The organism is Asanoa ferruginea (assembly GCF_003387075.1).
GTDB classification, from domain to species: Bacteria; Actinomycetota; Actinomycetes; order Mycobacteriales; family Micromonosporaceae; genus Asanoa; species Asanoa ferruginea.
In genome coordinates this window covers 5445141-5560483 of the sequence record NZ_QUMQ01000001.1, presented here as the reverse complement: position 1 = coordinate 5560483, position 115343 = coordinate 5445141, and the positions used below count along the sequence as shown (strand labels likewise).

Sequence of the window (115343 nt, the reverse complement as noted above, 5' to 3'; positions counted from 1 at the left end):
TCGACCATCGGCAAGTCGTCACCCTCGATCAGGAAGGCTGAGACGGTCCGCCAGGCCGGGCAAACACCACGACGCAGACACGATCGCCAGATCAGTGTTGATCAAATCTCGTTCCCATGCTTGGCGTGACCCGCCCAGGATTCGAACCTGCGCACGGTCGGGAGCCTCTTAGCGAATGCCCAGCGGACCGCGACCACCGAACCGGTGCCCTCCCCACACGGCGTTCGGGTCGACGGTTCCAGATCTCCGCTCTGCATCGCGACAGTCCGGGCCGCAGAACACGGGACGGTCCGCGCCGGCGCCGGTGGCCGTCGGATGCCAACCCACACACAGGGCTTATGATTAGTCCGCTTCCGGCAGATCGATGACCGCCGACAGGTGGTCAGCCCGTTGGGTTTGGTTCGTGTCGCCCCTCGGACGCAAGGTTTCCCGCGTTGGTGAGCAGTTTTCGGTGTGCGTGTTCAGAGACCTCTGAACACGCACTTTCGTTTCTGCCGATGCCGTCGACCATGGCCGGACGGCGAAGGTGGTCCTCGTTACCACCTCGTGGGTGCCTAAGTGGACGGCGCAGGCACACATTGGCGCCGTCATCAGCGTGGGATGTGGCGGGTCAGACGATCTTGGGCTTCGCCGCTCGCTCTCACCTGCGTGGTGCGATCGGAGGGCTGGTATGACCGGACTTCTTGGGTCGCGCGCACGAGGCTGCGGATCGCGGTTAGGTCGCCGCTGATCGCGCCGAGGGCGCGGGATTGGATCAGGGCGTTGCCGAGCGCACCGGCCGCGCCCGGGCCGGCTTCGACGGTCAGACCGCAGGCGTCCGCGGTCAGCTGGCACGGCTCCGATTGTGTCGGCAGAGCGTGACACGACCCACGCCTGCGGCCGTGGCGACCCCTGCCATGCTCACCTCCGGGTCGCGCGTCAAGGGCGCGACGGCGGCGTCGAGGATCGCCTTGGCGTTGCGACGGGCGTCTGCCCGTTGCACTCGCTGAGTCATGGTGGCCGCAGCGGCGGAACGCGCCACGACCCTCCTTTCGCAACGCGAGCTCGCGGCAAACCGGACAGTCATGTATGAGCTAGTTCACTCACCATAGGTAGCACATCCGTGTTCGGCTTTACCGGAGGGCCTGAGGCAGACGTAGGCAGCAACCGGCCCTGGGGGCCGACGAGTCCAACCTGCCAGGGACGCGACAAAGCAGCGTTACCACGAGAAGGACATCTACCACCATGACGATCAGGACAAACACGGCCGGCCAGCCCGCCGTGCTGGCTGCGGCGCCGGCGCGCCAGGCTCGCAACTCCGCCGCCTTCTGGGCCGCGACCGGCCGGGCCCGTGGCCACGAGGTGATCCGCCGCCCCGGCTTCGTCGCCGTGGCCGGTGACGAGCGCGCGGGCCTACGCGTCCTGATCCAGGCGCCCGAGCTTGGCGCCGACGAGCTGGACGAGATCGCCGAACTGGTAGGCCGCGCCGCGCGGCCGGTGGACGCGGAGGACCCATTCAGCTCGACCGACCTGAGTCACCTCGGCATGCGGAGCTGGCAGATGCCGGTCATGCTGCGCCAGCCCGGCCCTGTTGCCGAACCGGCGATGCGCGTGATCCGGGTGCGCGATGAGGAGGACCTGCGCGAGGCCGAGCGTGCCGTGATCGCAGGCTTCGAGCTGACCAGGTTCGAACCCTACCGTGGCGGCGAGATGTTCCCTGTGGCGCTGATCGAACAGCAGGGTGTCGACGTGTTCATCGCGCGCCTTGACGATGCGGTTGCCGGGGCATGTGTCACCGTCGTCGACGACGGGTTCGCCAGCCACTACTGGGTCGCGACACCGCCCGCTTTCCGCTCCCGCGGCGTAGGGCGGGCGGTCATGCTCGGCTCCCTGGCTCACCTCGGGGACCTGCCGGTGACGCTCACGGCTTCGCGGCTGGGCAGGCCGCTGTATGAGTCTCTGGGCTTCACTGCCGCAGCGCCTTCGACCTGGTGGTCTTCGCGATAGCGGCGCCGACGGCCAGGATCGAATAGACCTGACACTCCTTTGCGATGCACTCGCCGCGCCGCGCCTCGGCGGCGGTGCGAGACCTCTATCCCCGCACGTCCACCCCGAAAGAGCGGGCGGGTCCTCGTCGTGCCTGGCAGCGGCTGTTGCGCCCGGCGGGTGAGTTGGCGCGGCAGGCCGCCGCGTCCGCCGAGGTAGAGGGCCTGGTAGATCGTCTCGTGGCAGATGTGCCAGTGCGGCCGGTCTGGGTGGTGGGTTCGTAGCCAAGCCGCGATCTGTTCCGGGCTCCACTCGAGTAGAAGCTTGCCTTCGACCTGGGCCCGCAGTTCGCGGTCTTCCAGGAGGCGTCCGCGGCGAAGGCGGCGAAGCCGTTCACGGTCCCCGACCGAGCTGCGACGCAATCTCTCGCATGCCGAGGCCGTCGCGCCGCAACGTCGCGATGCGTTGACACTCCAAAAGGGATAGATACCGCTGGGACCATTCCGGCAACTGTTGTACTGAGCCTCGGCATCGAATGTCGTCAAGTTGCGTCATCTGACACTGTCGCGCGGTTCGCGCCCGCTCGTAGCCTCCCGATCATCGATTGGCAAGGAAACGAGGTGCGGGTAAACCATGCGAATCGTTTGGCGTTCCGTCGCGGCCGGCTTGGCCGCGTGGCTCACCGGTCTGCTTGTCGTCTGGCCCTTGCTGAAGCTCGTCGCAGCGCTGGGCGGCCCGGATGCCCCGCTCGCCAGGACCCTGGGCGGCACCCCGGGCGGCGTGCTGGCTGCGGCCGCCGGGGGCACCGGCGTGCCGGTCTCCTGGTCGGTGCCGATGCTTGGCCTGGCCGGACGGGTCACGCCGGGCACAATGCTCGCCCAGGGTTCCTCGCTCGTGATGCTGATCGCGGCCCCGATCGCGGCCGGATTGATGCTGCGGCTGCTGGCGCGCCGGGACCTTGTCCCGGCCGCGGCTGTTGTGCACGCGCTCGCCGCGACCGGCGGAACCTTGCTGCTCGGCGTCCTCCAGCGGCACGAGGTGGCGCAACTGGCCGTCGCGCCCGTGGCCGTCGGACTCGCGACGCTGATCTGGTCGGCCGGGATCGGACTGGTCCGGTTGCCGCGCCGGGCGGCGGTGCTGCCGATCGTGCTGGTCGTGGCCGGCGTTCCGCTGGTCGCCACGCCAGCCCAGGCAGCGGCCTACCGGCCGCCGGGGGTGGACGGTGCGCTCGCCACGGCCCGCAAAGAAAGCGGTGTCGGTTTCGCTGCGGTGCGCGACCGGCGCCGAGGAGTGCCGTCCACCCTTACCCTGCACAGCGCGATTGGCGGCGGCGTCGACTCGTGGCTGCGCGGGCACGCGGGGCTGTTCGGCGTCACTGACCCGGCGTCGCAGCTGAGCCTGATACGCCGCACGACGGACTCGCTCGGCGTGCAGCACGTCCGCTACCAGCAGGTAATCAACGGAGTGCCGGTGTTCGGCGCGCAGGTCACCGTGCACCTGAGCGCCGGCGGCAGATACGTGCAGACGGTCGGCAACGGGCTGCGGGCAGACCTGAGGACGCCGTACACGACGCCGTTGGTCAGCGCGGCGCGGGCGGTGCAGATCGCGCGGCTGGCGCTGCCGGGCGCTTCGCCTGCGCAGCCGCCCAAGCTCTACCTCTACCCCATGTCCGCGGGCACCGCCGGCGCGCGGACGGACGCGCCGCTCGTGTGGGAGGTTGCGCTCGGCGACGACAACAGCGGTGTGGCCAACTTCTACTACGTCGACGCGCGGGCGGGCCACGTCATCGCGGTGCGGGACGGCACCGAGCACGTGCTGCACCGCATCATCTACGACCTCAAGAACCTCGCGTACGGGAAGGTGCCGTTCCCGGCCGTGGCGCGGGTCGAGGGCGGACCGCCGAGCGGACAGCAGGATGTCGACGAGGCCTACGACGGCACCGGCGCCACGTACCGGTATTACCAAGGGTTCGGCCGGGACAGCTATGACGACCACGGCTCGATCCTCGCCTCGTACGTCCGGGCCAGCGACTTCCACAACAACGCCGGCTGGTCGCAGGTCAGGGAGGTGATGATTTACGGCCCGAACATGACCGCCATCGACGTCACCGGCCACGAGCTCACCCACGCTGTCACCCAGTACACGGCCAACCTCATGTACCACTATCAATCGGGCGCGTTGAACGAGAGCTTCTCCGACGTCTTCGGTGTGTCCGTGCGGCGCTTCGAGACCGGCGCGTCGCGCTGGGACATCGGCACCGAGACCGCGGCCGGCACCCTCCGCGACATGGCGCACCCCGAAAGGTACGAGCAGCCGGGTCACATGAGGGATTACGTGACCACGTGCTCCGACAACGGTGGGGTGCACACCAACAGCGGGATTCCGAACAAGATGTACTACCTGCTCGCCACGAGCATCGACCCGGACAAAGCCGAGGACATCATGTACCGGGCGCTCACCGAATACCTGAGCCCCGAGTCGCGGTTCCTGGACGCCCGGATCGGCGAGATCCAGGCCGCCTGGGACCTGTACGGCAAGGGCTCCGACGAGGCCGAGGCCGTCTCCGACGCCTGGGACGCGGTCGGCCTGCCCGACCCGGAGGACGCCACGCCCCCGGAGGACACGCCACCGGACCCGGACGACCCCACCTGCCTGTGCGTCTTGGCGACCGCCGTGTCCGGCAACGGTGGACTCGACCCGTCCGGCGCGAGCGTCGACGCGGTGCTGGCTTCCCTGCTGCACATGCGCGATCTGATTTCCGCCGGCCAGACCCCGGCGCTGGTCCGCTACGGCGACCTGTTCTATCGGTACAACGACCGGCTCACCGCGCTGACCGACGCCAACCCCGCGTTGAAGCAGCAGCTAGCGCGGACGATCCAGATCGTCCAGCCGGCCTTCGCCGCGGTCGGCACAGGCGCCGGTAACACCACGATCGTGACCGCCGCGATGATCGCCGCCGTCCAGTCGCTGCTCGACGCGATCGCCGCGGCCGACGGTGGCCTGTTGGCCGTCGAGATCAACGCCGTGCGTGCCAAGGCCGACCTCAACCAGATGGTCGGCCACCCGGCCAATCAGGACCTGTCCTACTTGGACGGTCACCTGTGAGGCGCCTGCTGCCCGCCGTGGTCGCGGCGCTGCTGCTCGCCACGTTCGGGCACGCGCCGCGAGCCGCCCTCGCGATGCCCGCCGGCGGCGACCTCATCGTGCTGATGCGCGACCGTGCCGACCTCAGTTCGGTGGCCCGGGTGCGCGGTCACGCGGCCCGGACCACCCGCGGGTACGAGCTGCTGCGGGACACCGCCGAACACAGCCAGCGCGACCTGCGCGCCTGGCTGACCCAGGAGAAGGCGTCATACCGCCCGTTCTGGGCCGTAAACGCGGTGCTGGTGCGCGGCGCCGACCGGAAGCTCGCCGCGAAGCTGGCGGCCCGCCCCGACGTGGCCTCCGTGCAACCTAACCGCACGTACCGGCTGCCCGAGCTCGTCGAGCCTGAGGCCACCGCGGACACCGGTGCCGGCGTGGAGTGGAACATCGCGGCGACCCGGGCGCCCGAGGTGTGGTCGGACTTCGGCACCCGGGGCGACGGCATCGTGGTCGCGAACATCGACACCGGCGTGCAGTACCAGCACCCGTCGCTGGTCCGGCAGTACCGCGGCAACAAGGGCAACGGCGTCTTCGACCACAACTACAACTGGTTCGACCCGTGGCGACTGTGCGGAACGCCCACCGCCGGGCCGTGCGACAACAACGGTCATGGCACGCACACCATGGGCACGATGGTCGGCGACGACGGCGCCGGCAATCAGACCGGCATGGCGCCCGGTGCCCAGTGGATCGCGGCCAAGGGCTGCGAGGCCGAGACGTGCACGACGATGAGCCTGCTGCTGGCCGGCGAATGGGTGCTCGCCCCGACCGACCTCAACGGCCAGAATCCGCGCCCCGACCTGGCCCCCGACATCGTCAACAACTCCTGGGGATCCGACGTCGACGACCCGTTCTTCTCCGATGTGGTCAACCGCTGGAACGAGGTGGGCATCTTCTCGGCCTTCGCGGCCGGCAACGTCGGGCCGAGCTGTGGCACGGTCGGCTCGCCCGGTGACTACACCACCGCCTACGCGGTCGGCGCGTACGGCAGCAACGGGGCCATCGCCGACTTCTCCAGCCGCGGTGTGACCGGCGCGGCCGACGCCAAGCCCGACATCGCGGCGCCCGGCGTCGACGTGCGGTCCACCGTGCCCTACGGCAAGTTCCTGGTCGCCAGCGGCACCTCGATGGCCACTCCGCACCTGGCCGGTGCGGTGGCGCTGCTCTGGTCGGCCGCGCCCGCCCTCGTCGGCGACATCGCCGGGACCCGGCAAGCGCTCGACCGCGGCGCCGTCGACGTCGACGACACCTCCTGCGGCGGCACCCCGGCCGATAATCCAGTCTGGGGCCAGGGCAAGCTCGACGCCTACGCCGCCGTCCAGGCTGCGCCGCGCGGGCCTACCGGCCAGCTCGCCGGCACCGTGACCACGGCCGCGGGCGCCCCGATCGCCGCCGCCACCGTGGACCTCTTCGGCGACAACAACGTACGGCGGCACCTCACCACCGCAGCCGACGGCCGCTTCGCGGTGACCGTGCCGGTTGGCGCGTACCGCGCCACCGGCGCTGCCTTCGGATACATCGATCGGACCGTCGCCGGCCTCACTGTGCGCGACGGTCAGGCAACGGCGACCACGATCGCCCTGCTCACCGCGCCGAGGTACGCGTTGCAGGGCACCGTGACCGACAGCGGCGGCTTCCCGGCGCCCGGCGTCACGGTGCTCCTGGCCGGCACGCCGCTCGCCGCGGCAACGACCGACGCAACTGGCGCCTACCGCATCGAGGGCGTACCGCCCGGGCAGTTCCCACTGACCACCTCCGCCGCCGCCTGCCTGAGCGCCTCGACCCGATGGGTCACCGTGGCCGGCGACAGCACCGTGCGCATCACCCCTCCCCCGGTGCTGGACGCCTCGGGATACCACTGCCAGCGGGCGGCGCCGCAGGGCGTGGCCGGCACGGCCACCCTGCCGCTGACCGGCGACGACGCGGCCACGCCGGTGTTCCTGCCGTTCCTGTTCCCGTTCTACGACAACCGCTTTGCGCTCGCGTACGTCACCACCAACGGTTTTCTGAATTTCCAGAAGTCGAACGTACTGGCCATCAACCGGCCGGTGCCGAACGCGACTGTGCCCAACGCCGCCATCTTCGCGCTCTGGGACGACCTCGTCATTGACGCCGCGGCCAGCGTGCGCACCGCCACCGTCGGGACCGCGCCAAACCGCGAGTTCGTCATCGAGTGGCACAACGCCGCCTTCTACGGCAGCACCGACCGAGCCACATTCGCCATCGTGCTGCACGAGAGCGGTCAGATCTCCATCGAGTACGGGGATCTGACCGGCGGCCCGGCGGCACACGGCGGCGCCTCCACCATCGGCATCGAGAACGCGGCCGGCGCCGTCGGCGTCCAGTACTCCTTGAACAGCCCGGTGCTCACCCCGCACACCGCCGTCTCCTTCCGCATCTCCGGCGCGGTCACCGGCACCGTCACGGGACCGGACGGCCGCGGGCTCGCCGCCGCCACCGTCCGTGCCACTCGGGACGGCGTCGTGATCGCCTCGACCGCCACCGACGCGATCGGTGGCTTCCTGCTGCACCTGCCGCTCGGCGGCTACCAGCTCGAGGCCGTCCTCGCCCCCTACGCCGCCACGAAGCTCCCGCTCGAGCTGACCGCCGACGGTGTCACTGTCACCCAGAACATCGCCCTGCGATACAACTCCTTCACGCTCACCGGAGTGGTCCGCGACGAGCTCGGCGCCCCGATCGAGGGCGCCGAGGTCACGGTCCGCGACGTGCAGACCAACGGCCCGGCTCAGTCGATGATCACCGGGGCGGACGGGGCTTTCCGGTTCCCCGGGCTCGCCGACCCGGGGTACGACTACAGCTTCTCGCTCGACGCCGAGACGTCGCCGTGCCTCTACCCACGGCACGAGCTGATCAGCGTGCACGAGGACACGGCGTACGACATGGTGTTGAGCGCAGTCGACAGCTTCGGCTACCAATGCCACGCGGCCGCTCACGGAACCTATGTGGATGGCACGACGACGGTTCCACTGACCCCGAAGCCCGGGCCGGACGGATACGGCACGATCGCGCTGCCGTTCCCCTTCCGCTTCTACCGCGGCACTTACACCAAGGCCTACGTGACCAGCGCCGGCTACCTGACGTTCCTGCCGCCCGCCTACGTCAGCGGCAGCAACGAGCGCCTGCCCTCCGACCAGAGCCTGACCCCGGACGCGGCCGTCTACCCGTTCTGGGACGGCCTCACCGTCGATGCCGCGGCGAGCGTGCGCACCGCCACGGTGGGCACCGCGCCGGACCGTGCCGTCGTCGTCGAATGGCGCAACGTCCTGCTCGACGGCACCGGCCTGCGGCTCACCTTCGAGGCGGTACTGCACGAGAACGGCCGGATCACCCTCAACTACCAGGACATCCCGGCGAGCCCCGCCGCCCAGGGGGCGAGCGCCACCATCGGCATCGAGGACGAGAAGAGCACCGACATCCTCGAGTACGCCTACTACCAGCCGGTCCTTCGCCCCGGCGCCGCGATCACGCTGATGGCGCCTGGCTCGGTGCACGGCAGGGTGCTCGACGCCACCGGCCAGCCGGTCGCCGGCGCCACAGTGCAGGCGGCCCATGGTGGCTTCGTGCAGACCCAGGCCGTCACCGCCGCCGACGGCAGCTACACGCTGCAGGCGCCGCTCGGCACGTACACAATCACCGCCGTGCTGGGCAGCCGCGCCGCCGCCGCCCAGGTGACCCTTCCCGCGGACTGGGCGGACATTGCTCAGAACTTGACGCTGTGACCGGTCGAGTAGGTCGGCGGCGGCGGCGGCGCAAGGTGCATGGGATTCGTCTCGTCATCTCACAAACGGCGGCGCTGCTACGTCTGGTACTTCAGACGCAGAACGTCGAAGAAAGTGAAAAGAAGATGCGAATCCGTCGATCTATCGCGGCAATCAGCGCCATCTCGCTCGGCGCCGTGCTGGCCGGCACGGCGTCGGGGGCGATCCCAGCGATAGCCAGTCCCGATTCAGCGGGCACAGGCAAGCTGGCGGCCGCCACGACGTCACCTGCCTTCCCCACGTTCGTGCATCTGCCAGCCGATCAGGCGGCGCATCCGAATGTGCCTCAGGAATGGTGGTATGTGGTCGGCCACCTCAACGCCGGCGGTCACCGGTTCGGCTACGAGGTCCAGATCGTCGGCGGTCAGACACCGCAGACCTTGATGGCGATCGCCGATCAGACGACCGGTGCCTACTACACGCAGAGCCAGAATTACTCGCCGGACCAGACGAGTTTTTCCACCACGGCCCTCGACGTACGCTCGCCTTCGGCGACTCTGTCGGGCCCGATGAACGCGATGCGTCTGCATGCTGTGCTGCCGGTCGGCGAAATCAATCTGACGCTTCGCGCTCAGGGGCCCGCGCTGTACAACAATGGGACCGGGCTGATGCCCTTTCTCGGCGGCACGAGCTACTACTATTCGCTGCCGAGCCTGTCGTCCAAGGGAACTCTTACCGAGAACAACCACACCTACGCGGTGACCGGTGACTCGTGGTTGGACCGCCAGTGGGGTACCTGGGACTGGAGCACCGTGCAGAAATGGACCTGGATGGCGATACAACTGGCCAACGGCGACCGGGTCAACCTCTGGGACATGTTCGATCCGAGCGGCGAGTTCCCCTACGCGACTGTGCTCCACCCGGACGGAACCCACGAGATCGTCGCGGTGAACCCGCTCGCCAACGGAACTTCCGCATTCTGGACCAGCCCGACTACAGGCAAGCGCTATGGCACTCGGTGGACCGTGAACATCCCCGCGCTGGATGCCAGCCTCAGCGTCATCGTCCAGCCACAGGGCCAGGAAATCCAGGGTGACGGCGGCATTTTCGAAGGCGCGAGCAGCGTCACCGGACGGTACCGCGGCAAACCGGTCACCGGCCAGGCCTACGTCGAACAGCTCGGCAACTGGCAATAGACCAACGCCGCCCCGGACCACCTTGTGTGCTTCCGCAGCTCTCGAGCGTTCGGAGGCGGAGGGACAGCTCTCTGCCTACTTCCTGAGGAGGATCCATGCGTCCAATCAAGCGACTTTCCATGGCGGTGAAGGCAAGCGGGGTCGTGACGGCGGTTGCCGTCGCGGTGTTCGCAGCACCCGCCGCCCATGCGGCGAGCAGCGCTACGGTGGTACGAGCGACGAAGTGGGTAGGAGGATGCGAGGCGGTCCTCTACAGCAACTCGTCAGCCCAGGCCAGATCTCGCGTCTACAAGAGCCAGGGTGCTCCCTCCACCGAGAAGTGCACTGGGTGGCTGGAACGACAGGCTACCAACACCTCCGACTGGGAAACCGTTTCTGGCTACCACACCATCACTGCACCGGGCGCGAGTGCCTACACCGGGTGGTATGACGACTCCTACGCGCAGAGGGCAACAGCGTGTGTGGAGTCGTGGAACACTATCTACGAAATCGAGACCGCCTGCACGGCAGCCTGGTAAATGGACTTGCGGACTCCGCTGCCGCGATGTTCGGGCGTTGACCATCCCGGATGACCGGCGGAGACAGGCAACGTCCGGACGCAGCATGATGCGCAACCACTGAAGTCTCCGGTAAATGGATTTCGACCAAGAAAGCCATTTACCGGAGACTTCTGCCGCCGTCTCAGGTCCCTGACGGCTCGACCTGTTTGCGGATGCGGCGGATCCGCAGCGGAGGCCGTCGAAGACGATGGCGAGCGCGCGGGCTTTCACCTCGTCGTCGAGGTCCGCCGCTGGTCGAGGCAGTCGGTGAAGGTCGGCCATTTCCAGCCGTCATGGGTGCCGACGTGATGGCCGACCCACGTACAGCCGACGCCGTAGGGTCGGAGGTCGTCGACGTGTCTCGCTCAACGAGCATCGGTATCCGCAGACCGGGCACGAGGCCGAGCCGCTCAACACGTCAGAGCCGTTTACGAGATTGGACTGTCCATACGGGACGCTGCGGCTCATCGTTGTGCACGAGGATGTCGACGCGGTCAGTCGGGCGGACCCTCGCGAAATAGAGCTGCTGTGAGGGGATGTAACGCTCGCGCCAGCGTCGTTCAACGTCGGCCTGAGATGACACCTGACGTTCTCGATTCACGGCGCGATCCACGGTTCTCTCGAGCTCGATCGATACGAAGATGCGCACGTCCCACTGGTCAATCAGTTCGGGGCGCATCAGGAAGACGCCGTCGAAGAGCAGGACGGCGTCGTCGGGGGCAATGGTGACCGGCGGGGACGACGCTGTATCCGTTGTGTGGTCGTAGACCGCGTGCTGGAAGCGTCGATCTCCGTCCGGGCCGAGCGGATCGAGCAGGACCCGGTTCAGCGCGTCGTAGTCGTGGGTGTCGAAATAGCAGCCCTCGGCTGAGTATTCACCGCGCGGATAGCGCTGTGCTCGGGGGAAGAGGAAGTCGTCGATCGTCGCGCGAATGACGTGGCGGCCCCGTGCGCGCAAGATGATGGCCAGCTCGTCAGCGAGGGTGGTCTTGCCTGCGGCGGGCGGCCCGTCGATGGCAACTCGCGTCGGGTGTTCGGCCGAGACGGACCCGACCGTTTCAGCCAGGTGGTCGAGCAACTCGTCGCGGATTGTCTTTTCCATATCCTGTCCCCCGCTTCGCGAAGATCGCCGTACCGAATGGAACTGCGGTGGTCACCCATTGAAACGAGCCATCACAGCTTGGTCAGGGGGATGATCCGGCGGAACTTGCCGCCGGGTTCCTGCTGTGGCGGTTCGTCGGCGCGTTCGAGGGCGATGTCGGCGATCTTCTGCTCGGTGAAGAGGTGGGCGATCTCACCGCGTACTGTCTGCCATACCTGGTCGGGGTCGGCGCCGCCCGCGGACTTCAGGCGCACGCGCAGGGTGGCCGGCGCGGTCTGGACGAGTTGGAATTGCCTGATGTCGGGGAGGCGGTCCAGCAGGGTGCCGAAGAGCATGGGTGACATGGTGACGGGTTCGCCGTGGTCGGTGGGGAACGTGAGCAGGTCGGCGGCGCGGCCCTGCACCTGAATGGCGGGGAACACGTTGCCGCACGGGCACGGGTCAGGGCGGAGCAGGACGCTGTCGCCCAGGTCGTATCGCAGGAACGGCTGCACCTGGTTGACGAGGTTGCTCAGTAGGACCGTGTGAGACAACGTGCCTGGCGGAGTCGGCCGGTGGTCGGCGTCAACGGGCTCCACAATGGCCCAGTCGCTGTTGACGTGGTACCAGCCGTGCGCACAGCCGATGGCGAGGAAGCTGCATTCGGTGGCTGCGTACGCGGCGCGGACCTTGGCGCCGAACGCGGCGCCGAGCCTCCTCCTGAGGTCCATGGTCAACGTTTCGCCGCCGGGGATGACCAACGCGGGACGGATGCGCAGGCGGCCGGCTTCCTGTTCTCCGGCTAGCACCGTGAGCATGCCGAGAAAGCCGCTGAGGATGGCGGGGTTGAACCGGTTGAGCTCGTCCACCAACTCCGGTAGCGGCTGGCGGATGGAGAAGACCCGCATCCTGCGGCCGAGGCGTGGGTGGTCCAGCTGGAACCGGGCCGTTGTTGCCACGGTGGAGAAGTGACCGCCCGGTGCGGTGAGGATGGCCGTCCGGCCGCCGCGGGCGAGTAAGCGGATGGCATCGCCGGCGCCCATCATGCCGGCCGCGCGCGACCCGAGCGCGGTCTCCATGCCCGTGCTCCGCTCGTCCAGGAGGAAGAGGCCGCGCACGCCGCTAGTGCCGGAGGTGGTGGTCACCAGGTATTTGTCCAGGAACCGGTGTCCGACGAGCCGGGGGTTCGCCACGAAGGCTTCCACCTGGTCTCGGGTCACCTCGCGGTCGGTGACCCAGTCGTCGAACCGGGCCATCAGCTTCTTCTTGTTGGTGACCGGGAGCAGGGACGGGTCGTCCACGCGCTGCGGAAGGTCCTGGTACAGCTCGCCGTAGTACGGCGAGTTCGCGCGCGCATGGGCCACGAGGTCGGCCAGGTGGGCACGCTGCCGCCCGGCGATTCCCGACGGGCCTTCCCGCACGGCATTTCGCGACTCGCGGGTGAGCTGTCGGATGCTCTCCCTCATGCTGCTCAGATCCTTTCCTAGGTTCCTTGCTGTCCCTGGTTTGGTCGCCGTGCCGGAAGCAGGCCATGGGCGGCGATGTCGAGAGCAAGCGTGGCGGCCTCCCACAGCTCGTCCTGAGACAGGCCGAGCTGGGCGCTGGTCAGACTGGCTTGCTGGATGGCGCCAAAGACGGATCCGGTCATCGCCGCTGCCGTTATCGGGTCCAGCTCGCCAGGGAACGCCTTCAGCAGCTCCGCTATGACCCGCCGCTGCACATCCAGCTGGAGATACACCCACTTCGCCTGCAGTGCCGGCGTCGTCAGGGCCAGCCGTGCCGCCGCCGACAGCTCCGCAGGCTCCCTGCGGGGAATGTGGGGACGGCGGTGGGCGTCGTACTCCTGCACTGCCCTCCGCAACACCTCACCAGGGCTCTCCTCGGGTCGGCGGTCCGCGACCGCCGCGAGCAGCACGTCGAGCTCCAGGTCGAGTTCGTTGAACAGGACATCGGCCTTGGTGCGGAAGTAGTTGAAGAACGTCTTGGTGTCGACATCCGCCGCCTCGGCGACCTGCGCCACCGTTACGTCGTCGTACCCGTGCTGGTCGAACAGCCGGATCGCTGCCGAGACGATCCGCTCCCTGGTCAGTCGCTTCTTCCGTGCACGCCGCGGCTCCTCCACAGCACCAACATACATCGCATGGAAACTTCCATCCAATGGAATAAGACGGTGACCTTCTGTACGCCCCGCGCTCATCCACGCTGCCGGGGCGCGTAAAAGGGGGCGGCCGAGCAGAAGGAACCACCGGCGGGGTCTACATCGAGCCCGACGACAACGGGCTGGGACGCTCACGCGGCAGGCTGACAACCAAGCCGCACTTGGTGGTGGCGACCGCGACCGAAGCCCTTCGCGAGGTCTTTGCCTCGATGCCTGACCGGCGGCCTACATCGGCGTGGTGACAGGGGAAGAAATCGCTTGACCGGCATGATGGGGTCGCTCCGTGATCAACCTCTCCAGTGAGCTGTCCACAACCGACCTCAGCGCTATCAAAGACTTGGAGCGCCGAGTGGTCGAGGCCGACGGCGGTCGGCTGAAGTTGGAGTGGAACGCCTTACGCGAACGCTCTGGACAGGACATCGAAAATGCCCTGTGCTGGGACGGCGAGCGACTGCTCGGCTTCCTGGGTATCTACACCCACAGCGCGCCCAACATTGAAATGGCCGGCATGGTCGATCCCGCCGCGCGGCGCCGCGGGATCGGCGCCGCGCTGCTGGATGCCGGGCTCCAATTGTGTCGGCAGCGCGAACACGCCTCCGTTCTGCTTGTCGTACCCCGCCATTCGGTGGCGGGACGGACGCTCGCACAGCGCAGACACGGCAGCCTCGACCACTCCGAGCATGCCCTCCAGTTGCTCGGCGAGCCCGTCGAGGTGCCCGCCGATTCCCGCGTCACCGTCCGCGCCGCAGTCCCGGCCGACCGACCGGCGGTGCGGGAACTTCTGCGCCTCGGATTCGGCTGGGAGCCCCCCGAGGACGCCGACCCCGACCCGAACACCCTCGTGGTCGAACGAGAAGGCCAGCTGATCGGTACCGCCGGGTTGAATCACGAAGGCGACCGGGCTGGCGTCTACGGCTTCGTCATCCACCCGGACCACCAAGGACGCGGCATTGGGCGGGACGTGCTGCATCGCATGTGCCACACGGCCCTCGCCGACGGAGCCACTGCGGTCGACTTGGAGGTGGCCACAGACAACGACCGAGCCCTGAACCTCTACACCTCCCTCGGCTTCCGGCCGGTAATCACAGAGGACTACTACGCGCTGCTCGACTAATGGCGGAACTCGTCGCGTCGAAGATCTGGGAGTTGGTGGCGGGCCGGGTCGGGCTATGTTCGCCGGGCGGATCGGCGGAATCCGCCGGGGGCCAACCCGTACTCGCGTTTGAATGCGTGGGCGAAGGCGAACTCCGACGTGTAGCCCACCTTCCTGGCCACTGTGGCCAGCGGTGCGTCGCCGTCGCGCAGCAGCCGCCTTGCGGCGGTCATCCGCCACCAGGTCAGGTACGCCTGTGGCGGCTGGCCGACCAGTGCGGCGAACCGTCGGGCGAAGGCCGCACGGGACAGTCCGGCCAGGGAGGCCAGTTCCGCGACGGTCCACTGCCGGCCGGGGTCGTTGTGGATGGCGCGCAGCCCGGCGGCGACGGCGGGATCGCGCAGCGCTGCCGCCCAGCCGGTAGCGGCGTGGGCGGACTGTTCGTCGAACCAGGCACGCAGGATGTGCAACAGGAGCACGTCCAGCAGGGCGGCCAGCATGGCGTCGCCGCCCGGCCGAGGTTGCTCCACTTCACAGCCGAGCAGGTTGACGGCGGCGTGTAGTCCCGGGTGGCGTCCGACCCGGGCCGGCAGGTGGATGACCTCCGGCAGGTCGTCGAGCAGCGGATGTGTCCGGGACCGGTCCAGCAGGTACGCGCCGCAGAGCATCACGGTCGCGTCGGCCGAACCGTCCGTCTGGCCGGTTGGTGGCACGTTGTCGTCTTGGCCGGGTGGGATCTCGGCCGGTGACGTGGCGGCGTCTACCAGCGGGGTCGAGGGGCTGTCGGCGAGGCCGTGGGCGGCTCCGTGGGGCAAGAAAGCCACATCCCCCACGCCGAGAGCGATCGGTACGCCGTCCGGCGGGAACAGCCAGCACGGCCCCTGCAGGACAATGTGGAACCCAGCCCCCGCGACCAGTGGGTTCCACATGCCGAACGGCGCCGGCCGGTGTACCCGGCCGGAGTGCGGTTTGCCGGTGCGCATGGCGGTGACGGCGTCGGAGAGCACATCCACCCGATCAACGTATCGCCACGATCCCAGCGAAGACGATCACGCATGAACCGTAGACGTTCACGTATTGGGAGCCTCGATCATGCCGCCATACGGTGAACGCGTCGGCGAGCTTGCCAGCCACCTCGCACGACATCCTTGCGCATCACTCATCGCTCGAACCAGGAGATCCACGTGAAGATCGCTGTCTACGGCGCGAACGGTTACCAGGGAAGGCTCGTCCTCGCGGAACTGGCCCGCCGCGGCATCGACATGCGGCTCGTAGGTCGCAACGCCACCCGCCTGCGCGAGGCCGCGACGACTGTGGGAACGGCCGCGGGAACAGGCGACGCCGATCAGCGGATAGCCGACACCGACGATCACGACGCTCTCGTCGCGGCCTTCCGCGGCTGCGACGCGGTCATCAACTGCGCCGGACCGTTCACCCGCTCCGGTCCCGCCGTGGTGCGAGCGGCCATCGCCGCCGAGTGCCATTACGTCGATACCGCCGGCGAGCAGCTCTACACCAAAACGGTCTTCGACACCTTCGCCGGCGACGCGGAACGCGCCGGGGTCACCGTCGTCCCCGCCACCAACGACGGCTGCGTCCCCGGGGACCTGATCGCCCATCTGCTCGCCGAACGCGTCCACCCGATCGAGGAGATCGCCGTCAGCCATTTCATCACCGGCGCGGGTGGGTTCTCCCGCGGCTCGCTGCGCTCGATGGTCGAGACGATCGACGCGGTCAAGGCTGGCGGCCTCAGCTACGACGACGGTGACTGGCGTGCCGGCACCCCCGCCCGGCACACCGCGGTCACTCTTCCCGACGCCCCGCAACCGACCGACGTAGTGAAATGCCCCTTGTCAGAGGTCGTCACCATCCCCCGCCACATCGAGGTCCGGCACGTCGAGAGCCACGTCGACGCTGCGGTCGCCGCCCAGTTGAACACCCCGCTCACTCCGGAAATCATCGACAGCCTGCCAGAAGGACCCACCGAGGAAGACCGCCGCACCCACAGGTTCACCTACCTCATCGACGCCTTCAGCCGCGACGGCCAATTAGTCCGCGGCGTTGTGCGGGGCCACGATACCTACGGCAGCACAGCCGTGATCGCCGTTGAAGCCGCCCGCCGCCTGGCCGCGGAGGGCGCCAAACCAGGCGTGCTCGCCCCGGCACAGGCGTACGACGCGACCAGCTTCCTCACCTTCCTCGCCCTACACGGAATCAGCTGGACCATCACCGTCTCCGACACCCGAGCCACCTCGTAAGGCACGGCGGGGGCGGGCATCCCGCGTGGCCTGGTCTCGCCGTGTCACCGACGACGGCGAGCACCTGAACGTGTTCGTGTCTGGTTCCACAAGCGATCGCCGCGGTTCGGGCTATGCGGTGACGAGAAGTTTGCCGCGGACGTGGGTGTCTACCAGCTCGGCGTATGCCTGGGGTGCGTGCGCCAAGGGGTACTGCCGGCTGATGGTGGAGGGCAGCGTTCCGTCCAGTGAGTGGGTCGCGAGGCGGTCGAGCCTCGACCCGCTAGGCCAGCCCGGATGAAGTCTCGCTATCGGTCGAGGTCGAGGGCGGCGAGTTGGCGACGGCTGGTGACGTTGAGTTTGGGAAAGGCCCGATGGAGGTGTTGGGCGACGGTGCGTGGGCTGAGAAACAGTTGTGCGCCGATGTCGCGGTTGGTGGCGCCGGTCGCGGCCAGGTGGACGACCTGGAGCTCTTGCGGGGTAAGCCTGCCGGCTAGTCCCGGCGCCGCGGCGGCATGGACTGAGCGGTCGCCGGTGGCTCGCAGCTCGGCATGCGCGCGAGCAGCCCAGAGCCTGGCGCCGGTGCGCTGGAAAATGTCGAGGGCGGCCCTGAGCCGGGTCCGCGCGTCGGCTCTGCGGTGCTCGCGTCGTAGCCACTCGCCGTAGGCCAACAGCGTGCGGGCCCGTTCGAACGGCCGATCGTCCCCCGGGCCGTCCCGCAACGCAGCGGCGAAATGTGCCTCTGCCTGGTCCGCTGGACTGAGCAGCGCCCGGCAGCGCGCCAGGATAGCCGGGCCACACGGGTCGAGGATTCGCCCTGCGTGCCGTTCAAGCTCCTCCATCAGTCGCCCGGCGACGGACCTTTCCCCCGCCCGGGCCGCTGCCTCGAGATGGTCGGCGGTGCTGCGAACCCATGCGCTGCTGCACGGCCAGAACGGCCACCGGTTTTCCATCCGGCTCACCGCAGCCTCATAACGGCCGTGCCCCAGGTCCAGCAACGCCAACGCCCAGGTCGCATCCGCCGCGCTCGGGGGCGTCCCGTGGTCGTCGGCGTATCGGATCGCCTCGCTGGCTAGCGCGGTGCATCGCTCGTCGTCGCCGTCCAGAGCTGCGAGCCAGGCCAACAGCCCGCGCAGGTAGGCCGCCACCGATTTTTGCTGAATGTCCACCGCCAGAGCCAGCGCCGGCTCGGCCGTCCGGACGGCGGCGTGATACCGCCCCAGCAGCGTCTGCGCACCGGCCTGATGGAACAGCGCGTCGGCAAGGTGGCCGAGAAGCCCGGCGGACCGAGCCTCGGCGACCATGTCCGAGGACACCTCCAACGCCCTCGCCGCGTGTCCGATGACATTCAGCGAGCGCGCTGTCCAGGTCTTCTCCAAGACCAGGGTGGGACGCGATGCGGTGAACATGGCCGCGTCCGCGGCTTGCCCCGTGATGATGCGGTAGTAGCCGTGTACCTGTTCAATGTATGGCTGAAAGTCATGGTCGGGCGGAAGGTCGAGGGAGTCCAACATCGCCACCGCCTCACCGACGAGCCGCGGATCGACACCATGGCCAGCCCAATATGCGGCATCCACCAGGAGCCTGGCCGCCTCCAGAGGCTCCTGCCCCGCGATCTCGGCGACGCCGTCGATAGCGACGCGCGCGGCCGTCAGCGGGTTGCCGCGGTCGAACGCCAGCCTCCCCCGGGCACCGGCCAGTCGGGCCAGGACGGCCGGCTCGTCGGTCAGCGGCAGCGCGGCGGCGCACAATTGTTCGGCATGGCCGAACTGCCCGGCCTCCAGCGCCGCTGCCGCGGCGGCCGCCAGCCGCCTCGCGCGGGCACTGTTTTCCTCGCTGAGCTGGGCTGCCCGCTCGTAGGCCCGCATCGCGGCGGCCTGGCCGTTTCGCTCCACGGATTTGTCGGCCGTCCGCTCCAGGGCCGCGGCGATCTTTTCATCCGGCGCGAAGGCCGCCAAGGCCAGGTGCCAGACCCACCGATGCGGGTCGGCCAGTTCCAGGATCTCCGCCAGTGCCTGGTGGACGGCCTGCCGGTCGGTGAACAACGCGCCCTGGTAGGCAGCGGCCCGCACCAGCGGATGCCGGAACCGCACCGAGCCGACGGTGACGACGACCAACCCGGCACGCTCCGCCTCGGCCATCGCCGCCACCGGCAGACCCAGACCGTCTGCCGCCCGCATCACCGTCGCCAGATCGCCGGTGCCTTCCGCGGCCACCACGACGAGCAGTGTCCGGGCCGCTTCACTAAGCCGGTCGATCTGCCCCCTGAAGGTATCCCGCAACCGATCGCTGATCGGCAGCGGACCGGCGCCGAGCAGGTCGTGCTCACCCACCGACTTGGGCAGTTCCAGCAGGGCGAGCGGGTTCCCGCCGGCGGTTTCCAGCACCCGGTCCCGCAGCCGACCCGACAACTCGGGCGCCTCCCTGGTCAGCAAGGCATCGGCCGCCTCGAGAGACAGGCCGCGTAACGGAAGGGTGGAAAGGCCGGCGGCGGCTAGCACGCCCCCGGGCGGCCACGCCTTCTCTCTGGCCGCTAGCACAATCCCGATCGGCTCGTCTCCGAGGCGGCGGGCCGCGAGACACAGCGCCTCGGCTGACGGGCCGTCGAGGCAGTGACCGTCGTCGACCAAACACAACAACGGGCCCTCGGCCGCGGCCTCCGACAGAAGCGCCAACGTAGCGAGTCCGACCAGGAACCGCTCCACACCGGCGGGCGGTCCCATCCCGAAGGCACCGCGCAGAGCCGATGCCTGCGGATCGGGCAGGGCGTCGACCCCGGCCAGGACGGGCCGGAGCAACAGATGAAGAGCGGAATAGGGCATCTCCGCCTCGCCCTCGACCCCGGCGACGCGCAGCACACGCATACCCGACCCGGCCCGCTCCGCCGCATGGTCCAGCAACGCGGACTTGCCGATCCCTGGCGCGCCCTCCACCACGAGCGCTCGGCCGGCGCCTCCCCGAACCTGACCGATCAGTCCATCGATGATCGCGAGCTCTGAATCTCTACCCACCAACATACGAATGCTCCTACAGCCCGGCAGGCGCACCAGGTCGCCGTCAGCACCCCGGCCAGCGGCCGGAGAGGTGCGACCTGAGGCGGATAAAGATGTTCAGGTGCCGAGGGTAGACGAACTCATACATCGTCCGAGGTGATTTGACGTCGTGGCGATGCTCACAAGCGTGTCCACTCAGGATCGTCCCCAAAGCGTTCCGAGTGGATTTCCTTTTCAACCCTCATGGGAGGGATGGACGGGTTCGACCGATCTGGGTACGCGACGTGTTGGCGTGAACGCGGGAGGTTGCCGCGTCAGCCGATTGTGCTCAGATTGGCAAGTTGTTCGATCGCTCGGGCCGAAGGTGAGGCAGGTACGGCGGCGAAGAGGGCGAGTCGCTGGCTTGGGTCGTCGCTGAGCTCCAGGAATTCGTCGTGTAGTTCGAGGAGCCCGACGACGGGATGTTTGTAGACGCGGTCGTGATGCGCGCAGGCGGTGATCGGGTATTCGGCCCATAGTTCCGCGAAGGGGCCGCTGCGGACCCGCAGGTCGCCGGTGAGTGCGGCCAGCCGGTCACCTTCGGGTCGCCGGCCGAGCTCGCCGCGCAGGTCCGCGACCGTGTCCCGGGCCTTGCTCTCCCAGTCGAGGAACAGGGCACCGACGCGCTCGTCGCAGAACAGCAGTTCGGGCCACCATGGACGGGTTGCGGGATCGTCAACGACGGTTGGGTCCAGATGCGGTGCGTGAATGGCGTGGGCGGTGCGGTTCCAGGCCAGCAGGTGCCGGTCGCGGCCCAGAACGAGCGCTGGTGCCGGTGACAGCGCATCGAGCAGCATGCGCAGCTGTGGTCGCAGTGTCTCGTCGGAGCCAGCCGATTCGGTCGCCGGCGCCGGCCGCGCAAGCCGCCACACGTGGTTGCGTTCGGCCGCATCCAATGACAGTGCCCGGCAAACCGCGGTGAGGACCTGGTCGGAGACGTTGGGTGCGCGACCCTGTTCCAGTCGCGTGTAGTAGGCAGGGCTCAGGCCTGCCAGCACTGCGAGTTCCTCGCGGCGCATGCCCGGCACCTGTCTGCGCCCACCGTGTGTGGCGACCGTCGGCACAGCGCGGCCTCTGCGGGTCCGCAGGAAGTCGCCGAGTTCTATCCATCGTTGCCGCATCTCTCGAGTATGGGGTGACCCTGGCAGTGACAGCCCTGGACCTGATCACACACATAGGTTCGGATCATGATCAGAGTCGCAAGTCCATTGACAGGTAAGAACGCGCTGGTGACCGGCGGTTCAAAAGGCATCGGCCGCGCCGCCGCGGAGCGGCTGGCGGCCGACGGGGCGTCAGTCGCGATCAACTACAACGTCGACGAGGGGGCTGCTGCCGAAGTTGTCGCGGGCATCAGCGAGCGCGGAGGCCAAGCCATCGCGATACGCGCTGACGTGTCGAGGCTCGCCGAGATCGGATCGCTGTTCGACGCCGCCGAGGAGCGGCTCGGCCCGCTCGACATTGTCGTCGCGAACGCGGCGACGTTCGTGATGAAGCCAGTCACCGAGCTGACCGAGGAGGAGTTCGACCGGGTTTTCGATCTCAACACCAAGGGCGTGTTCTTCATCCTTCAACAGGCAGCACGGAAGCTGCGCGACGGGGGGCGCATCATCGTCACCTCGACGGGCGGCACCCGGATGTTGTTTCGAGACAATGCCGTTTACCTGGGCAGCAAAGGCGCGGTCGAGCAGTTCGTCCGTGGTCTCGCACAGGAGGTCGCCGGACGGGGGATCACGGTCAACGCTGTGCTACCCGGCTTCACCGACACCGGAATGCTGCCCGAGCGGGATCGGGCGATGGCCGAAGCCAGCTCACCGTTCCAGCGCATCGGACAGCCCGAGGACGTCGGTGACGCTATCGCGTTGCTCGCCGGCCCCAGCGCCCGTTGGGTGACCGGCCAACTCCTTGGCGCCGGAGGCGGCGTCTTCTAGCGGGTTGGCCGTCGACGCCGCCGACCGTCCTGATGTGATCCGCCGAGTCGGGTCAGGTGGCGGGAATTCGCGCCGCGGTGACCGAGAATGTGGTGTACGGCATGGTGAAGCCCCCACCGATCCTGTCGATGCCGGCCCCGACCTTCTCCAGCACCTGCGCTAGCTTGACCGGTGAGAGCTGCGTGAGACCGCCGGTGGTGGGCAGCAGGTCCAGCCACTCGTCGCGGGTGTAGGACCGCTCCCAGTCGAAGCGCCAATGCTCCGGTTCGTGGAAGCCGCCCGTCTCGCGGATCCCGTCGGCGAACTTGGCGAACATCGCCTGGGAGAGCTCCACGCCGCTCCTCTTCGACTGCATGTCGAACGGCGGGTCGGGTACCACCTGTCGGTAGACCTCCGTGAAGGCATCCGCCACCTCGGACGGAGGCTCCAACACATGCGCGAACAGTGCCAGAAGCCCGCGGGGCCGCAGCACCTGCGCGGCCTTGGCCGCACCCGCGACCGGGTCCACCCAGTGCCAGGACTGCCCCGCCACGACCGCGTCGAAGACCCGGCCGGCGGGATCCCAGTCTTCGAACGTCGCCACCTCGACCTCGACCCCACTGCGGCGCGCGAACTCGGCCATCCGCGCGTCGGGGTCGACACCGAGCACCGTGCAGTTGGCGGACTGGAACTGCCGGGCCTCGATGCCAGTGCCGCACCCGACGTCGAGGACGTCCGGTCCCGGGCTGGCGGCGACGATCAGGTCCACCAAGACGTCGGGATAGCCCGGCCGGGCCCGGTCGTAGCGTTCGGCGTCGGCGCCGAACGACTCGGCTATCTGCCTTGCTCGATGAGGCTCGGGCAACGACGGATGTGATTGCTCCTGCGGTATAGTGGGCATCTGCCCACCATAGTGGGCACCTGCCCACTAGGCAACCGGGTAGTGCTTCGCGATGAGCGAAAGGAGAATGCCCGGTATGCCGACCGGAATACAGATTCGCGACGCGCGTAAGCAACTGCTCGACGCCGCCGAGCGCGTCCTGCTTCGGGATGGGCCGAGCGCACTGACCAGCCGCGCGGTCACCACGGAGGCGGGTTGCGCCAAGGGCGTGCTGCACAAGCATTTCGCCGATTTCGACGCCTTCCTCGCCGAAATCGTGCGCGATCACGTCAACCGGATCGACGATCAGGCCACCGCCCTGCGCAAGTCCGCCGGGACTGGCAGCGTGGCTGCCAACCTCACCGGCGCCCTGATGGCCTTGTTCGACCCGGTCGTGGTGGCGATCGTCAGCCTGATCATCTTCCGCGACGGGCTGCGCGACCGACTGCGCGAAGCCAGGCCGGGACATGGTGTCCCGATCTTGGCGGAGGCCAGCGCCATGATCGCCTCCTATCTGACCGACGAGTGCGAAATGGGCCGCATCGCGGCCGATGCCGACATCGACTCGCTCGCGCTCTCACTGATCGGGGCCGGGCACCTACTGTTCGCCGCCCGGGAGGGCACCTCGCCGGATGCTGGCGCTGTCGACAAGATCGTTACCACCATCATCGCCGATGTCCTACAACGACGGCTGCTCTGAGTGGGAGGCGACCCGCGTGTAAGCCCGAGCGCTCGGTCCGGACGTTCTGCACGCGGGCCGCCCAGTCGACTACCAGGGCACCGGACCACCCTCGCCGAAGAACCCGCCGGTTGGTCCGTCCTCGTCAATAGTGGCCAGACGCACCACAACCGCGGCACCCTGCGCCGGCGCGAGGTAGCCGCTGTGATTGTTGATTTCCGTGTTGACGTAGCCGGGATCTGCGGCGTTGACGAGCACACCGTCCTTGCGCAGTTCGTTGGCATACTGCACGGTCAGCGCGTTCAACGCGGTCTTCGAAGGGCAGTACGCGGCCGACGTCGGCAGCCCGGAGAGAGGGCCGTCCGGGTCGCTGGAGATGGTCAGCGAAGCCGCGGCGCTACTCACGTTGACGATGCGCGGGGCCAGCGACATGCGCAGCAACGGGAGCATCGCGTTGGTCACCGCGATCACCCCGAAGACGTTGGTTTCGAACACGGCCCGGACCATGTCCAGGTCGACCGTGCTCGGGATCTGATCGTGAGCGTCCTCGGGCGACACCGGCCCGGAGCCCGTTATCCCAGCATTGTTGATCAGCACGTCCAGGTGGCCGAATCGTTCCGCGATCTCCCTCGCAGCCGCCTGGATGGTCGTCGGTTCGGTGACGTCAATGGTGACGGCGTACGCGTCACCCCCCGACGCGCGCACCGCCGCGGCGGCCTCCCGACCGCGCTGCGGATCCCTGGCTCCAATCAGGACCGTCATCCCCAACGCGGCCAACTCTTCCGCGACTGCGCGGCCGATCCCCTTGTTGGCCCCCGTGATCATCGCTGTCTTCCGGTGTGTGCTCTGCTCGCTCATGGCCAAGCTCCTGTCCAAGAAGGTCTGTCATCCCTAAGACGAGACAGCCCGGCCGTTAGTGAGATGCGCGGAGGTGATCATGACGCCGATGGGCCGGGCCGATCCGTGGTTTCGGTCGCCTCACGAACGACCGCCCACGCATCGCCGACGGAGCCCAGGTGCCCGAGCTTGTCGGGATTGCTCACCGTGCGGATCATCTGGATCTGTCCATCGAGGATGTCGAGCACCATGGTGTTGACGACGTTGCCGTCCCGGTCGCGGAAGATCGCGCCCGGCTGGCCGTTCACCTCGTGCGGCTCAACCACGCCGCCGATCCGGACGAACGCCGTGACAAGGGCGGCGACCACCCGCGCCACGTTCTCCGCGCCAATAATCTGGGCGGCCACTTGCGGCGTCTTGCCACCGCCGTCGCCGACCAGGTGCACGTCGGCGGCCAGGAACTCCCGCAGGGCGTCAAGCTCGCCTTCCTTGAAGGCGTCGAAGAATCGTCCAGCGAGTTCGTCGCGCTCCTTGCGGTCGGCCTCGAACCGCGGCCGGCCCGCGCTCATGTGCCGCCGGGCCTGCATCGCGAGCTGGCGGCACGCCGCTTCCGATCTCTCCACCGCCGCGGCGATCTCGCGGAAGCCGAACCCGAACACCTCGCGCAGCACGAATACCGCTCGTTCGAGCGGGGAGAGCCGTTCCAGCAGCAGCAGCGCCGCCATCGACACCGAGTCCGCTAGCTCCGCCGACCGCTCCGGATCCTGGTAGGGATCGGTGAGCAGCGGCTCCGGGAACCACGGCCCGACATACTCCTCACGCCGAACACGGGCCGAGCGCAGCACGTCGATCGAGATTCGGCTTACCGTGGTCGACAGGAACGCCTTGGCCGAAGTGGGTTGTGTCGACGTTGCCGCGTAGCGCAACCAGGTCTCCTGGACCGCGTCCTCGGCCTCGCTAACGCTGCCCAGGATCCGGTAGGCGATCGAGAACAGCAACGGTCGCAGCTCCTGGAACTCCTCGACCGGCCTCACGCCAATCCCTCCCTGAAGCCCTGTCGCCACGATGGATAGCGAAGCTCCCAGCCAAGCTCCCGCTTGGCCTTGGCGTTGGAGAAGCCGCGTCCCTCGGTCATCATGACCACCACCACCTTCCCGGCCAGCGGTCGGGCCAACCAGGTAGGAATCCGCATGGGCGGCTTCGCCCCGGCGCAGGCCGCCAGGTATGGCAACCACTGACTGGCGGGCGCTGGCTCGTCGTCGACGATGTTGAACACACCCCGCGCTTGCTGCTCCACCGCCAGCACGGTCGCGCTCGCCGCGTCATCCAGATGAATCCACGAAGCGTAGCCAGTGCCCCTGCCGACCAGCGGGAACTGCCGTTTGCGTACCAGCTCGACCTGGTCGTCGGTGGCGCTCGGTCCGTAGAACGCGCCGTACCGCATGACGGCGCCGCCCGCCTTGCCCACCACCTCTTCGACGTGGCGCAGCGCCACCATCGACGTGTGTGCCGCCGTCCCTTCGTGCAGGTCCAACGGGTCTTCTTCGGTCTTGACCCAACCGCCTTGGCGGATGCCGTTCCAGTTGGCGTACCCCTGCGCGACGAAATGGGCCACGCCGTTGTCCTCGGCCGCAGCCAGCAGGTGGTCCGTCCCCTCGGTGCGCAGCCGGATGGTGGGGACCGACCACCGATCAAAATGCTTCAGATCGGGTTTACCGCCATGGGTAAGGCTGATTCCGGTCATCTGATGCACGATCACGTCTGGCCGGGCGTCGGCCACTGCCCGGGCAACCGACCCCGCATCCAGCCCGTTCATCACCACCGCATCGGCGCCCTGCCGCTCCAGCAAGTCGAGCTTGGCCGCGCTCGTCGTTGTCGCCGTCACTTGATGACCTCGCGCCAGTAACTGTGGCACCAACCGCCGCCCCAGCACCCCGGCCCCGCCGGCCACGAAAACTCGCACGATCAGTACTCCTCCCGATCAGAGCCTTTCCCTACCCCCAGGACGAGACAGGCCAGAGATCTGTGAGATCGACGGGGGAAGAAGCGAGCCGGGTCACATCACGCACGGCGGGTCTCACGTTCGGTGCTTGGTCTCTCGTCATCGCTGCGTACGAATCGGGAATTTCCTTGGCATGAAAGGAAGGTCATGAACTCACCAATTGAAGCCCTTCTCCCTGACTTCGGCGGTGACATCGTCCAACCTGGCGCAGCCGAGTACGAATCGGCTCGGCGTTCCATCCTGGCATCGGGTAGTCCCGCCTACGTTCTGCGGCCCGCGAGCGTAGAGGACGTGCGAGCCGGGCTCAGATTCGCCGCCGATCTGGGTCTTTCGCTGTCCGTCCGCGGAGGAGGCCATAGCTTCGCGGGCTTCGCCACCAACGACGGTGGCGTGGTGATCGATCTCAGCAAGCTCGCGGACGTGGAAATCGTCGACAAAGAACGACACCGGGTACGCATCGGCGGCGGCGCCACCTGGGGTCAGGTCGCCGTGGCCTTGGCCCCGCAGGGCATGGGTATCTCCTCGGGAGACAGCAAGAGCGTCGGTGTCGGTGGGCTGACGTTGAGCGGCGGCATCGGTTGGAAGGTTAGGAAGCACGGTCTGGCCCTGGACAACATGGTCGCCGCGGAGGTGGTCACTGGCGATGCGGAGGTCGTGCGCGCTAGCGCGACGGAGAACGCGGACCTGTTCTGGGCGATTCGCGGGGGCGGCGGCAACTTCGGGATCGTGACGACCTTCGAATTCCTGGCGCACCCGACGACGGACGTCTTCCACGGCACGATCGCGTTCCCGGCCTCAGAGGCGGCCACCGTACTCCAGGAATGGGCGGCCTATCTCCGCACCGCCCCCGAAGAGCTCACGTCCGTGGCGAACCTCGCGAATCCCTTCACCGGTGGACCTGAGGCACCGGTGGAGATCCACGTCGCCTTCGACGGCGATGACCCGGAGCTTGCCGCGAAGGCCATCGACCCGATCCGCCGGCTCGGCACCGTGCTCGACGACAGTGTCGCGCCGAAACCGTATGCGACCACGCTCGTCGACGGCGCGACCCCACCGCCCGGCATCCAGATCATCACCCGAAGTGCCTTTGTAGAACCGGTTTCGGTGCCCACGGTCCTGCGGATCCTCGCCGAGGTTGGGGCATCCGAGCGACCGCCGTCCATCGCCGTGCGCAGCCTCGGCGGTGCGGTGTCCCGAGTCCCCGACGACGCCACCGCCTACGCGCATCGCCGAGCCGAGTTGTTGATCGTGACGGCCGTCGCGGGTCCTGAGCCGGTCCTCGACGCCGCACGCCCGGCGCTGGCGGCGATCTGGCGGACGCTCGCGCCGCACGTCAACGGCGCCTACGCCAACTTCCTAACCACCGCTACCGCGGAGGATGTCGCCGCGATCTATCCAGCAGCGACCTACGAGCGGCTTTCGGCGACGAAGCGCCGCTATGACCCCCGCAACCTGTTCACCGGCAACCACAACGTCCGACCCCAGCAATAACGCCGCGGTAAGGAAATAGCTGATGATTAATCCGACCAACGGCCGGTCGCGCGCCGCGCTTTGGCTTGGCCGCCTGACACTTGTCGCACTGCTCGCGGCCGCGCTGCCCACGAACGCTCAAACCGCCAACGCGGACAGCGCGGCCCAACGACCTGCCGCAGGCGACTCTTCGATGTCCCGGTGTAGCACCGGTTACCTGACGCACGCGCTGCACCTTCCCCACGTGGCGGTGGACTCCGCGGTCCCCGAGACCACGGGCAGCTACACACCGCCCGGGGCCACCGCCGCGATCACCGGGCTGCCCACCTTCTGCGCTGTGGACCTGACCCGAACCGACTCCGCGGGCAACCCCGTCCACATCGCGGTCTGGCTGCCCGCGAAGTGGAACGGACGGTTTCAGGGCATCGGCGGCGGCGGCTACTCCTGCGGAATCTTCTATGCCACACCACCGGGATATGTCAGTCCCTCCCTTGAACAGACGCTCAAAGTTGGATACGCGTCAGTGTCCACCGACTGGGGGGTCCCGCCGGCCGACGCCAACACCGGGAGCTGGGCGTTGAAGCCCGACGGTCAGCTCAACACCGACCTGATCAGCGACTTCGCCTCCGCCAGCATCCACGACATGACCGTCGCCGGCAAAGCGGTCACCCAGGCCTTCTACGGCGACCAGATCCGGTACGCCTACTTCAACGGCTGCTCGACGGGCGGCCGGGAAGGCCTGATGGAGGCGCAGCAGTACCCGACCGACTACAACGGCATCGTCTCCGGCTCACCAGCGATCAACTGGACGAGTTGGGTTCCCGCCGCCATCTGGCCGGCACTGGTCATGAACCAGACGCATCACGCGCTGCCGACCTGCAAGCAGGACGCGTTCACCGCGGCGGCGGTGAAGGCGTGCGACCCGCAGGACGGCGTCACCGACGGCATCATCAGTGACCCGGTCGCCTGCGACTGGAACGCCAACAAGCTGATCGGGCAGAGCACACCCTGCGGCACCATCACCGCAGCGGACGCGACCGTCATGAACAAGATCTGGCAAGGCCCGGTCACGGCCCGCGGCCGGTCACTGTGGTTCGGCCTCGTGCGTGGCGCCTCGCCGGCCTGGCTCGCCGCGACCACTACCACGGACGGAGTCACCGAAGCGGTGCCGTTGCCACACGCCGTGGGCTGGCTGGGCACCTGGCTGAAGCAGAACCCGAACTGGGACTGGAAGACCCTCACCTTCACCCAGTACGACCAACTGTTCGCGCAATCGCTGCGCGAGTTCTCATCCACCATCGCCACGGACGATCCTGACCTGAGCCGCTTCAACGGGAACGGCGGGAAGATCCTCCTCTGGCACGGGCTCGCCGACCCGATCATTCCCCCGCAGGGCAGCATCCGTTACTACCAGCGCGTCCAACAGGCGACGGGCGGTGCGGCGAAAACGCGGTCGTTCGCGCGGCTGTTCCTGGCCCCCGGTGCCGACCATTGCGCCAGCGCGGCAGGCCCGACCCCCACCGACCCGCTCGCGGCGATCGTCGCGTGGGTGGAACACGGACAAGCGCCACAGTCCATCCCGGCCACTCTCACTGACCCGGCCACCGGCGCACAGACCCTGTCCCGACCGGTCTGTGCCTACCCACTCGTGGCCCGCTACACCGGCCGCGGCAGCACCACCGACGCACGGAACTTCGCCTGTGCGCCGACCTACCAGGCGCGTTAACCGCAAGCGGTCAAAGGCCGGTTCCGGAACTCTCCGGAACCGGCCTTTTGACCGCGCTCGAACGCGATGAGGTTTTCAGGTCGCTGCAGCGTTACAAGCCTCGCCAGCAAAACCTGACCGACGACCCGATGTGCGGCACACCCCCGAGTGGCGCTCGGCCGGTCAGCCCCAGCTTGCAGGCTTGCCCGATCCGGCGGGCACGTCAGAGGCCCGAGTTCAGCGGCGTAGCGTGGTCTCGTGTTGCAAACGCGATAGCTTCTGAGGATTGCGCACGGAGTAGAGCCCCGTGATGAGGCCTTCGTCGATGCGCACGGCCAGGACAGTGTCGATCTCGCCGTCGAGCCGCAGGATCAGCGCCGGGAAGCCGTTGACCAGTGCCATCCGCGGCGACCTCGTGGCCAGGTTGGCCAGTCCGGCGGCCAGCATGCCGGCTACTGCGTCGGCCCCGACAACGGGCCTCAGCGCGGCGTGCGCGACTCCGCCACCGTCCCCCAGGAAGACGACGTCCGGTGCGAGTATGTCGAGCAGGCTCTGCAGTTCACCGGTATCGACCGCCCGCTGGAACGCCTCGAGTGCGCCGCGGGTCTCAGCCGCGGAAACGACGCCGCGTGGCCGGCGCGCAGCGACGTGCGCCCGTGCCCGGTACGCGAGCTGGCGGACCGCGGCCGGGCTCTTGTTGACGGCCTCGGCGATCTCCTCATATCCCAGCTCGAATACTTCGCGCAGCACGAACACCGCCCGCTCGATCGGTGCGAGCGTCTCCAATACCAGCAACATCGCCATCGAGACGCTGTCAGCCAACTCGACGTCATCGGCGACGTCGGGCGTAGTCAGCAGCGGCTCGGGCAGCCAGGGGCCGATATAGGACTCCTTGCGGCGCCCGAGTACACGCAGGCGGTCGAGCGACTGGTGGGTGGTGATCCGGACCAGGTACGCCCGCTGATCCCGCACCGTGCCAAGATCGACGCTCGCCCACCGCAGCCAGGTCTCCTGCAGGACGTCTTCGGCGTCGACCGCCGAGCCGAGCATCTCATAGGCGACAGTGAACAGCAGGTTGCGCTGGGCGACAAACGCCTCGGTCGCGGGATCCGGCCGGCTGTCCCGATTCCTGCTGGGGCCGCGATCGTTCGGTGTACTCCGCGCCGTGCCGGCCATGGGTGACTCCCGCTCCACTCGACTGCATCGCCCACCAGACGCTCGGTCCCGCCATTTTGTGACACGGCGACGGTCGTGGCACACGTCACATAAGCGCCTTTGTTATGCGGATCAGGTCCCCGCCGTCTTGTGGTCGTTCGATTCCGCATCACGAGTGAGGACGAAGTAATGGAACCTCGATTCAACCTGAATGACAGCGAGCTCGGTGCCAAGATCGGCAAGCGGTTCGCCAATACAAGCTTGGCGATCATGCAGTCGACGCTGACGAAGTCCACGATCAACCTGGTGGAGCTGCGCGCCAGCCAGATCAATGGCTGTGGCTTCTGCACCGACGCCCACGCCAAGGACCTCGCGGCGGCCGGCGAACCTGCGGTCCGGATCAATCTGGTCGCGGCCTGGCGCGAGTCCACTGTGTTCACCCCGGCCGAGCAGGCCGCGCTGGCACTCGCCGAGCAGGGCACCCGGCTCGCCGACGGCCACCAGGGCGTATCCGACGAGACCTGGGCCCAGGTACGCAAACACTATGACGACGACCAGATCGCCGCGCTGGTGTACTTGGTCGCCATGATCAACGCTGCCAACCGAATCGGTGTGATCCTCCACATGAAGGGTGGTGCCTACCAGCCCGGCACGTTCGACAGCACGGCGGACTGAGCAGCACGCGGAGCCCGGCCCAGGGACAGGGATCATGCGACCCGGGCCGGGCCCGCGCATGTCCGCGCGTGCGAATGCGGACCATCGCCTGCCGTCACCCAGAAACATACGCAATCCCTTGTACGACCAGGGATTCGGCGACACCGCCAGCGAAGCACCCAACACGTAGTGGGGTGCGGTCTGTGAGCACGCCCAGTCTCAGCGCTCGATAGAGATCGAGTTTGTGTTCGGGTTCGGCATTGTGCAGAGCGTCGACCAGCGACCTCACACGTGAATCTTGGACAGTTACCGCTCGTGCTGCGGGACGGTAACTGTCCAAGATCTCGAGTCAGGCGGTGCAGGCGACGCCGTTCAGGGTGAAGCTGGTCGGCTTCGGGTTGCTGCCCGTGTGGGTGCCGTTGAAGCCGATGCCGGTCGACGCCCCCGCTGCCAGCGCACCGTTGTAGGACAGGTTCGTCGCGGTGACCGCCGTGCCGGTCTGGGTGAACGTCGCCGACCAGCCCTGGCCGACCTTCTGCCCGGAGTGCGGGAAGGTGAAGCCGAGGCTCCAGCCGTTGATCGTGGTCGTTCCGGTGTTGGTGATCGTGATGTTCGCGGTGAACCCGCTGCCCCAGTCATTTGTCGCGTACGCCACGGTGCAGGCACCGGCGGCGGGCGGCGCCGCCGTGGTCACGGTGACCGACGCGGATGGTGGGGAGGTGTTGGCGGCCGCGTCGACGGCCACCACGTAGAAGGTGTACGCGGTGGCCGCGGTCAGCCCGGTCACCGCGAGCGTGGTGCCGGTGGGCGAGCCGACGAGCAGGTCGGTCGCGCCGTTCTCCCGGTAGACCCGGTAGCCGGTGACGCCGACGTTGTCGGTCGACGCCGCCCAGCTCAGGGTCACCCCGCTCGTGGTGATCGTGGACGCGGTCGGCTGGCCGGGCGCGGTCGGCGCGACGGCGTCCGGCGCGGGCGGGTCGGTGGTGGTGACGGAGACCGGTGCGGACGCGGCGGAGCGGTTGCCCGCGGCGTCCTTGGCCACCACGTAGAACGCGTAGGAGGTGGCGGCGGTCAGCCCGGTCACCGCGAACGTGGCGGCGGTGGGCGAGCCGACGAGGACGTCGGTGGCGCCGGCCTCGCGGTAGACGTCGTACCCGGTGACGCCCACGTTGTCGGTCGACGCCGCCCAGCTCAGCGTCGCGCCGGTCGCGGTGACCGCCGACGCGGTCGGCCGGCCGGGCGCCGTCGGCGCGGTGGTGTCCGGGGTGGGCGCGCCGGGCTCGACGCCCCAGACCCGGCGGCCACCGGCGTAGAGCGGCACGTTGCGGTTGGGCCCGGTGACGGTGCTGTACGACGGGTCGTTGGTCGGGTCCCAGGTGCCACCCTCCGGTACGCCGACCTTGAACTGCACCTCCATCCGGTGCTGCGACTGCCCGGCCGGGGCGATGGTGTAGCCGGTGCAGTCGACCTCGACGTACCAGAGGTCGCCGGAGACCTGGCGGGCCGTGGACGGCGACGGGCAACCCTGGGTGTAGCCGGGGGTGACCACGACGGGCGTGGCGCCCTCGGCGCGGAAGTAGTAGCGGAACTTCGCGTCGGTCAGGGCGCGGGCCGGGTACGCGGAGCGGTTGTAGATGATGGCCTTGAGCCCGGTGGCCCGCGGCTCGGCCTGCATCACCGTGGTCTCCACGGTCAACTCGTCGCGGTCGGGCGTCTCGGCGACCGGGAAGTTCGCCAGCGGGGTGCCGCCGTGCTTGGTCACCAGCGCGGCGAGCGCGGAGGTGAAGCCGGCGTTGTAGTCGGTGGCGACCTCGTTCATCACGTAGTCCGACCGGGTGTCGCTGTAGGCGTCGTTGGCCGACGAGGGTCCACCCACCAGCGCGCCGTAGAGCACATGCCGGGTCTCCTCGGGCACGGTCTGGCTATCCCACCAGGAGCCGTGCGCGGTGCGGTGGTGCGGGTTCTTCGGCGAGTTGGCGCCGAACCCGATGACGTAGCTGGAGTTGCGCGGGTTGTCGCCCAGCGCGTAGTTGATCTGCCGCAGCGCGAAGTCCTGGTAGCGGGCCTTGCGGGTGGCGTCGGTGAGGTAGTCACCGTGCAGCAGGGCGACGAAGCTGGTGTTCGCCGCGTAGCGCAGCGCGCCCCACGAGTCGAGCACCGCCATGCCACCCGGCGAGTAGGGCACCCGTTGCCCGTTCACGCCGACGGTCCAGTAGTCGAGCCACCGGTTGGCGTCGTCCAGGTACTTCTGCTTGCCGGTCAGGCGGGCCAGCAGCACGTACGCGCCGAACTGTTTGTTGTCCCAGGCGATCGTCCACTTGTAGGACTTGGTGGTGGTCTGGTTCTCGTTGCCGAGCAGGTCATACCCGCTCTCGGCCTTGGCGAGGTAGCTGGCGTCGCCGGTGGCCCTATACAGCCAGATCGCACCCCAGACCAGCTCGTCCTGGTAGCCGCTCCACGACCGGTAGAAGTTGGTCGCGTCGGTGATGCAGTCGTGGTAGCTCTTCCGCACCGTGTCGGCGAACGTGTAGAGCTGCTTAGCGTGGCCGAGCAGCTTGTCCGCGTAGGCGGCGTCGGTGGGTCGGAAGACCATGGACGACGCGGCCATCGCCGCCGCCGTCTCCCCGGCCAGGTCCGCGCCGCCACAGCTCGCATCGATTTTGTACGAGGGACGCGCCATCGGCATCACCTCGGCCGGACCCCACCACTTGTGGTCGGCGTCGCCGTTGCCGATCTGTCCGTAGAGGACGTTCGGTGACGGGTGCGCCTTGACGAAGTAGTCGTTGACGAAGCGCAGGTTGTTGAGCAGGTGCGGGAGCTGCCCGGACGACACGTAGCCGTCCCGGTACTCGACCGCGCCCCAGGCGAGCATGGTGGCACTGAACGCCATCGGGAAGCCGAACTTGACGTGGTCGCCGGCGTCGAACCAGCCGCCGGTCAGGTCGAGCCCGACGTCGGCGCCGTCGGTCAACGCGGAGTCCCCGCGCCAGGAGACGCGGTTCCAGGAGGGCTTCGGGCCGGACTGCTGGGCCTCGTAGAAGAAAAGGGACTTCTGCAGTGCCTCGGCGTAGTTGAAGGCGGCCGCGGCGGCCTGCACGCCGGTCGTGGCGGGGACGGCCGCGGACGCGGGACCGGGTACGGCGCCGAGGGTGAGCCCGGTGACCAGGGCCGCACCGGCGGCGAGGACACGGCGTGACCACGGCTGGTCGGACCGCGCCCGCCGGAGTCGTCTGACGTGGTGCATGACGGTTACTCCTGTCGGAGGGTGGTGGGGCACGTACAGGGCCCGGGAGCGCTCCCATGGATAGACGACAATGTAACGGGAACGTCATCAGTTTGTGAAGGGCGGCCGCTCCCCATCGACGACTGTCGCTACGTAGACGTCGGGGGTTCAGCGATCAACACGAGTATCACGCGCGGCCCGGCCATCTCGGCCGAGGCCGTCAGGTGCGCTCAGGACGCCTGCGGATGAGACCCCAAGGTTTGAACACCGCCAACACCAGCGCGAACAGCAGCGCGGCAGGCGAAACGATTGGTGGGTAGATCATGTCGCCGATCGGCGCCGTGACAAGATGCCCCGCGGCCAGCTCCCGGCCGAGCTCGCCCAAACCTTCCAGACCCGGCCGCAGGGCCAGAGGCACGAGCGTGACGAGCACAACGCTCACGGCCAGCTTGGTGGCCACCCACCAGTACCGCACCAGCCCGTATCTGCTGCCGTAGCCCAATGCGACGCCGCTGACCAGGCACAGCAGCCCTGCGACAAACAGCGGCCACACCGCGAAGAGCTCGAGCGCCTCAAAACACACCGCCCGGGTACGGCCGTCCTCGCTGAGCACCGCGGTGAAGACGACGACGGCCATCGCCACGTCAAGGCCGATCCACGCTCCCGCAGATCCGATATGGACGACGAGAACAGCCTTACGCGCGCGGGCGCTCAGCCTCGGGGGCGGGACGTTGTCGTTGCGCTTGCCTACCACCCGTTCATTCTCTTGGCGGTCAGCAGAACGTCGTCCGCCCCCGAACTGACTCCGCCGTACGCCCGCTGACGTACAGCTCTAGTCCTCGCGTCGAACGACAATGCCGTCTGCGGGGCAGCACCACCCGGCCGGTGTCGGCACATGTACGGCTGGTTTATATCGTGGCCATGTGGTTGGAGTCGCGGTGACGGCTACATCGGATCGTGGGACTGCGCCTTTACACGGTCCGGTGGCGGTCTATCCCGGCACGTTCGATCCGTTCACCCCGGGGCACCGCGACCTGGTGGCCCGCGCTCGGGCGATGTTCGAACGGATCATCGTCTTGCTGGCGGTGAACGCCGACAAGCGACCAGCCGCTGAGGCCACGGTCAGGGCCGCACTCGTGCGCGACGCCATGCCCGCAGCCTGGGGCGACGTCGAGGTGGACACCTGGACCGGCCTGACGACTGCCTACTGTCTGCGACGCGGCGCCACGGTCATCGTCCGCGGCGTGCGCACGGCCGCAGACCTCGGGTACGAGTACCAGCTCGCTGCGATGAACGAGCAACTTGGTATCCAGACCGTCTGGTTGCCGTCCCGTCCGGACCTGGTCGCCACCTCGTCCACGGCCGCACGCGCATACCGGTCGGCACAGTCGGCCGGCGGGTCGACCGGGCCCGGGCCCTGCATCGGCTCGTTCGGTGTGGCCACCCCCGACGATGTCGGCCCGTTCATCGCATAACGCTGAACAGTGACCGCAACGCGCCGACGGGCGCTTGCCCACGGGTCACGGGAATGTGGCTGCCGCCTCACCGGGTCTACACACGTCGGCTTCGTACGACGAGAAACGGGGGAAGGCCCGCGCGGTGTGGTTGCTGGTCGATGAGGCGTCGATCCGGTTGTGGTTCGGCGACCAACTCGATGACAAATCGGTGATTGATCAATGCCATCAGGTATCGAGACACCGTGCGGTGCTGGTTGCCACCACGCCGTACGCCGGACGGGTTATCTGATCTCCAAAAGCCTTCAATGAGGTAGTCACCGATGAGCCGCCGGCTCATCCCGTCATCGGTGTCGACCCAGCTCGCGTGGGGCGCCTCGAAACACGGGTGCGGGATCGTGAAGACGAGTTGGCCGCCTGGCGCCAAGACGCGGCGGACGGAGCGGACGGCGGCTTCGAGATCAGGGATGTTGTTCAGAGATAGTCCGGCGGTGACCCAGTCCGCTGAGCTGTCTTCAAGGGTCGTGAGGACGGTGCCGTCGTCCACTGCGTAGGTGACCCCGCAGGGCGTGGCTCGCTCGATTGATCTGGCGTGCTCAACGAGGCGTTTCGTGGGGTCTACGCCAGTGACCGTTGCCCCGCGTGCGGCTACGGCGCGCGTGACGATCCCTTCACCACATCCGAGATCCACGACACGGGCGCCCGACATATCTTGGGGCAGGGCGGCCAGAAGGACGTCACGGGCGAAGCCGTGCATCGGGGAGCCTGTACTCAGTTGAGAGGCGTACCAGTCGGCGATCGTGTCCCAGTTTTCCTCCACAAGACCCCGATGGTACGGGGAATGTGGTGGAGCGAACGCGAGCCGACGCGAGTGCCGCCATCGTCCGTCACGCCAAGGACGGGCTTACCGTCGTGCGGTATGCGTCGGACGGACGACCGACGGTGATCAGGGCGTCGGCTGACATCGCCAACGGCGTGGCCCCTCCCCCCGCGCACGTCACGATTGCGTCATGATGGGTCGGTCCGGCGTCGTGCGTATCGGTGCGACACCCCTCAATTCGAGTGTGAACGGCGCCCGGGGTAACGGAATCGAGTTCACCGCGTCGCAGTTCCAGTTCAGACTGCGGTGTAGCCACCGTCGGCCACGAGGATCGAGCCGGTGATGAAGGATGCGGCGTCGCTGGCGAGGAAGACGACGCTGGGGGCGATCTCCTCGGGGAGCGCGAAGCGTTGCTGGGGGCAATCCTCGACCCAGTAGCGCTGGAACTCCGGCCGGTCAACGGGAGCCATCTCGGTTTTGACGTATCCCGGTGCGACCGCGTTGACGCGGATGCCGTAGGGCGCCCATTCGACGGCGAGTGACTTGGTGAGGTGGTGGACGGCGGCTTTCGACGCGTTGTAGGCGGGCTGCCATTGTGGGCGGTTGACGATGATGCCCGACATGCTGCCGATGTTGATGATCGAGCCTGAGCGGCGATCGCGCATGCTGGCGCCTACGGCGAGGGAGGTCTTCCAGAGCGCGCGTACGTTGAGGTCGAATACGTCGGCCCACTGCTGGTCGGTCACGTCGAAGGCGTCGGCGTGGTAGCAGATGCCGGCATTGTTGACGAGGATGTCGATGCGACCGTCGAAGGCGCTCATCGCCTGGTCTGTCATAGCGGAGATTTGGCTGTCGTCGGTGATGTCGGCGGTGATGGCAACAAGGTCGAAGCCGGCGTTCTTCGCTTCGGCTGCGGCGGAGAGGTTCGCTTCTTCCCGCCTGCCGGAGATGGCCACCCGCGCGCCGGCCTGTGCCAGTCCGAGGGCGAACGCCTTGCCGAGTCCTTGGTTGCCGCCAGTGACGAGGGCGGTCTTGCCGTCGAGACTGAACAGGGATGTCATGCGTAGAGGACCTTCCGCTGGCATTAGTCGAGCCGGACCCGTCCGCGGTCGCCACGCTGTGCCTATCAGCCGCCAGGCCGGGAAGCAAGGCACGAGTTACGGCAAGTGTTCTACCCAGGCGCGGGTCGCCCCGAAGCGACCGCTACGACTCGCCTGGTGAACGACCGCAGTAGGCCAGCGACAAGCGTTGGGATCGTTCAAGCGGATCGCGGCAGAAGCGTGCACCCAATCAAATTGGTGTCGTTGCCGGTCGGCTCGTCTCGGCGTCTGCGGATGCTGTGGGTTGGACGCGCACTGCTGTGTGGATGGGCACGTAGGCTGCGCGGCGTGCTTGATGGTCTTGATGCGATTGCCTGGGGTGAGCTTTCACATGCGTACGGCAGCGCGCACGATACGCCGGGAATGCTCAGGCAGGCGGGTTCCGAGAACAGCGAAGTGGCCTCGGAGGCGATTTCCTACCTGCGCGGCAGCATCTTCCATCAGGGCACGGTCTACCCGGCCACGGTGACCGCGGTGCCGTTTCTCGCGGAGCTTGCAGCGGGGGCCGCGGACCGACGTGCCGAGTTCGTCTGGATGCTGGGCATGCTGGCGGACGATCGGCATGCCTACGGTGACGCCTTCGTGCGGGTGCGGGCAGCGGTTACCGGCCAACTGCAGCTTCTGGTGGCCCTGCTCGATGACGCCGACCCCCAGGTCCGAGAGGCCGCGGCCTACGCCACGGCGAAGGCGGGTGTGACCGCCGAACCGTTGTGGCGGAGGTGGGCGGTGGAGGACGATTCAGCGGCGCGGGCGACGCTGGCGCTCGCGTTGGGCGAGGTAGATTCCGCTGCCGCCGAGACGGTGCTGGGTGACGCTGCTCTGCACGGTAACCCGCAGGTCAGGGTGGCCGCCGCGGTGGCGTTGCTCCGCGCGGGCCTGGACTGGCCGGCGGGCACGATCTCCGCCCTGGTGGCCGCGATCGACGATGACGCCGCCGTCACCTGGGCCTGGGCTCGCGGGGCGGAGTGGTCGGAGGAGATCGTGGCAGCGCCGTCCACCCAGGTGGCGGTCGCGGTCCTCGAGCGCATGCTGCGGTCCGGCAATCCGAGAACCCGCAAGTCCGGGCTCTGGGCGTTGAGTACGCGCTGCGACGCCCAGCGCTCGGCGCCGCCGGTGTTCGTGCCACTGGTGGCGCCGTTGCTCGATGATCCGGATCCTGACGTACGCGGCAGGGTGATGGACGTGTTACGCCAGGGGGGTGCGGCAGCGCGGCAGTTCGCCGACGTGGTGGCCGATGTCGCGGGCCGCTTCCCCGACACCGCCGGAGAACGGGGATTCACCGTCGAGTACCGATCGGTCGAGACGTTGCAGCGGCTCGGTGACCCGCGCTGGGTCGAGCCGGTGTGTGCGGCGGCCGCCCGAGGTCACCAGTTCCGGTTCATGCCCGGCGCGGTCCGCTTCACCCCGGAGGTCCTGGCCGCAGTTCGGGGCAGCGGTCGCCCACCTGGAACCGCGACTGCGCGATCGTCTGGGCGACCGCTGGAGCAGGCTGTCCGCCGCCCGAGCCCTCGCCCGACTCGGCATACCGACGGCGGAGCTAACCGAGCCGCTCAGCCGCGGAATCACCGACTACGGCGGCCGGTTCGCCCTCCCGATCATCCTGGAACTCCAAGCCGTCGAGACAATCCCCGCCTTGGAAGAACTTCTCGGCCGCGACGACCGCTCCGGCGTGAGCAGCTCCGCGGATGACATCGTCTGGGCCGACGAACTGCTACAGGAACACATCAAAGACGCGATCGCACGCCTTCGCAGTACGTAGGACGTCCTCCGTGATTTCAGCGAAGGAGCGCAAGAGCAGCAGGTAGACCACGAACGCCCAATGACCCTCAGCCACGATGACGCCAGACGTGTCTAGGGGCTTCGCGCGATCCGGTATCCGCTCATCGAAGGAAGCGCATCGGGTGGCCCAGCGTGCTGTTGGGCCGCAGGGGACGTCGCGCCCGGCGATCGGGTTGCCGAGAAGCTGCACGCAGGTTGCGGCGACCACTCATCGACAGATCCAACCGTTTCCTGTCCACAATGGCTCGACAGCTCGGTGAAGCAGGAGGCTTTGATCGACGCGGGTGACCTCGACGGCGCGATGGAGAGGGAGTTCGACGAGATGCGTCGTGTTGCCGCGAAGTTCGGCGAGCCCGGCCTCTACGATGCGGCGATCGACGAGTTCAAGTCACGGTTCGGGAAGGGTAGTTGCCCGTGAACACCGGTGAACGATTCGTCCTGAACCTCGTGCGTTCAAGTGGCATACCGCCGCTCATGTTCGGTATGACCGCCGAACGGGCGAGCGAGGCCATGAGCCAGTGGGGTCAGGTCGTCCACGACATCGAACCCAGCGGCTTAATGCTCGAGGTCCGCGACGAGGACTGGTCCTTCCACGTCCAGGCGTATTTCGAACACGGAAACCAACTGGGGTCGATCCAGATCTGGCGGCCGGAGGGCGAGAACGCCGCCCTTGTGACCTTCGAAGGCATGGACCTGTTCGGCATGCAGGCGCGCGAGATCATGACCCGCCTGCGCGAGAACGGTGACGAGATCGACGAGACGGACCTGTTCAATCCGACGGCACACCGGATCACGCTGGGCTTCAACCGCGAGGACGGCGACGAGCGAGATGGGGAGGACTTGGCCGTCTACTTCACGAGCGTGGTGATCGCGCCGCCCGGCTATCTCGAGAGTTCCGATACCTGACCGCGTCGTGCTCCGGCCGTCCCCATGCCGGGGTCGCCGGAGCCCGTGGCGGCAGGAAAGGGCGCCGCGGTCCTGTTACGGCTTGGTCTTCGGTGGCGTTCCTGGTTGCCTGCGGCAGTCGTGGAAGGACAGGGCCGGGAATGGCCTGCTGGCGCACTGCGGACCGCAGCACTCGACTGCGTTTGCAGGCGGCGTTGCCGGACCTCCGAGAAGAGATCGCGGCGCAGCGCGCGACCACGATTCCGCCAAGCCCGACAAAACCAGTGAGGTACCGATCCCCGAGCGACAGCACCGCGGCGATGGCAGCTAGGCGCACGCGTTTTGGCGTCGCCGACCAAACCCATGGTTCAGGTACGTCTAGCCGAACGATGGACCCTTGACGGGCGACAACCTATCGGCCGATGTCTCTGTTGCTGGTCGTGCGCGACCCTCGGCAGATGCACCCCGACTTCGAGCCGAACCGAGGCCGCATCGAGTTCGTGCCATCCGAGACCGAGTTCGAGGTCCTCAATCAAATCACCACCCGCAATGGGCTGCGGGGTTATCACATCCTCCACGCCGCCCTCGAGACGTACTGGAACTACCATCTCGCGCCCGCGCCTCCGACGAAGCGGTCTTGGAGGTGGCTGCCGTGGGCGCTCATGCCGCTGGTAGCCCTGGGCGCGTGGATTTGGGGCTATCAGGCGGGTCGCTGAAGGTCGCGGCCGCCGATCTCGCCCCCTCCGGCACCACGGCAGCGCGGCGGTGCCTGATCTGCGAAGGACTCGAGGTGCGCATGGCGGGCCCAGCGAAGGTTTGTAGATCGGATCGCCGAGGACCGGAAGACCAGTATCAGAAAACTGGCCGAGGTCGCGTCAGGCCCGTATCCGGTCTGGCCGCCCCACTTTAGACGATCGGTCCACTTCAGGCAGGTCGATGATCGTCGGTCGTTCCCCGAGTTGAACCCCACGGCCGCGATCTCGGAGCCCCGCCCCTGCCGCTACGACATCCGCAGACCTTGCGAGCAACGCTCAAGATGAAAGCACACCCGACCGACGGCAGATCGCCGCCGGGCGCTCGGAGGTCGCGATGTCTGAGGCATGGTTCGCTCTGGCCGGTGCCCTGATCGGTCTGCTGGGCTCGTTGGGGACCGACCTCCTTCGCGGTCGCCGAGAAGACCGCAAGCACCAGGAAGCCCAACTACGCTCCACATTCGCCGAGTACGCGGCGGCAATAGCCGAGATAAAGGCGGTTGCGTTCGAAGTCTCGCGCACACCGGAGGACGAGCTACTCCGATCTCGGATTTACGACTCTCATATGACCGCCAGATCCATCCTGGAACGTCTCCGACTGACATCAGCCTCGATGGGCGTCCAAGAGGCAGCACGCTACGCATTGCGCTACGCATACGGGCTCCTCCGACTGGCGCAGGGCCGCGAACCACGACCAGACGAGCAGGACAGGCATCCCGTCCAACTACTCGACCAGTGGTTCACCACCCTCCTCATCGAGATGCGGAAAGATCTCGGCCTGAGGCATCCTGACCGCGTGTTTCCCGAGCGGGCGGAGTGGGTGGTGTTTCCGCAAGCCGAGCGATCCGGGGAGCCCGATGTGCCTGCATGATCGGTACGGAAACTCCGGACCGACGAACGTGCCGCTTCGAGTGGCACGTCCGTCCGCACCGGTCCTGCCCGGCGCGTGCTTCCGCGCTTACGGAACACCCTGGGTCCACGGGCACGCCTGCATACGCCGGCGGTTCGTGCAGGTCGGCCGCTGACGACTCCTCTGGCCCAGCCCCGCGGCAATCGGGCGGGGACGGACTTGGCGAGGATTTGCGGAGTGGGCGCTGCAGGAGTTGACGGCGGCCAAGCAGGAATAGAGTGACTACGTTCGCCGCTCGGGATTACGCGGTGCAGCACAGGACATCAGCGCAATTCGCGCAAACGTGTTCCAATTTAGACCCACGGTGAATCGGCGACGTATACACCGTTGACGCTGCCGTCAAACATTTGGACCGCGGCACTGCTTTGAAAGGTGTTTGAAAAACACACTGACCACGAGTTGGCCGCGACGCCCGAAGCGTTGCAGATGATAAGAAATGGTGTGGAGTCGGTTGTGTCCCCCCACATTGTGACGCCGGCCCCAAAAAGGCTAGATCGGTTGTTTCGAACGATCATTGCGATCTGTGCATAGTTGGCGCCCCCGGCCGCTCTGATCGCGCAACCCTGAGCGACCACGTTGGTGGTAATCGTTTTGGTGGCGCCGCAACGCCAGAGACTTGCGCTAGACGAGATCGGGTTCGTGTTGCCGAAAGCACGCCAGATGCCGGCGTCCGCAGCGGCGGGGCTGGCGGAAACGACACTCAGCCCGAAACTCGCAATTATGGCGACAGCCGTCCCTAAGACCGCCCGTTTTACCCGCATATCGATCCCCCGGCTTCTCGCACAGATGAGACTGATTGACGAAACCGCAGTCTAGCGACTTGCCACCAAATTATATTGACGAATTTATCACCTTGACTCTTGCTCGCCGATGGCTTAAGGCTCTGGTGAGCGCTGGCCGTAGCCACTGAAGGCGGTAGGCCCAGCGACCCGAATCGTGACGCGCGCACGTTGGATCCCTCCTCGACACCGGCGCCGGGCGCGGTACGCCGACGAGGTCGAGATCTGGGTTGCTCCGCCGTCCTGTCTAACCGGTTCACCGGCCCGCCCGCTGGGCTGCGATCGCTGGCATGGCCCGCCGCATCACCAGAACAGGGGCGACGGCTCCGTTATTGGTCCGCACGTTGTCCGCCACGGGCAGCGACGGGGAGATGCTGCGGCAGTCACGGCGCGCACACCAGCTCGCCAGCCGCGATCACAGTGTGAATGCCCGTGCTGGTCCTCGGACGCATATCAAAGACACGATCGATCTCCGGGATATCACCTTGGCGATCATTGTTTCTGGACCTGGTTGGTAGGTGCCGTCTGGCGTCCCGACACGACCGAGATTGAGCTGCGCCTTGCTGCTGTATCTCCACGCTGCCAGAGGGCTGACCCCGCCTCCGTAGGGCCTCCGCCGTGCTCACATCGCGATGAGGTGTCTCGGCGCCTCACGCCGGTTCACCGTCGGGGCGACGGCCGCGGTCTAGCGAGAAGGCCCGCCGAGTTGCCGCGCGGCATCCTCGTAGAACGAGACCAGCTCCGCCATGGGAATGGGTCTCCGGGATGCGGCGGAGACGTCCTTCCCTTCCTTCGTGAACGGCGGGGGCCAGACGCTGAAACCCTCGTCGAGGTTGAGGCCTTCGGTCTCGGCCTCCCACCCCGGCCAGCGCAAAGTCTCGTAGAAACGGGTCAGCGAACCGCCGAGGATCGCATTCAGCCACTCGGCATACCCCTGTTCGAGGTCGAGCCAACCGAGATCGTCAGGCCCGAAGTAGTGCACGGTCGGGCGCGCGTTCGGATCCGCTTGCAGCCATGCGAACTGCCCGCCCATGACGTCGTAGCCGACGGTGAGCACGCCGGCCGCGGTGACGACGTCCGGCAGGCGGTCGTAGCCGCATCCCAGAACGCGGACCCAGCCATGGTCCACCAGCAGACCTCCGGCATTGGCAACCACGGCGCCGAGCCACGATCGCGTGGTGATACCCAGCGCCGCGGAACAGGTGGTGGCCCGGTCCGGATCGGCCGGCAGCACTCGGATCGGGTAGGGCGCTGCTGCTACGGCGGCTGTCACGTCCGACCACGCTGATTGATCCACAAGATCAGGCTGCCACAACAGGTCGAAAATGCGCACCCGCGCGATTGGCATCCCACTGGGACGCGCTGCGCTAGGCGGTCCATCCGAGCCAGGCGTCGCCGGCCGAGACAACCGCGATCCAGATGGCCACGGCCCCGACCGGGATGACCAGGGTCCAGGGCGGACGGGTGCGTAGCAGGGCGATCGCGATCGCCAGTAGGCCTGCCCAGATGACCAGCAGGACGCCCACTGCCCATGCCGGCATTACCAGCCCGCTGACCACGTATAGGAACAGGACCACGACGTGTCCGACGATGCCGATCCAGCCTAGGAAACGGCCGGCCAGGCCCGGTCGGACGGCCGGGCTCGATGGATCCTTCATCTGCCCAGTGTGGACGGCCACGGGCCGCAACGTTAGAGGTCGAGCGACAACACCGGCGAGGCCGACCTGCTCACGCAGATCATCACCAGGTCGCCGGCCGCGCGCTGGTCGGGGCTGAGGATGTCGTCGCGATGCTCGGGCGCCCCGTCGATCACCCGGACCTCGCACGTGCCGCAATAACCCTCTTCACACGAGTACGGCACATCCGGCAGCACATCCCGGATGACCTCGAGCATGCTCCGGTCAGCCGGAACGGCCAGCCGGAGGCCGCTGCGGCGAAGATCGACCTCGAAAGCGCCCGACGTGCCACGCACCGCATTGCCGGACGAGGCGAAGCGTTCGACGGTGACCGTGCGCCCGACAGCATCACCGGCCGCCTGCGCGGCGCGGAGCATCCCCTCCGGGCCGCAGGCATAGATGGCCGCCCCCGGCGGGGCACCGGCGACGATCGCGTCCAGGTCGAGCAGCCCCACCTCGTCCTGCGGCGCGTAGACGACCTCGCCCCCGGACAGCCGGCCGAGCTCGGCGACGAACGCCATGCTCCCCCGGCTACGGCCGCCGTAGTGCAGCCGCCACGGTGTGCCGGACCCGGCCGCGGCGCGGGCCATCGCGACGAGTGGGGTGACCCCGATGCCGCCGGCCACGAACACGTACGCGGGTGCGGGTTCGAGCGCGAAATGGTTGCGCGGACCCCGCACCTCGAGCGCCCGCCCGACCAGCGCGCTGTCGTGGATCTCGGCCGAGCCGCCTCGCCCGGCGCGCTCGCGCAGGACGGCTACTAGATAAGAGGTGCGATCGGCCGGGTCCCCGCACAGCGAGTATTGCCGGATGAGTCCGCTGGGCAGCACCACCTCAAGGTGTGCGCCCGGGGTCCAGGCCGGCAGGTCCGCGCCGCGGAGCCGGACCGACACCACGTCCTCGGCCTCCCAGGTGACCCGGTCCACCAACAGGCGCATCAACGCACCTGGTGGCGCATCGCGCCGAGACCGCTGATCGACGTCTCGAGAATGTCGCCCGCGTGGATCGGGCCGACGCCGGGCGGTGCGCCGGTGAAGATCACGTCGCCGGGGAGCAGGGTCATCATGCGGGAGGCGTACGACACGATCCGGGGTATAGAGGTGAGCAGTCCGGACGTGTTGACCTCCTGGCGGGTCTCACCGTTGCAGGCGAGGCGGATGTCCAGGTCGCCCGGGTCGGTGATCTCGTCGGCGGTGGTCAGCCAGGGGCCGAGCGGGCTGAACGTGTCGTGGCTCTTGCGCCGCGACCGGTCGGCGGGGCTGCGGACGGTGATGTCGAGCCCGATCGTGTAGCCGCGGATGTGCGCCATCGCCCGGTCCTCCGGGATGTCGGTGCCGCCCTGGCCGATGATGATCACGAGCTCCGACTCGTGGTGGATCTCGTGGCCGGCGGCGACCACCTCGGGCGGGAGGCGGATGTCGTCATTCGGGCCAATCACCGACGACGGGGCTTTGAGGAAGACGTCGAAGTCCATCATCCAGCTCTCCACCCGGCCGAGGGTGCGCTGCTGCACGTCGTGCATCTCGGCCACGTGCGCGGCGTAGTTGCTCGCGCAAGCCACGATCTTCGATGGGTTGAGCACGGGCGCGCGCAGGGTGGCCCCGGAGACGGCGACACCGTCCGCGGCCGCCTGGCGCAGGTCGTCGTGTACCGCGTCGAAGTCCCGGCACAGCCGCCGCCACCAGCCCGCGGTCAGCGGGTCGGGGTCGACCGCCCAGGGCAGTGCGGCGGTGACGTCGACGACGCCGGCGTCGGTGACCGCGCCGAGGCGGTGGTCGTCGAAGATGGCGAGCCGCATCTCAGGCGCCCCGCGGGGTGAAGGTGCCGGTGACCGGCTGCGGCTCGTCGAGGTGCTGCTCGCGGTGCAGGCCCAGGGCCCGCAGCACGGGCGTGTCCGACAGCGCGAACAGGTCGGCACCTTCGTCGGAGCGATGTTCGGCGGCCGACCACGACGGCACGACGAAGATGTCGCCGGCCGACCAGTCGTAGCGGATGCCGTCGACGACGCTCGACCCGCTGCCGGCGAAGACCACGAAGATCGTGTTTCCGGTACGCCGAACCGGGTGGGTGTGCGCGGCGGGCCGGATGCGGTGCATGGCGCAGCTCAATGTAGGCAGCACGCTGGCGCCGTTGAGCGGGTTCACGTACTCCAGGCTGACCATCGGCTCGTCACTCTGCGCGGCGATTGCGCCGAGCCGGGCGTCGGTGTCGGTCCACGGGTAGATCAGCAGCGGCGAATGGCCGGGGTGCAGGGCGTCGGTGACGGCGCCGGTGACGAACCGCTCCCGGTCGCCGTAGGTGGTCAGCGAGACGTTATGGATCTCCGGGGCCGGCTGGCGCAGCTCGGGATAGGGCTCGAAGAAGATCGCGTCGAGCGCCTGGACGATCGGCAGGTCGAGGCCGTCGAACCAGAGCATGCCCGACTCGGCGCCGCCGGTGTGCTCGTGCCAGTTCCACGACGGGGTCAGCACCAGGTCGCCGGCGCGCATGTCGCAGGCGTCGCCGTTGACCGTGGTCCAGACGCCGTCGCCCTCGAGGACGAACCGGATCGCGCCCGGCGAGTGGCGGTGCGCGGGCGCGAGCTCGCCCGGGCGCAGGCACTGGACCGCACCCCAGAGCGTGCCCGCGGCGTACGGGGTGCCGGCGAGCCCCGGATTGCCCAGGCTCAGCACCCGCCGCTCGCCGCCCCGCTCGACCGGGATCAAACGCAGCGCCCGGTCGGCCAGCTCGCGCAGCGTCTTGTGCGACCACAGCCACGGCTGGGCCTTCGGCTGCGGAGTGGGTGTCAGCAGCTCGTCGGTGATCGTCCAGAGCGGGTAGAGATCCGCCCAGCGGAGGTCGGCGTAGAACTCGTCGAGTTCGTCGTCGGTGGGCGCGGAGTCGTACGTCATGGTGTCCTTCTCCATCAGAGTGCCGGGACCGGCGTCGGTGGGCGGCCGATGCCGAAGCGGTTGACGCTCTCCAGCAGCGACGCCCGGCGGCACCAGGCCCGGGCCAGCTCGGGGTCGGCCGCGGTGGCGCGCAGCTCGGCATAGTTCGCGGCGCGTCGGGCCGGGTCCCGTTCCATCAGCCGTTCGGTGTTGCGCTTGGTGTCCGCCTGGACGTACTCGACGGCGACCTGCCGGCGGACCCGGTCGAACTCGTCGAGCTCGGCGTCGAGGCGGTCCGCGGCCGGGTCCGGGTCGGCCTGGAGGCGGGCGATGCGGCGGGCGACGTCGACCGCGTCGTGGATGCCGCTGTTGAGGCCGACGCCGCCGAGTGGGCTGTTGACGTGGGCGGCGTCGCCGACGAGCACGACCCGCCCGGTCCGGAAGGTCGTCGCGACCCGCTGGTGGACGTTGTAGATCTGGAAGTCGTCGATCGGATATCCCGCCGGGTTGGCCGCGATGCCCTGAAGGTGGGCCTGGATCGAGACGGGGTCGGTGGCTTCCTCGACGCTCTGCTGTGCAGGCACGGGATAAACGGCCCGCCACGATTCCGGCGTACGCAGGAGGAAGATCCATTCTTCGGGGTCGGCGACGTAGTTGACGTCGGCGATCCCGGGCAGCAGCTCGCTCAGCTCGGCCGAGGTGCTCGCGATGACGAAGCGCTGCTCGTAGGTGAAGCCTTCGAACGGCACGCCGAGCAGGCCCCGCACGGTGCTGCGGGCGCCGTCGGCGCCGATGACGAACGAGCCGTGCAGCTCCTCGGGCCCCTGGTCGCTCTCGATGCGCACGGTCACGCCGGCACGGTCCTGCCGCAATGCCACCGCGCGGGCCCCGAACCGCACGGTCACGCCCGGGCGGGCGGCGAGCCGGTCGGCCAGCATCCGCACGAGGCGCTGCTGGTTGAGCTGGAGCCGGTAGGGAAACGGGGTCTCGCCGGCGAGCAGGCCGTAGTCGAACTCGGCGACCAGGCCGTCCGTCCGGTCGCGGAACTGGTAGCGCGGGACCGCGAGGCCCTCGGCCCGCATCTCGTCGGCGACGCCGAGCTCGGCCAGCAGTTCCAGCGTCGGCGGGTGGAACGTCGAGGCGCGCCAGTCGGTCTGCACGGTCGGCGTGGCCTCGACCAGGACGACGGGCAGGCCCGCGCCGGACAGGGCCGTGGCCGCGGTCATCCCGACCGGTCCCCCACCGACGATCACGATGGGCGACGACTGGGTGACCTCGGTTGATCGCATGGCGCCGAATGTAAGCGGGGTATTCCGCTGAAGTGAAGAGTTGTGGTAAACAATTCCTTCATGTCGAACAGTCGCCTCGGTGCCGACCCGGTCATGTCCTCGGTCGACAACGCCCTGCTCCTGCTCCAGCTCGTCGGATCGCGCAACGCGATCCGCGTGGCGGGCGCCGCCGAGGAGCTCGGGGTGGCCCGTTCGACGGCTCACCGGCTGCTGGCGACGCTCAAGAGCCGGGGTTTCGTGACCCAGGATCGGCCCAACGGCACCTACCGGCCCGGGCCGGCGCTCTACGAGATCGCCCTGTCCGCGATCGGGCGCACCGACATCCGCCGGGTCGTGCTGCCGGCGCTCCACGAGCTGAGCCTCTCGACGCGGGAGACCGCCAGCCTGCTGTTCCTGGAGGGCAACCAGGTGCGGTTCATCGACTGCGTCGAGAGCCCCCGGTCGGTGCGGGTCGGCAGCCGCACCGGGGTCGTGCTCCCGGCGCACTGCACGGCCGGCGGCAAGGCCATCCTGGCGGCGCTGTCCGAGGCCGAGCTCGAGCGCCGCTACCCCGACCGGCGCCTGGAGGTCCGCACCGCCAGCAGCATCGGCAACTGGGACGAGCTGCTCGCCGAGCTCGACCGGGTGCGGGCCGCGGGGCACGCGCTCAACGTCGGCGAGGGCGAGTCGGGCATCAGCGCGGTCGGCATGGCGGTGCCGGACCTCATCGGGGCGCCGCTGGCGGCCATCGCGGTGGCGGTGCCGACGACCCGGATGCCCACACAGGAGGCCGGCGACGAGTTCGCCCCGATGATTTTCGCCGCCCGCAACGAGATCATCCGGCGGCTCCGCCAGGAGGAGGTATCACCCTGACTCCGGACATCAATAGCCAACGATTTAGGTAACCCAAACGTCAACTGGAATGTTGACAATCTCTTGACCGATCACCGGGTCGCTCCTTAGCGTGAGCAACCTAGCCGCAGGCGGAACACGGCGACATCGGTCAAGGAGATAAGCGATGGTCTATTCGGTTCCAGTGACGAGCGTGGGTCCCGGCACCCCAGCCGGCCAGGTGCTCCGGCAGTCGTGGCACCCGATCGGCGTGTCCGCGGATCTCGAGCCTGGCAAGGCCCGACCGCTGCGCATCCTGGGTGAGGAGTTCACCCTCTATCGTGGACGGAGCGGGAAGCCTTATATCGTCGGCTCTCGCTGCGCACACCGCTACACCTGGCTGCACACCGGCTGGGTCGAAGAGGACAACATCCGCTGCTTCTACCACGGCTGGAAGTATGACGGCGGTGGCCAGTGCATCGAGATGCCCGCGGAGAACGAGGCGTTCGCCAAGAAGATCAAGATTCCGCACTACCGGGCGGTCGACTATGCCGGCCTGATCTTCGGCTATTTCGGCGACGAGGACGTTCCGCCTCCGATGTGGAGCTTCCCGCAGTTCGACGATCCCGGCAACCACCTGGTCTCCAGCATCCGTCCGCCGGGCGTGTGGCCGATGAACTACTTCCAGGCGCTCGAGAACGGTGTCGACCCGGTGCACACCGCGTTCGTGCACAGCAAGAGCGAGCCGCACTGGAACGGCGTACCCGAGGTCGACGGCATCGAGACCGACGAGGGCCTCGAGATCACCGCCACCCGGGTCAACCACGACGGGGTCAAGGACGTGCGGGTCACGCACTACTTCTTCCCCAACCTCTCCCGGATCACCATCTACCTGGTCTCCGGCGAGGACCACCAGTTCAACCACTACATCTGGTTCGTCCCGATCGACGACGAGAACACCCTCATGATCAGCAACACGGTGATCCCCAAGCACCTCGTCGAACAGGTGCCGGGCTTCATCAAGGGCGCCGGCCGAGGCTGGTCGGAGAACTCCCACCACGAGCTGATGAACGCCGAGCGCGGCCCCGAGAGCGTGACCGAAGAGGACTACACCGCGATGGTCGGGCAGGGCCGCGTGGCCGACCGCACCAACGAGCGGCTGGGCCGCTCCGACCGCGTCGTGATCAAGCTGCGGCACATCTGGACCCGCAAGATCGAGTCGCTGGAGCCCCGCGGTGCCGGCGTTCCCGACCTCCGTTCCGGCCAAGCCCGCCCGCTGACCGGACGCAACGAGGTCCCGCACAACGACTAACGCGCTCCCCCACCCCTGACAGCAAAGGTCGTTCGATGAGAGCGAAGAACGCACTGAAGATATGTGCCGCGGCGGTGGCGACGGTTCTGCTCGCGACCGCCTGCGGCAACGGATCCGACTCCGGCGGTGGCTCCTCCGCCGACACCGCCACGCTCGACCTGACCAAGGCACCCACCTCCACTACCACCGTCAAGGTCGGCGTCCTCGGCCTGGTCGCCGACGCGCCCTTCTTCGTCGCCGACACCCTCGGCTACTTCAAGGACCAGGGCATCACCGTCGACTTCCAGACCTTCCAGTCCGGCGCCGACATGATCCCGGCCATCGCCAGCGGGCAGCTCGACGTCGGCTGGGGGCAATACACCGCCGGCCTGTTCAACGCGTTCGGCCGAGGCATCGACGTCAAGCTGGTCGCCAGTGCCGGCAGCGTCGACGCCAAGACCACCAGCGGTCTCTACGTCAGCACGAAGTCGGGCCTCGCGCCGGGCGACGCGGCCGGGCTGGCCGGCAAGAAGCTGGCCGTCAACGGTCAGGGCCTGGGCGCCCAGGCCTACCTGCACATGATGCTCAAGAAGAACGGTATCGACGACAAGTCGGTCAACGTGCAGGTGCTGTCGCTGCCGAACCAGGTCGCGGCGCTGGCCAGCGGCGCCATCGACGGCGCCTTCCTGGTCGACCCGCTGACCGGCGCCGTCCTCGGCCAGGGCACCGGCAAGAAGTTCGCCACCAACTACGAGATGGCCGGCAACACCGAGCACCAGATCGCCGGCGTCCTCTACTCGCCGCAGTTCAGCGGCAAGACCGATACCGCCAGCCGGTTCATGATGGCCTACCTCAAGGCGTCGAACATGGTCAACAAGGCGTTCGGCGACAAGGACCCGACCGCGCTGCAAGACGTCGCCAAAGGCCTGATGGCACACGTGCAGACGGTCAAGAGCGCCGACGCGCTCAAGGGCTACTACGTCACCGGCGGCTCGGCCGACGTCGACACGGCGTCGATCGACATGTTCCTGGGCGCCTTCAAGGAGCTCGGCCTCGTCACCGCACCCAACGTCGACTACAAGAAATACATCGACACCTCGTTCGGTGAGGCGGCGCAGCGTGCGCTCGGCGCCTCGACCGGCGCGGCCAGCGGAGGCTGACGGTGGCACGCACGACGAGCGGGTACGCCATCGAGGGCACCGGCCTCGGCAAGTCCTTCGCCGTGGGCCGGCGCGAGGTCAAGGCGTTCGCGGGCATCGACCTGCGGGTCGGGCACGGTGAGTTCGTCGCGATCCTGGGTGCCTCCGGCGGCGGCAAGACGACGCTGCTGCGGGTCCTCGCCCGGCTCGAGGAGCACACCGAGGGCCAGCTCGTCGTGCGGGCCGCGGACACCGGCTCGGGAAGGCCGCCCTCCGCGACGGTCTTCCAGGAGCCGTCGGCCTTCCCGTGGATGTCCGTGCGCCGCAACATCGCGTACGGCATGTGGGCCGTCGGTGTCGGCCGGGCCGAACAGCGCCGGGAGGTCGACCGCCTGCTGGAGATGGTGGGCCTGTCCGCGTTCGCCGACGCCTACCCGCACGAGCTCTCCGGCGGCATGAAGCAGCGGGTCGCGGTGGCCCGGGCGCTGGCCGTCGGCTCCGAGATCCTGTTCATGGACGAGCCGTTCGGTCTGCTCGACGAGCAGACCCGGCTCGCCCTCCAGCAGGACCTGATCCGGATCTGGGAGCAGACCCGCAAGACGATCGTGTTCGTCACCCACTCGATCCAGGAGGCGATCGTGCTCGCCGACCGGGTGCTGGTGCTGAGCTCGCGACCCGGGCGGATCGTGCTCTCCCGCGAGGTGCCGTTCGGTCGCCCGCGCAATGCCTTCGACCTGGGCCGGGACCCGGCCTTCGCGGAACTCGCCGCCGAGCTGCACGACGCGCTCGTCGGCGACGGCCACGACAGCGCCAAGCAGGGGAGCGACGCATGACCCGGGTCAACGCGGCACCGGCACCGCCCTCCGAGGGATCTGGGCTGCGCGAGGTCGCCTACCCCGCCAAGCCGCTGGACCTGAGGCTGGTCGCGCGCCGCTACCGCCGCACCCAGTACGTCAACCTGGTCATGCCGTTCGTGCTCCTGGCCCTGTGGCAGGTGCTCGTGGAAAGCGGCGCGCTGGACCAGCGCTTCTTCTCCGCGCCGACGGCCATCGTCCGGACACTGTGGAAGATGGCCGGCGACGGGGCGCTCTGGACGGCGATCGGCGCCACCGGGCAGCGGGCGCTGGTCGGCTTCGTGATCGGTGCGGTCGCGGGCGCGCTCATCGGCGTCGCGTCGGCCCGGTCGTGGATCGTGCGGGCCGTGGTCAACCCGATCGTCGCGGCCACCTACCCGGTGCCGAAGATCGCCCTGCTCCCCGTTCTGCTGCTGATCTTCGGAACCGGCGACACCAGCATCTACCTGGTGGTGGCCATCTCGGTGTTCTACGTCGTGCTGATGAACACCGTGGCCGGGGTCAGCAACATCCCGATGATCTTCCAGGACGTGGCGCGGACCCTCGACGTGCGCGGCTTCCGCTACCTGCGCACCATCGCGATCCCCGGCGCGCTGCCGGTCATCTTCGCCTCGCTGCGCACCTCGTGGGGCATCGCGCTGGTCATCGACGTCGCCGCCGAGTTCACCAGCTCCGACACCGGCCTCGGCCGGATGATCCTCAACTCCTGGCAGGTCTTCGACATCGACTCGATGTATGCCGGCCTGGTCGTCACCGCCCTGCTCGGCTGGCTCAGCTTCCTCGTCATCGACCTGCTCGAGCGCCTGCTGATCCCGTGGCGGCGCGGGGTGGAGAGGTGACCACCCTCCAGTTCCCGGGCGCGGGCGGCCGCTCCGTGCCCGCGGAGCTGGTCCTGCACCCCGAACCCGGTGCCCCGGTCGTGGTGCTGGTCCATGGTGGAGGGTGGCGGCTCGGTTCCCGCACCGACTACGCCGGCTGGGCGACCGCCCTCGGCGGGGCGGGCTTCGCGACCCTGTCGATCGACTACACGCTGGCCGCGCCCGGAGCGCCGTCGTGGCCGGCCGCCCTCGACGACGTCGCCGGCGCGTTCCGGTTCGTCCGCTCACACGGGCGGGAACTCGGCGTCGACGGCGATCGGATCGGTGTGCTGGCGACCTCCGCCGGCGCACACCTGAGCGCCACGGCCGTGCTCAGCGCCGACAGCGGCGTCGCGGCCGCCGTACTCGTGAACGGGGTCTATGACCTGCGCGCCCAGCACGACGCGTCGGTGGCCCGCGGCGGCCCCAACGCGGTCGACGGTCTGATCGGCGCGAGCCCGCAGGACGCTCCCGCCATCTACGCGGCCGCGTCACCGACCGCGCTCGCCGCCACCACCGATCGGGCCGCCGCGGTGACCTGGACGCTGGTCTACGGCGAGCGGGACCCGGTCGTGCCGCCCGACCAGTCGCAGGCGTTCGCGGCCGTGTTGCGCGACCGCGGCGCCGACGTGCGCATAGTGCCGGTGCCGGAGCAGACCCACCACTGGAACACCACCACGCCGGTCGACGCGGGAACCAACCTCGCGATCCGCGACGTCGTTGTCGACCGGCTGGGGCGGGCGCTGGGCCGACACCCCGGCTAGATTTACCGTAACCGATAGAGCGCGAGATGGAGCGAACCCCGCGATGACGACTTACGTGCTCGTGCACGGTGCCTGGCACGGCGCCTGGTGCTGGCGCCCGGTGGCCGACCGGTTGCGCGCGGCCGGCCACGACGTGGTGGCCCCGACGCTGACCGGGCTCGCCGAGCGCGCCCACCTCACCGTGGGCGTTGACCTCTCGACGCACGTGCGCGACGTCACGTCGGTGATCGAGCACGACGACCTGCGCGACGTCGTCCTGGTCGGACACAGCTACGCCGGCATGGTGGTCACCGGTGTCGCCGCCCTGATCCCCCAGCGGCTGCGGCGCCTCGTCATCGTCGACGGCTTCCTGCCCGACGCCGGCGAGCAGGCGATCGAGCTCCTGCCGCCGCACGCCGCCGCGCACTATCGCGAGTCGGCGACGCCCAACGCCGCCGGCGTGTGGATGATCCCGCCGCGCCCGATGGTCAACCTCGGTGTCACCGACCCGGCGGTGGTGGCCGCGGTCACGCCGAGACTGACTCCGCATCCGTTGCAGACCTATCTGGACGGTTCACCCGGCGACGCGGGAGCGCTGACCGTCCCCGGCGCCTACGTGCTGTGCGCGGGGTGGAAGACCCCGTTCGCCGGGTTCGCCGACAAGGCCGAGCGGCTCGGCTGGCCGGTCGAGCGGATTCCGGCCGACCACGAGGTCCCGCTGACCAACCCCGACCTGCTCGCCGTGGCACTGCTGTCGGCGGCCGACCGCACGGAGGCCCCGGCGTGAACGAGTTTCTGGTTCGCCAGTCCAACCGGGTGCCCGCCACCTCGGAGGGCAAGGAGTTGCGGGCGCGGCTCCAGCCGCTCGAACGCGAGCGCGCACAGGAGCTTCGCGACGCGGGCATCCTGGTGCGACTGTGGAGAGTGCCGGGGACCCGCGACTCCATCGGCCTCTACCGGGCCGCCGACGCGACCGCGCTGCACGAGGCGCTGGCGTCGTTGCCGATGTTTCCGTGGATGGAGATCTCGGTCGAGGCGCTCGCCACCCACCCGCAGGAGCAGAAGCCGGGCTGATCAGCCGACGTGCATCGTCGGCAGCGACTCCGGGAGCTGGCTGATCGCCTCGATCACGCTCTCCAGGTGTTCGCGCATCACGGTTTCGGCGAGGTCGGCCTGGCCGGCCACGACGGCCTTGATGACACCGAGGTGCTCCTTGAGGCCTTCGGCCGGCCGGCCGGGCAGCAAGGCCACGCTGAACTGGTAGCGGACGCTGCGGAACCGCAGGCGGTTGAGCACGTCGGCCGCGGTGCTCTGGCCGGACAGCTCGCGGATCCGCAGGTGCACATCCTGGCTGACCTGGCTGTAGGTCATGATGTCGCCCCGCTTCACCGCCGCCTGCATGGTGGTGCCGAGCTCGCGCAGCTCCTTGCGCTCGGCCGCGGTGGCCCGGGTGGCGGCCCGGCGGGCGCACAGTCCTTCGAGGACGGCACGCACCTCGGTGATCTCGATCGCCTCTTCCTTGGAGACCGGGCGCACCCGCGCGCCACGGTTGACCTCGCGCACCGCCAGGCCTTCGTTGCCCAGCAACGCGAGCGCCTCGCGCACGGTGCCCCGCGATGCCGAAAACCGTTGCGACAGCTCGCTTTCGATCAGCCGCTGGCCGGGGTTGAACTCGCCGACGAGGATCGCCTCGCGGATCGCGTGCACCACGGAAGCGGTGTCCCGCAGGCGTTCTCCTTGGCGTGGCGTCGTCGTCACGGCGTCGTCCCCTCATTGCGTCCAGCGGAATTGCTAACGATTCTATTGTCAATCTTGGGAGCAGTCGATACCTTCAGCGTGAGCGAGTCGTCGCAGGTAACCGCCTCCGGCCCGCTGGCACGCAAGGAGGCCATCATGACCGACCAACCCGCCATGCTCGTCGTCAGTGCACACGCGGCCGATTTCGTGTGGCGTGCCAGCGGGGGCATCGCGTCGTTCGTCCGGCAGGGCGGCCGGGCCCACGTGGTCTGCCTGACCTACGGCGAGAAGGGCGAGTCGCAGGGGTTGTGGAAGCAACCCGGCATGACGCTCGAGACCGTCAAGGCCCGCCGGCACGAGGAGGCCAGCACCGCGGCCGCCGTGCTCGGCGCCGAGATCGAGTTCCTCGACCTGGGCGACTATCCCATCCGCCCAACCGACGAGCTCTACGCCGCGCTGGTGGCCACGATGCGGCGGGTGCGGCCCGACGTCATCCTCACCCATCCGGCGCGCGACCCCTACAACCTCGACCACTCGTTGGTCCACGAGGTCGTGCTCCGGTCCCGGATGATCGCGCAGGCCGCCGGCCACGACCCCGACACCAGGCCGATCGGCGCGCCGCAGGTGCTCCAGTTCGAGCCGCACCAGCCCGAGCAGTGTGGCTTCAAACCCGACCTGCTGCTCGACGTGAGCGACGTCTTCCCGCTCAAACGCAGGGCCATGGAGGCGATGGAGGGCGCACAGGGACACCTCGTCGCCTACTACGACGAGCTCGGTGGCCGGCGCGGGGTGCAGGCCAGGCGCAACGGCGGTGCCAGCACCATCACCCATGCCGAGGCCTACGAGCGGGTCTTCCCGACGGTCGCCGGGAGCCTGCGGTGAGCGGCGTCGTCGTGCGCAGCACCGCCGCCGCCGACCCCGCGGCCGTGGAGGTGCTGGCCGCCGCCGGCGTGGCGACCGCGCACGAGGCGCAGGGCCGCACAGGGCTGCTCGCCCCCTATCTACGCCCGATCTACCCCGGCAAGCGCATCGCCGGCCGGGCGGTCACCGTGCTCTCCCACCCGGGCGACAACCTCATGATCCACGCGGCGGTCGAGCAGGTCCGCGCCGGCGACGTCCTGGTCGTCGCGTTCAACTCGGCCACCACCGACGGCGCCCTCGGCGAGCTGCTGGCCACCTCGCTGCGGGCACACGGCGCGCTCGGCGTGGTCATCGACGCGGGCGTCCGTGACGTCGCCGAGCTGACCGGGATGGACTTCCCGGTGTGGTCCAGGGCCGTCTCCGCGCAGGGCACGGTCAAGGCCACCGGCGGTTCCGTCAACGTCCCGGTCGTCGTCGCGGGCGCGCTGGTCAACCCGGGCGACGTGGTCGTGGCCGACGACGACGGCGTCGTGGTGGTCCCGCGCGCGGCCGCGGCCGAGGTGGCCGCGAAGTCGACCGCCCGCGAGGCCAACGAGGCCACAAAGCGGGCCAAACTCGCGGCCGGCGAGCTCGGTCTCGACCTCTACCACCTGCGCCCGCTGCTCGAATCGCTCGGCGTCGTCTACCGCGACGCGACCGACGCCTGAAGCACGACCACGACAAAGGAGCACCACCGTGGCAGAGATCGTCGCCGCCGGCGCCGCCGTACACGCTCCGCAGCTGCTGAGCCGCCCGCCCCACGAAGACGCCAGCAAGCTCGACGCGAGCACCAACGGGCTGCGCGCGTTCGGGGAGGTGCTCGGCGCGGCCGAGCCCGACGCGATCATCCTGATCGGCCTCGACCACCTGGAGACCTTCTGGCTCGAGGCCGTGCCGGCGTTCACCATCGTGCTCTCCCCCGAGGTCACCGCGCACTACACGACACGCACCCGACGGGCGCGGGTGCACACCGAGCTCGCCACCCATCTGCTGCGCGGCGCGATCGCCCGCGACTTCGACCTCACCTACTCGCAGGACGCGCTGCTCGGCCACGCGTTCCTCACGCCGCTCGAGTTCGTCGTGGGCGACCGCGACATCCCGATCGTGCCGCTGCTGGTCAACACCTACCTGCCGCCGATTCCGAGCCCACGCCGGGCGTACGCCCTGGGCAAGGCCCTGCGCGAAGCGCTCTCCGACCGCGACGAGCGGATCGCGGTCATCGCCAGCGGCGGGATGTCCCACTTCCCCGGCACGGCGCGCTACGAGGCGCCGAACTTCGCCTTCGACGAGTGGGTCATCTCCGAGATCGCCCGCGGCCGCACCGACGACCTGCTGGCGCTCACCCCGGTCAACCTCGACGAGGTCGGTGAGAGCGAGCTGATGACCTGGTTCGTCATGCTGGGCCTGATCGGCGACGTCCCGGGCCGGCTGCTGACCTACCAGGAGCTATCCCACCACGGCCACGGCGTCGTCCAGTTCCTGCCGCCGTTGCCGGCCGACCAGGCGACGCTCGACCGCGAGGTGCCCCGCTTCGGTGGTCACGAGTTCACCCAGACCGACTACAAGTACTACCGCTTCCCCGAACCGGCGAGCCTGGAGCTCAACCGCCTGCTGCACCGCATCATCGTCGAGGCCGACTATCGCGCCGCGTTCGTCCGCGACCGCGGCGCCGTCGTGGCCGAGGCGCCGTTGCGCGACGCGGAGCGGGCGGCGCTGCTCGAGGGCGACAGTTTCGACGCGCTGACCGCTCTCGGTGCCCACCCGCTGCTCGCCCTGTCGGCCCGCCAGGTCACCGCGCTGGAGCGCGACCGGCAGGCGCGCTGAGCGGTTACTCCCCGGCCGCGCCGTCGGCGTGCAGGCGCACCGCGGTCCACGAGACCGGCGGCAGCGTGATCCGCAGCCGGCCGTCCTCAATGGAGTGCGACGTGTTGGGAGCGAGGCCGACGCGTTCCGGATCGTCGAGCGTGTTCTTCGCGTGGATGTCGTCGTCGTGGAGAGTCCGCGCGTCGACGACCGCCACCTGGCCGAGGTTGCTGACGTCGACCGCCAGCTCGACCGCCTCGGTCAGGCTGCGGTTGACCATGAAGACCGCCGTGTCGCCCGTGCCCGCGTCGTGGGTCGCGACGGCGTCCACCACGGAGACCTCACCGTGCAGGACGGTGTCGTAGGTCGGGCTCTCCAGTTTGAGCTCCAGGGTCACGCCACGGGCGAGCTGTGAGGTCAGGGCGAACGGGAAGAACGTCGTCTGGCGCCAGGCCGGGCCGCCGGGCTCGGTCATGATCGGCGCGATCACGTTCACCAACTGCGCGAGGCTCGCGGACGTGACCCGGTCGGCGTGCCGCAGCAACGAGATGAGCAGGCTGCCGACGACCACCGCGTCGGCGACCGAGTAGGCGTCTTCGAGCAGGCGCGGTGCGACCGGCCAGTCGTCGATCCCGGTGATGCGGTCGACCTCAGCGTAGCGCGAGTGATACCAGACGTTCCATTCGTCGAACGAGACGTTGATCGTCTTCTTGCTGCCGCGCACCGCCTTGACATGGTCGGCGGTCGCGACGACAGAGTCGATGAACCGGTCCATGTTGACGGCGGACGCCAGGAAGCTCGCGTAGTCACCGTCGTGCGGCTCGTAGTAGGCGTGGCACGAGATGTAGTCGACCTCGTCGTAGGTCGCCTCGAGCACGACCCGCTCCCAGTTCGCGAACAGCGGCATCTGCGCGTTCGAGCTCCCGCACACGACAAGCTCCAGTGTGGAGTCGAGCTGCCGCATCGCGCGCGCGGTCTTGACCGCCAGCTGCCCGTACTCCTCCGGAGAGCCGTGCCCGAGCTGCCAGGGACCGTCCATCTCGTTGCCGAGACACCACATGCGGATGGCGTACGGCTCGACCGCGCCGTTCGCGATCCGCTGGTCGGAGAACGTGCTGCCCGACCGGATGTTCGCGTACTCGAGCACGTCGAGCGCATCCTGCACGCCGCGGGTGCCCAGGTTCACCGCGTACATGAGCTCGCTGTCGACCTTCTCGAGCCAGCTCGCGAACTCGTCGAGACCGATCTCGTTGGTCTCCGTCGAGTGCCAGGCGAGGTCGAGCCGCCGGGGCCGCTTCTCGCGCGGCCCGACGCCGTCCTCCCAGCGGTATCCCGAGAGGAAGTTGCCGCCGGGGTAGCGGATCGTGCTCACACCGAGCTCCTTGACGAGCGCGATCACGTCGCGCCGGAACCCCTCCTTGTCGGCCTCGGCGTGCTCGGGCTCGTAGATGCCGTCGTAAACGCATCGCCCCAGGTGCTCGACGAAGGAGCCGAAGAGCCTGCGGTTGATCGGCCCCACGACGAAATGCGGGTCGATGGTGAGATGCGCGGAGATCAAGGTGTCCTCGGTTTCGCTAGTGGCTGATCGATGGTGGCGAGGCGAGCGGGCTACTTCAGGGAGCCAACGGTCAGCCCTCCTCGCCAGTACCGCTGAAGCGAGAGGAACGCGATGATCAGCGGGATGATCGACACCAACGAGCCGAGGATGATGATGCTCCACAGGTTGGTTCCCGCGGCGCCGTAGGTGGACGCGGTCGACTGCCAGAGTCCGATCCCGACCGTCACCGGGAAGAGCCGGTTGTCCACGAGCATCGCCAGCGGCAGGAAGTAGTTGTTCCACGACGACACGACCGACAGCAGCAGCACCGTGACGATCACCGGCCGCATGAGCGGCAGCGCGACCTTGACGAACGTCCGGAACTCTCCCGCACCGTCCACGCGTGCGGCATCCAGGAGCTCGTCGGGCACCGCGTCACGCACGAACAGGTTCACCAGGAACACACCGAACGGGTTGAGCAGGGTCGGCAGGATCACCGCCCAGATCGTGTCGGTCAGCCCCGCCTGGGAGAACAGGATGAAGGTCGGGATGACCAGCGCGGTGGCCGGCACCATGACCGCGCCGAGCAGGATCGAGAACCCGGCACGGCGGCCGACGAAGCTGTATTTCGCGAAACCGTATCCGGCGAGCACCGACAGCACCGTCGCCCCGATGCCGCCGGCGAACGCGTAGAGGGCCGAGTTGGCCAGCCAGCGCGCGTAGAGCCCGCCGTTGTAGGTGAAGAGCTGCTTGAGATTCTCGACGTAGTCGATGTTGGGGGCGAACCAGAGGGCGCTGGTGCCGCCGAACAGCGCGGCCGAGTCCTTCGAGCTGTTCACGACGACCCACCAGAAGGGGATCAGGAAGTAGATCACCAGCGCCGCGAGCACGAGATGCAGCGGGATGTGCCTCGGTGTCCGGCGAGGTCGCCTGCGCTCGGTGTGGTTGGCACTCATGACAGGAAGTTCCCTCGCTTGCGGGTGGCGAACATGAAGATGTAGACGCAGAGGAACACCACGGCGCCCAGCGCGAACGAGATCGTCGAGCTGTAGTTGGGGTTCGCCAGCGTGAACGCCTGCTGATACGCGTACATGTTCGGTGTGAAGTCATCCGGGATGGCGCCGGCGGCGAGTTGCTGAAGGATCTTCGGTTCGTTGAAGAACTGGAGCGTTCCGATGAGGGCGAACACGAGGATCAGGACCAGCGCCGGTGTGAGCAACCGGATCTTGATCTTGGTGATGATCTGCCAACCGGAGGCGCCGTCGATGCGGGCGGCCTCGTAGAGGGTCGGATCGATGCCCTGGAGCGCGGCGTACAGGATGATCATGTAGTACCCGGCCCATTGCCAGGTCACCACGTTCAGCAGGCCGTAGAAGATGAGATTGTTGCTGAGGAAGTCCGGTCCGGCCGCACCGAAGGCGCCGAAGACGTCGGCGATGGGTCCGAAGTTCCGGCTGTAGAGGAACCCCCACATCAGGGCGCCGATCACCGTGGGGATCGCGTAGGGCAGGAAGATCATGAGGCGCGAGAACCGGGCGAACTTGCTCGTCACCGTGTCGAGGATCAGCGCGATGGCCAACGAGATGGCCATCTGGATCGGGATGAGCACCAGCGAGAACCGGAGCACGAACCAGAGTCCCTTGAGGAACGACGGGTCGTCGAACGCCTTCAGGTAGTTGTCGAAGCCGGCGAAAGTGGTGCCGGTCATCAGCGTCTTCTGGAACAGGCTCAGGTAGAGCGCGTAGCCGATCGGGAGCACGAGCAGGGCGAGGAAGACAATGCCGAAGGGCCCGACGAAGAGCCAGCCGGCCACGTTCTGCCGTAAGTTCGTGCGTCGGCGTCGTTTCCTCGTTGGCACGGCGCCGCTGGTTGAGGCGGTCATGATGTCTCCGGGTCCGGGAAGGAACGGAGGGCCGGCCCAGGTGTGCACAGGCCGGCCCGCCGTGTCAGGTCACTTGACGGTCAGCCCTTGCTCTTTCGCGTACTTCACGACGTCTTCCTGTAGCGCGTCCGCGGCCTCGGACCCGGTCTTGGACCCGTCGTTGATCGCGGCGATCTGCTTCGTGAACGCCGTGTAGAAGTACTGTCCGATCGGCGTGTAGGTCATGCCCTTGTAGGCGTTGGCCGCCGGGACGTACACCTCCTTGTTGGCCTGCTGGCCGTCGAAGAAGGCGACCTTGGCGTCGACGAACGCCGGGTCCTTCAGCACCTTGAGGTTGAGCGGGAAGATGATCTGGTTCGTCCAGCCGTCCTTGAGCGACGCGTCGTCGGCGTAGACCCCGAACGCGACCTTGGCCGCGAGCGCCGGGTCCTTCGCCTGGGTGGTCACCGAGAAGGCGGAGCCGCCCCAGTTGACCGAGACCGGGTTGGCCGGGTCCCACTGCGGCAGCGGGGCCGTGGCCCACACCTTCGCGTCGGCACCCTTGCCCACGCCCGCACCCTGTAGGTAACCCGGTGCCCATGCCGCCGACAGGTAGGTGCCGTACTTGCCGCCGATCACACCCGCGATGTATTCGGGCGTGAACTGGTCCTGCTTGCCGACCAGGCCCTTCTTGACCAGCCCGGCCCAGTAGTCGAGCACCTTCTTGCTGGCGTCGTCGTTCAGCTTGATGCTGATCTCACCCTTGTTGGCGGGGTCGTACGTGAACGGCTGCGCGCCGTTCTGGTAGAGCAACGCCGTGACATAGGCCGGCTGGTTCGCCGGGAAGTCACCGAACAGCGGCCCGCCGGCATCCTTGACCTTCTGCGCCGCCGCCTCGTACTCGGCCCAGGTGGTCGGAGGGGTGATCTGGTATTTGTCGAAGATGTCCTTGCGGTAGATCATGCCCATCGGCCCACCGTCGATCGGTGCGCCGTAGACGCCCGAGCCGACCGAGAGGTCCTTCCAGGCGCCGTCGCTGAAGTTGGCCTTGACGTCCTGGTAGCCCTTGTCGGTGAGGTCCACGAGGGCCTTCTGCACCTGGAAGGTCGCGATCCGGTCCGCCTCCAGCATGACGACGTCGGGAGCGCCCTTGCCGGCGGTGACCGCCGTCTGGAACTTGTCGTATTCGTCGCCGCCGGCGCCCGCGTTCGTCCAGCAGACCTGGACATCGTCGTGCGCGTTGTTGAAGTTGTCGACCACGAGCTGCGTGTTCGGGTACCACGCCCAGAGCGTCACGACCGGGGCGTCGGGCTTGGAGATCTTGTTGGTGCAGTTCGTCGGTTTCTGGGCGGCGCCACCGTCGCCGTCGCCGTCGCCGCCGCATGCCGCAATCGCGCCTGTCAGCAAGAGGGCCAGCGACGCAGCGAGGACTTGCTTCGTCTTCACTGTTCGATTCCTTTCGGATGCGGAACGTCATCGTCAGTGCAGGCGCATCCGCGGACCGGGGTAACCGCGAAGGGGGACTTCTTCGCTTACCCGATCCGCGTCCTGGACGCGTTTCACAACGTTGTATTTCCAACGTTGTAGGAGCGACTATCGCGGAGCACACGCGCGCTGTCAAGACTGCGGGACACCGCCGAATGCACCCGTCGCAGGCATAGACGCCGGCAAGAGGGACTTGCTTCTGGCCAACTCGCCGGCCGACAACACGCCGCTACACTCTTTTCAAGTCCGCGTCCCTGCGGGCGCCGCGCGATGAGGGAGTTTCCAATGGCCGCCACCATGCACGACGTCGCGCGCGTCGCCGGGGTATCGGTCAAGACGGTTTCCAACGTCATCAACGACTATCCATACGTGCGCGATGCGACCCGCGAACGGGTGCGCTCGGCGATCGCGGCGCTGGACTACCGGCCCAACCTCTCGGCGCGCGGGCTGCGTTCAGGCAAGACCGGGGTCATCGGGCTCGCGATCCCGGAGCTGCGGCAGAACTACTTCGCCGAGCTCGCCGACGCCGTCATCCGGGCGGCGGAGCGGCGCAACGTGGCGGTGCTCGTCGATCAGACCGGAGCCACGCGGGAAGGCGAGATCGCGGTGCTGGCCGGGCACCGGCTGCGGCTGACCGACGGGCTCCTCTTCAGTCCCGAGCAGCTCGGGCAAGACGACATCGCGCTGCTCCAGGTGCCGTTCCCGCTGGTGCTGCTCGGCGAGCGGATGTTCGACGGCCCCACCGACCACGTCACCATGCACAACGTGGGCTCGGCCCGCGCGGCCACCGAGCACCTGCTCGAGATCGGCCGCCGGCGCATCGCGGTGATCGGCGCGCACCCGACCCATCAAGACGACATCCGGTCGGCGAACCTTCGCGTACGCGGCTACCGGGAGGCCCTGGCCGCGGCCGGCATCCCCTACGACCCGGCGCTCGTGCGGGTCGCCGCACCGTGGCATCGCGAGAACGGCGCCGCCGCGATGCGCGACCTGCTGGCCGCCGGTGTCGAGTTCGACGCCGTGTTCACGTTCAACGACACGCTCGGGCTGGGCGCCCTCCGCACGCTGGGGCAGGCCGGAGTCCGGGTCCCGGAAGACGTCGCGGTGATCGGGCTCGACAACATCGACGAGGCCCGCTTCTCGGTCCCGTCGATGTCGAGCGTCGACCCGGGCCGGGACCAGATCGCGGAGGTCGCCGTCGACCTGTTGATCGAGCGGATCAACGAGAAGGGCGACCCGGCGCCGCCGCGGCAGATCCTGGCCGACTTCCGGGTCGCGGCGCGCGAGTCCACGGGATTCGTGGACCCGGAGCCCGGCATCGCGTCGGCTGTGAGCCCGTCTGTCCTGGCGGAACCGGCGGAGGGTTCGTAGGTCAGCAGACCGGCCGCGCCACCTCTCGGTGACGCGGCCGGCTCCTTACGGGTTGGTTACGACGCGAGCCGCCAAGGTCCGTAAGGTGTCTCGGGCCGCTGGTTGCGGGTCCACCACTGCGCCACGTAGCGCTTGCCCTGGTAGACGACGACATCCCCGCTCACGAAGATGCGCGTCGGCGTCCAGATCGCGGTGCCGTCACCGGCGACCAGCAGCTCCTGCCACGGTCCGTAGGGATCGCCCGGAGTCTGGTTCTGCGTCCACCACGAGGCCAGCCAGGTCGAACCGTGGTAGCTCACCTGGTTGCCCTCGGTGTAGACCGTCGACGAGCTCCAGGCCGGCACGTCCCGCACGGTGATCGTCACCTGCTTGGTCCCCGACAGGCTGTATGACTTCGTGCCGTCGCTGGCCTTGAAGGTGACCGTGTAGGTGCCCGCCTGGTTGTAGCCCGGGGTCCACGAGAACTGCCGCGTCGCCGGGTCGAAGGTCGCACCCGCCGGTAGGCCGTCGGCCGAGTAGGTCAGCGCGTCACCGTCAGGATCCGTCGCCGAGACGGCGAACTTCAGCGTCCGGTTCTCGTCGACCGACTGCGACTCACCGCCGGTGGCGAACGCCGGTGCGCCGTTGACGAACGCCCCCCGCTGCCACAGGTAGTCGCGCGCGAAGGTGGTGAACAGCTGGTTCCAGGTGTTGAAGTCGTGTGCACCGGCGACCACGACGTTCTTCACGTTGGCGTTGGTCAGCGCGGCCACCTGGTTGGGGTTGGGCAACCCGAAGTCCCATGCCCCGCCACCGAAGAGGATGTAGGGCACGCCGAGGTTCGCCGTGGTGTTGCGGACGCCGACGCCACCGCTCCACACCCCGTAGTAGCCGAACTTCGTCGCGTCGAAGTTGATGAGGTTGGAGGTGACCGCCGCGCCCGCCGACAGGCCGGCGAACGCCCGGTCCTTCGCCTGCGTCGAGACGTGGTAGTTGCTCTCGACGAACGGGATCACGACGTCGCGCAGGTTGGGGTAACCCTGTGCGGAGCTGCCGAGGTAGTTGGTGTTCGTGGTGATGACGACCGCGGGCTCGGTGAGGCCGTCCTGGAGCAGGTTGTCCATGATTACCGGCACGTCGCCCATGTTCATCCAGTCGGACTGGTCCTGGCCGCCGCCGTGCTGCATGTAGATCGTCTTGTAGGGCTCGGCCCGGTTCGGGTCGTAGCCGGGCGGGACGTAGACGCCAACCGTCCGCGTGGTCGTGCCGATCTGGATCGGCACGTAGCTCCACGTGCCGTGCGGCGCGTTCGGCCGGAGGAGCTCGATCTGCCGCGCGGCCAGCGGCGCGAAGTTCTGCTTCTCCGCGTCGTAGGGCACGAAGACCTTGTTGAACGCACGCCGGGCGGTGCCGGTCAGGCCGTCCGGTGCGTAGATCGGCGAGTTCGCCGGGTCACTCACCCACAGGTTCGTGTTGTTGTCCACATAGAACCAATACTGGTTCGCGCCCGCGGCGAGGGGCACGTCGGTCACCCAGTAACCGTCGCCCGCGTTCGTCATCGGCACGTCGTAGCCGCCGCCACCGCGCATCATGCCGGGGCGGTATTGCTGTGGCTGGTAGACCGTGGTGTCGGTGGGGTCCGCCCAGTTGCGCAGCAGCATGTCACCGACGAACCGCACACTGGTCGCGGTCGGGTTGTAGTACACGAAATGCCCTGTGTAACCCGTCGGCGAGCTCGGGTCCGCGATGACATGCGGGCCCGGAGTCAGGTCCACCCCGTCCTCGGCGTGCGCCACGCTCGACATGCTCAGCACCATCGCTGAAGCGAGCGCGACAGCCGTGACCGACTTGCGGACCAGGGCGCGACTGCCCGAATCCCCTCCGGGTCGTCTCCGCAATTGCAGAACGCGTATCAACGTTCCTCCTTGAACGGCCGGTGAGCGCCGAGTGGCGCTCGAGACCAAAGCTATCGTCGATTTACGACGTTGTAAAGAAGGCGTTTCGCGACGTTGATAAAGCGTTTTTCGAGAACGCCGAATTGGCCGGGGCCGAATAACATCGGCCCCGGCTCCCATTCGATATGGAACGGCTACGAGATCAGCTTCCAGGGGCCACTCTGGACCCCGGGGGCCACCTTTCGTGTCCACCATTGCGCCTGGTAGACGTGGCCTTGATAGGTGACCTTGTCACCGGCGTGGTAAATCGTGGTCGCGGTCCAATTGGGCGCGCCGGCGGGCGTCGTCACGACCTCGGCCCAGGGCCCGTTCGGGTCCCCAGGGGTCTGGTTGCGGGTCCACCACTGTGCCCGGTAGAGCTTGCCGTCGTAGTAGGCCTGGTCACCGGCGTTGAAGGTGCGCGACGCCGTCCACGCCGTGGACCCGTCCGCCGTCACGGCCAGTTCCTCCCACGAACCGGACGGGTCGCCCGGCGCCTGGTTCTGCGTCCACCAGCCGGCCTGGAAGAGCTTCCCCTGGTAGATGACCAGATCGCCGGTGTTGTAGACGGCCGTCGAGTTCCAGGCCGCGACCGCCGTGATGGCGACCGGCTGGGACGTGGCGCTGCCGTCCGGACGACCGGCGGCGCTCGCCGTCACGGTGACCGTGACCGCCTTGCCGGACAGGCCCGGCGTCACCACCAGCTTGGCACTGGTGGCACCGGCGATCGCCTGGCCATCGGCCGACCATTGGTAGCCGAACGTGGTGTTCTCGACGTCCCACGTGCCGGGTTCGGCGGTCAGGACCCCGTTCACCTCGGCGGCGCCGCTGATGGACGGTGCCGTCTGGGCCACCGGCGCCGGCACATCCCGGACCGTGATGGTGACGTCCTTGGTGGCCGACAGGCTGTAGGACCTCGTGCCGTCGCTCGCCTCGAAGGTGACGGTGTAGGTGCCGGCCTGCGTGAAACCAGGAGTCCACGAGAACTGCCGCGTCGCGGGGTCGAAACTCGCACCGGCCGGCAGCCCGCTGGCCGAGTAGGTCAGCGCGTCACCGTCGGGATCCGTCGCCGCCACCTCGAACGACAGCGCCTGGCTCGCGTCGACCGACTGCGCCTCACCACCGGCCGCGAACACCGGGGCACCGTTGACGAACGCGCCCCGCTGCCACACGTAGTTCTTGGCGAAGTTGGCGAAGAGCTGGGGCCAGGCGTTGAAGTCGTGGCCACCCGCGATCTTGTCGAACTTGTAGTTGACCAGACCGTTGAGCGCGTTGAGCTGGGCCTGCGTCACGCAGAGGTTCAGGTTGTCCCACGCACCGCAGCCCAGGTAGATGTAGGCCTGCTTGATGTTCGCGGTGGTCGTGCGCGGCGGCGGGGTCCAGCTGAAGACGCCGTAGTAGCCGAAGCGCAGTGGGTTGTTGTTGATGATGTTGATCGTCATCGACGCACCCATCGACAGGCCGGCGAACGCCCTGTCCATCCGGTCCGTCGAGACGTTGTAGTGGCTCTGCACGAACGGGATGATGATGCCCTCGAGGTTGGTCGTGTACGGCGAAGAACCCATGTACTGGGAGTTCGTCGTCACGATGACCGCGGGTTCGGTCTGCCCGTCGGCGATCAGGTTGTCCATGATGACCGGCACGCTGCCCATGTTGAGCCAGTCCGACTGGTCCTGACCGCTGCCGTGTTGCAAGTAGATCGTCTTGTAGGGCTCGGCGCGGTTGGGGTCATATCCCGGCGGGAGGTAGACGCCCAGCGTGCGGGTGGCCGTGCCGATCTGGATGGGCACGTAGCTCCAGGTGCCCTTCGGTGTGTCCGGCCGCGGGTTCGCGATCACCCGCTCCGCCAGCGGCGCGTAGTTCTGCTTCTCCGCGTCGTAGGGCACGTTGACCCTGTTGAACGCGCGCCGGGCGGTGCCGGTCAGGCCGTCCGGTGGGTAGATCGGCGAGTTCGCCGGGTCGGCCACCCACAGGCTCGTGTTGTTGTTGACGTAGAACCAGTACTGGTTCGGGCCGGCCGCCAGGGGAACGTCGGTGACCCAGTAGCCGTCGCCGGCGTTGGTCATCTGCACGTCGTACGCGCCGGCACCGCGCATCAGACCCGGCCGGTACTGCTGGGGCTGGTAGACCGTGGTGTCGGTGGGATCCGCCCAGTTGCGCAGCAGCATGTCACCGACGAACCGCACACTGGTTGCGGTCGGGTTGTAATACACGAAATGTCCCGTGTAGCCAGTCGGCGAGTTGGGATCCGCGACGACGTGCGGGCCCGGAGTCAGGTCGACCCCGTCCTCGGCGTGCGCCACGCTCGACATGCTCAGCGCCATCGCCGAGGCGAGCATGACAGCCGCGACCGGTTTCAGAGCCCTTCGGAAGCGCCTACGCAGTTGCAAGACTCTCACTATCCCTTCCCGATGGCTGACGGTGCGCGCCACGTTACTGTCGCTTTACGACGTTGTAAAGAAGTTCTTTACAACGTAGTAGTACGGCTGCCGGCTGACGCATCGCAGAGACGGTCCCGACTTTTCTGTTACGCGGGCCTTCGGCAAATGGTCTGCGGGCGCACCCCTTGAATCTCCCGGAAACCATCTGGCAACATCGGCGTCATTCGATGTGAGCGCTAACACGGAGGTCTCCGTGCCATCTCTGCCTCTCACCCGCCGCGGTCTGCTCCAGGCCACCGCCGCCACCGCGGTGCTCTCCGCGACCGGCACCGCGTTGACGTCTGGACAACCGGCGGCGGCCACGCTGGTGCCACCGGCCCGTTCGGACATCGGTGTCGCCGCCTATCCGTTCGATCTCGGGCAGGTGCGCCTGACCACCGGGCGCCTGCTCGACAACCAGACCCGGACGCTCACCTATCTGCGCTTCGTCGACGTCGACCGGCTGCTCTACAACTTCCGCGCCAACCATCGCCTCGCCACCAACGGCGCCGCGGCCAACGGCGGCTGGGACGCGCCGTCGTTCCCCTTCCGGACCCACATGCAGGGGCACTTCCTCACAGCTTGGGCGCAGGCCTACGCCGTACTCGGCGACACCACCTGCCGCGACAAGGCCGCATACCTGGTCGCCGAGCTGGCCAAGTGCCAGGCCAACAACGGTGCCGCCGGGTTCTCCTCCGGCTACCTGTCGGGCTTCCCCGAGTCTGACTTCACCGCGCTCGAGGCACGCACGCTCGCCAACGGCAACGTGCCCTACTACTGCGTGCACAAGACCATGGCCGGCCTACTCGACGTCTGGCGCCACACCGGCAACACCCAGGCCCGCTCGGTGCTGCTCGCGCTGGCCGGCTGGGTCGACACCCGCACCGCCCGGCTGAGCTCCAGCCAGATGCAGGCGATGCTGGGCACCGAGTTCGGCGGCATGAACGAGGTGCTGACCGACCTCTACCAGCAGACCGGCGACGGACGCTGGCTGACCGCCGCACAGCGGTTCGACCACGCCGCCGTGTTCAACCCGCTGGCCGCCAACTCGGACCAGCTCGCCGGTCTGCACGCCAACACCCAGGTGCCCAAGTGGGTGGGCGCGGCCCGGGAATACAAGGCGACCGGCGTGACCCGCTACCGCGACATCGCCGGCAACGCGTGGAACATCGCGGTCGGCGCGCACACCTACGCCATCGGCGGCAACAGCCAGGCCGAGCATTTCCGTGCGCCGAACGCCATCGCCGGCTATCTCACCAACGACACCTGCGAGCACTGCAACACGTACAACATGCTGAAGTTGACCCGGGAGCTCTGGCTGCTGGACCCGAACCGGGTCGCCTACTTCGACTTCTACGAACGCGCCCTGCTCAACCACCTGGTTGGCGCGCAGAACCCGGCCGACAGCCACGGCCACATCACCTACTTCACCCCGCTGCGACCCGGCGGGCGCCGCGGCGTCGGGCCCGCGTGGGGCGGCGGCACCTGGAGCACGGACTACAACTCGTTCTGGTGCTGCCAGGGCACCGGTATCGAGACCAACACCAAGCTGACGGACTCGATCTACTTCTACAACGGCACCACGCTGACCGTTAACCTCTTCGTGCCGTCGGTGCTGACGTGGTCGCAACGCGGCATCACGGTGACCCAGAGCACGAGCTACCCGGCCAGCGACACCACCACGCTCACCCTGGCCGGTGCGATGAGCGGCTCATGGAGCATCCGGGTGCGGATCCCGGCATGGACCAGCGGCGCCACCATCAGCGTGAACGGCACGACCCAGAGCGTCAGCACGACACCGGGCAGCTATACCACCGTCACCCGGACCTGGGCCGCCGGCGACGTCGTCACCGTGCGCGTGCCGATGCGGGTCACCACGCAGCCGGCGAACGACAACCCCAACATCGTCGCCATCGGGTACGGCCCGGTCGTGCTCTGTGGCAACTACGGCAGCGCGACGCTCTCCGCTCCCCCGGCGTTGACCGCCTCGTCGATCACCCGAACCAGCGCCACCGCGCTGGCGTTCACCGCCACCGCCAACGGATCCAGCGTGAGTCTCGGTCCCTTCCATGACGCGCAGGGCTTCAACTACGCCGTCTACTGGAACACCGGCGGCGGTGCGGGCAGCGTCCGGTTGGTCAACGTCGGGACCGGGCTGGTCCTCGGCATCCAGAACATGTCGACCGCCGACGGCGGGCTCGCCGTGCAGTGGGGCGACAGCGGCACCGCCGACCACAACTGGATCGTCGTGACCGACGGCGACGCCGTCCGCTTCCGTAACGTCAACAGCGGCAAGGTCCTCGGTGTGGAGAACATGTCCACCGTGGACAACGCCCGTGTCCTCCAGTGGGCCGACAACGGCACCGCCGACCACCGCTGGCAACTGCTGAACAACGGCGACGGCACCTACCGCATCCGCAACGTCAACAGCGGCAAGCTCCTCGGCATCCAGGGCGGCTCGACGGCCTGGGGCGCGCAGGCCGTGCAGGACGCCGACAACGGCACCACCGACAACCGCTGGCGACTGGTGGCCAGCGCATGACCAGCTCCCGACGTGAGGTGACCGCGATGGTCCTCGTACACCGGCGGCGACTGCCCTTGCTGGGCGCCGCCCTCCTTCTCCTTATCGTGCCCGGCACCGCAGTCGCGGCGCCCATCCAGCCGGGGCAGAGCGCGCCGATCACGAGCGTCCAATCCGGACGGTGCCTGGATGTACCCAGCTCCACCAACGGCGCACAGGCGCAGTTGTGGGACTGCACCGGTGCCGCCAACCAGACCTGGACCTACACCACGAGCAAACAGCTGATGGTGTACGGCAACAAGTGCCTGGACGCCTTCCAGCAAGGGACCGGCGACGGCACCTCGGTGATCATCTGGGACTGTAACGGCCAAGCGAACCAGCAGTGGAACGTGAACACCAACGGCACGATCACCGGAGTGCAGTCGGGCCGATGTCTGGACGCCTACGCCGCCGGGACGACCAACGGCACGCGAATCATCCTCTGGAGCTGCCACGGCCAGAGCAACCAGCAGTGGAGCACACCGACGACACCGTCGGGTGCCGGGACCTGCGACATCTACGCGTCTGGCGGGACACCGTGCGTCGCCGCGCACAGCACCACCCGCGCGCTCTACGGCAGCTACAACGGTTCCCTCTACCAGGTCCGGCGCTCCTCGGACAGCACGACCCGCAACATCGGTGTGCTCCGCGCGGGCGGTCCCGCCAACGCCGCCACCCAGGACTCCTTCTGCTCCGGCACCACGTGCGTGGTCACCGTCGTCTTCGACCAGTCCGGGCGGGGAAACGACCTGTGGTATCAGGGTTCGAGCGTCGTTCCCGGATCGCCACAGAGCCGACCCGCGGTCGCGACCACCGAATCCCTCACGGTCGCGGGGAGCAAGGCCTACTCGCTCTACATCAACCCGGGCAACAGCTACTGGCGTGACGGCCACCTGACCGGCGTGCCGACCGGCAGCGCACCCGAAGGCATGTACATGGTCACCAGCGGCACCCACGTCAACAACGGCTGCTGCTTCGACTACGGCAATAGCGAGACGACGCGGTCGGCCGACGCCGCCGGCGCGATGGACGCCATCAACTTCAGCACCCAATGCTGGTTCGGCGGATGCTCCGGCACCGGGCCGTGGGTCCAGGCCGACCTGGAGTGGGGTCTCTACCCCGGCGGCAGCCAATCCTGGAACACCAACCAGCGCGCGTTCACGAGCAAGTTCGTCAGCGCCACGCTGAAGAACAACGGCACGTCGCGTTTCGCCATCAAGGGCAGCAACGCCCAGTCCGGCAGTCGCTACACGCTCTGGGACGGTGCTCTCCCCGGCGGATACAGCCCCATGAAGAAGCAGGGGGCGATCATCCTGGGCAGCGGCGGAGACTGCTGCAAGCCCAACGGGGGCGCCAACCTGAGCGCCGGCACCTTCTACGAAGGAGCCATCGTGACCGGATACCCGTCCGACGCCACCGAGAACGCCGTGCAGGCGAACATCGTCGCCGCCGGCTACCGCTGAACTTTCCTTTGGAGTCCGCGAATGTCTGATCTGACCCGACGGCAGGTGCTCCAACTCGGCGCGGGCGCCACGCTTCTGCCCTGGCTCGCCCTTCCCCGACCCGCGTCAGCGGCGCCCGCGGCCGTGCTGGCCGCCAACGACCTGGCCCTCTGGTATGACGAGAGCGCCGGCACCGACTGGCTGCGGGCGCTGCCGGTCGGCAACGGGCGGCTGGGCGCGATGGTGTTCGGCAACACCGACGTCGAACGGTTGCAGCTCAACGAGGACACGGTGTGGGCCGGCGGCCCCTACGACTCGAGCAACACCCAGGGCGCGGCAGCGCTATCGGAGATCCGGCGGCTGGTCTTCGCCAACCAGTGGAGCCAGGCCCAGTCGCTGGTCGACCAGGCCATGCTGGGTCGGCCTGCGGGCCAGCTCGCCTACCAGACCGTCGGCAACCTGCGGCTCACCTTTCCGAGCGGCAGCGGAGTCTCCGGCTACTACCGGCATCTCGACCTCACCACGGCGACCACCTCCGTGTCGTACACGCAGAGCGGTGTCGGGTTTCAACGCGAGGTCTTCGCCAGCGCGCCGGATCAGGTGATCGTGGTGCGGCTGACCGCCGACCGGGCCGGTTCCATCATCTTCTCGGCGCGCTTCGACAGCCCCCAACGCACGACCCTGTCGAGCCCCGACAGTGCGACGGTCGCGGTCGACGGTGTCTCCGGCGACATGGAGGGCGTCACCGGCCGGGTCAGGTTCCTGGCCTTGGCCCGGGCCGTCGCCACCGGTGGCAGCGTCAGCAGCTCCGGTGGCACGCTGCAGGTCCGCAACGCCGACAGCGTGACGCTGCTGATCTCCATCGGCACCAGCTACGTCAACTACGCGAACGCGAACGGCGACTACCAGGGCATCGCACGCGGGCAACTCAATGCCGCACAGGGCCGATCCTTCGACCAGCTACGCAGCCGGCACGTGGCCGACTACCAGGCGTTGTTCGGCCGGACGACGCTCGACCTCGGGCGCACCTCCGCGGCGGACCAACCGACCGACGTGCGGATCTCGCAGCACGCGAGCGTCAACGATCCGCAGTTCTCCGCTTTGCTGTTCCAGTACGGCCGCTATCTGTTGATCTCGTCGTCGCGACCGGGCAGCCAACCGGCCAATCTCCAGGGCATCTGGAACGACTCGCTGGCGCCCGCGTGGGACTCGAAATACACCATCAACGCCAACCTGCCGATGAACTACTGGCCGGCCGACACCACGAACCTCTCGGAGTGCTACGAGCCGGCCTTCCGGATGATCAACGACCTGTCCGTGACCGGCGCCCGCACCGCCCAGGTCCAATACGGCGCCGGCGGCTGGGTGACCCACCACAACACCGACGCGTGGCGGGGCAGCTCCGTTGTCGACGGGGCGCTGTGGGGCATGTGGCAGACCGGCGGCGCGTGGCTGGCCACCCTCATCTGGGACCACTACCGCTTCACCGGCGACCTCGACTTCCTGCGGCAGAATTACCCGGCGCTCAAGGGTGCCGCGCAGTTCTTCCTCGACACCCTCGTCGCCGAGCCCAGCCTGGGCTACCTGGTCACCAACCCGTCCAACTCGCCGGAGCTCGCACACCACTCCGGCGTGAGCGTGTGCGCCGGGCCGACGATGGACAACCAGATCCTCCGCGACCTGTTCAACGGCTGCGCCCAGGCCAGCCAGGTGCTGGGCGTCGACGCCGACTTCCGCACCCGGGTGCTGGCCACCCGGGACCGGCTGCCCCCGATGCGGGTCGGCTCCCGCGGCAACATCATGGAGTGGCTCTACGACTGGGTCGAGCCGGAGACCAACCACCGCCACGTCTCGCACCTCTACGGGCTCCATCCCAGCAACCAGATCACCAAACGCGGCAACGCGACCCTCTTCAACGCCGCCCGCCGGACCCTCGAACTGCGCGGCGACGACGGCACCGGCTGGTCACTGGCCTGGAAGATCAACTACTGGGCGCGGATGGAGGAAGGCAGCCGGGCTCACGACCTGGTCCGCCTGCTCGCCACGCCCGACCGGCTGGCACCCAACATGTTCGACCTGCACCCGCCCTTCCAGATCGACGGCAACTTCGGCGCCACGTCGGGCATCGCGGAGATGCTGCTGCACAGCCACGCCGGCGAGCTGCACGTGCTGCCGGCGCTGCCGGCCGCCTGGCCGGCGGGCCGGGTGCAGGGGCTGCGCGGGCGGGGCGGCTACACCGTGGACATCACGTGGAGCGCCGGTCAGGCCAGCGAGGTTCAGGTGCGGGCCGACCGCGCCGGCACCGTCAACATCCGCGGCCGGCTCTTCGCCGGTTCCTTCCAGGTCGTCGACACCACGAGCGGCGGCAGCCTCACGGTCGTCAAGCCAGAAGACGACGTCATCACGCTGCCCGTGCTGGCCGGTCGCGGCTACCGCATCACCGCGACGTCGCCGCCCGTCTCCGGTTCGGTGGTCATCTACCCCGACGTGAGCTACGGCGGCACGGGCGTGGCGCTGGCGGTCGGCAACTACACCGCGGCGCAGCTCCAGTCGGCCGGCCTCGGGCTGCGCGTCGCCTCCTCGCTGCGGGTGACCTCGGGATACCAGGTCGTCGGCTACGCCAATGACGGTTTCGCCGGCACCAGTTGGGTGTTCACCGCCGACAATGCCGACCTGCGGTCCACCGGCAACAACGACGCGATCGCCTCCTTGCGGGTCACCTTCGCGCCGTCCCGGTATGTGCGGCTGGCCAGCGTGGCCAACGGATTGGTGATCGACAGCGGTGGCAACGTCGCCTCGGGCGCCAACCTCAAGCAGTGGACCTGGAACGGAAGCAACAACCTGCAATGGCAGCTCGTCGAGACCGGCGCCGGCTACTGCCGCATCGTCAACCGCGCCAACGGCATGGTCGCCGACGGCTGGGGCGCGACCGCCAACGGCTCACCGGCACGGCAGGGCGCCTGGAACGGCGGCACCAACCAGCAGTGGCAGATCGACCACCTCGGCGCCGGCCGCTACCGGATCACGAACAGGTCGACCGGGCTGGCCCTCGACAGCGGCGGAAACGTCGCGTCCGGGTCGAACCTGAAACAGTGGGCCTGGGACGGCAGCGTCAACCTACAGTGGACGATCGTCTTCAGCTAGCCGTCCGACCTACGCTCCCGACGCCGCGGTTCGCTAGCCGACTGGCCTTGGTGGGCCGGCGACCTCTGGTCGCCGGCCCACCCGGTGGTTCCTCGCGAGACCGGTGGCTACGCCCGGGTCCAGCGTTGGTTGGTGCCGCCGTGGCAGGTCCAGACGATGACCGCGGAGCCGTTGGTGGTGGCGGCGCCGTTGACGTCGAGGCACAGGCCGGTCTGGGCGCTGCTGATCGTGCCGTTGCTGTTGAAGACCCAGCTCTGGTTGGCGCCGCCGTTGCAGTCCCAGATCTGCACCCGGGTGCCGGCGGCGGCGTTGGGTGGGGCGTCCAGGCACTTCCCGGTCACCTGTAGGGCGTTGCCGTTCTGGGTGAACTGCTGGTTGGCGTTGGTGTGGCAGTCCCAGATCTGGAGCTGTGCCCCGTTGGCCGTGGAGGCCTGGCTGACGTCCAGGCAGCGGCCGGAGGCTTCGTTGCGCAACCGGTTACCGCTCGGGCTGGGCGTCGGAGTGGTGGCCCCGAACTGGGCGAAGAACCGCCACACTTCGCCCTTGGTCCAGGTCCTGGTGCCGTCTTCACAGCCGGAGCAGCCGTCGACGGGACCGGGCCCGTGACCGCCGTCGAAGGCGGCCCACTGCACCGGATATCCCGTTCGGCACGAGTAGGCGGTGGTGATGTGTGACCCGCTTCCCGCGCCCGGCTCGCGCGGACTCTGGGCGGTGCAGCCGTTGTTGCGCACGAACGTGTCACGCAACGAACGTCCTGCGGAGATGTTGAGGACATTGTCCGAGATGCCGTGGATCCCGAAGTATGCGATCGGCTGGGTGCCACCGCTGCATCCACTGAGCTGCGCGCCGGAGTAGACCGCAACCGCCCGGAAGACGGTGGCACGGGTGCACGCGATCGCGTAGCTCATGCCACCCCCGTAGCTGAACCCCATCGCGAAGCGCTGCGTCGGGTCGACACAGAGGGCGTCTTCGATTCGCTTCATGATGTCGTCGACCAGGGTGATGTCTTGACCGCCGGAATTGGCCCAGCCATTGCCGAGGCCCTGCGGCGCCACCAGGATCGCGCTGTTGGCCGATTGCTCCTGCATCCCGTAGTAGGCCCAGGCGCTTCCACTGCTTCCGCCCGAGGCGACGTCATTCATCGTGCCACCGCGCCAGTGGAACGCGAAAATCAACCGGTACGGATTATTGCTGTTGTAGTTGGCGGGAACCCGCAGGATGAAACTGCGACTCTGACCGCTGCTCTGGATCGTCTGGGTGCCACTGTTCAACGCCGGGGCCCTGCCACAGCCGGCCGTCGCTGCGAGGGGAACGGCGTCCGCGGCCGCGGAGCCGAGCCGGATGCCGGTGATCCCGGCACCGGCCAGCACGACGCTTCCCGTGATCGCGAGCAGTCTGCGCCAACGATGCGGATCGGTGCGCTTGGCCATTGATTCACTCCATTCGTCTCAGGACGAGCATGTCGTCGGACATCGCGGAGTGTCAATACGACTTTATTGGGGTCGATCCCATAACACATTTCACCTCTTGAATGCCCGGAAACAATAAGGCAATCTCGCAAGAAATGCAGCAACCCTTTTGGAAAGGTGCGTGAACGATGAGAGTGAAACCGTTGGTGTCATCGGTGCTGGCCGGGATACTCGCGATCGGCGGGGCACTGGTGTTCTCCGGCACGGCCGACGCGGGCACGACGCTCAGGGCTGCGGCGGCGGAGAAGGGCCGCTACTTCGGGGCAGCCGTCGGCACCTACAAGTTCAACGACAGCACCTACATGTCGGTCCTCAACCGCGAGTTCAACAGCCTGGTCGCCGAGAACGAGATGAAGTGGGACGCGACCGAGCCTTCGCGCGGGTCATTCAACTACGGCTCCGGTGACCGCATCGTCAGCCACGCCCGTGCCAACGGCATGAGCGTGCGCGGTCACAACCTGCTCTGGCACGCACAGCAGCCCGGGTGGGCCCAGGGCCTGTCCGGTAGCGACCTGCGCAACGCCGCCATCAATCACGTCACCCAGGTGGCCACCCACTTCCGGGGACAGATCCATTCGTGGGACGTGGTGAACGAGGCATTCGCCGACGGCGGCAGCGGCGGCCGGCGCGACTCGAATCTCCAGCGCACGGGCAACGACTGGATCGAGGCCGCCTTCCGCGCCGCGCGCGCCGCCGACCCGAACGCGAAGCTCTGCTACAACGACTACAACACCGACGGGATCAACGCGAAGTCGACCGGCATCTACAACATGGTCCGCGACTTCAAATCCCGCGGCGTGCCGATCGACTGCGTGGGCTTCCAGTCGCACCTGGGCACCTCGATCTCCGGCGACTACCAGGCCAACCTGCAACGGTTCGCGGATCTCGGCGTCGACGTGCAGATCACCGAGCTCGACGTCACACAGGGCGGCAACCAGGCCAATATCTACGCCACCGTCACCCGTTCCTGCCTCGCGGTCTCACGGTGCGCCGGCATCACCGTGTGGGGCGTGCGGGACTGTGACTCGTGGCGGGGTGGCGACAACGCACTGCTGTTCGACTGCTCCGGCAACAAGAAGTCCGCCTACACCGCGGTTCTCGACACGCTCAACGGCGGCTCGACGCCGACCGGCAACCGGTTGCGCAACGAAGCCTCCGGCCGCTGCCTCGACGTCAGTCAGGCCTCCACGGCTAACGGGGCACAGCTGCAGATCTGGGACTGCCACACCAACGCCAACCAGCAGTTCACCCAGAACGGCAACGCCCTACAGGTGACCGGGAAGTGCCTGGACGCCCCACCCAACGCGGCCACCGGCACCCGGGTGCAGATCTGGGACTGCAACGGCGGCGCCAACCAGAGCTGGGTCTTCAACAGCAACGGCACGATCAGCAGCGCCCAGACCGGCCTGTGCCTCGACGTCAACGGCGCCGCCACCACCAACGGCTCCGCGGTCATCGTCTGGACCTGCCACGGCGGCACCAACCAACGCTGGACCCGCGCCTGAAGGGCCTGTCGGCCGGGCGCCCAGGGACGGGCGCCCGGCCAACATGCGGTCAGCGTTGCAGGGTCAGGACACCTGGCCGGTAGGGCAGCAGGCCGTAGTCGCCGCCCGAGCTCGGAGACCGTCCCTGGTAGAGCAGTTGCAGGTTGCAGGGGTCGACGGTCATCGTCTGGTCGGCGTTGCTGCGTACCAGATCGCCGTGGCTGATGTCGTTGGTCCAGGTCGCACCGCTGTTGGCCTTGCCGGCGAACGGGTTGCTCTCGGACGCGGCCTGCGGTGTCCACGAGCCGCTCAGGCTGGTGGCAGTGAACGAGCGGAAGTAGCGGCCCTGCGAGCCGATGGCTTCCACGATCATGAGGTAGCGGGTCTCACCCTGGAGCTTGTAGACCTGAACGGCCTCGAACAGGTTGTTCGTCGAGTCACTCATGATCGTCGTCGTCGACGAGCCGAAGCTGCCGGGGAAGTTACCGATCGGCATGCTCGACCGGTAGATCTTGCCGTTGTCTCCGGCGAAGAACAGGTACATGTTCGTGCTGTCGCCGATCAGGGTCTGGTCGATCGGGCCGGTGCCAGAGCCGGAGATGCTGCCGTTGAAGAGCACCTGCTGCGATGACCAGCTGTTCACGTTGCTCGGATCGCTCGACGTCCGGTAGGAGAAGGCGGTCCCACCCCACTGATAGGCCAGCACCCAGATGTTCTTCGGCGCGAAATAGAACAGGGTGGGTGCCACCGCGGCGAACGGCATGGCGTTCTGGGTCGCCGAGCCCAGGTCGGACCAGTTCGTGAAGAGGCTGAAGTTCATCGAGCCCCACGCCGTGCCGGTGTTGTGGTTCGTCGCATAGACCAGACGCCGGCCGTTGTAGGGGGCGTAGGTGAAGTCCTTTAGCGAGACCCACCCAGACCTCGGAGTCGCCAGCGAACCGGTCGAGGTCCAGCGGTAGGTGGAGGGAAGAGAGCAGCTCCCGCTCGGCGGCGGTGTGGTGGGGTTTGACCCGCCGTCGACGCGGACGAGTTGCCACTGCTGGTTGCTGCCATTCCAGTCGTCGTACTGCACGATGTTTCCACCGTCGGCGGTCGAGGCGCCCTGGACCTCGACCACCTTGTTGCTGTTGCGGTTGATGAACCGCACGTAGCCGCTGTCGGAGTCGGCCAACCGGAACTGCTGATTGGTCCCGTTGAGGTCGGTCCACTGCACGATGGACCCGCCGTTGGCGGTCGAGAAGTTGTAGACGTCGAGCACCTTGCCGGACAACCGGGACCTCAGCCGGTAGTAGCCGCTGCCGGAGTCGACGAACTGCCACTGTTGCTGGTTGCCGTTGTTCCGTGCCCACTGGGTGATCCGCGCGCCGTCGTTCGTCGCGAGGTTGTAGACGTCCAAGGCCTTGCCGCTGTTGCGGTTGAGCAACACATACCACGCGCTCGTGTCGACCGTCGCCGCGGCGGCCGGCGTCGCCAGCACCGCCGCGGCGGCGACAGCGACCATAACCGCCGCGACACCGCCGGCGACGACCCGTGGCAACCACCAACGTCGCCGGCTGGATTGGTTCGTCATGTCGATTCCTCCGTTCACGTTCAGGGGGTGGTGAGGTCGAAACGGCGGACCGTGACCGAGCCGCCGAGCGCCTGGGTGGCGTAGTTGAACATCGCGAACCGGTAGCCCATGAAGAACTGCCAGGCGTTGTTGAGCGTGAACGCGGGCCCGAGGCTGGTGAAGGTGGTGCCGTCGGTGCTGTAGGAGAACCGGGCCTGGCGGCCGGATCCGGGCCGGATGTCGGCGTTGACCCGCAACCAGATCCGGCCGCCGGTGACCGTGGCACCGGCCTGCTCGGTGCCGGTGCCGGTGGTGGCCCAACTGCTGTTCATCGTGAGCCCATTGGTCATCGACACGCGGCTGACGCCGTTGTCGCGGCGGACGCCGATCCAGGCCGACGAGTCGCGCAGCATGGCCAGACCCGCGCGGTCGCCGTTGGCCATCGCGGAGTAGTCCACCTCGATGGTCGCGGTGGACGACGGCCCCTGGATCCGATGGGTGAGGGTGTTGCGGGCCGCGTAGAGGTCGTTGGTGACGGTCGCCGTCTGGAGCCGCAGGCCGTTGCCGGCCGACCAGCGGGTGTTGTCGGGGTTGTGGTTCCACTCCCACCGGGGGCCGAGCGCGGTGGTGCCGAACGTGTCGGGGCCGATCATCGACTGCACGGTGCGCCCGGAGGCCGGGATGTTGGGCTTGGCATAGCTGCTGCCCCAGGCGCCGTTGACGGTCTGCACGGTCGGCCAGCCGTCGGAACTCCAGGTGATCGGAGCCAGCGCCGGCATCCGGCCGCCGGGATAGGCGTCGACGAAGGCCATGTAGTACCAGTCGCCGTTCTGGGTCTGCACCAGGCCGCCCTGGTGTGGCACACCGCCACCGGCGATCGGGCCGGGAAGATCCAGGAGCACCTGCCGCATCTCGTACGGGCCGAAGGGGCTGCTGGACTTGAGCACGTACTGGCCGTTGGCCGGGCGGGTCAGCCAGATGTAGTAGCTGCCGTTGCGCTTGTAGAACCGGGCGCCTTCCAGCGTGCCGACGCTCGACGGGGTGCTGAACACCTGCTGGCTGCGCACCTGGCTCAGGCCGTCGGCCGAGAGTTGGGCGACGCTGATGTTCGTGTTGCCGTACGCGACATACATGGTGTCGTTGTCGTCGACCAGCAGTCCGGCGTCGTAGTAGCAGTTGTTGATCTGTGCGCGCTTCTGCCACGTGCCGTCGACCGCGGTGGCCGTGTAGACGTAGGTGCGGTTGAACTCGACGCAGCCGAGCCAGTAATAGGTGCCGTTGCTGCGCCGGTAGTTCAGCGTCGACGCCCAGATTCCCTTCACGTACGCCCGGCCGCCGCTCAGGTTGTAGGCGTTCGAGCCGAAGTCGAGGCTGGGCACCGAGTGGCCGGCGTACTCCCAGTTGACCAGGTCGTAGGAGCGCAGGATCGGCGCTCCGGGCGAGTAGTGCATGGTGGACGCCGAGTAGTAGTAGGCGTCGCCGACCCGGATGATGTCGCCGTCGGCGAAGTCCTGCCAGACCACGGGGTTGGCGTAGGTGCCACCGCCGCCGGCACCGCCGACGGGGACGAGTTGCCACTGCTGGTTGTTGCCGCCCCAGTCGGTGTATTGCACGACGTTGGCCCCGTCGGTGGTCGCGGCGCCCTGCACCTCGACCACCTTGCCGCTGTTGCGGTTGACCAGCCGCACGTAGCCGCCCGCCGAGTCAGCGAGCCGGAACTGCTGGTTGGTGCCGTTGTTGTCGGCCCATTGCACGATCGCACCGCCGTCGGCGGTCGACCGGTTGTAGACGTCGAGCACCTTTCCGGAAACCCGCGACCTGAGCCGGTAGAAGCCGTCGCCGGAATCGACGAACTGCCACTGCTGCTGTGCGCCGTCATTGCGGGTCCATTGGGTGATCCGGGCACCGTCGTTGGTCGCCAGGTTGTAGACGTCCAACGCCTTGCCGCTGTTGCGATTGACCAACACGTACCAGCCGCTCGGGTCCACGCTCGCCGCCGACGCGGGAGCCGCGCCGAAGCCGACCAGCGCGCCGGTGAGCAGGATCGCCGCGGCGGCCGCCGCCAGGACGCGTCTCGTCATCGTTGTCCTCTCCGAAATGTGAGCGTTCACATCGAGGTACGACGATGTTGCCAGACTATTTCCGATAGTTTCAAGGGCGTTCCCGAGAATTGAACCGGCGACCATTTTCGGTTCTGGTCGGTAACACTTTCCGGGCGCGTGGTTCGATGCATTCCGCGAAACCGACCAGCCGGCTTTCTGTTATCCGCGGGGCACCCGCGTGGTCCCTCGGCGCTCAGCCGGCCAGGGCCGGGCGGACCAGGAACGCGCCGTCGGCGCCCAACGCGGTGCGCCCGTCGACCCGGTCGACCCACAACTCGTCGTCGCGATGCCGCAGATACCAGCCGGGGTAGTTGGCCGACTCGAGGGCGATCGAGCCGGGCAGCACGCCTGGCCGGGGACAGAAGGTGGCGTCGCCCCGGAAGAGCGTGCTGCCGTCTGGCTCGCTCAACCGCAGCCGCCAGGACATGTGCCGCACATACCGCCCGTCCCAGGCCCGCAGCGTGAAGCAGCTGGGCTTCGCGAGGCCGGGCGTCACGTCGAAGGTCGCGAGCCGCCGGGTGACGGTCGAGGTGGCGGCGTCCACTTTCGCCAGCACGCCGAGGTCGGCTTCCATCGCGACGTATCGGCCGGGTTGATCGGCCGCTTCCAACGAGACACTTCCTGGCCGCAACTCCGCCGAGTTCGGCGACGGTGCGGCGGTCGGTCCGGGTGGGTGGGACTGCGGCCATTGCGGCACCGCGGCGGCGACCACGCCGGCGACGACCACTCCGGCGGCCAGCAGCGCCAGCACCGGACGCGTACCCACGGCGCTTGCGATCTTGAAGATCAGGCCCTTGGCGGGCAGGGCACCGCCGGCGCCGGCCGCCGTTGCCTTGATGTTGCCGAGCATCCCCATCGTCACCGCCGCGGGCACCGGGAGCAGCGCGGCCGCGAGCAACCGGTCGGTCGGGATCAGCCCGGTGGTGGCCTGGCCACACACCCGACACGACCGCACGTGGCGGCTCAGCCGCTTGCGCCACAGCGGGCTCGGGACGCGGTCCCACCCGGACGCGGCAGCGCCGAGCCGCGGGCAGCCTGGTCGGGCCTCCAGCGCGGCGACCACCGAACGGCTCACCTCGAGCTGCTGCCGCGCCCGCTGGATCCGGACCCCGGCGTGTGCGGCGGTCAGCCCGGTGGCGTCGGCGAGCTCGGCCCGGGTCAGGTGCCCGGCGTGCTCCACCCACCAGAGCGACATCAGCATCCGGTCGGCCGGATCCAGCCAGCGACTGGCCCGGGCGATCTGCCGGCGCTGGTCGGAAAGCGCCAGGTGGAGCATCGTCACGTCTTCCACGCCGGCGTCCCGGTCCGCGAGGTCGAGATCCTCGCCAAGGGGGGCACTCCGCTGGTCGGCCGTCCGCCGGCGATGCAGGTGAGTGCCGACCTGGCGCACGGTGATCGCCATCAGCCAGGGGCGGAAGCTGCCCGCGTCGCGCAGGGCCGGCAGGTCTCGAACGGCACGCAGCATCGTGTCCTGCACGACGTCGTCGACGTCGGGGTCGCCTCGCAGGGCCCGGCGGACCACGGTGTAGACCAGCGGCAGGAACCGGACGACCAGCTCGTCGAGCGCCTGCCGGTCACCGTCTCGGGCCGCGACGACCAGCTCCGTCACGTCCACGCCGGAGGCCCGCATCTCCACCTCGCGCTTTGGAAGTCGACTCGCGCGTCGACTGTGAACGAGGTCACCGTCGCCGTCAAGCCCGGCTGCCGGCTTCCGCGCCCCAGCGGCGCGGAAGCCGGCCCTCGCGATCCAGCTGTTCGGCGTCCTACTGGATCGCGATGTCGTCGACGTAGAGACCGTCGGTGCCCGCCGCGGTCTCGACGTAGAGGGTGGCCGCGGACAGGGTGCCCGTCCAGGAGACGGCCGCCGTCCCGAACAGCAACGTCCAACCGCCGGTGCCGACCGACGCGGCCGGGGTCAGCGCGACGTAGCTCGTGGTGCCGCCAGCCGTCAGGGCGAGCGTCATCTTGGCCGACGGGTTGCCGCTCTGGCTGCGCACCCACGCCGTCGTCGCATAGCTCCTGCCGTTGCTGAGCTTCGCCGTGAGGTCCTGGGCGGGCCCGTTCCACGAAGCGGTGCGCCCGGTGATCGACAGTGACCGGGAGCCGCCATGTGCGACGGCGGTGCTCGCCGACAGCGTGCCGGAACCGAAGGTCGTCCACCCGGTGGTGCCGTTCTCCATGGTGCCGTTGGTCAGCAGGTTGCCACCGCCGCTCCCGCCGCCGAACTGCCACCAGTTGACGTTGAAGAGCGTCCCGGTCCCGCCGGCGAAGCGCAGGTAGAGGTCGTGGGTGCCGGTGACGCCGCTGACGCCGCAGGAGACCGTTGTCCACGTCTGCCAGCCGCCGGTGCCGGGAACGGTGCAGGTGCCGGCGACCGGACCGTTGCTCGCGTCGAGGCGCACCTCGATCCGCCCGCCGCTGGTAGCGGACGCGACCCGGGCGCTGAACGAGGTCGCGCCGGTGCCGAAGGCCACCCCTTTGACCTTGATCCAGTCGCCGTTCTCGATCCAGCCGACGTTCACGCCACCTTCGCCGGCGGGCTCCGTCTCCACACCGGATTCCCACGCCATCGTCTCCGCCTCCTGGCGGACGTATGGGTTCAGCGTGCCGACCTGCGGCGCACCGGCGGCCGTCATGTTGATCGCCGGGATGGTGCCGTCGCCGTTGTAGGCGAACCGTTCCACGGCGACCGATCTGGTGTAGCCGCCACCGCCGGGCAGCGCGCCGTTGTGGTAGAAGAAGTAGGAGCCGCCGTTGAAGTCGATGACTCCCGGATGGTTGGTGAAGCTGCTGCCCTGGGTGGGCATCACCGTCCCGCGGTAGGTCCACGGTCCGGTCGGCCCGGGCGCGGTCGAATATCCGATGAACTCGGAGCAGCACTTGGCCGCGAAGACGTTGTAGTAGAGGCCACCGCGCTTGTAGACCCACGGGCCCTCCTCGTAGAGGGTGGGCCGGTTGGCATCGCCGGTGCGGGTGCCGAAACCGCTCGTGGTCAACGGAATCTGGGTGGGCGAGCCCGAGAACGACGTCATGTCCGCGTTCAGCCGCACATACCAGAGCCGGGGATTGCCCCAGTAGAGGTAGGCCTGCCCGTCGTCGTCGACGAAGACGGTGGGGTCGATCTCGCCGTTCTCGACCAGCGGCCGCCCGAGGGCGTCGGCGAACGGACCGGTCGGGCTGTCCGCGACGGCGACCCCGATGGCCATGCCGCCCGTCGCCCTGTTGCGCACCGGCACATACCAGTAGAACCGGCCGTTGCGGGCGACGACCTGGCCGGCCCAGGCGTTGGCGTCGGCCCAGGCGAAGGTGGTCAGGCTGAGCGCCGAGCCGTGGTCGGTCCAGTTGACCAGGTCGGCCGACGAGTAGACCCGCCATTGCTTCATGGTGAAGTAGGTCGACCCGTCCTCGTCGTGTCCGGTGTAGAGGTAGATCCGTCCGTTGTAGACGAGCGGAGCCGGATCGGCGGTGTAGATCGTCTGGACGATCGGATTGTCGGCACGGGCTGTCGTCGGCGCCGCCGTCAGCACGCACAGCAGCGCCAACGGCCCGGCCAGCCAGCGCATCCTCATCATGAGGTGCTACCCCGCGTCCACCGTTGGTTCGCCGCCGCGGTGCAGGTCCAGAGCAGCACCGCGGTGCCGTTGGCGGTGAGGTTGCGGTCGACGTCGAGGCACAACCGGGACGCTTCGCCGCGTAGGGTTCCGTCGGAGCCGAAGCTCCAGCGCTGGTTGGCGCCGCCGTTGCAGTCCCAGAGCTGCGTCTTCGCGCCGGCCGTGGCGCCGAGTGGCGCGTCGAGGCACTTGCCGAAGGCCTGGACGGTCTGGCCGCTGACGGTCCAGCGTTGGTTCGCGCCGCCGTTGCAGGCCCAGATGACCGGCTGGGTGCCGTTGGCCGCGTTGCTCTGTGGCACGTCGAGACACTTTCCGGAGGCCCCGCTGACGAGCGTTCCCGCGCTCGGTGGCGGTGCGCTGCCGCCACCGGAGACGCGGTAGACGGCGGTGCCGTGTGCGGGCACCGTCGCGGTGATCGCCCCGGTGGTGTCGCTGGTCGCGTTCGTCCAGGCATCCCGCAGGGTGAACGACGAGCCGGTCTTGCCGATGGCAGCCGCGGTGGTGGAGATGGTGCTGGTCGACCCGCTCTGGTTGAACAGGGCGACGGCGACGGCGACGTCGTCGTTGGCCAGCCGTTTGGCCAACACGCGGCGGGTGCTGTCGCCGGAGACCTGGTTGGCCTGGAGCGCCAGCGAGTCCTGGTTGATGGCGATCAGATTCTGGTTCTTCAGGATGGCCTGCGTCGCCGAGGTCATCGAGCGCACGTCGTTGCCCGCGATCAGCGGCGCCGCCAGCATGGCCCACAGGGCGAAGTGACTACGCATCTCGGTGTCCGACATGCCGCCGCGGCCGACCTCGAGCATGTCGGGGTCGTTGAAGCCGCCCGGACGCGCATACGCCGCCAACGGAACGGTGACGTTGACGATGTTCTGGATGCCCATGGGATAGCCGTTGGTCTGCCCGGTGTCCCAGGCGTTGGTGATGTCCTCGGTGGTGCGCCAGAGGTTGGCGACGTCGCTCCAGTCGCGCAACGGTCCCGTCTTGGCGTGGATGCTGTTGGGGTTGATGCTGTAGACGATCGGCCGCCCGGTCGCGGCGAGCGCGTCGCGCATCCGGGCGAACGTCGTCACCTGGTCGTTGATGCTCCCGTTGGGCGAGCACCAGTCGTATTTCAGGTAGTCGACGCCCCAGGCCGCGAACTGGCGCGCGTCCTGCGCCTCGTGCCCCTGGCTGCCGGTCGCACCGGGATAGCCGCCGAAGTATTGCGCGCAGGTGCGGTCGACGGGCACCTGGTAGAGCCCGAACTTCAGGTTTCTGGCGTGCAGATAGTCGCCGAGGGCGCGCATCCCGCTCGGGAACCGGGTCGGGTCGCCCTGGAGGTTGCCGGCCGAGTCCCGGTTGGGGTTGAACCAGCAGTCGTCGACCACCACGTGCTGGTATCCCAGGTCGCGCATCCCGGTGCTGACCAGCGCGTCGGCCATCTGCCGGATCAGCGTTTCGTTGATATTGCAGCCGAAGGTGTTCCAGCTGTTCCACCCCATGGGTGGGACGCGGGCGACACCGTTGTCGAGAGCCTGCGCGGCCGGCGCGATAGAGATGATCCCGCCGGCGACGAGCAGCAGTCCGGTCGCCGCCCGGGTTAACCACGACGCGTGCCTCATCTGAGGTGACTCCTTCGATGACCTGGACCTCGCCCGGACCAGTGATGTGAACGCTCACATCGAGGTGCGACGATTATTGCCACAGGGTTTCAAAGGTTTCAAGAGCAGTCCGAAAACTTTTTCGGCGGTCGTCCATCGCGGAGAAAGATCGGCACAGGCTTTCTGTTATACGGTGAACGGCTCGCTGGTCGCCGCACGGAAAGGCCGCCGGTGCGAACGCGACGCATTGCGTTCATGAGAACTGGTGTGGCAGCATCGAGGTCGCGGGATGTGAGCGTTCTCAACAGGCCGGGCAAGCCAGCTAGCGCTGCAAGCGCGAGGGTTCCGGGCCGCTGCGCCGCACCAGCCAGGCGTCGGTGATGTGGGTGAACATCGCTTCGGCCGCGCCGGCCGGGTCATGCGCGGCGATCCGTTCATAGATCCGTCGATGGCCCGCGTTGGAAGCGACACACAGCGCGCGTTCGGTGCGCCCCAAATAGGCAGCGGTCCGGATGACCTGGCTCTGCAGGGAGCGCACGACGGCACGGGCCACGCGGTTGCCGGATGCTCGCATGATCGTGTCGTGGAACTCGCGGTCGTGTTCCTCGTAGGTCACGTGGTCGCCCACGAGCTCGTCCATGCGGTCGACCTGCGCCCGCAGCCGATCGAGCGTCTCCTCGTCAACCTGGCGTGCGGCGACGTTGGCCATGTCTGACTCGAGGACGCGACGGGTGACCACCACATCGTCGAGGATCGCCAGGCTCTCGTCTTCGGCGATCGTGGCGCCGAGCACGAGCTCGTCGAGCATGTCCCACTCCGAGGGGGCCGTGACGATCGTGCCGGTGCCCTGACGGACCTGCACCAGGCCTTTCTCCTGAAGGATCTTGACCGCTTCACGGACGACCGTCCGGCTCACCGCGAACGTCTCGCAGAGCGCCGGCTCCGGCGGCAGCGGCGTGCCCGGCTGATGAACGCCACGGACGATCCGTTCCACCAGCTCCGCGGTGATCGCCTTCGCGAGGTTGGTCGACCGTCGCGCCCAGGCCGGGGGCGCGACAGCCGCCGCGCTCAGGTGACTCGATGCCGTCATCTTTCCCTCCGGCCGCCCGTGGCGGGCTCTTGGCCCGATCCGGAGAGTATACGGCACTGTGTTGACGTCTAACGTCATACGAGTTACGTTCTCGGCACTTTGAGGCGACGGCCCCTCCCCCGCACCGTTGGAGAGTGAGCAGCGATGAAGCAGCGAGCACTTTGGTCTGCGGTCCTGATAGCGGCGTTGGCGATGTCCGGGTGCGGTAGCGCCTCCGGACCCAAGGAGAAGGACAACGGCTCGAGCAGCACCAAGCTCGTCGTCTGGGATTGGAAGTCGGGCGACGCCACCGCGGCGTCCTATGTGCAGAAGGCGAAGGCCGACTTCGCGAAGAAACACCCGGACACCACGGTCGAGTTCGTGGCGCAGCCGTTCGACCAGTACTACACGTTGCTGGGCGCGGCGATCCAGTCCGGCAAAGGTCCCGACGTGATGCTCTTCAACGGTGGCGGGCAGATCCGCGACCGCGTCGACTCGCTCGTGGCCCTCGACGAGTTCGTCGGCGAAGACCGGCAGCGACTGGCCGGCTGGGACGCCTTCAGCAAAGACGGCAAGACCTATGCGGCACCGGTGACCCTCCAGGGACACCCGATCTACTACAACAAGGCGCTCTACACGAAGGCCGGGCTCAACCCCGACAACCCGCCCACGACCTGGGCGGACTTCCTCGCCAATTGCGCGGCCATCGCCAAGGTCGGCGCGAAATGCTTCGCGCAGGGCAACAAGGAAGGCATCGCCATCCAGTTCTTCATGTCGGGCCTGGGCTCCGGGATCCTGACACCCCAGGAGTACGACGACTGGATCGCCGGCAAGCGCAACTGGCAGTCACCCAACGTCAAACGCCTCTTCGAGCTGTGGAAAGAGGTCAACGACGCCGGCCTCAACACCGACGGGGCCAACTCGACCGCGATGTTCAACGACGCCTTCGGGATGTTCGAGGCGGGCAAGGCCGCTCACATGATCGGCCTGATGTCCGACATCGGGCACTGGAAAGACTTCAACGAGTTCCTGAAGCCGGAGAACGTCGGCGTCATGATCGCACCCGTCGTCACCACCGGTGCCACGCCGAGCCTTCCCTACGACGGTGGCATCGGTTACGGGGTCGCCAAGTGGACGAAGGACCCGAAGCTCGCCGCCGACCTCGTGCGGTCCCTCACCTCAACCGACGCCCTGGCCGCCTTCTACGCCGATGCCGGCGCGATCGCCTCCGACACCACGATCGACGTGTCCAAGGCCGGCGCGGCGGTCTCGACGATCGTCGCCGACCTGAAGTCCGGAAAGCCGGCCCTGCACGTCGCGCTGTCCTCGAAGACCATCGACCTGATGGGACGGTTGTCCCAGCAGTTGCTCAGTGGCTCCGTCACGGTCGACAACGCCCTCAAGCAGTTGGCCGCCTCCGACAAGCCGGCCTGAGGTCATGTCGAACACCATCTCGCGACCGTCGGTCCGTCGGGCTGCGGCCGGGCGGGCCGGCGCCGGTCTGCGGGGCGAACGGCTGGCACCCTATGTCCTGGTCGCGCCGGCGATCCTGGTCATCGTCGGCCTCCGGCTGTGGCCGCTGCTGCTGGGCGTCAACTTCTCGTTCACCGGTGACGGCGAGCGCGACGGGGCATCGGTCGGTCTCGACAACTACGCCGACCTCTTTCGCGACCCCCTGTTCCAGACGGCACTGCGCAACGTCGGCCTGCTGGTGCTGCTCCTGCCGATCGCCGTGGCCATCCCCGGACTGCTCGCGACGTTCATCTACCTACGGGTGCCCGGCCACCGGTTCTTCCGCAGCGTCTATTTCTTCCCGGCCGTGCTGTCGCCGGTCATCGTCGGCGCGATCTTCAACCTCCTGCTCGCTTTCGACGGCCCGGTCAACGCCGTCCTGGGCTCGGTCGGCCTCGGGCCGATCGACTGGCTCGGTGACCCGCACGTGGCGATGTTCGCCGTTGTCGGCGTGCACGTCTGGGCGACGTTCGGGATGGCGCTGGTGGTGTTCCTCGCCGGCTTCGCCACTTTGGACGGTGCGCTGCTGGACGCGGCCCGGGTCGACGGCGCGTCGCTACCCCAGACCATTTGGCACGTGATCATCCCGGGCCTCTCGCGGACCATCCAGTTCGTCTTCGTCACCACGATGATCGGGATGCTGACGTCGATGTTCGGCCTGCTCTACGTGATGACCAGCGGTGGACCGGAGGGGTCGACCTATCTCCCCGAGTACTACATCTGGATCCAGCAGGGACAGATGAACCGACCGGCGCTGGCGTCGGCGGCCTCCACCGTGCTCTTCGTGATCATGCTGGTCGTCGGCCTGCTGCAACTCAGCCTGCTCCGCCGTGCCGTGAAGGAGTCCTGATGTCGGGCAACCGCGGGGGCCGCTGGCTGGCCGCCCTGCCGATGGGCATCCTCGCCGTCGCGACGATCTATCCGTTGCTGTTCACCGCCAACGTGGCGATGAAGACCCGGCGTGAATATGTGCTCGACCGGTTCTCCGTCGCCGGCGCCGTACGTTTGGACAACATCACCAGCGCCTGGACCAGCGTGGGCATGGGGCGCTACTTCCTGAACTCCGTCGTGGTGGTCACCGCGGCGGTCGTGCTGCTCCTGCTGCTGGGCTCCATGGCCGGCTTCGCGCTGAGCCAGAGCAGGTTCCGCGGCTCGTCCGTGCTGTTCCTGGGCTGCCTCGCGGCACTGTTCATCCCCTTCCAGGTGATCATGGTCCCGCTGGCCCGGGTCATGGCGGACACCGGCCTGATCGACACGTACCCCGGGCTCGTCCTCGCCTACGTCGCCCAGTTCCTGCCGTTCACGGTCTTCCTGATGACCAGCTACTACCGGACGGTCGCACCCGAGATCATCGACGCGGCCCGGATCGACGGCAACAGCCTCTACGGCGTCTACCGGCGGATCATGCTCCCGATCGGCGCTCCGGCCCTGCTGTCGGTGGGCATCCTGAACGCCCTGTTCTGCTGGAACGACGTGCTCATCGCCTTGCTGATGATGCCGTCGGCCGAGCACCGCACCCTGATGGTCGGTGTCACCGCCCTGCGTGGGCAGTACTCGGCCAACATTCCCACCTTCGCCGCCGGCGTGCTGATCGCGGCGGCCCCCGTCCTGCTGCTCTACCTGTTCCTCCAGCGCCAGATCGCCGACGGTGTCACCGCCGGCGCCACGAAAGGCTGACATGCGCATCACCGGCTATCGCACGCTGACGACGGTCCACGAGTGGGGTCGACCCGTCGGTGACGCCAACGGCGTCTTCGCCGACGGCGTTGTCCCAGTGCCGATCATCATGGTCGACACCGACGAAGGGATCACCGGCATCGGGCTCGGTCCCCACTCCCACATCGAATCCGTCTTCGCGGCGATCGAGGGTGAGGACCCGCGCGGCGTCACGGCACTCTACGACCGGATGCTCCGGCAGACCTTCAAGGCCGGCCATGCCGGGCCCGTGTTCGGCACCATCGGCGCTCTCGACACCGCGCTGTGGGACATCAAGGCCCGCGCCGCCGGTGAGCCACTCTGGCGCCTGCTCGGTGGCCGGGACCGCGCCGTTCCGGCGTACGCCTCCGGTCTGGATATCGGCCTGACCGACGAAGAACTGGTCGCCGCCTACGCCGCCTACGCCAAGCGCGGATTGCGCGCCGCGAAGCTCAAGGGCGGCCTCGACGTCGAGCGCGACCTGCGGCGCCTGATGCTGGTGCGCGAGGTCCTCACCGACGCCGCACACGGGCTGCGGCCCAGCCTCATGCTCGACGCCAACGAGTGCTGGACCCGCAAGCAGGCCGTGCGCCACGTCCGCGAGCTCGAGCGCACCGTCGACCTCACCTGGGTCGAGGAGCCCGTGCGGCGCTGGGACGCCGCGGGCCTCGCCGCCGTCAGCCGCGGCGTGGCCGCGTCGGTCGCCACCGGCGAGAACCTCACCGGCCTCGAACAGTTCCGCCCGTTGATCGCCGCCGGGGCTGTCGACATCGTCCAGACCGCCGCCGTCTGGGGCATCACGCACTTCCTGCGGGTCTCCGCATTGGCGCACGCCCACGATCTGCCGGTCAGCCCGATCGGCACCACTCCCCTGGGGCTGCTGCACGCGGCGACGTCGGTGCCCAACCACATCGCCAGCGAGTTGCAGGACCTGCACCCGCCGGTAGGGGTGTCCCTCGACCTGTCCGTCGAAGACGGCGCGTTCGTCCTCGGCGACTCACCCGGCCTCGGCGTGGCCATCGACGAGGCCGCCATCGCCGCGGCGGCCCGGCAGCCACACGTCACCGGCGGCGACGGGCCGAACGTGCGTCCGGAGCGCGCCGGCCAGCGGCTGCTGGCGCCCGCACCGTCCGACAGCGAGGCGGGTCGATGAAGGCGGTGGTCTACCGGGCCGCACGCCGGCTCGGCGTCGAGGAGATCGACGGCCGGCGACCCGGGCCGGCAGAGGTGCGCATCGCGGTCGCCTACACCGCCATCCGGCTGGTCGCCTCGGGCGCCGAGCGGCTGATCACCCAGGTCGACGCGGACGGAGGAGGATCCCCTTGCAGCGCTACGGCATGGTGACGCGGTTGCGGCCCGACCGACGCGAGGAATATCTGCGATTGCACGCCGCGGTGTGGCCGGCCGTCGAAGAGACGCTCGTCGCCGCGAACATCCGCAACTTCACCATCTTCCTGCACGACGACCTGCTCTTCGGCTACTACGAGTATGTCGGCGAGGACCACGCCGCCGACCAGGCCCGCATCGCCGAGGACCCCGAAACGCAGCGCTGGTGGACTCTGACCGACCCCTGCCAGGAGCCGCCGCACGACGCCCCTGCGGGTTCGCGATGGGCGCCGATGACCGAGGTCTGGCACCTCACCGGGTAGGACGAGCCCCTCAGCGCGCGCACGCCGACCTCGGGCAACGCGGCCCGCGACCGGCGTCCCGTCCCCAGGTAACAGGAGGTCCCATGTTCGGATCCTCACCCACCGCCGCTCGCCGGCTGGCGTCGGCCGCGATGGCCACCGGCCTGGCCGCCGCGGCGGTCGTCCTGCTCGCGCCGGCCACCCCCGCCCTGGCCGCCACCACCACCCTCTATGCCGCGCCCTCGGGCGGTGACACGAGCTGCTCCGCCGCGCAACCGTGCTCGCTGTCGGCCGCACAGACCCGGGTGCGCTCACTGGTCGCCTCGATGACCGGCGATATCGTGGTGCAGCTCGCCGGCGGCGTCTACCGGCTCAGCACACCGCTGCGCTTCACGGCCGCTGACTCCGGCACCAACGGCTACACCGTGCTGTGGCAGGCCGCACCGTCTGCGCAACCGGTGATCAGCGGCGCGCGAGCGGTCACCGGTTGGACGCTCGCCGACTCCGGGAAGAACATCTGGCGCGCCAACGTCGGTGCCGGGCTCGACAGCCGGCAGCTCTACGTCAACGGCGCCCTGGCCACCCGAGCCCGCACCCAGGTCAACCGGGCCGACTTCACCGCGTCGAGCACGGGACTCAGCTTCACCAACAGCGGGCTCGGCTATCTCAACAACCTGGCCAACAAGAGCCGGGTGCAGCTCGAGGCCGTCAATTCCTTCACGGACCGCTACGTGTCGGTGTCGAGCATCGGCGGCAACGTCATCACGATGCAGCAACCGGGGTGGAGCAACAACAATTTCGGGTACGACACCTTCACCAGCCCGCACCGGGCCGGGCCGCTCTATCTCGCCAACGCGTATGAGTTCCTCGACGCGCCGGGAGAGTGGTATCTCGACCCGGGCACGGGCGCGCTGTCCTACATCCCGCTCTCCGGGCAGAGCATGAGCAGCGTCGCCGTCGAGTTGCCGACCCTCCAGTCATTGCTCAGTGTCGGCGGCAGCTACGACGCTCCCGCGCACCACCTCACCTTCAGCGGGATCGTCTTCACCGGCACGAGCTGGCTGGGGGCCAGCAGCAACCAGGGCTATGTGGACCAGCAGACCGGCGCCTACATCGCCGGGAACTGGAGCTGGCCGAGCTTCACCTCGTGCCACAACGGATGCGCACAGTTCGAGGCGACCCGGCCCAACTGGCAGCAGATGCCGGCCGCGGTGCAGGTCTCGGCGGCCAACAACGTCACCTTCAGCGACTCGCAGTTCGTCAACCTCGGTCAGACCGCCATCGGCATCGGCAACGACGCCAACGCGCACACCAGCGGCGTCGGCCTGGGCACCAACAACATCACCGTCACCAGGTCGGAGATCGCGCGCAACGCGGCCGGTGGCATCGTCGTCGGCGGCGTCCGCGCTGACGCGCACCATCCCAGCGACCAGCGGATGACCAACCGAGACGTCACCATCAGCAACAACCGGCTGCACGACCTCGGAATCGACTATCGCGGCATCGTGTCGGTCCTCACGACCTACGTCAACACGGCCACCGTTTCGCACAACGAGGTCTACAACATGCCGTACACCGGAATGTCCATCGGTTATGGCTGGGGCTCCAACGACGCGGGTGGCAGCAACCATTACGCCGACCGGGGCCTCTACAACTACCAACCGCGCTACAGCACCGCGACGACGGCCGCCAACAACCGGGTCACCGGCAACTACGTGCACGACGTCATGCAGCAGATGAACGACGGCGGCTGCATCTACACCCTGTCCGCCAATCCTGGTGGGCTGATCAGCGACAACTACTGCCTGCGGACCAACGGCTACTTCGGTATCTACTTCGACGAAGGTTCCCGCTACTACACCGCACGCACCAACGTGCTTTCCTCGACGGGGACCTGGGCCACCGCCAACTACTTCTTCGCCGAGAACATGGGCAACTTCACGCTGACCAACAACTGGTCGACCAACGGCAGCACCAACGTCACCAACGGCGACCGCGGCAATGTCGTCTTCGGCAATGTCACCGTCTCCAACGGCAACTGGCCGTCGGGCGCCCAGGCCGTGATGACCGCCGCCGGGCCACAAAGCTCGAGCAACCCGCAGAGCGTCATGCTCGTGGGAGGTGCGTCCGGACGCTGCATCGACCTGCCCGGCGCCGCCACCGCCAACGGCACCCAGGCGCAGCTCTGGGACTGCAACGGTGGCACCAACCAACGATGGACCTACACCACAGGCAAACAACTGATGGTGTACGGCAACAAGTGCCTCGACGCCGCCAACCAGGGGACCGTCAACGGCACGCTGGCGATCATCTGGGACTGCAACGGCCAGACCAACCAGCAATGGAACCGCAACACCAACGGCACCATCACCAGCGCACTGTCCGGGCTCTGCCTCGATGCCAGCGGCAACGGCACCGCCAACGGCACCAAGATCCACCTCTGGTCCTGCCACGGCGGCACGAACCAGCAATGGACCTCGCGTAGCTGAGCGAAAGAGGGAACCGGCTCGGGCGGGCAGCCCGAGCCGGTTCGGCACGACCTTTCTGTTATGACGCGCGTCCGTCGATGGTCGGGGCGCACAGGGATTGCCGATGCCGAAATCGTCGTGACACCATCGGTTACACGGCAGCGCCGGGCAGGGCACAAGGCGGATATCGTCACCCCGAAATCAGGCCTTCGGTCCCGGCGCTCCGGTGCCGCATCGCGCGCGGAGCCATTCCTCACCGCCTTACGACGGAACCGGAGAATGGCATGTCCCGGAGACAAATCAGATCGTTGCTTGCCGTGTCCGCCGCGGCAGCCCTTGCCGTGGGCCTGGTGATCGGTGGCGGTTCCGCCGCCAACGCCGGCACCACCCTCGGCGCATCCGCGGCCGAGAAGGGCCGCTACTTCGGCGCCGCGATCAGCGCCGGCAAGCTCGGCGACAACACCTACGCGACGATCCTCAACCGCGAGTTCAACAGCGTCACGCCCGAAAACGAGATGAAGTGGGACGCCACCGAGCCGCAGCAGGGCAACTTCAGCTTTGGCAACGCCGACCGGATCGTCAACCACGCCCGCTCCCACGGCATGCTCGTGCGCGGCCACACCCTGCTCTGGCACTCGCAGCAGCCGGGCTGGGCGCAGAACCTGTCGGGCAGCGCGCTGCGCAACGCGATGAACAACCACGTCACCCAGGTCGCCACCTACTATCGCGGCAAAATCCACACCTGGGACGTGGTCAACGAGGCATTCGCCGACGGCGGCAGCGGCGGCCGCCGCGACTCCAACCTGCAACGCACCGGCAACGACTGGATCGAGGTCGCCTTCCGGCTCGCGCGCAGCGCCGACCCGAACGCCAAGCTCTGCTACAACGACTACAACACTGACGGCATCAACGCGAAGTCGACCGGCATCTACAACATGGTCCGCGACTTCAAGAGCCGCGGCGTGCCCATCGACTGCGTCGGCTTCCAGTCGCACCTGACCAACTCGGCGCCCAGCGACTATCAGGCCAACCTGCAACGCTTCGCCGACCTCGGCGTCGACGTGCAGATCACCGAGCTGGACATCTCCGGATCCAGCCAGGCCAACGCCTACGCGGCGGTCACCCGGGCCTGCATGGCGGTGTCCCGCTGCAACGGCATCACGGTGTGGGGCATCCGCGACAGCGACTCGTGGCGCACCGGCCAGAACCCGCTGCTCTTCGACGGCAGCGGCAACAAGAAGGCGGCGTACGACGCGGTGCTCAACGCGCTGAACGCCGGGACCGGCACCGGCACTCCTCCCCCGTCGACGCCGCCACCCAGCGGCAGCGGCGGCTGCACGGCCGCGGTCTCGTTGAACCAGTGGAACGGCGGGTTCGTCGCCACGGTCCGGATAACCGCCGGGTCCTCGTCGATCAACGGGTGGCGGGTGACGACGACGCTGCCGTCCGGCGCGACGGTCACCGGCTCGTGGAACGCGAACCGCACTGGCACATCCGGGTCCGTCGGATGGACCAATGTCGACTACAACGGCGCGATCGCCGCCGGGCAGTCGACCGAGTTCGGTTTCCAGGCCACCGGCACGGGAAGCGGCATCGTCGCCGGCTGCACGCCGGCCTGAGCGGCGAGCGACCAGGCTGGCGGACGGGGGCGCCCGTCCGCCAGCCTCCCCCGTCGCGGTCAGCCTCGGGTCGCCCGGCGCTCGTATGCACCGGCGAGGATGAGATAGCTGCTCGCCGTCCAGGTGTAGGCGCGGTCGCGCAGGCCGACCCCGGTCTCGGCGTCGAAGTTCTCGGCGAAGCCGGACTTCTCGCACAGGGCCCGGAACCGGAGGCTGATCTCGTCGGCGAGCGCGACGTTGCCCGCCCGGCGCAGGCCATCTTCGATCAGCACGGTGGAGGGCGCCCAGATCGGTCCGCGCCAGTAGCCGTCAGCGGCGTAGTGAGCGGAGTCGACCGGCTCCGTCGCCAGGCCGTGGGTGGTCAGGTGGGTCTCGATGCCGCGCGCCAGGGCGGTCCCGACGTCGCCCGGCAGGTCGGGGCCGAGCACGACGGGCATGAGGTCGAGCAGGCTGGTGCTGGCGCGGCGCCGGCCGGTCAGGGCACTGCGGGCCGCGAACCGTTCACCGTTCCAGAGCTGTTCGAGCATGGCGGCGTGGATCCGGTCGGCGGTCTCGGTCCATCGCTGCGGCGGCTCGCCGAGCTCGACCGCGAGGCCGGCCAGGCAACGTAGCTGCATGACCAGGAACGCGGCGAGGTCCGCCGTCTCGATGACGCGGTCGCCGTCGAAGGTCGTCGCGTTGTCCCAGCCGCTGTCGTTGCCGTGCTGATAGTGGGCGAGGTCGTGGCCGGGCACCCGGCGACTGTCCAGCCAGAACCCGGTCCAGCGGGCGAGCCGTCGATAGGTCTCGGCGAGCTCCGCGCGTTCGACCGGCCGGGGCAGGCCGCGGCGCAGGTGCCGCAACGCCCAGCCGTGGATCGGCGGCTTGACGTAGTTGTAGAGCACCTCGGAGTGGGTCACCGAGTCGGGCAACGCTCCCGCCTCGTCCTGGTGGTCGAAGGGAAGCTGGAACTGGTGCCAGGCCAGGTCCGGCTGACCGGGAGCCAGGGCGATGGCGTTGAAGCAGTGATCCCAGCTCCAGACCTTGTTCATCCAGTGCTTTGACATCAGCACGGCCGGCCGGGCGAGGAAGCCCGCCGGGTCGACGGTGGCCGACCAGAGCACGTAGGCCGCCAGCTCCGCGGCGGGTGTCCGCGCGCTGCGCCAGGGGGCGACCGCGTCGACGAAGGCGTGGAAATCGGCGGCGTTGGTCCGGCACAGCTGCTCGAAGGTGGCCTCGCTGGCGTAGGGACGCCGGGCGGTGGCGTACTCCTCGATCGCGATTTCCCAGGCCTGGCCGGCTGCGAGGGTCAGGGCCCGGTCCGCGGATCCGAGCGCCTGCGCACCGTCGACGCCGAGGTCGCCGGCGAGCACGGTGAGCCGGTAGCGACGCCCGGTCTCGTACGACGTCAACACGTGCGAGCCGTCGACGGGATCGCGGTAGAGGTAGGTGCCGCTGAACGGGGTGAGCGAACGGCTGGCGGCCGAGATCCGCATGCCGAGCCGCATTCCGCGCAGCCGGACGGCGCTCGGGCCGTCGTAGGTCAGCTCGATCCGGCCATCCCCGCTGCTCCAGGTCAGCAGGGTGGCGGTGGCCCGCACGGTCGCGGCGGTGGTCGGCGCGAACCGAAGGATCGGATGGAGGCCCGTCTGGTGTGAGACCAGGTGCAGGTCGTCGTCGTAGGTGTTCTCGGCTACCACCGGGGAGATGTTGAGCCAGGATCCGCGGTAGCTGAACGGGATGTCCTGGACGGAGAACGCCGGACCGGTTGGGGCGACGGTCATGGGTGGCAGCTGCCTTTCGTGGTGCTCGTCGGGTCAGTCTTTGACGGCGCCCGCTGTCACACCGGCGGCGACGTAGCGCTGGGCCAGGATGAGCAGGACGGTGGCGGGGATGGACGCGACGACCGCGGTGGCCATGATGGCGTTCCATTGCTGGTTGTTGTTGCCGATGTAGTGGTAGATCCCGAGGGTGATCGGTTGGTGGTCACCTCCGCCATCCAGAGTGGACGCGAAGACGAAGTCCGACCACGACCACAGGAACGCGAACAGCGAGACCGTGACCAGCGCGTTGCGGCTGACCGGCAGCACGACCGACCAGAAGGTCCGCAGGGCACCGGCCCCGTCGACGACGGCGGCCTGGGTCAACTCCCGCGGGATCCCGGACATGAAGGCCGCGAAGATGAGCACACCGAAGGGCACGGCCAAGGTGGAGTCGGCCAGGATCAGCCCGGCCACCGAGTTGAGCACACCCAGGTTGAGATAGATGGCGTAGAAGCCCATCGCCATGATGATTCCCGGGATCATCTGGGCGATCAGCAGCACGAAGCTGAGCGCGCCGCCGCCCGGTGGTCGCAGCTTGGCCAGCGCGTAGCCGGCGGGCGCGGCCAGCGCCAGGGTGAGCGCGACGGTGCCGAGACCGACCAGGAAGCTGACCCCGAGGTAGGGCAGTTGCTGGTGGAGCACGGCCCGGTAGCCCTCGAGCGTGCCGCCGATCGGGATCAGGTGCGGCGGGTCGGCCCGCATGTCCTGGTCACGGGTGAACGAGACGTTGATCATCCAATAGACGGGGAAGAGCATCAGCGCGGTCAGTGCCACGCCCACGGCGGTCTTCCACCGCCGGTGCAGCCGGTGGGCGGTCATGACAGGTGCTGCCTCCGCTGGACGCGAATGTAGATCAGGCCGGCGACCAGCGCCATGCCGATGAGCAGGTTGCCGACCGCCGCACCCGGGCCGAAGGCCGGCAGCATGTTGCCGAACCCGAGCCGGTAGGACCAGGTGGCGAAAGTGGTCGAGGAGTCGGTCGGCCCGCCCTTCGTCATGATCCAGACGATGTCGAAGACCTTCAGGGTGTAGATCAGGCCGAGCAACAGGGTGATCGCGGAGACCGGTCGCAGCAGGGGAAGCGTGATGCGCCGGAACCGCTGCCAGCCGGTGGCGCCGTCGAGGGCGGCCGCCTCGTAGACGTCGGGCGGGATCGATTTGAGTCCACTGTAGAGAACCACGAGGTTGAACGGGATCCCGATCCAGACGTTGGCGATGACCACCGACACCAGCGACCATTGCGGCGAGGTGAGCCAGTTGACCGGGCTCACACCGAGCGCGCCGAGCCCGGCGTTGACGACACCGGCGTCGCTGTTGAGCATCCATGACCACGTCGACGCGGAGACGATCAGCGGCAGCAGCCACGGGATGAGGAAGAGCGCCCGCAGGGTGCGGGAGAGCGGGAAATGCTGGTGGAAGAACACCGCCAGCGCCATCCCGATGGTGAACTGGAACGCCAGCGACCCGGCGGTGAAGACGACGGTGTGCAGGAGCGCCGGCCCGAACGTCGGATCGGACAGGACCTTCGCGTAGTTGCCCAGGCCCGCGAACGGCGCACCGCCCTGCACGAACGAGCGGACCGTGTATTCGCGCAGGCTCAGCTCGATGTTGCGGTAGACCGGGTAGGCGTAGAACGCCAGCAGGTAGAGCGCGACCGGTGCCAGGAAGAGCCAGCCGGCCCAGCGGGTGCCGTGGCGCCCGGCCGGCTTCCGCGGTGCCGGTGGGAGGGCTTTGGTCGCCCTTCCACCGGCGTCGCGCGCCACCTGTCGCAAGGACGTGGTTGCGTTGTCCATCAGTCGTCGCGTTACTTCGTGCCCGCCGCGGTGTGCGCGGCCGACAACGCCTCCTGCGGCGTCTTCGCACCGCTGAGTGCGGCCTGCACCGCGGTCCACATCGGCTCGGAGATCCTGGGATACCTGGTGCCGAGGTTGTCGCCGGTGCGGCCCTTGGCCGCCTTCACCGCGTCGACCCACACGGCCAGCTTGGGATTGGCCTCGACCTGCTTCGCCTGCACCGCCGCGACCGGCGCGATGTAGGACAGGGTCGTGTCGGTGGCCAGCAGTTTGTCGCCGCTGGTCAGGCAGGCGACCAGCTTCTGCGAGGTGGCATACCGGCCGGTGTCGCTCTGTACCGGGATCGAGACGAACTCGCCGCCGGTGGGCGCCGGTGCCGTGCCGCCCGAGCTGCCGGGGATCGGGATGATGCCGTAGTCGAAGCCGAGCTTCTCCGCGTTGGCCAGTTGCCAGGTGCCGTTCTCGCCGAACGCGTAGTCGCCGCTGGCGAACTCCTGCCAGCTCGTGGTCTGGGTGTTGTTGATGACCGAGTTGGGCGCGTAGCCCTGCTTGAGCCAGTCGGTCCACAGCGACAGCGCCGCCACCGCCGGCGCGGAGTCCAGCGCGGTCAGTTGCGCGCCGGAGCCCCAGAACCACGGCAGGAACTGGAAGCTGCCTTCCTCGGTGCCGATCGCGGAGAAGGTGATGCCCTTCTTGCCGGCCGCCTTGACTTTGGCCAGGGCGGCGGTGAGCGAGGGCCAGTCCTTGACGGTGGCGAGGTCGACCCCGGCACCGGTGAGCAGAGCCTTGTTGTAGTAGAGCGCCAGCGTGTTGGCGCCGATCGGGACGCCGAAGGTCTTGCCACCGGTCTGGCCGGCGCCCAGCAGGTTCGGCTCCATCGACGAGGTGTCCAGCTTGGTGTCCTCGGTCGTGGTCAGTGCGCCGGCCTCGGCCAGGGTCGAGATCACCGGGTTGTCGACGACGAGAACGTCGGGAGAGTTGTCCTGTTGCGCCGCCAGCAGCGCCTTGTTGGTCAGGTCGGTGGTGTCGTAGCCGGTGCGCTCGACGGTGACGCCGGCGCTGGTGCCGCAGTCCTTGAGCAGCTTGACCCAGTCGGAGTCGTCGGCGAACTGCGGGTACGGATCCCAGATGGCGTAGCTGCCGCCACCCTCGCTGGGCTTCTCCTCATCGGACGAACAGGCCGTCAACATGGCGGCGAGGGCGACCGCGACCACGGCGGCGCTGCCCGCGCGCCGCCGGAAGGTGGATGTCTGCACTGTGCCTCACTCTTGAGTCGATCTTCGGGGAATGGGTCCGACCAAGCTTGAGCGAACCGATTCGGCGAATCGGTTCGCATGAAGATAGGACGCCGCGATGCGCCGGTCAAGAAGCGCTCGCTTCGCGAATCGGCCAGACATTGACAGTCGTGATGGAGTGGTCCTACGCTGCGCGGCGAATCGGTTCGCTCGCACCTTCCCCGTCCTCGAAGGAGTTGCCAGTGAGATCCCTGTTCAGGACCAGGCACCGCCGCACCCGGCTGGTCGCCCGGATCGCCGTCGGGCTGCTCGTGGCCGGCGCCGCGGTCGCCGGCGGACCCTCTCCCGCTCGCGCGGCCGACGAGTCGATCAGCGTCAACTTCGCCAGCGCCGGCAGCGCCCCGAGCTACCGGGCGTCCGGCTGGATCTACGGCATGACCGAGAACGCCTCGGGACCCGCCGACCACTTCTACCGCGACGTGAAGTTCCGCTACATGCGGGCCGGCGGTGCGCAGCTCGGCTCACCGGGCGGCTGGGTCAGCGGCGGCTACGAGCGCCGGTGGAACGCCACCGTGGCGCAGGCCCGCCGGACGATCGCGCTGGGCGGGCAGTTCATCCTGCTCCCCCACGACCTCTGGGGCGCCGACGGATATCCGATCTCCCGGTTTCCGGGCGACAACGGTGACTGGACCGACTACGACAACTTCCTGACCCGCGTCATCAACGACGTCCGGGCCGCCGGCATCGCCGTGCAGTGGGACATCTGGAACGAGCCGAACATCACGCTCTTCTGGAACCGCCCGCAGTCGCAGTATTTCGAGCTCTGGCGGCGCAGCTACGCGCGCATCCGCGCGGCGTTTCCGAACCACCTGATCGTCGGTCCGAGCTGTGCCTGTGTGCCGTCGACGACGCACGCGTTCTGGAACCAGTATCTCGACTACGTGCGCGCGAACAACGTCGTGCCGGACATCATCAGCTGGCACTCCCTGCCCGGCGACCCGGTCTCCAACGTGGCCGCCGCCAACGCCACCCTCGACCCGCGCGGCATCCCACACCCAAGGCCATACCAGATCAATGAGTACGGTGCTTCGGACGAACAGAACCCCGCCGACGGCGCCTGGTATATCGCCCGGCTGGAGCGGGCCGGGGCCGACGGACTGCGGGCCAACTGGGCCGGCGGCAACAACCTGCACGACTTCATCGGAAACCTGCTGCTGCGCAACAGCGTGGGCCAGAACGTGCCCAAGGGCGAGTGGTGGGCCTACCGCTACTACGGTGCACAGACCGGGCAGATCGTCGCCGTCACACCCAGCTCCTCCTACGACGCCTTCGCGACGAAGACCGCCGGATCGGCGCGGATCCTGGTCGGCGGCGGGCGAACGACGGGCAATATCGCCGTCGGCCTGCAACGCCTCGACACCACCAGCGGAATCGTGCAGAACAACCAGGTCCGCGTGCGGGTGCAGCGCATCCCGGACAACGCGGGTGGCGCCGTGCAAGGCCCGATCACGATCCAGAACACGGTGGTGACGCTCGCGAACAACGGCGCCACCGTCAGCCTGCCGCACAACACCGTCAACGACACCTTCACGGTCACACTGCTGCCGCCGTCGGACGCGAGCTTCCAGTCCGTCGCCGTTGCCCAACACTCCCAGCAGTGCCTGGACAACGCGAACCTCAGCACCGCCGACGGCAACGTGCAGCAACAGTTCTGGTGCGAGGGCGGCGACCAGCAACTGTGGAACTTCCGGCCGGTCACCGGTGTCGCCGACACCTACACGGTCGTCAACCAGCAGAGCGGCAAGTGCCTCGACGTCGCGGGAGTGTCGACCGCCAACGGCGCCGCCGTGCACCAGTGGCCGTGCCTCGCGGGTGCCACCAACCAGCAGTTCACCCTGCGCAAGGTGACCTACTCCGGCAACGACAGCCACGACTATCAGCTCGTCGCCCGACACAGCGGCAAGTGCGTCGACGTCAGCACCGTATCCACCGCCGCACGAGCGCCCATCCACCAGTGGACCTGCAACCCGATCGGGCAGAGCAGCCCACTGAACCAGACCTGGCGGCTCTGGGGTCGCTAGCCGATCGGGCTCCGCCCGGTGAAGGTCGTGACGACTTCCACCGGGCGGAGCTCGCGGGCCTTCAGCGCCCGCGGACCGGCCCGGTGCTGGCGCGCAGGGAGATCGGCGGGCTGTATAGCTGGTGCCGCGGCGGCGCCTGCGGAGTCGCGATGCATTCCATCAGCAACGCCACCGCGTCGGCGCCCATCTCGAGCATGGGCAGGTCAGCGGCGGTCAACGCGGGTCGGAAATCTTCGGCCCAATGCCGGGCGGCCACTCCGGCGACGGAGAAGTCGCGCGGAACCGCCAGACCCGCCGTGTCCAATGCCCGCTGCATGCCCGGCAGCGCCGCCTCGTTGATGGTGGCGATGGCGGTGACGTCGGGGTGCGCGGCCAGGAGCTGTTCGACGCAGGCCTCGCCGGCTGACGCGTCGTCGCCGCAGCAGACCTCGACGCCCGTCAGGCCACGCTCGGTCACCGCCGCCGAGAACCCGACCTGCGCCCGGTGCCCGGGGCCGTAGCCCGCCGCGACCAGCTCGGCGGACCGGTTGACCAACGCGATCTGCTGGTGGCCCAGGTCGGCCAGGTGCCCGACGCACCGGGAGATCAGCCCGGCGTAGTCGACGTCGACCCAGGACATGCCGCTCGGGTCCGCGGTGCGACCGATCGTAACGAACGGCAATCCGGTCTGCCGCAGCCGACTCACCCGATCGTCTTCCAGCCTGATCTCCATCAGGATCACGCCGTCGACGCGGCGGCTGGTGACGATCCGCTCGAAGGAACGGTCGTGGTCACCGCCGGAGGGCGACAGCAGGACGTCGAGATCAACCCGCGCCGCGGCCTCGACCACGCTCGCGACGAAGCCCAGCTGCATGTCGGTCAGCCGCGCGGTGGCAGGCGGGATCACCAGGCCCAGCGTGTGGGTGCGGCCTTCCCGGAGCGCCCGGGCGGTGGCGTTGGGGCGATAGTCCAACTCGTCGATGACCGCCTGGATCCGTTGGCGGGTCGGCTCGGAGACCGCCTTCTTGCCGCTCAGCACGTAGGACACCGTGCTGCGCGACACTCCCGCGCGCCGGGCGATCTCCCCGATGTTCATCCAGCTCCCTGATCGAATCGATTCTAGGCAGCGTACAGCGCCGGTGTCAGCCGACGGTGCGTAGATGGTCGACGATACGGGCCAGGATGAGCCGCTGACCGGCCGGAGTCGGGTGGACCCCGTCGGATTCCAGGAGATCGTCGGTGCCGTGGGCGGAAATGGCGTCGTGCAGGTCGAGGGCGTCCGGCGCGGCCTGGTGGACGACTCCGGCCACTTCGGCGACCGCGGTGGCCTGCCAGTGCAGCGGGGCGTCGCTGAAGAAGCTGTCGATGCGGCCCTGGTTGACGGCCGGTGGCGTGATGATCGTGACGGGGGCGTTCAAGTCGCGGGTGATCAGGTCGACGAGAGCTCGCAGGTTGCGTCCCGTCTCCTCCGTGGTGGCCATCCGGTAGCGGCCGGTGCGGCCGTGTGCGCGAGCGTCGTTGGTGCCGAGCATCAGCAGCACCCGGGTCGGCCGCACCGCTTCCACCAGATCGAAGCGCTCGAGCACGTCGGCCGTGGTGTTGCCGCTGATCCCGAGATTGACCAAGGTGGCCTGCGGCGCGCCGGTCAGGTCGATCGAGGCCGCGAGGAGCTCGAACCAGCCGAGGCGGTCGGCGGTGATCGAGTCGCCGACGGCGGCGATCCGGTCTTCGGGCCGGAACGGCAGCCCGGCGACCGCGTCGCGATAGTGGTCGTCGGCCAGCAGCTGTGCCGCCGCCGCGCGGGCCTCGTCGTGCAGCGAACGGAGCAGCGCGCGGATCGTCTCCGGCGTGCAGGCCAGCATCTGGGCCAGCAACTCGGCATGCAGGTCGTCGTCGACCGGGAACCGCTGGAGCATCGGCCACGACTGGGTGCGGGTGTAGCGCAGGAAGTGACGGCGTTCGGCGTCGGTGTAGCCGCGGGCGGCGATCACGCGGGCCACCGTTCGAGCGTGCCGGTGGTCCGGTTTGGTGCATCCATGTCTCAGCCCTTGATCGAACCTTGCAGCAGCGCCGCGACGAAGCGGCGCTGGAAGATGAGGAAGACGGTCAGCGTGGGCACCAGGATCAGCAGTGCCCCGGCGCAGAGCAGCGGGATGTCGGTGCCCCACTGGCCCTGGAACGCACCGAGCGCGCCGGCCATGGTCCGCTTCGCGGGGTCGTCGACCAGGACGATGGCCAGCAGGAACTGGTTCCACGTCCAGAGGAACAGCAGGATGGCCAGCGACGAGAGGGCGGGCATGGCCAGTGGCACGTGCACCCGCCAGAACAATTGCCAGGTGCTGGCGCCGTCGATGCGCGCGGCCTCGGACAGATCGTCGGGCATGTTGACGAAGTGGGCCCGCATCCAGAGCACGGCGAAGGGCATGAACAGCCCGATGAGCGGCAGGATGATCGCCCAGCGGGTGTTGAGCAGCCCCATGTCGCGGATCTGGTAGTAGAGCGGCGTGATGATCCCCTCGAAGGGCAGGGTGAGGCCCAGCACGAAGATCAGGAAGCCGATCCGGTGCCCGGGCATCCGCAGGTGCCCGAACGCGAAGCCGGCCAGGGTGCCGAACAGCAGCGAGGCCGGGACGACCCCGAGCACGATCAGCGTGCTGGACAGCAGCAGTTTGCCCATCTTCGCGGCTTGGAAGGCGTCGACGAAGTTGCCCCACTGCGGGTGCTCCGGCCAGGACAGCCCCGACGGGTAGGTGCCGGAGGGGTGCAACGCGGTGACGAACAGGCTGATGAACGGCACGACGGTGATCGCCATCAGCAGGACGAGCAGGAGTCGCCCGATCAGTGCCTCGCGGCGTTTGACGATCATCTGGACCCGTCCCTGGTGAGGCGCTGAATCGGAAGGACGACGGCGAGCACGAGCAGGACCAGGGCGACCGCGAGGGCCGACGCCATGCCGACCTCGCGCTCGGAGAAGGCCAGGTAGTAGATCTCCAGGCCGGGGACCATGGTGGAGTTGCCCGGCCCGCCCTGCGTCGAGATGTAGACGATGTCGAAGCTGGCCAGAGCGGCGATCACGGTGACCGTGACGCACACCCCGATCTCCTGGCGCAGGCTGGGCAGCGTGATCGAACGGAACTCGCGGACCGGGCCGGCGCCGTCCAGGCGGGCCGCCTCGTAGAGCGCCGGGTCGATCTTGCTCATGCCGGCGAGCAGCAGCAGCGTGCACAGGCCGACGAGGACCCAGGCGCCGATCACGCCGACCGCGGGCAGCGCGGTGTCGAAGTCACCGAGCCAGGCCCGGGTGATGCTGTCGAGCCCGACGGCGGAGAGCAGCTCGTTGGCCAGGCCGGTCGAGGAGAGCAGCCAGCTCCACATGATGCCGGCGGCGACCAGCGGAATGACCTGGGGCAGGAACAGCAGGGTACGGGCCACCGTGGCCAGGCGGCTCGCCGCGATGCTCCGGATGGTGGCCGCCACGAACAGGCCGAGCAGCACCGGGATGCCGCTGAAGAACACGATCAGCTCGAAGGCGTGCAGGATCGTGGCGAACAGCTCCGAGTCGGTGATCAGCCGGCCGTAGTTGTCGAGCCCGACCCAGGTCGACGCGCCGATGCCGTTCCAGTCGTAGAACGAGTACTGCACGGTCAGCAGCAGCGGGCGGAGCACGAACGTCGCGTACATGACGATGGCCGGTGCCGCGAAGAGCCAGCCCAGCCAGACCGCCCGGGGGCGGCGCGCGCGTCGCGCACGCCGCCCCGTGATCGGTGCCGACATTAGTTCTCGACCTGGGTCTCGTAGTCCTTCTGCACCGACTTGAGCAGGGCGTCCGGCGTCTGCTGACCGGCCGCCAGCTTCTGCAACTGCGGCGTCCAGCTCTTCGCGTAGATGGCGCCGGTCGCGTTGGCGATGAAGTCCATGGCGCCGTTGTCCTTGCCGATCGTCGCGCCGGCGGCCAGCGTGGCCGCCGTGACGGTGCCCTCCTGGACCGGCGGCATGTAGGCGTCGGCCGGGCCCATCGGGTGCGATCCGCCGACCTTCACCGCGATGTCGCGGGCCTGCTGGTTGGTGGCCACCCAGTTGAGGAAGAAGGCGGCACAGTCGGCGTTCTTGGCCTTGCTGCTGATGCCGTAGGTCAGCGGCGCCGACATCGCGGCCTGCTTGCCACCGGCCTGCGCGGGCGGCATCAGCAGGAAGCCGGCGTTTCCGGCCATCTGCTTGTCGAGGTTGCCCGACTCCCAGTCGCCGTTGAACATGAACAGCGCCTTGCCACCGATGAAGCGGCTCATCATGGTCGCGTAGTCCTGCGAGTTGATGTCGTCGGCGAAGTAGCCGGCCTTGATCCACTTCTCCAGGTGCTGCACGGCCTGCAGGTTGCTCGGCGTGTCGATGGTGGCGCCGGGCTTCTGGAAGATCCAGTCGTTGATCGGCGCGGGATCGCCGTACGCGGTCATCAGGTTCTGGAGCGGGAACGCGAGGCCACCGGTGGCGCCGCCGTTGAACTGGTCGATCGGCGTGATGCCGGCGTCCTTCGCCTTCTGCAGCGCGGCGTCGAGGTCGGCCAGCGTCGCCGGCGGCTGCGTCATGCCGATCTGCGTGGCCAGCTTCTTGTTGTAGAACAGGCCGGTCATGCTGAAGTTGAGGCCCATGGCGTAGAGCGGGCCGTCGCCGCGCTGACCACTCGCGCCCACCCGCATCTGCTCGAGCTGCGAGGCCGGCCACTTGTCCCAACCGGTCGACTGGGCGTACCCGTCGAGGTTCTTCAAAAGGCCGTCCTTGACGAGCTCGGACACCTGCGGGAGACGCATCAGGTCCGGCGGGTCGTCGGCGAGGACGCGCGGCGCGTTTTGGGTGATCACCGCGAACTGGTCCTCGCGGATGTCCCACTTGACGTTGGGGAACTGCTTGGTGAACTCGTCGGCGAGGTTCTTCGGCAGCGGGAAGCCGGTCTCGAAGTAGCCCTTCAGGGTGACCGGCGCGGTGCCGCAGGTCGCCGCCGAGACGGCGGGGGCGCTGGTGGCGGCGCCGGCCGGCTCGGAGCTGCCGCCAGGTGCGCTGCACGCTGCGGTGGCGGCTAGTGCGGCAAGGGTGAGCGCGGCCAGGAGCGGCCGGCGGGTGGGTCCGTGAGCCATATCAGGCCTCCAGGATCGCGGAGCATCCGGCGGCGAGGGGTCACCGCCGGTTGAGGGATGGTGGGATGGATGAATTCAGGCGTGCGATGGGAAATGGGCGTCGCGCAAGCACTGGAGAAGGTCTTCCTGCCAGGCGCGTGCGGTCGGCCAGGTGCCGGTGAGAGCAAGGGAGCCGTGGACGGCGCCGAGGTAGCAGCTGTAGGAGACCGGGACACCGGCCGCTTCGAGCCGCTCCGCGTAGCGTTCGCCGTCGTGGCGCAAGGGGTCGAACTGAGCAGTCATGATCTTGGTGGACGGCAGCCCCGCGAGGTCTTCCGCGCGAAGGGGTGACGCGAGCGGTGCCCGGGCGTCGTCGGGCGCTGGCAGGTAGAGGTCGCGGCACAGCGCCATCTCGTCGACCGTGATGCCGAAGTCGTCGCCCACCCCGGAGGCGCGCATGCCGTCGAGGGTCAGGTCGAGCGGCGGAACTTCGAGCAGTTGCAGGCGCAGCGGCGCCGCGCGGCGCTCGCGGACCAGCAGCGCGACCGCCGCGGCCAGGGTCGCGCCCGCGGACACTCCCCCGATCGACACGTTCGCCGGGTCGCCGCCGATCTCGGCGGCGTGCTCGACGGCCCAGCTCAGGCCCGCGTAGCAGTCTTCGACCGGGACCGGGAAAAGGTGCTCCGGCGCCAGCCGGTAATCGACCGCGACCACCACAGCGCCGACGCCGGCGCAGCGGCTTCGACACATGGCCTGGTTGACGTCTTCGTCGACGGAACCCAGCCAGAAGCCGCCGCCGTGCAGGAAGACGTGGATCGGCCGGCCGGCCGCGCCGCTCGGGCGATAGACCCGCAGCCGGATCCGGCCGCCGGGCACGGCGATCTCGACGTCGCGCTCGCTGTGCGCGGCCGCGACCGGCCGGCCGAACATCCCGAACACCGTGTCGGTCCCGGCGTGGATGGTCTTGCGCCGCTGTGCGATCGGGGCGTCAGGGTCACCGGAGTCCGGCTTGGTGGACAGGAACGTCCGCACCGCCTGATCCAGCTCCATGGACACCTCCCGCGCTCGTGTTACAAGCACGAAACCGCATCGCGGAAGGCCTGTCAAGTGTTTCCATTAAAGCACTTTTATTGCCTGCACCGCAGCTCAGCGGCTAAAGCTACCCGAGGGGTTCAGGTGGTGGAGCGCTCGACCAGGCGAACGTCGAGCACGGTCGTCGAGCGCAGATCCGAGCCATCGATGTGGCCGAGCAGCACACCGAGCGCCGTGCTTCCGGATTCTTCGAACGGTTGGCGCACGGTCGTCAGGTCGGCCGCCGTCGCCGCCTCACCGTCGTCGAAACCCATCACCGCGATGTCGCCGGGCACGCGCAGCCCCCGGTCGCGGGCGGCCAGGAGCACGCCGACGGCGAGTGCGTCGTGGTGTGCCATGACGGCGGTCGGCCGGTCGGCCAGGTCGAGCAGGAGCGCCACCGCCTGGCGGGCGTCGGCGACGGAGTTGTCGCTGGTCGCGACCACCACCTCGCCCCCGGCGGCCTCGATGACCTGCTTGAATCCGGACAAGCGCCGGATCGCCTGCGACTCGTAGTCGGAGACCTGCCGTTCGACGAGATATCCGACCCGGCGGTGCCCGCGTTCCAGCAGGTGGGTGGCGGCCAGCCGGCCGCCCTCGTTGTCGTCGATCACGACCCGGCTGAACAGCGCGCTGTCGGCGTCGACCGCCACCGTCGGCAGGCTCCGCTCCCGCAGCCGGTCCGCGATGGCGTCCTCGATCCGCAGCCCCATCACGATCAGCCCGTCGAGCCGGCCGTGGATGGGCATGCTGGCCAGCACCGGTGACGACGCGAGAGCGGCGGACTCATGATCGAAGACCACGACGTCGATCTCGAGGTCGGCCGCGGCGGTCAACAGCCCGGACAACCGCCGCAGGTAGGAGCCGTATGAGGTGAAGGGTGCCATCACGCCGACCCGGCCCGTCGCGCGCCGGGCCAGGCTGACCGCTTGCACCTTCGGCACGAAGCCCAGCTCGTCGGCCGCCGCCAGGACCCGTTGGCGGGTTGCCGGGCTGACCCGGTCGGGCTTGTTCATGACGTTGGACACCGTCGAGATGCTCACCTTGGCGCGGTCGGCAACCTCGTAGATGGTGACTCGATAGTCCGCCGCCACGTCCCGCCTCGCTCCAGCGTGCCGCTCCGCACTTCGAGGCCCTTCGAAGCGCTTTACCAGAAGCACTCTATCGAGGTCGGCCTCAGCAGCCCAATACGCGATGGGACTCAATGATGCCTGCCTTGCCGCGCGGGGGCACGGTTCACCACTGACTGGCGGCGAAATGCCTGGCTAGTACGGTATTAACCAGGCACCGACGCCTACCGAAAACCCTTCACCTAGGGTGTGAGGTGCGAGTCTTGGACGAACAGGTGCATAACCGGCGCTGGCTAGGCGTCGGCCGCAGTAGCCTGACCGATTCCGGCGCGGCGGCGATCGCGGCCGTGAGCGAAGCGCGTAGCGGACCCGACCCGAAGCTGTTGATCGTGTTCGCGGCCATCACCCACGACACCGCCGCGGTGCTGGCCGGCGTCGCGCAGGCCGCGCCAGGGGTGCCCGTCATCGGGTGCACCACGCACGGCGAGATCGGCGTCGGCGGACCCGCCGACGGCACGGTCACCGTGGCCGCGATGGGCGGCGCCGGGCTCGACATCGCCATCTGCGCCGCGGAGCACGTCTCCGGCCGTCAGGCCGACGCGGGCTACGAGGTCGCGGGCTGCATACGAGACGTCTCGTTACCGCACAAGGTCCTCATGCTGCTCACCGATGGCCTGGTCCGCGACCAGGAGAGCATCGTGCGCGGCTGCTATCGCGCCCTGGGCGCGGGCACGCCGCTGTTCGGCGGGGCCGCGGCCGACGGCTGGCGGATGAGCGGGGCCTACCTCTTCAAGGACGGGCAGGTGCTCACCGACGCGGTAATCGGCGCGGCCATCGCGTCCGAGGCGCCGATCGCGGTGGGGGTCGGCCATGGCTACCGCACAGTCGGCCAGCCGATGATCGTGACCCGCGCCGCCGACGGGCGCGTGCTGACGCTCGACGACCGGCCGGCGCTCGATGTCTACCTGGAACGGGTGAACGCGCCGCCGGAGGCCTACACGGACCCATCGGCGTTCACCGCTTATGTGCTGCCGCGCCCCCTCGGCGTGCAACGGCGCAGCGGCGTCGAGGCCCGCAACCTCTCCACCGAGGTCGACCTCGAGGGCCGATCCATCGGCGGGGGCGGCGCGATCGACCCGGGCGGCCTGACCTGGGTGATGACCGGCGACGAGGAGTCCATTTTGGACGCGGTGGACACGGTCTGCCAGGACACGCTGGAGCGGCTCGAGGGCAACGAGCCGATCGGCATGCTCACCTTCAGCTGCGCGGCGCTGCGCGCGGTGCTGGGCGACGACGGCATCCGGCGCGAGTGCGAGCGCCTCCAGCGGTGGGCCGGCACGATGCCGTTCGCCGGCTTCTACACCTACGGCGAGATCGCCCGCAACCACGGCATCGACGGGTTCCACAACCAGACGCTCGCTGTGCTGGCCTTGAGCTGACATGGCCGGACCCGCGGAGTCACTCCACATCCAGCAGCTGGTGGAGCTGCTGGCAGTGGTGTCTTCCTCCCCCGACGAGGCCTCCGCCATCCAGAACGCCGTCGAGCGCTCGGCTCAGGCGCTGGAAGCGGAGGTCGCCGCCGCGGTCATCGACGGGAAAGTGGTGGCGTCGATCGGGTATCCGCCCGGCGACGTGCCGCACGAGGAGATCGTCGCGTTGACCCGGCAGGAACGCTCCGAATTGGACGTTCCGGGGCTGGGCGGCTCCCCCACGGTGACCGCGTCGTGGGCCGGCAGCCACCCCGGGCACCTGGTGCTGGCCCGCTGGGGCGCGCCGTTTCAGGTCGAGGAGCAGAACCTGGTCCGCGGTATGGCGCGGGTGTTGGAGCTGACCCTGACGATGCTGCGGACGCTGGTCGCCGAGCACGCGATCCGCGAGTCATTGCAGGAACGGCAGCGGCTGCTGGAGCATCTGTCGGCCATCCAGCGGGCGATCTCCCACCGCGAAGACCTCCAAGACATCCTGGACACCATCACCAGCGGTGCCCGCGACCTGCTCGGCGACGAGATCGGGCTGCTGTGGGTGCGCGACGAGCCCGACTCGCGCCGGGCCCGGTTGGCGGCCGCGGCCGGCACGCGGCCCGTCGAGCCGGCGCACCGGCCCGTGGTCGACCTCACCGCCGCATCGCCGGCGGGCGAGGCGATCGTCACCGACCGGGTGGCGGTGCGGCACGGTCGGGAGCTCCAGTCGCGGATGCTCAGACAGCTCGGCCCCAGCACGGTCCACGCCTCGATGGCCGCCCCCGTGCACGACGGCGGCGTGTTGACCGGCGCCCTGGTCGTGGCGTCCTGCGACACGAATCGCAGATACACCCCCGCCGACGAGGAGACCCTGAGCGCCTTCGCGGAGAACGTCAGCCTGGCCCTCACCGACGCCAACACGCTGGTGCGCATGCGCCAGGCACACCACGACCCGCTGACCGGCCTGGCCAGCCGCGGGCTGTTCCTCGAGCAGTTGTCGCAGCAGCTGGCGATCGCGGAGGCCGAGGGCCGCACGCTGGCGGTGCTGTTCCTGGACCTCGACCGATTCAAGGACATCAACGACTCGCTCGGGCACGCCGC

At 68.4% G+C, this 115343-nt stretch carries 91 protein-coding genes and 1 pseudogene (1 of these 92 only partly in view); 45 read left to right on the top strand and 47 right to left on the bottom strand.

Annotated features, from left to right (window positions below; translation table 11 throughout):
- The first annotated feature begins 1224 nt into the window (after positions 1 to 1224).
- On the top strand, positions 1225 to 1986 hold the full coding sequence (locus DFJ67_RS26030; RefSeq protein WP_116070424.1) for a GNAT family N-acetyltransferase: 762 nt from the start codon (positions 1225 to 1227) through the stop codon (positions 1984 to 1986).
- A gap of 116 nt (positions 1987 to 2102) precedes the next feature.
- Here the strand turns inward: DFJ67_RS26030 and DFJ67_RS44750 are convergent.
- Positions 2103 to 2463, bottom strand: a pseudogene (locus DFJ67_RS44750) (helix-turn-helix domain-containing protein); the annotation flags it as partial.
- A 135-nt stretch (positions 2464 to 2598) separates the two neighbouring features.
- Between DFJ67_RS44750 and DFJ67_RS26020 the strand changes: the two are divergent.
- The 4 genes from DFJ67_RS26020 to DFJ67_RS42355 all read left to right on the top strand — a co-directional run bounded on the left by DFJ67_RS26020 (position 2599) and on the right by DFJ67_RS42355 (position 10542).
- Positions 2599 to 5070 (top strand): M4 family metallopeptidase, encoded by a 2472-nt coding sequence (locus tag DFJ67_RS26020; protein WP_116070422.1) that lies wholly within the window; start codon positions 2599 to 2601, stop codon positions 5068 to 5070.
- On the top strand, positions 5067 to 8849 hold the full coding sequence (locus DFJ67_RS26015; protein ID WP_116070421.1) for a carboxypeptidase regulatory-like domain-containing protein: 3783 nt from the start codon (positions 5067 to 5069) through the stop codon (positions 8847 to 8849). Before DFJ67_RS26020 ends, DFJ67_RS26015 begins: the two co-directional genes overlap by 4 nt.
- A complete protein-coding gene (locus DFJ67_RS26010; RefSeq protein ID WP_147315602.1) occupies positions 8846 to 10024 on the top strand; it encodes a lipocalin-like domain-containing protein in 1179 nt (392 codons plus the stop codon). Before DFJ67_RS26015 ends, DFJ67_RS26010 begins: the two co-directional genes overlap by 4 nt.
- A gap of 95 nt (positions 10025 to 10119) precedes the next feature.
- A complete protein-coding gene (locus DFJ67_RS42355) occupies positions 10120 to 10542 on the top strand; it encodes a hypothetical protein (protein WP_147315601.1) in 423 nt (140 codons plus the stop codon).
- Between the two features lie 439 nt (positions 10543 to 10981).
- On the opposite strand, the gene DFJ67_RS26005 is transcribed toward DFJ67_RS42355, so the two are convergent.
- From DFJ67_RS26005 to DFJ67_RS25995, 3 genes are all read right to left on the bottom strand, one after another.
- Complete coding sequence (locus DFJ67_RS26005) at positions 10982 to 11665, bottom strand: nucleoside/nucleotide kinase family protein (protein WP_116070419.1); 684 nt, start codon at positions 11663 to 11665, stop codon at positions 10982 to 10984.
- A gap of 71 nt (positions 11666 to 11736) precedes the next feature.
- The gene (locus DFJ67_RS26000; RefSeq protein ID WP_116070418.1) at positions 11737 to 13110 is read right to left on the bottom strand and encodes a phenylacetate--CoA ligase family protein; all 1374 of its coding nucleotides are present in this window, start codon (positions 13108 to 13110) and stop codon (positions 11737 to 11739) included.
- 17 nt (positions 13111 to 13127) lie between these two features.
- Complete coding sequence (locus DFJ67_RS25995; RefSeq protein WP_203783069.1) at positions 13128 to 13766, bottom strand: TetR/AcrR family transcriptional regulator; 639 nt, start codon at positions 13764 to 13766, stop codon at positions 13128 to 13130.
- Between the two features lie 319 nt (positions 13767 to 14085).
- On the opposite strand from DFJ67_RS25995, the gene DFJ67_RS25985 reads away from it, so the two are divergent.
- Entirely contained in the window at positions 14086 to 14916 is an 831-nt protein-coding gene (locus DFJ67_RS25985; protein ID WP_116070416.1) for a GNAT family N-acetyltransferase, read from the top strand.
- Between the two features lie 53 nt (positions 14917 to 14969).
- Here the strand turns inward: DFJ67_RS25985 and DFJ67_RS25980 are convergent, their stop codons facing one another.
- Positions 14970 to 15908: an AraC family transcriptional regulator gene (locus tag DFJ67_RS25980; RefSeq protein ID WP_116070415.1), complete on the bottom strand. Its 939-nt coding sequence runs from the start codon at positions 15906 to 15908 to the stop codon at positions 14970 to 14972.
- Between the two features lie 171 nt (positions 15909 to 16079).
- On the opposite strand from DFJ67_RS25980, the gene DFJ67_RS25975 reads away from it, so the two are divergent.
- Positions 16080 to 17153: a saccharopine dehydrogenase family protein gene (locus tag DFJ67_RS25975; protein WP_116070414.1), complete on the top strand. Its 1074-nt coding sequence runs from the start codon at positions 16080 to 16082 to the stop codon at positions 17151 to 17153.
- Between the two features lie 287 nt (positions 17154 to 17440).
- Here DFJ67_RS25975 and DFJ67_RS25970 read toward each other — a convergent pair whose 3' ends face one another.
- Both DFJ67_RS25970 and DFJ67_RS25965 read right to left on the bottom strand, forming a co-directional pair.
- Positions 17441 to 20149, bottom strand: a complete 2709-nt coding sequence (locus DFJ67_RS25970) for an AAA family ATPase (protein ID WP_116070413.1) — start codon at positions 20147 to 20149, stop codon at positions 17441 to 17443.
- A gap of 290 nt (positions 20150 to 20439) precedes the next feature.
- The gene (locus DFJ67_RS25965) at positions 20440 to 21285 is read right to left on the bottom strand and encodes a helix-turn-helix transcriptional regulator (RefSeq protein ID WP_116070412.1); all 846 of its coding nucleotides are present in this window, start codon (positions 21283 to 21285) and stop codon (positions 20440 to 20442) included.
- Between the two features lie 66 nt (positions 21286 to 21351).
- Between DFJ67_RS25965 and DFJ67_RS25960 the strand changes: the two genes are divergently transcribed.
- Positions 21352 to 22092: an SDR family oxidoreductase gene (locus DFJ67_RS25960; RefSeq protein ID WP_116070411.1), complete on the top strand. Its 741-nt coding sequence runs from the start codon at positions 21352 to 21354 to the stop codon at positions 22090 to 22092.
- Between the two features lie 52 nt (positions 22093 to 22144).
- Here the strand turns inward: DFJ67_RS25960 and DFJ67_RS25955 are convergent, their stop codons facing one another.
- Positions 22145 to 22972, bottom strand: coding sequence for a class I SAM-dependent methyltransferase (locus tag DFJ67_RS25955; protein WP_116070410.1), 828 nt, complete (start codon positions 22970 to 22972; stop codon positions 22145 to 22147).
- A gap of 76 nt (positions 22973 to 23048) precedes the next feature.
- Between DFJ67_RS25955 and DFJ67_RS25950 the strand changes: the two genes are divergently transcribed.
- Positions 23049 to 23651: a TetR/AcrR family transcriptional regulator gene (locus DFJ67_RS25950; protein ID WP_116070409.1), complete on the top strand. Its 603-nt coding sequence runs from the start codon at positions 23049 to 23051 to the stop codon at positions 23649 to 23651.
- Between the two features lie 69 nt (positions 23652 to 23720).
- Here the strand turns inward: DFJ67_RS25950 and DFJ67_RS25945 are convergent, their stop codons facing one another.
- From DFJ67_RS25945 to DFJ67_RS25935, 3 genes are all read right to left on the bottom strand, one after another.
- Complete coding sequence (locus tag DFJ67_RS25945) at positions 23721 to 24488, bottom strand: SDR family oxidoreductase (RefSeq protein WP_116070408.1); 768 nt, start codon at positions 24486 to 24488, stop codon at positions 23721 to 23723.
- Positions 24489 to 24565: 77 nt separating this feature from the next.
- Positions 24566 to 25501: an RNA polymerase sigma-70 factor gene (locus tag DFJ67_RS25940; RefSeq protein WP_116070407.1), complete on the bottom strand. Its 936-nt coding sequence runs from the start codon at positions 25499 to 25501 to the stop codon at positions 24566 to 24568.
- Entirely contained in the window at positions 25498 to 26430 is a 933-nt protein-coding gene (locus tag DFJ67_RS25935) for an NAD-dependent epimerase/dehydratase family protein (RefSeq protein WP_116070406.1), read from the bottom strand. Before DFJ67_RS25935 ends, DFJ67_RS25940 begins: the two co-directional genes overlap by 4 nt.
- Positions 26431 to 26553: 123 nt before the next feature.
- On the opposite strand from DFJ67_RS25935, the gene DFJ67_RS25930 reads away from it, so the two are divergent.
- The gene (locus DFJ67_RS25930) at positions 26554 to 27960 is read left to right on the top strand and encodes an FAD-binding oxidoreductase (protein ID WP_239096965.1); all 1407 of its coding nucleotides are present in this window, start codon (positions 26554 to 26556) and stop codon (positions 27958 to 27960) included.
- Positions 27961 to 27982: 22 nt separating this feature from the next.
- Complete coding sequence (locus tag DFJ67_RS25925; RefSeq protein ID WP_116070404.1) at positions 27983 to 29665, top strand: tannase/feruloyl esterase family alpha/beta hydrolase; 1683 nt, start codon at positions 27983 to 27985, stop codon at positions 29663 to 29665.
- Between the two features lie 216 nt (positions 29666 to 29881).
- Here the strand turns inward: DFJ67_RS25925 and DFJ67_RS25920 are convergent, their stop codons facing one another.
- Complete coding sequence (locus tag DFJ67_RS25920) at positions 29882 to 30820, bottom strand: RNA polymerase sigma-70 factor (protein WP_116070403.1); 939 nt, start codon at positions 30818 to 30820, stop codon at positions 29882 to 29884.
- Positions 30821 to 30988: 168 nt separating this feature from the next.
- Here DFJ67_RS25920 and DFJ67_RS25915 point away from each other — a divergent pair, with 168 nt between their 5' ends.
- Entirely contained in the window at positions 30989 to 31474 is a 486-nt protein-coding gene (locus DFJ67_RS25915) for a carboxymuconolactone decarboxylase family protein (protein WP_116070402.1), read from the top strand.
- A 328-nt stretch (positions 31475 to 31802) separates the two neighbouring features.
- Here DFJ67_RS25915 and DFJ67_RS25910 read toward each other — a convergent pair whose 3' ends face one another.
- Both DFJ67_RS25910 and DFJ67_RS25905 read right to left on the bottom strand, forming a co-directional pair.
- On the bottom strand, positions 31803 to 34697 hold the full coding sequence (locus tag DFJ67_RS25910) for a glycoside hydrolase family 9 protein (protein WP_116070401.1): 2895 nt from the start codon (positions 34695 to 34697) through the stop codon (positions 31803 to 31805).
- A gap of 199 nt (positions 34698 to 34896) precedes the next feature.
- Positions 34897 to 35430, bottom strand: a complete 534-nt coding sequence (locus tag DFJ67_RS25905) for a hypothetical protein (protein ID WP_116070400.1) — start codon at positions 35428 to 35430, stop codon at positions 34897 to 34899.
- Positions 35431 to 35659: 229 nt separating this feature from the next.
- On the opposite strand from DFJ67_RS25905, the gene coaD reads away from it, so the two are divergent.
- The gene (coaD, locus tag DFJ67_RS25900) at positions 35660 to 36151 is read left to right on the top strand and encodes a pantetheine-phosphate adenylyltransferase (RefSeq protein WP_116070399.1); all 492 of its coding nucleotides are present in this window, start codon (positions 35660 to 35662) and stop codon (positions 36149 to 36151) included.
- A 76-nt stretch (positions 36152 to 36227) separates the two neighbouring features.
- Here the strand turns inward: coaD and DFJ67_RS25895 are convergent, their stop codons facing one another.
- Both DFJ67_RS25895 and DFJ67_RS25890 read right to left on the bottom strand, forming a co-directional pair.
- On the bottom strand, positions 36228 to 36950 hold the full coding sequence (locus DFJ67_RS25895; protein ID WP_116070398.1) for a class I SAM-dependent methyltransferase: 723 nt from the start codon (positions 36948 to 36950) through the stop codon (positions 36228 to 36230).
- A 296-nt stretch (positions 36951 to 37246) separates the two neighbouring features.
- Complete coding sequence (locus DFJ67_RS25890) at positions 37247 to 38035, bottom strand: SDR family NAD(P)-dependent oxidoreductase (RefSeq protein WP_239096964.1); 789 nt, start codon at positions 38033 to 38035, stop codon at positions 37247 to 37249.
- A 303-nt stretch (positions 38036 to 38338) separates the two neighbouring features.
- Between DFJ67_RS25890 and DFJ67_RS25885 the strand changes: the two genes are divergently transcribed.
- From DFJ67_RS25885 to DFJ67_RS25870, 5 genes are all read left to right on the top strand, one after another.
- Entirely contained in the window at positions 38339 to 39739 is a 1401-nt protein-coding gene (locus DFJ67_RS25885; protein WP_239096963.1) for a HEAT repeat domain-containing protein, read from the top strand.
- A 346-nt stretch (positions 39740 to 40085) separates the two neighbouring features.
- Positions 40086 to 40247 carry a hypothetical protein gene (locus DFJ67_RS42865; RefSeq protein ID WP_170215980.1) on the top strand — a complete coding sequence of 54 codons (162 nt, stop codon included), beginning with the start codon at positions 40086 to 40088 and terminating at the stop codon, positions 40245 to 40247.
- Positions 40244 to 40735: a hypothetical protein gene (locus tag DFJ67_RS25880; protein ID WP_116070396.1), complete on the top strand. Its 492-nt coding sequence runs from the start codon at positions 40244 to 40246 to the stop codon at positions 40733 to 40735. The genes DFJ67_RS42865 and DFJ67_RS25880 overlap by 4 nt, the downstream gene beginning before the upstream one ends.
- Before the next feature lie 401 nt (positions 40736 to 41136).
- A complete protein-coding gene (locus DFJ67_RS25875; protein WP_116070395.1) occupies positions 41137 to 41430 on the top strand; it encodes a hypothetical protein in 294 nt (97 codons plus the stop codon).
- Positions 41431 to 41803: 373 nt separating this feature from the next.
- Positions 41804 to 42337, top strand: coding sequence for a hypothetical protein (locus tag DFJ67_RS25870; RefSeq protein ID WP_116070394.1), 534 nt, complete (start codon positions 41804 to 41806; stop codon positions 42335 to 42337).
- Positions 42338 to 43840: 1503 nt separating this feature from the next.
- Here the strand turns inward: DFJ67_RS25870 and DFJ67_RS25865 are convergent.
- From DFJ67_RS25865 to DFJ67_RS25840, 6 genes are read right to left on the bottom strand one after another with little or no spacing between them, the layout of a single operon-like run.
- Complete coding sequence (locus DFJ67_RS25865) at positions 43841 to 44488, bottom strand: DUF2625 family protein (RefSeq protein ID WP_239096962.1); 648 nt, start codon at positions 44486 to 44488, stop codon at positions 43841 to 43843.
- 34 nt (positions 44489 to 44522) lie between these two features.
- Positions 44523 to 44813 (bottom strand): hypothetical protein, encoded by a 291-nt coding sequence (locus tag DFJ67_RS25860; RefSeq protein ID WP_116070392.1) that lies wholly within the window; start codon positions 44811 to 44813, stop codon positions 44523 to 44525.
- Between the two features lie 32 nt (positions 44814 to 44845).
- The gene (locus tag DFJ67_RS25855; protein ID WP_116070391.1) at positions 44846 to 45769 is read right to left on the bottom strand and encodes a PDR/VanB family oxidoreductase; all 924 of its coding nucleotides are present in this window, start codon (positions 45767 to 45769) and stop codon (positions 44846 to 44848) included.
- The gene (locus DFJ67_RS25850; RefSeq protein WP_116070390.1) at positions 45769 to 46629 is read right to left on the bottom strand and encodes a fumarylacetoacetate hydrolase family protein; all 861 of its coding nucleotides are present in this window, start codon (positions 46627 to 46629) and stop codon (positions 45769 to 45771) included. Before DFJ67_RS25850 ends, DFJ67_RS25855 begins: the two co-directional genes overlap by 1 nt.
- 1 nt (position 46630) lies before the next feature.
- A complete protein-coding gene (locus DFJ67_RS25845; protein WP_116076657.1) occupies positions 46631 to 47722 on the bottom strand; it encodes a cupin domain-containing protein in 1092 nt (363 codons plus the stop codon).
- A gap of 14 nt (positions 47723 to 47736) precedes the next feature.
- Complete coding sequence (locus tag DFJ67_RS25840; RefSeq protein ID WP_116070389.1) at positions 47737 to 48990, bottom strand: FAD-dependent oxidoreductase; 1254 nt, start codon at positions 48988 to 48990, stop codon at positions 47737 to 47739.
- A 60-nt stretch (positions 48991 to 49050) separates the two neighbouring features.
- Between DFJ67_RS25840 and DFJ67_RS25835 the strand changes: the two genes are divergently transcribed.
- The 8 genes from DFJ67_RS25835 (at position 49051) to DFJ67_RS25800 (ending at position 55758) form a co-directional block, all read left to right on the top strand.
- Positions 49051 to 49842: an IclR family transcriptional regulator gene (locus tag DFJ67_RS25835; RefSeq protein ID WP_116070388.1), complete on the top strand. Its 792-nt coding sequence runs from the start codon at positions 49051 to 49053 to the stop codon at positions 49840 to 49842.
- Positions 49843 to 49987: 145 nt separating this feature from the next.
- Positions 49988 to 51112, top strand: coding sequence for a Rieske 2Fe-2S domain-containing protein (locus DFJ67_RS25830; RefSeq protein ID WP_116070387.1), 1125 nt, complete (start codon positions 49988 to 49990; stop codon positions 51110 to 51112).
- Between the two features lie 35 nt (positions 51113 to 51147).
- The gene (locus DFJ67_RS25825; protein ID WP_116070386.1) at positions 51148 to 52251 is read left to right on the top strand and encodes an ABC transporter substrate-binding protein; all 1104 of its coding nucleotides are present in this window, start codon (positions 51148 to 51150) and stop codon (positions 52249 to 52251) included.
- Positions 52252 to 52253: 2 nt separating this feature from the next.
- Entirely contained in the window at positions 52254 to 53063 is an 810-nt protein-coding gene (locus tag DFJ67_RS25820; RefSeq protein ID WP_203783058.1) for an ABC transporter ATP-binding protein, read from the top strand.
- Positions 53060 to 53923 (top strand): ABC transporter permease, encoded by an 864-nt coding sequence (locus DFJ67_RS25815; protein ID WP_116070385.1) that lies wholly within the window; start codon positions 53060 to 53062, stop codon positions 53921 to 53923. The genes DFJ67_RS25820 and DFJ67_RS25815 overlap by 4 nt, the downstream gene beginning before the upstream one ends.
- On the top strand, positions 53920 to 54705 hold the full coding sequence (locus DFJ67_RS25810) for an alpha/beta hydrolase (RefSeq protein WP_170215979.1): 786 nt from the start codon (positions 53920 to 53922) through the stop codon (positions 54703 to 54705). Before DFJ67_RS25815 ends, DFJ67_RS25810 begins: the two co-directional genes overlap by 4 nt.
- A 43-nt stretch (positions 54706 to 54748) precedes the next feature.
- Complete coding sequence (locus DFJ67_RS25805) at positions 54749 to 55471, top strand: alpha/beta hydrolase (RefSeq protein ID WP_116070383.1); 723 nt, start codon at positions 54749 to 54751, stop codon at positions 55469 to 55471.
- Positions 55468 to 55758: a muconolactone Delta-isomerase family protein gene (locus DFJ67_RS25800; RefSeq protein ID WP_116070382.1), complete on the top strand. Its 291-nt coding sequence runs from the start codon at positions 55468 to 55470 to the stop codon at positions 55756 to 55758. The genes DFJ67_RS25805 and DFJ67_RS25800 overlap by 4 nt, the downstream gene beginning before the upstream one ends.
- Here the strand turns inward: DFJ67_RS25800 and DFJ67_RS25795 are convergent, their stop codons facing one another.
- Positions 55759 to 56442, bottom strand: coding sequence for a GntR family transcriptional regulator (locus tag DFJ67_RS25795; protein ID WP_203783056.1), 684 nt, complete (start codon positions 56440 to 56442; stop codon positions 55759 to 55761).
- A 135-nt stretch (positions 56443 to 56577) separates the two neighbouring features.
- Between DFJ67_RS25795 and DFJ67_RS25790 the strand changes: the two genes are divergently transcribed.
- From DFJ67_RS25790 to DFJ67_RS25780, 3 genes are read left to right on the top strand one after another with little or no spacing between them, the layout of a single operon-like run.
- Positions 56578 to 57303, top strand: a complete 726-nt coding sequence (locus tag DFJ67_RS25790) for a PIG-L deacetylase family protein (protein ID WP_116076652.1) — start codon at positions 56578 to 56580, stop codon at positions 57301 to 57303.
- Complete coding sequence (locus tag DFJ67_RS25785; protein ID WP_116070381.1) at positions 57300 to 57989, top strand: 4-carboxy-4-hydroxy-2-oxoadipate aldolase/oxaloacetate decarboxylase; 690 nt, start codon at positions 57300 to 57302, stop codon at positions 57987 to 57989. The genes DFJ67_RS25790 and DFJ67_RS25785 overlap by 4 nt, the downstream gene beginning before the upstream one ends.
- Positions 57990 to 58017: 28 nt before the next feature.
- Positions 58018 to 59145: a DODA-type extradiol aromatic ring-opening family dioxygenase gene (locus tag DFJ67_RS25780; RefSeq protein WP_116070380.1), complete on the top strand. Its 1128-nt coding sequence runs from the start codon at positions 58018 to 58020 to the stop codon at positions 59143 to 59145.
- Between the two features lie 4 nt (positions 59146 to 59149).
- Here the strand turns inward: DFJ67_RS25780 and arfA are convergent, their stop codons facing one another.
- From arfA to DFJ67_RS25760, 4 genes are all read right to left on the bottom strand, one after another.
- Positions 59150 to 60682 carry an arabinosylfuranosidase ArfA gene (gene arfA / locus DFJ67_RS25775; RefSeq protein WP_116070379.1) on the bottom strand — a complete coding sequence of 511 codons (1533 nt, stop codon included), beginning with the start codon at positions 60680 to 60682 and terminating at the stop codon, positions 59150 to 59152.
- 50 nt (positions 60683 to 60732) lie between these two features.
- A complete protein-coding gene (locus DFJ67_RS25770; RefSeq protein WP_170215978.1) occupies positions 60733 to 61617 on the bottom strand; it encodes a carbohydrate ABC transporter permease in 885 nt (294 codons plus the stop codon).
- Entirely contained in the window at positions 61614 to 62543 is a 930-nt protein-coding gene (locus DFJ67_RS25765) for a carbohydrate ABC transporter permease (RefSeq protein ID WP_116076650.1), read from the bottom strand. The genes DFJ67_RS25770 and DFJ67_RS25765 overlap by 4 nt, the downstream gene beginning before the upstream one ends.
- A 69-nt stretch (positions 62544 to 62612) precedes the next feature.
- Positions 62613 to 63968, bottom strand: coding sequence for an ABC transporter substrate-binding protein (locus DFJ67_RS25760; RefSeq protein ID WP_116070377.1), 1356 nt, complete (start codon positions 63966 to 63968; stop codon positions 62613 to 62615).
- A gap of 324 nt (positions 63969 to 64292) precedes the next feature.
- Here DFJ67_RS25760 and DFJ67_RS25755 point away from each other — a divergent pair, with 324 nt between their 5' ends.
- Positions 64293 to 65378, top strand: a complete 1086-nt coding sequence (locus DFJ67_RS25755; protein WP_116070376.1) for a LacI family DNA-binding transcriptional regulator — start codon at positions 64293 to 64295, stop codon at positions 65376 to 65378.
- A 56-nt stretch (positions 65379 to 65434) separates the two neighbouring features.
- Here the strand turns inward: DFJ67_RS25755 and DFJ67_RS25750 are convergent, their stop codons facing one another.
- A complete protein-coding gene (locus tag DFJ67_RS25750) occupies positions 65435 to 67162 on the bottom strand; it encodes a putative Ig domain-containing protein (RefSeq protein WP_239096961.1) in 1728 nt (575 codons plus the stop codon).
- Positions 67163 to 67446: 284 nt separating this feature from the next.
- Positions 67447 to 69603 (bottom strand): carbohydrate-binding protein, encoded by a 2157-nt coding sequence (locus DFJ67_RS25745; protein ID WP_239096981.1) that lies wholly within the window; start codon positions 69601 to 69603, stop codon positions 67447 to 67449.
- A 322-nt stretch (positions 69604 to 69925) separates the two neighbouring features.
- Here DFJ67_RS25745 and DFJ67_RS25740 point away from each other — a divergent pair, with 322 nt between their 5' ends.
- From DFJ67_RS25740 to DFJ67_RS25730, 3 genes are read left to right on the top strand one after another with little or no spacing between them, the layout of a single operon-like run.
- Complete coding sequence (locus tag DFJ67_RS25740) at positions 69926 to 72253, top strand: beta-L-arabinofuranosidase domain-containing protein (protein ID WP_116070373.1); 2328 nt, start codon at positions 69926 to 69928, stop codon at positions 72251 to 72253.
- Complete coding sequence (locus DFJ67_RS25735) at positions 72250 to 73734, top strand: arabinofuranosidase catalytic domain-containing protein (protein ID WP_239096960.1); 1485 nt, start codon at positions 72250 to 72252, stop codon at positions 73732 to 73734. The genes DFJ67_RS25740 and DFJ67_RS25735 overlap by 4 nt, the downstream gene beginning before the upstream one ends.
- Before the next feature lie 21 nt (positions 73735 to 73755).
- Entirely contained in the window at positions 73756 to 76857 is a 3102-nt protein-coding gene (locus DFJ67_RS25730; RefSeq protein WP_116070372.1) for a glycosyl hydrolase family 95 catalytic domain-containing protein, read from the top strand.
- A gap of 107 nt (positions 76858 to 76964) precedes the next feature.
- Here the strand turns inward: DFJ67_RS25730 and DFJ67_RS25725 are convergent, their stop codons facing one another.
- Positions 76965 to 78287, bottom strand: a complete 1323-nt coding sequence (locus DFJ67_RS25725) for a ricin-type beta-trefoil lectin domain protein (RefSeq protein ID WP_211333965.1) — start codon at positions 78285 to 78287, stop codon at positions 76965 to 76967.
- Between the two features lie 167 nt (positions 78288 to 78454).
- Between DFJ67_RS25725 and DFJ67_RS25720 the strand changes: the two genes are divergently transcribed.
- Positions 78455 to 79831 (top strand): endo-1,4-beta-xylanase, encoded by a 1377-nt coding sequence (locus tag DFJ67_RS25720; RefSeq protein WP_116070371.1) that lies wholly within the window; start codon positions 78455 to 78457, stop codon positions 79829 to 79831.
- Positions 79832 to 79880: 49 nt separating this feature from the next.
- On the opposite strand, the gene DFJ67_RS25715 is transcribed toward DFJ67_RS25720, so the two are convergent.
- The 6 genes from DFJ67_RS25715 to DFJ67_RS25690 all read right to left on the bottom strand — a co-directional run bounded on the left by DFJ67_RS25715 (position 79881) and on the right by DFJ67_RS25690 (position 89820).
- A complete protein-coding gene (locus DFJ67_RS25715; protein ID WP_203784028.1) occupies positions 79881 to 81380 on the bottom strand; it encodes a non-reducing end alpha-L-arabinofuranosidase family hydrolase in 1500 nt (499 codons plus the stop codon).
- A gap of 20 nt (positions 81381 to 81400) precedes the next feature.
- Entirely contained in the window at positions 81401 to 83440 is a 2040-nt protein-coding gene (locus tag DFJ67_RS25710) for a family 43 glycosylhydrolase (RefSeq protein WP_116070369.1), read from the bottom strand.
- Between the two features lie 214 nt (positions 83441 to 83654).
- Positions 83655 to 85070, bottom strand: a complete 1416-nt coding sequence (locus DFJ67_RS25705) for a sigma-70 family RNA polymerase sigma factor (RefSeq protein WP_244940440.1) — start codon at positions 85068 to 85070, stop codon at positions 83655 to 83657.
- Positions 85071 to 85224: 154 nt separating this feature from the next.
- The gene (locus DFJ67_RS25700) at positions 85225 to 87024 is read right to left on the bottom strand and encodes a family 43 glycosylhydrolase (protein WP_203784036.1); all 1800 of its coding nucleotides are present in this window, start codon (positions 87022 to 87024) and stop codon (positions 85225 to 85227) included.
- Between the two features lie 5 nt (positions 87025 to 87029).
- Positions 87030 to 88673, bottom strand: a complete 1644-nt coding sequence (locus DFJ67_RS25695) for a glycoside hydrolase family 27 protein (RefSeq protein WP_116070367.1) — start codon at positions 88671 to 88673, stop codon at positions 87030 to 87032.
- 301 nt (positions 88674 to 88974) lie between these two features.
- Positions 88975 to 89820: a FadR/GntR family transcriptional regulator gene (locus DFJ67_RS25690; protein WP_203784029.1), complete on the bottom strand. Its 846-nt coding sequence runs from the start codon at positions 89818 to 89820 to the stop codon at positions 88975 to 88977.
- 114 nt (positions 89821 to 89934) lie between these two features.
- On the opposite strand from DFJ67_RS25690, the gene DFJ67_RS25685 reads away from it, so the two are divergent.
- The 8 genes from DFJ67_RS25685 (at position 89935) to DFJ67_RS25650 (ending at position 98643) form a co-directional block, all read left to right on the top strand.
- Entirely contained in the window at positions 89935 to 91155 is a 1221-nt protein-coding gene (locus tag DFJ67_RS25685; protein ID WP_239097449.1) for an ABC transporter substrate-binding protein, read from the top strand.
- Between the two features lie 4 nt (positions 91156 to 91159).
- Positions 91160 to 92083: a carbohydrate ABC transporter permease gene (locus DFJ67_RS25680; RefSeq protein WP_116070364.1), complete on the top strand. Its 924-nt coding sequence runs from the start codon at positions 91160 to 91162 to the stop codon at positions 92081 to 92083.
- Positions 92083 to 92910, top strand: coding sequence for a carbohydrate ABC transporter permease (locus tag DFJ67_RS25675; RefSeq protein ID WP_116070363.1), 828 nt, complete (start codon positions 92083 to 92085; stop codon positions 92908 to 92910). The genes DFJ67_RS25680 and DFJ67_RS25675 overlap by 1 nt, the downstream gene beginning before the upstream one ends.
- Position 92911: 1 nt before the next feature.
- The gene (locus DFJ67_RS25670) at positions 92912 to 94081 is read left to right on the top strand and encodes a mandelate racemase/muconate lactonizing enzyme family protein (RefSeq protein WP_116070362.1); all 1170 of its coding nucleotides are present in this window, start codon (positions 92912 to 92914) and stop codon (positions 94079 to 94081) included.
- Entirely contained in the window at positions 94078 to 94272 is a 195-nt protein-coding gene (locus DFJ67_RS25665; protein ID WP_116070361.1) for a hypothetical protein, read from the top strand. The genes DFJ67_RS25670 and DFJ67_RS25665 overlap by 4 nt, the downstream gene beginning before the upstream one ends.
- Positions 94251 to 94577 carry an L-rhamnose mutarotase gene (locus DFJ67_RS25660; RefSeq protein ID WP_203784032.1) on the top strand — a complete coding sequence of 109 codons (327 nt, stop codon included), beginning with the start codon at positions 94251 to 94253 and terminating at the stop codon, positions 94575 to 94577. Before DFJ67_RS25665 ends, DFJ67_RS25660 begins: the two co-directional genes overlap by 22 nt.
- An 83-nt stretch (positions 94578 to 94660) precedes the next feature.
- Entirely contained in the window at positions 94661 to 97045 is a 2385-nt protein-coding gene (locus tag DFJ67_RS25655; RefSeq protein WP_116070359.1) for a ricin-type beta-trefoil lectin domain protein, read from the top strand.
- Between the two features lie 263 nt (positions 97046 to 97308).
- Complete coding sequence (locus DFJ67_RS25650) at positions 97309 to 98643, top strand: glycoside hydrolase family 10 protein (RefSeq protein WP_116070358.1); 1335 nt, start codon at positions 97309 to 97311, stop codon at positions 98641 to 98643.
- Between the two features lie 59 nt (positions 98644 to 98702).
- On the opposite strand, the gene DFJ67_RS25645 is transcribed toward DFJ67_RS25650, so the two are convergent.
- Genes DFJ67_RS25645 through DFJ67_RS25630 form a run of 4 tightly spaced genes read right to left on the bottom strand, consistent with a single transcriptional unit; the run spans position 98703 to position 103494 of the window.
- A complete protein-coding gene (locus DFJ67_RS25645; protein WP_116070357.1) occupies positions 98703 to 100406 on the bottom strand; it encodes an amylo-alpha-1,6-glucosidase in 1704 nt (567 codons plus the stop codon).
- A 33-nt stretch (positions 100407 to 100439) separates the two neighbouring features.
- Complete coding sequence (locus DFJ67_RS25640) at positions 100440 to 101264, bottom strand: carbohydrate ABC transporter permease (RefSeq protein ID WP_116070356.1); 825 nt, start codon at positions 101262 to 101264, stop codon at positions 100440 to 100442.
- A complete protein-coding gene (locus tag DFJ67_RS25635) occupies positions 101261 to 102238 on the bottom strand; it encodes a carbohydrate ABC transporter permease (protein WP_116070355.1) in 978 nt (325 codons plus the stop codon). The genes DFJ67_RS25640 and DFJ67_RS25635 overlap by 4 nt, the downstream gene beginning before the upstream one ends.
- Before the next feature lie 11 nt (positions 102239 to 102249).
- Positions 102250 to 103494 carry a sugar ABC transporter substrate-binding protein gene (locus DFJ67_RS25630; protein WP_239097450.1) on the bottom strand — a complete coding sequence of 415 codons (1245 nt, stop codon included), beginning with the start codon at positions 103492 to 103494 and terminating at the stop codon, positions 102250 to 102252.
- Between the two features lie 221 nt (positions 103495 to 103715).
- Here DFJ67_RS25630 and DFJ67_RS25625 point away from each other — a divergent pair, with 221 nt between their 5' ends.
- Positions 103716 to 105554: an RICIN domain-containing protein gene (locus tag DFJ67_RS25625; RefSeq protein ID WP_239097451.1), complete on the top strand. Its 1839-nt coding sequence runs from the start codon at positions 103716 to 103718 to the stop codon at positions 105552 to 105554.
- Between the two features lie 61 nt (positions 105555 to 105615).
- Here the strand turns inward: DFJ67_RS25625 and DFJ67_RS25620 are convergent, their stop codons facing one another.
- From DFJ67_RS25620 to DFJ67_RS25590, 7 genes are all read right to left on the bottom strand, one after another.
- On the bottom strand, positions 105616 to 106629 hold the full coding sequence (locus DFJ67_RS25620; protein WP_116070353.1) for a LacI family DNA-binding transcriptional regulator: 1014 nt from the start codon (positions 106627 to 106629) through the stop codon (positions 105616 to 105618).
- Between the two features lie 46 nt (positions 106630 to 106675).
- On the bottom strand, positions 106676 to 107533 hold the full coding sequence (locus DFJ67_RS25615; RefSeq protein WP_116070352.1) for an SGNH/GDSL hydrolase family protein: 858 nt from the start codon (positions 107531 to 107533) through the stop codon (positions 106676 to 106678).
- 41 nt (positions 107534 to 107574) lie between these two features.
- Entirely contained in the window at positions 107575 to 108399 is an 825-nt protein-coding gene (locus DFJ67_RS25610) for a carbohydrate ABC transporter permease (RefSeq protein WP_116070351.1), read from the bottom strand.
- Complete coding sequence (locus DFJ67_RS25605) at positions 108396 to 109307, bottom strand: carbohydrate ABC transporter permease (RefSeq protein WP_116070350.1); 912 nt, start codon at positions 109305 to 109307, stop codon at positions 108396 to 108398. Before DFJ67_RS25605 ends, DFJ67_RS25610 begins: the two co-directional genes overlap by 4 nt.
- Complete coding sequence (locus DFJ67_RS25600; RefSeq protein WP_116070349.1) at positions 109307 to 110662, bottom strand: ABC transporter substrate-binding protein; 1356 nt, start codon at positions 110660 to 110662, stop codon at positions 109307 to 109309. Before DFJ67_RS25600 ends, DFJ67_RS25605 begins: the two co-directional genes overlap by 1 nt.
- 75 nt (positions 110663 to 110737) lie before the next feature.
- On the bottom strand, positions 110738 to 111691 hold the full coding sequence (locus tag DFJ67_RS25595) for an alpha/beta hydrolase (protein ID WP_116070348.1): 954 nt from the start codon (positions 111689 to 111691) through the stop codon (positions 110738 to 110740).
- A 122-nt stretch (positions 111692 to 111813) separates the two neighbouring features.
- Positions 111814 to 112806 carry a LacI family DNA-binding transcriptional regulator gene (locus DFJ67_RS25590; protein WP_116070347.1) on the bottom strand — a complete coding sequence of 331 codons (993 nt, stop codon included), beginning with the start codon at positions 112804 to 112806 and terminating at the stop codon, positions 111814 to 111816.
- A 323-nt stretch (positions 112807 to 113129) separates the two neighbouring features.
- On the opposite strand from DFJ67_RS25590, the gene DFJ67_RS25585 reads away from it, so the two are divergent.
- On the top strand, positions 113130 to 114221 hold the full coding sequence (locus tag DFJ67_RS25585; protein ID WP_147315600.1) for an FIST signal transduction protein: 1092 nt from the start codon (positions 113130 to 113132) through the stop codon (positions 114219 to 114221).
- Position 114222: 1 nt separating this feature from the next.
- A protein-coding gene (locus tag DFJ67_RS25580) for a sensor domain-containing diguanylate cyclase (protein ID WP_116070345.1) crosses the window boundary here: on the top strand, positions 114223 to 115343 show its 5' portion. Its footprint extends 349 nt past the window's final position; 1121 of the gene's 1470 nt are visible here — the first part of the coding sequence; it begins with the start codon at positions 114223 to 114225; its stop codon lies beyond the right edge, outside the window.

Bases quoted from the DNA above. Each gene is read 5' to 3' on its own strand.
- DFJ67_RS26030 (WP_116070424.1), top strand. From the start codon at position 1,225: ATGACGATCAGGACAAACACGGCCGGCCAGCCCGCCGTGCTGGCTGCG.
- DFJ67_RS26020 (WP_116070422.1), top strand. From the start codon at position 2,599: ATGCGAATCGTTTGGCGTTCCGTCGCGGCCGGCTTGGCCGCGTGGCTC.
- DFJ67_RS42355 (WP_147315601.1), top strand. From the start codon at position 10,120: ATGCGTCCAATCAAGCGACTTTCCATGGCGGTGAAGGCAAGCGGGGTC.
- DFJ67_RS26005 (WP_116070419.1), bottom strand. From the start codon at position 11,665: ATGGAAAAGACAATCCGCGACGAGTTGCTCGACCACCTGGCTGAAACG.
- DFJ67_RS26000 (WP_116070418.1), bottom strand. From the start codon at position 13,110: ATGAGGGAGAGCATCCGACAGCTCACCCGCGAGTCGCGAAATGCCGTG.
- DFJ67_RS25970 (WP_116070413.1), bottom strand. From the start codon at position 20,149: ATGTTGGTGGGTAGAGATTCAGAGCTCGCGATCATCGATGGACTGATC.
- DFJ67_RS25965 (WP_116070412.1), bottom strand. From the start codon at position 21,285: ATGCGGCAACGATGGATAGAACTCGGCGACTTCCTGCGGACCCGCAGA.
- DFJ67_RS25960 (WP_116070411.1), top strand. From the start codon at position 21,352: ATGATCAGAGTCGCAAGTCCATTGACAGGTAAGAACGCGCTGGTGACC.
- DFJ67_RS25955 (WP_116070410.1), bottom strand. From the start codon at position 22,972: ATGCCCACTATACCGCAGGAGCAATCACATCCGTCGTTGCCCGAGCCT.
- DFJ67_RS25950 (WP_116070409.1), top strand. From the start codon at position 23,049: ATGCCGACCGGAATACAGATTCGCGACGCGCGTAAGCAACTGCTCGAC.
- DFJ67_RS25945 (WP_116070408.1), bottom strand. From the start codon at position 24,488: ATGAGCGAGCAGAGCACACACCGGAAGACAGCGATGATCACGGGGGCC.
- DFJ67_RS25925 (WP_116070404.1), top strand. From the start codon at position 27,983: ATGATTAATCCGACCAACGGCCGGTCGCGCGCCGCGCTTTGGCTTGGC.
- DFJ67_RS25920 (WP_116070403.1), bottom strand. From the start codon at position 30,820: ATGGCCGGCACGGCGCGGAGTACACCGAACGATCGCGGCCCCAGCAGG.
- DFJ67_RS25915 (WP_116070402.1), top strand. From the start codon at position 30,989: ATGGAACCTCGATTCAACCTGAATGACAGCGAGCTCGGTGCCAAGATC.
- DFJ67_RS25910 (WP_116070401.1), bottom strand. From the start codon at position 34,697: ATGCACCACGTCAGACGACTCCGGCGGGCGCGGTCCGACCAGCCGTGG.
- DFJ67_RS25890 (WP_239096964.1), bottom strand. From the start codon at position 38,035: ATGCCAGCGGAAGGTCCTCTACGCATGACATCCCTGTTCAGTCTCGAC.
- DFJ67_RS25875 (WP_116070395.1), top strand. From the start codon at position 41,137: ATGTCTCTGTTGCTGGTCGTGCGCGACCCTCGGCAGATGCACCCCGAC.
- DFJ67_RS25870 (WP_116070394.1), top strand. From the start codon at position 41,804: ATGTCTGAGGCATGGTTCGCTCTGGCCGGTGCCCTGATCGGTCTGCTG.
- DFJ67_RS25860 (WP_116070392.1), bottom strand. From the start codon at position 44,813: ATGAAGGATCCATCGAGCCCGGCCGTCCGACCGGGCCTGGCCGGCCGT.
- DFJ67_RS25855 (WP_116070391.1), bottom strand. From the start codon at position 45,769: ATGCGCCTGTTGGTGGACCGGGTCACCTGGGAGGCCGAGGACGTGGTG.
- DFJ67_RS25850 (WP_116070390.1), bottom strand. From the start codon at position 46,629: ATGCGGCTCGCCATCTTCGACGACCACCGCCTCGGCGCGGTCACCGAC.
- DFJ67_RS25845 (WP_116076657.1), bottom strand. From the start codon at position 47,722: ATGACGTACGACTCCGCGCCCACCGACGACGAACTCGACGAGTTCTAC.
- DFJ67_RS25840 (WP_116070389.1), bottom strand. From the start codon at position 48,990: ATGCGATCAACCGAGGTCACCCAGTCGTCGCCCATCGTGATCGTCGGT.
- DFJ67_RS25835 (WP_116070388.1), top strand. From the start codon at position 49,051: ATGTCGAACAGTCGCCTCGGTGCCGACCCGGTCATGTCCTCGGTCGAC.
- DFJ67_RS25830 (WP_116070387.1), top strand. From the start codon at position 49,988: ATGGTCTATTCGGTTCCAGTGACGAGCGTGGGTCCCGGCACCCCAGCC.
- DFJ67_RS25825 (WP_116070386.1), top strand. From the start codon at position 51,148: ATGAGAGCGAAGAACGCACTGAAGATATGTGCCGCGGCGGTGGCGACG.
- DFJ67_RS25815 (WP_116070385.1), top strand. From the start codon at position 53,060: ATGACCCGGGTCAACGCGGCACCGGCACCGCCCTCCGAGGGATCTGGG.
- DFJ67_RS25805 (WP_116070383.1), top strand. From the start codon at position 54,749: ATGACGACTTACGTGCTCGTGCACGGTGCCTGGCACGGCGCCTGGTGC.
- DFJ67_RS25790 (WP_116076652.1), top strand. From the start codon at position 56,578: ATGACCGACCAACCCGCCATGCTCGTCGTCAGTGCACACGCGGCCGAT.
- DFJ67_RS25770 (WP_170215978.1), bottom strand. From the start codon at position 61,617: ATGAGTGCCAACCACACCGAGCGCAGGCGACCTCGCCGGACACCGAGG.
- DFJ67_RS25765 (WP_116076650.1), bottom strand. From the start codon at position 62,543: ATGACCGCCTCAACCAGCGGCGCCGTGCCAACGAGGAAACGACGCCGA.
- DFJ67_RS25755 (WP_116070376.1), top strand. From the start codon at position 64,293: ATGGCCGCCACCATGCACGACGTCGCGCGCGTCGCCGGGGTATCGGTC.
- DFJ67_RS25750 (WP_239096961.1), bottom strand. From the start codon at position 67,162: ATGTCGAGCGTGGCGCACGCCGAGGACGGGGTGGACCTGACTCCGGGC.
- DFJ67_RS25745 (WP_239096981.1), bottom strand. From the start codon at position 69,603: ATGTCGAGCGTGGCGCACGCCGAGGACGGGGTCGACCTGACTCCGGGC.
- DFJ67_RS25735 (WP_239096960.1), top strand. From the start codon at position 72,250: ATGACCAGCTCCCGACGTGAGGTGACCGCGATGGTCCTCGTACACCGG.
- DFJ67_RS25730 (WP_116070372.1), top strand. From the start codon at position 73,756: ATGTCTGATCTGACCCGACGGCAGGTGCTCCAACTCGGCGCGGGCGCC.
- DFJ67_RS25725 (WP_211333965.1), bottom strand. From the start codon at position 78,287: ATGGCCAAGCGCACCGATCCGCATCGTTGGCGCAGACTGCTCGCGATC.
- DFJ67_RS25720 (WP_116070371.1), top strand. From the start codon at position 78,455: ATGAGAGTGAAACCGTTGGTGTCATCGGTGCTGGCCGGGATACTCGCG.
- DFJ67_RS25715 (WP_203784028.1), bottom strand. From the start codon at position 81,380: ATGACGAACCAATCCAGCCGGCGACGTTGGTGGTTGCCACGGGTCGTC.
- DFJ67_RS25710 (WP_116070369.1), bottom strand. From the start codon at position 83,440: ATGACGAGACGCGTCCTGGCGGCGGCCGCCGCGGCGATCCTGCTCACC.
- DFJ67_RS25700 (WP_203784036.1), bottom strand. From the start codon at position 87,024: ATGCGCTGGCTGGCCGGGCCGTTGGCGCTGCTGTGCGTGCTGACGGCG.
- DFJ67_RS25695 (WP_116070367.1), bottom strand. From the start codon at position 88,673: ATGAGGCACGCGTCGTGGTTAACCCGGGCGGCGACCGGACTGCTGCTC.
- DFJ67_RS25690 (WP_203784029.1), bottom strand. From the start codon at position 89,820: ATGACGTTAGACGTCAACACAGTGCCGTATACTCTCCGGATCGGGCCA.
- DFJ67_RS25685 (WP_239097449.1), top strand. From the start codon at position 89,935: ATGTCCGGGTGCGGTAGCGCCTCCGGACCCAAGGAGAAGGACAACGGC.
- DFJ67_RS25680 (WP_116070364.1), top strand. From the start codon at position 91,160: ATGTCGAACACCATCTCGCGACCGTCGGTCCGTCGGGCTGCGGCCGGG.
- DFJ67_RS25675 (WP_116070363.1), top strand. From the start codon at position 92,083: ATGTCGGGCAACCGCGGGGGCCGCTGGCTGGCCGCCCTGCCGATGGGC.
- DFJ67_RS25670 (WP_116070362.1), top strand. From the start codon at position 92,912: ATGCGCATCACCGGCTATCGCACGCTGACGACGGTCCACGAGTGGGGT.
- DFJ67_RS25665 (WP_116070361.1), top strand. From the start codon at position 94,078: ATGAAGGCGGTGGTCTACCGGGCCGCACGCCGGCTCGGCGTCGAGGAG.
- DFJ67_RS25655 (WP_116070359.1), top strand. From the start codon at position 94,661: ATGTTCGGATCCTCACCCACCGCCGCTCGCCGGCTGGCGTCGGCCGCG.
- DFJ67_RS25650 (WP_116070358.1), top strand. From the start codon at position 97,309: ATGTCCCGGAGACAAATCAGATCGTTGCTTGCCGTGTCCGCCGCGGCA.
- DFJ67_RS25645 (WP_116070357.1), bottom strand. From the start codon at position 100,406: ATGACCGTCGCCCCAACCGGTCCGGCGTTCTCCGTCCAGGACATCCCG.
- DFJ67_RS25640 (WP_116070356.1), bottom strand. From the start codon at position 101,264: ATGACCGCCCACCGGCTGCACCGGCGGTGGAAGACCGCCGTGGGCGTG.
- DFJ67_RS25635 (WP_116070355.1), bottom strand. From the start codon at position 102,238: ATGGACAACGCAACCACGTCCTTGCGACAGGTGGCGCGCGACGCCGGT.
- DFJ67_RS25620 (WP_116070353.1), bottom strand. From the start codon at position 106,629: ATGAACATCGGGGAGATCGCCCGGCGCGCGGGAGTGTCGCGCAGCACG.
- DFJ67_RS25610 (WP_116070351.1), bottom strand. From the start codon at position 108,399: ATGATCGTCAAACGCCGCGAGGCACTGATCGGGCGACTCCTGCTCGTC.
- DFJ67_RS25605 (WP_116070350.1), bottom strand. From the start codon at position 109,307: ATGTCGGCACCGATCACGGGGCGGCGTGCGCGACGCGCGCGCCGCCCC.
- DFJ67_RS25600 (WP_116070349.1), bottom strand. From the start codon at position 110,662: ATGGCTCACGGACCCACCCGCCGGCCGCTCCTGGCCGCGCTCACCCTT.
- DFJ67_RS25595 (WP_116070348.1), bottom strand. From the start codon at position 111,691: ATGGAGCTGGATCAGGCGGTGCGGACGTTCCTGTCCACCAAGCCGGAC.